This is a genomic window from Pseudoxanthomonas fibrivorans (genome assembly GCF_041464125.1).
Taxonomy (GTDB): domain Bacteria; phylum Pseudomonadota; class Gammaproteobacteria; order Xanthomonadales; family Xanthomonadaceae; genus Pseudoxanthomonas.
Map to the genome: position 1 here is coordinate 558,626 of NZ_JBGNUG010000001.1, position 112,467 is coordinate 671,092.

Annotated in this window: 101 protein-coding genes, 5 tRNA genes and 3 pseudogenes (2 of these 109 only partly in view); 59 read left to right on the forward strand and 50 right to left on the reverse strand. The window is 72.0% G+C overall.

Annotated features, from left to right (window positions below; all coding sequences use genetic code 11):
• Positions 1–224 carry the 5' end (the start) of a GntP family permease gene (locus ACA089_RS02680; protein WP_372013138.1) on the reverse strand. Its footprint begins 1,180 nt before the window's first position, so 224 of the gene's 1,404 nt are visible here — the first part of the coding sequence; its start codon is at positions 222–224; its stop codon lies off the left edge, out of view.
• Positions 225–394: 170 nt separating this feature from the next.
• Between ACA089_RS02680 and ACA089_RS02685 the strand changes: the two genes are divergently transcribed.
• The 3 genes from ACA089_RS02685 to ACA089_RS02695 all read left to right on the forward strand — a co-directional run bounded on the left by ACA089_RS02685 (position 395) and on the right by ACA089_RS02695 (position 6,640).
• Positions 395–2,605 (forward strand): TonB-dependent receptor, encoded by a 2,211-nt coding sequence (locus tag ACA089_RS02685; protein WP_372013140.1) that lies wholly within the window; start codon positions 395–397, stop codon positions 2,603–2,605.
• Positions 2,606–2,723: 118 nt separating this feature from the next.
• The gene (locus ACA089_RS02690) at positions 2,724–6,095 is read left to right on the forward strand and encodes a PAS-domain containing protein (RefSeq protein ID WP_372013141.1); all 3,372 of its coding nucleotides are present in this window, start codon (positions 2,724–2,726) and stop codon (positions 6,093–6,095) included.
• A 56-nt stretch (positions 6,096–6,151) separates the two neighbouring features.
• Positions 6,152–6,640 carry an NUDIX hydrolase gene (locus ACA089_RS02695; protein ID WP_372013143.1) on the forward strand — a complete coding sequence of 163 codons (489 nt, stop codon included), beginning with the start codon at positions 6,152–6,154 and terminating at the stop codon, positions 6,638–6,640.
• A gap of 308 nt (positions 6,641–6,948) precedes the next feature.
• On the opposite strand, the gene ACA089_RS02700 is transcribed toward ACA089_RS02695, so the two are convergent.
• Positions 6,949–7,614 carry a response regulator gene (locus ACA089_RS02700; protein ID WP_372013144.1) on the reverse strand — a complete coding sequence of 222 codons (666 nt, stop codon included), beginning with the start codon at positions 7,612–7,614 and terminating at the stop codon, positions 6,949–6,951.
• Positions 7,615–7,630: 16 nt separating this feature from the next.
• Positions 7,631–8,389 (reverse strand): 3-hydroxybutyrate dehydrogenase, encoded by a 759-nt coding sequence (locus tag ACA089_RS02705; protein WP_372013146.1) that lies wholly within the window; start codon positions 8,387–8,389, stop codon positions 7,631–7,633.
• Positions 8,390–8,531: 142 nt separating this feature from the next.
• Between ACA089_RS02705 and ACA089_RS02710 the strand changes: the two genes are divergently transcribed.
• From ACA089_RS02710 to ACA089_RS02745, 8 genes are all read left to right on the forward strand, one after another.
• Positions 8,532–10,388 carry a 3-hydroxybutyrate oligomer hydrolase family protein gene (locus tag ACA089_RS02710; RefSeq protein WP_372013148.1) on the forward strand — a complete coding sequence of 619 codons (1,857 nt, stop codon included), beginning with the start codon at positions 8,532–8,534 and terminating at the stop codon, positions 10,386–10,388.
• Positions 10,389–10,672: 284 nt separating this feature from the next.
• Entirely contained in the window at positions 10,673–11,287 is a 615-nt protein-coding gene (locus tag ACA089_RS02715) for a CDP-alcohol phosphatidyltransferase family protein (RefSeq protein ID WP_372013150.1), read from the forward strand.
• A 66-nt stretch (positions 11,288–11,353) separates the two neighbouring features.
• The gene (locus tag ACA089_RS02720) at positions 11,354–12,817 is read left to right on the forward strand and encodes a poly(R)-hydroxyalkanoic acid synthase subunit PhaE (protein WP_372013152.1); all 1,464 of its coding nucleotides are present in this window, start codon (positions 11,354–11,356) and stop codon (positions 12,815–12,817) included.
• On the forward strand, positions 12,814–13,899 hold the full coding sequence (locus ACA089_RS02725; protein ID WP_372013154.1) for a class III poly(R)-hydroxyalkanoic acid synthase subunit PhaC: 1,086 nt from the start codon (positions 12,814–12,816) through the stop codon (positions 13,897–13,899). The genes ACA089_RS02720 and ACA089_RS02725 overlap by 4 nt, the downstream gene beginning before the upstream one ends.
• Positions 13,900–13,963: 64 nt before the next feature.
• The gene (locus ACA089_RS02730; protein WP_372013156.1) at positions 13,964–14,317 is read left to right on the forward strand and encodes a DUF5329 family protein; all 354 of its coding nucleotides are present in this window, start codon (positions 13,964–13,966) and stop codon (positions 14,315–14,317) included.
• A gap of 31 nt (positions 14,318–14,348) precedes the next feature.
• Positions 14,349–14,558: a PspC domain-containing protein gene (locus tag ACA089_RS02735; RefSeq protein ID WP_372013158.1), complete on the forward strand. Its 210-nt coding sequence runs from the start codon at positions 14,349–14,351 to the stop codon at positions 14,556–14,558.
• A 35-nt stretch (positions 14,559–14,593) separates the two neighbouring features.
• The gene (locus tag ACA089_RS02740) at positions 14,594–15,037 is read left to right on the forward strand and encodes a hypothetical protein (RefSeq protein WP_372017619.1); all 444 of its coding nucleotides are present in this window, start codon (positions 14,594–14,596) and stop codon (positions 15,035–15,037) included.
• A 150-nt stretch (positions 15,038–15,187) separates the two neighbouring features.
• The gene (locus ACA089_RS02745) at positions 15,188–15,421 is read left to right on the forward strand and encodes a hypothetical protein (protein ID WP_372013160.1); all 234 of its coding nucleotides are present in this window, start codon (positions 15,188–15,190) and stop codon (positions 15,419–15,421) included.
• An 83-nt stretch (positions 15,422–15,504) separates the two neighbouring features.
• Here the strand turns inward: ACA089_RS02745 and ACA089_RS02750 are convergent, their stop codons facing one another.
• The 15 genes from ACA089_RS02750 to ACA089_RS02820 all read right to left on the reverse strand — a co-directional run bounded on the left by ACA089_RS02750 (position 15,505) and on the right by ACA089_RS02820 (position 26,306).
• Positions 15,505–15,795: a DUF3247 family protein gene (locus ACA089_RS02750; protein WP_372013162.1), complete on the reverse strand. Its 291-nt coding sequence runs from the start codon at positions 15,793–15,795 to the stop codon at positions 15,505–15,507.
• A 98-nt stretch (positions 15,796–15,893) separates the two neighbouring features.
• A tRNA-Leu gene (locus ACA089_RS02755) sits at positions 15,894–15,979 on the reverse strand.
• A 37-nt stretch (positions 15,980–16,016) separates the two neighbouring features.
• Complete coding sequence (locus tag ACA089_RS02760) at positions 16,017–16,610, reverse strand: cysteine dioxygenase family protein (protein WP_372013164.1); 594 nt, start codon at positions 16,608–16,610, stop codon at positions 16,017–16,019.
• A 68-nt stretch (positions 16,611–16,678) separates the two neighbouring features.
• A complete protein-coding gene (gene metX / locus ACA089_RS02765; RefSeq protein WP_372013166.1) occupies positions 16,679–17,818 on the reverse strand; it encodes a homoserine O-acetyltransferase MetX in 1,140 nt (379 codons plus the stop codon).
• 113 nt (positions 17,819–17,931) lie between these two features.
• The gene (locus ACA089_RS02770) at positions 17,932–18,975 is read right to left on the reverse strand and encodes a tetratricopeptide repeat protein (protein ID WP_372013168.1); all 1,044 of its coding nucleotides are present in this window, start codon (positions 18,973–18,975) and stop codon (positions 17,932–17,934) included.
• Positions 18,969–19,430, reverse strand: coding sequence for a cytochrome c-type biogenesis protein (locus tag ACA089_RS02775; RefSeq protein ID WP_372017621.1), 462 nt, complete (start codon positions 19,428–19,430; stop codon positions 18,969–18,971). The genes ACA089_RS02770 and ACA089_RS02775 overlap by 7 nt, the downstream gene beginning before the upstream one ends.
• A 17-nt stretch (positions 19,431–19,447) precedes the next feature.
• Positions 19,448–20,035 carry a DsbE family thiol:disulfide interchange protein gene (locus ACA089_RS02780; RefSeq protein WP_372013170.1) on the reverse strand — a complete coding sequence of 196 codons (588 nt, stop codon included), beginning with the start codon at positions 20,033–20,035 and terminating at the stop codon, positions 19,448–19,450.
• A 10-nt stretch (positions 20,036–20,045) separates the two neighbouring features.
• Positions 20,046–21,968 carry a heme lyase CcmF/NrfE family subunit gene (locus ACA089_RS02785; protein WP_372013172.1) on the reverse strand — a complete coding sequence of 641 codons (1,923 nt, stop codon included), beginning with the start codon at positions 21,966–21,968 and terminating at the stop codon, positions 20,046–20,048.
• A gap of 102 nt (positions 21,969–22,070) precedes the next feature.
• Entirely contained in the window at positions 22,071–22,550 is a 480-nt protein-coding gene (gene ccmE / locus ACA089_RS02790) for a cytochrome c maturation protein CcmE (RefSeq protein WP_372013174.1), read from the reverse strand.
• Positions 22,547–22,723 (reverse strand): heme exporter protein CcmD, encoded by a 177-nt coding sequence (gene ccmD, locus ACA089_RS02795; RefSeq protein WP_372013175.1) that lies wholly within the window; start codon positions 22,721–22,723, stop codon positions 22,547–22,549. Before ccmD ends, ccmE begins: the two co-directional genes overlap by 4 nt.
• Positions 22,720–23,469, reverse strand: coding sequence for a heme ABC transporter permease (locus ACA089_RS02800; RefSeq protein ID WP_372013177.1), 750 nt, complete (start codon positions 23,467–23,469; stop codon positions 22,720–22,722). Before ACA089_RS02800 ends, ccmD begins: the two co-directional genes overlap by 4 nt.
• A gap of 226 nt (positions 23,470–23,695) precedes the next feature.
• Positions 23,696–24,400: a heme exporter protein CcmB gene (ccmB, locus tag ACA089_RS02805; RefSeq protein WP_372013179.1), complete on the reverse strand. Its 705-nt coding sequence runs from the start codon at positions 24,398–24,400 to the stop codon at positions 23,696–23,698.
• Entirely contained in the window at positions 24,397–25,035 is a 639-nt protein-coding gene (gene ccmA / locus ACA089_RS02810) for a heme ABC exporter ATP-binding protein CcmA (RefSeq protein ID WP_372013181.1), read from the reverse strand. Before ccmA ends, ccmB begins: the two co-directional genes overlap by 4 nt.
• Positions 25,036–25,185: 150 nt before the next feature.
• Entirely contained in the window at positions 25,186–25,638 is a 453-nt protein-coding gene (locus ACA089_RS02815; RefSeq protein WP_372013183.1) for a helix-turn-helix domain-containing protein, read from the reverse strand.
• Positions 25,639–25,784: 146 nt separating this feature from the next.
• Positions 25,785–26,306, reverse strand: a complete 522-nt coding sequence (locus ACA089_RS02820) for a DUF3293 domain-containing protein (protein ID WP_372013185.1) — start codon at positions 26,304–26,306, stop codon at positions 25,785–25,787.
• A 72-nt stretch (positions 26,307–26,378) separates the two neighbouring features.
• On the opposite strand from ACA089_RS02820, the gene ACA089_RS02825 reads away from it, so the two are divergent.
• The 5 genes from ACA089_RS02825 (at position 26,379) to ACA089_RS02845 (ending at position 29,969) form a co-directional block, all read left to right on the forward strand.
• Entirely contained in the window at positions 26,379–27,536 is a 1,158-nt protein-coding gene (locus ACA089_RS02825) for a pyridoxal phosphate-dependent aminotransferase (protein WP_372013187.1), read from the forward strand.
• A 14-nt stretch (positions 27,537–27,550) separates the two neighbouring features.
• A complete protein-coding gene (locus tag ACA089_RS02830) occupies positions 27,551–28,351 on the forward strand; it encodes an amidohydrolase (protein WP_372013189.1) in 801 nt (266 codons plus the stop codon).
• A 125-nt stretch (positions 28,352–28,476) separates the two neighbouring features.
• The gene (gene trxC / locus ACA089_RS02835) at positions 28,477–28,932 is read left to right on the forward strand and encodes a thioredoxin TrxC (protein WP_372013191.1); all 456 of its coding nucleotides are present in this window, start codon (positions 28,477–28,479) and stop codon (positions 28,930–28,932) included.
• Positions 28,933–28,947: 15 nt separating this feature from the next.
• Positions 28,948–29,448: an OsmC family protein gene (locus ACA089_RS02840; RefSeq protein WP_372013193.1), complete on the forward strand. Its 501-nt coding sequence runs from the start codon at positions 28,948–28,950 to the stop codon at positions 29,446–29,448.
• An 89-nt stretch (positions 29,449–29,537) separates the two neighbouring features.
• Positions 29,538–29,969: a hypothetical protein gene (locus tag ACA089_RS02845; RefSeq protein WP_372013195.1), complete on the forward strand. Its 432-nt coding sequence runs from the start codon at positions 29,538–29,540 to the stop codon at positions 29,967–29,969.
• A 74-nt stretch (positions 29,970–30,043) separates the two neighbouring features.
• Here the strand turns inward: ACA089_RS02845 and rluB are convergent.
• From rluB to ACA089_RS02860, 3 genes and pseudogenes are all read right to left on the reverse strand, one after another.
• Positions 30,044–31,622, reverse strand: a pseudogene (gene rluB / locus ACA089_RS02850) (23S rRNA pseudouridine(2605) synthase RluB); the annotation flags it as partial.
• Positions 31,621–32,505 (reverse strand): annotated as a pseudogene (gene scpB, locus ACA089_RS02855) (SMC-Scp complex subunit ScpB); the annotation flags it as partial. The pseudogenes rluB and scpB, both read right to left, overlap by 2 nt.
• A 38-nt stretch (positions 32,506–32,543) precedes the next feature.
• Entirely contained in the window at positions 32,544–33,458 is a 915-nt protein-coding gene (locus ACA089_RS02860; RefSeq protein ID WP_372013197.1) for a segregation and condensation protein A, read from the reverse strand.
• 555 nt (positions 33,459–34,013) lie between these two features.
• Here ACA089_RS02860 and ACA089_RS02865 point away from each other — a divergent pair.
• The 8 genes from ACA089_RS02865 (at position 34,014) to ACA089_RS02900 (ending at position 46,897) form a co-directional block, all read left to right on the forward strand.
• Positions 34,014–35,069 carry a LacI family DNA-binding transcriptional regulator gene (locus tag ACA089_RS02865; protein ID WP_372013199.1) on the forward strand — a complete coding sequence of 352 codons (1,056 nt, stop codon included), beginning with the start codon at positions 34,014–34,016 and terminating at the stop codon, positions 35,067–35,069.
• Between the two features lie 34 nt (positions 35,070–35,103).
• Complete coding sequence (locus tag ACA089_RS02870; RefSeq protein WP_372013201.1) at positions 35,104–38,085, forward strand: TonB-dependent receptor; 2,982 nt, start codon at positions 35,104–35,106, stop codon at positions 38,083–38,085.
• Positions 38,086–38,218: 133 nt separating this feature from the next.
• A complete protein-coding gene (locus ACA089_RS02875) occupies positions 38,219–39,853 on the forward strand; it encodes a glucoamylase family protein (protein ID WP_372013203.1) in 1,635 nt (544 codons plus the stop codon).
• Between the two features lie 23 nt (positions 39,854–39,876).
• Positions 39,877–41,160: a sugar ABC transporter substrate-binding protein gene (locus ACA089_RS02880; protein WP_372017622.1), complete on the forward strand. Its 1,284-nt coding sequence runs from the start codon at positions 39,877–39,879 to the stop codon at positions 41,158–41,160.
• Positions 41,157–42,035, forward strand: a complete 879-nt coding sequence (locus ACA089_RS02885) for a carbohydrate ABC transporter permease (RefSeq protein WP_372013205.1) — start codon at positions 41,157–41,159, stop codon at positions 42,033–42,035. The genes ACA089_RS02880 and ACA089_RS02885 overlap by 4 nt, the downstream gene beginning before the upstream one ends.
• Complete coding sequence (locus ACA089_RS02890; protein WP_372013207.1) at positions 42,032–42,868, forward strand: carbohydrate ABC transporter permease; 837 nt, start codon at positions 42,032–42,034, stop codon at positions 42,866–42,868. The genes ACA089_RS02885 and ACA089_RS02890 overlap by 4 nt, the downstream gene beginning before the upstream one ends.
• A gap of 100 nt (positions 42,869–42,968) precedes the next feature.
• Positions 42,969–46,049 carry a discoidin domain-containing protein gene (locus ACA089_RS02895; protein ID WP_372017624.1) on the forward strand — a complete coding sequence of 1,027 codons (3,081 nt, stop codon included), beginning with the start codon at positions 42,969–42,971 and terminating at the stop codon, positions 46,047–46,049.
• Positions 46,050–46,213: 164 nt separating this feature from the next.
• Positions 46,214–46,897 (forward strand): hypothetical protein, encoded by a 684-nt coding sequence (locus ACA089_RS02900; protein ID WP_372013209.1) that lies wholly within the window; start codon positions 46,214–46,216, stop codon positions 46,895–46,897.
• Positions 46,898–46,963: 66 nt separating this feature from the next.
• On the opposite strand, the gene eda is transcribed toward ACA089_RS02900, so the two are convergent.
• From eda to zwf, 5 genes are all read right to left on the reverse strand, one after another.
• Positions 46,964–47,623, reverse strand: coding sequence for a bifunctional 4-hydroxy-2-oxoglutarate aldolase/2-dehydro-3-deoxy-phosphogluconate aldolase (gene eda, locus ACA089_RS02905; RefSeq protein ID WP_372013211.1), 660 nt, complete (start codon positions 47,621–47,623; stop codon positions 46,964–46,966).
• Between the two features lie 280 nt (positions 47,624–47,903).
• Complete coding sequence (gene edd / locus ACA089_RS02910; RefSeq protein ID WP_372013213.1) at positions 47,904–49,817, reverse strand: phosphogluconate dehydratase; 1,914 nt, start codon at positions 49,815–49,817, stop codon at positions 47,904–47,906.
• Positions 49,818–49,958: 141 nt separating this feature from the next.
• Complete coding sequence (pgl, locus tag ACA089_RS02915; RefSeq protein WP_372013214.1) at positions 49,959–50,687, reverse strand: 6-phosphogluconolactonase; 729 nt, start codon at positions 50,685–50,687, stop codon at positions 49,959–49,961.
• Complete coding sequence (gene glk / locus ACA089_RS02920; protein WP_372017626.1) at positions 50,684–51,673, reverse strand: glucokinase; 990 nt, start codon at positions 51,671–51,673, stop codon at positions 50,684–50,686. Before glk ends, pgl begins: the two co-directional genes overlap by 4 nt.
• A gap of 2 nt (positions 51,674–51,675) precedes the next feature.
• Complete coding sequence (gene zwf / locus ACA089_RS02925; protein WP_372013216.1) at positions 51,676–53,121, reverse strand: glucose-6-phosphate dehydrogenase; 1,446 nt, start codon at positions 53,119–53,121, stop codon at positions 51,676–51,678.
• Between the two features lie 421 nt (positions 53,122–53,542).
• Here zwf and ACA089_RS02930 point away from each other — a divergent pair, with 421 nt between their 5' ends.
• The gene (locus ACA089_RS02930) at positions 53,543–54,622 is read left to right on the forward strand and encodes an ABC transporter ATP-binding protein (protein WP_372013218.1); all 1,080 of its coding nucleotides are present in this window, start codon (positions 53,543–53,545) and stop codon (positions 54,620–54,622) included.
• A gap of 29 nt (positions 54,623–54,651) precedes the next feature.
• Here the strand turns inward: ACA089_RS02930 and ygfZ are convergent, their stop codons facing one another.
• A complete protein-coding gene (gene ygfZ, locus ACA089_RS02935; protein WP_372013220.1) occupies positions 54,652–55,494 on the reverse strand; it encodes a CAF17-like 4Fe-4S cluster assembly/insertion protein YgfZ in 843 nt (280 codons plus the stop codon).
• Positions 55,495–55,581: 87 nt separating this feature from the next.
• Here ygfZ and ACA089_RS02940 point away from each other — a divergent pair, with 87 nt between their 5' ends.
• The 5 genes from ACA089_RS02940 (at position 55,582) to ACA089_RS02960 (ending at position 59,282) form a co-directional block, all read left to right on the forward strand.
• On the forward strand, positions 55,582–55,758 hold the full coding sequence (locus tag ACA089_RS02940; protein WP_372013222.1) for a DUF1674 domain-containing protein: 177 nt from the start codon (positions 55,582–55,584) through the stop codon (positions 55,756–55,758).
• Positions 55,759–55,815: 57 nt separating this feature from the next.
• Entirely contained in the window at positions 55,816–56,208 is a 393-nt protein-coding gene (gene sdhC, locus ACA089_RS02945) for a succinate dehydrogenase, cytochrome b556 subunit (protein WP_372013224.1), read from the forward strand.
• Positions 56,205–56,588, forward strand: a complete 384-nt coding sequence (sdhD, locus tag ACA089_RS02950) for a succinate dehydrogenase, hydrophobic membrane anchor protein (RefSeq protein WP_372013226.1) — start codon at positions 56,205–56,207, stop codon at positions 56,586–56,588. The genes sdhC and sdhD overlap by 4 nt, the downstream gene beginning before the upstream one ends.
• Positions 56,589–56,613: 25 nt before the next feature.
• Complete coding sequence (sdhA, locus tag ACA089_RS02955) at positions 56,614–58,404, forward strand: succinate dehydrogenase flavoprotein subunit (protein ID WP_372013228.1); 1,791 nt, start codon at positions 56,614–56,616, stop codon at positions 58,402–58,404.
• A 95-nt stretch (positions 58,405–58,499) separates the two neighbouring features.
• The gene (locus ACA089_RS02960; RefSeq protein WP_372013230.1) at positions 58,500–59,282 is read left to right on the forward strand and encodes a succinate dehydrogenase iron-sulfur subunit; all 783 of its coding nucleotides are present in this window, start codon (positions 58,500–58,502) and stop codon (positions 59,280–59,282) included.
• An 81-nt stretch (positions 59,283–59,363) separates the two neighbouring features.
• On the opposite strand, the gene ACA089_RS02965 is transcribed toward ACA089_RS02960, so the two are convergent.
• The 7 genes from ACA089_RS02965 to cyoA all read right to left on the reverse strand — a co-directional run bounded on the left by ACA089_RS02965 (position 59,364) and on the right by cyoA (position 66,292).
• The gene (locus ACA089_RS02965) at positions 59,364–59,906 is read right to left on the reverse strand and encodes a response regulator transcription factor (RefSeq protein ID WP_372013232.1); all 543 of its coding nucleotides are present in this window, start codon (positions 59,904–59,906) and stop codon (positions 59,364–59,366) included.
• A complete protein-coding gene (locus ACA089_RS02970) occupies positions 59,896–61,275 on the reverse strand; it encodes an ATP-binding protein (protein WP_372013234.1) in 1,380 nt (459 codons plus the stop codon). The genes ACA089_RS02965 and ACA089_RS02970 overlap by 11 nt, the downstream gene beginning before the upstream one ends.
• The gene (locus tag ACA089_RS02975) at positions 61,238–62,071 is read right to left on the reverse strand and encodes an SURF1 family protein (protein ID WP_372013236.1); all 834 of its coding nucleotides are present in this window, start codon (positions 62,069–62,071) and stop codon (positions 61,238–61,240) included. The genes ACA089_RS02970 and ACA089_RS02975 overlap by 38 nt, the downstream gene beginning before the upstream one ends.
• A gap of 25 nt (positions 62,072–62,096) precedes the next feature.
• Positions 62,097–62,528, reverse strand: coding sequence for a cytochrome o ubiquinol oxidase subunit IV (gene cyoD, locus ACA089_RS02980; protein ID WP_372013238.1), 432 nt, complete (start codon positions 62,526–62,528; stop codon positions 62,097–62,099).
• Positions 62,525–63,154 carry a cytochrome o ubiquinol oxidase subunit III gene (gene cyoC, locus ACA089_RS02985; protein ID WP_372017628.1) on the reverse strand — a complete coding sequence of 210 codons (630 nt, stop codon included), beginning with the start codon at positions 63,152–63,154 and terminating at the stop codon, positions 62,525–62,527. The genes cyoD and cyoC overlap by 4 nt, the downstream gene beginning before the upstream one ends.
• 10 nt (positions 63,155–63,164) lie before the next feature.
• Positions 63,165–65,138 carry a cytochrome o ubiquinol oxidase subunit I gene (gene cyoB, locus ACA089_RS02990; protein WP_372017630.1) on the reverse strand — a complete coding sequence of 658 codons (1,974 nt, stop codon included), beginning with the start codon at positions 65,136–65,138 and terminating at the stop codon, positions 63,165–63,167.
• 98 nt (positions 65,139–65,236) lie between these two features.
• The gene (gene cyoA, locus ACA089_RS02995) at positions 65,237–66,292 is read right to left on the reverse strand and encodes a ubiquinol oxidase subunit II (RefSeq protein WP_372013240.1); all 1,056 of its coding nucleotides are present in this window, start codon (positions 66,290–66,292) and stop codon (positions 65,237–65,239) included.
• A gap of 200 nt (positions 66,293–66,492) precedes the next feature.
• Between cyoA and ACA089_RS03000 the strand changes: the two genes are divergently transcribed.
• The 5 genes from ACA089_RS03000 (at position 66,493) to lolD (ending at position 70,629) form a co-directional block, all read left to right on the forward strand.
• Positions 66,493–67,818, forward strand: a complete 1,326-nt coding sequence (locus ACA089_RS03000) for an MFS transporter (protein WP_372013242.1) — start codon at positions 66,493–66,495, stop codon at positions 67,816–67,818.
• Positions 67,819–68,004: 186 nt separating this feature from the next.
• A complete protein-coding gene (locus tag ACA089_RS03005; RefSeq protein WP_372017632.1) occupies positions 68,005–68,202 on the forward strand; it encodes an FAD assembly factor SdhE in 198 nt (65 codons plus the stop codon).
• A complete protein-coding gene (locus ACA089_RS03010; protein ID WP_372013243.1) occupies positions 68,153–68,617 on the forward strand; it encodes a hypothetical protein in 465 nt (154 codons plus the stop codon). The genes ACA089_RS03005 and ACA089_RS03010 overlap by 50 nt, the downstream gene beginning before the upstream one ends.
• Positions 68,618–68,663: 46 nt before the next feature.
• A complete protein-coding gene (locus ACA089_RS03015; RefSeq protein ID WP_372013245.1) occupies positions 68,664–69,905 on the forward strand; it encodes a lipoprotein-releasing ABC transporter permease subunit in 1,242 nt (413 codons plus the stop codon).
• On the forward strand, positions 69,898–70,629 hold the full coding sequence (gene lolD, locus ACA089_RS03020; protein ID WP_372013247.1) for a lipoprotein-releasing ABC transporter ATP-binding protein LolD: 732 nt from the start codon (positions 69,898–69,900) through the stop codon (positions 70,627–70,629). Before ACA089_RS03015 ends, lolD begins: the two co-directional genes overlap by 8 nt.
• 58 nt (positions 70,630–70,687) lie before the next feature.
• On the opposite strand, the gene ACA089_RS03025 is transcribed toward lolD, so the two are convergent.
• From ACA089_RS03025 to ACA089_RS03045, 5 genes are all read right to left on the reverse strand, one after another.
• Positions 70,688–70,930: a PspC domain-containing protein gene (locus ACA089_RS03025; protein WP_372013249.1), complete on the reverse strand. Its 243-nt coding sequence runs from the start codon at positions 70,928–70,930 to the stop codon at positions 70,688–70,690.
• Positions 70,931–71,066: 136 nt separating this feature from the next.
• On the reverse strand, positions 71,067–71,522 hold the full coding sequence (locus ACA089_RS03030) for a lipocalin-like domain-containing protein (protein WP_372013251.1): 456 nt from the start codon (positions 71,520–71,522) through the stop codon (positions 71,067–71,069).
• 25 nt (positions 71,523–71,547) lie between these two features.
• Positions 71,548–71,862: an Rdx family protein gene (locus ACA089_RS03035; protein WP_372013253.1), complete on the reverse strand. Its 315-nt coding sequence runs from the start codon at positions 71,860–71,862 to the stop codon at positions 71,548–71,550.
• Entirely contained in the window at positions 71,859–72,311 is a 453-nt protein-coding gene (locus ACA089_RS03040; RefSeq protein ID WP_372013255.1) for a Rid family detoxifying hydrolase, read from the reverse strand. Before ACA089_RS03040 ends, ACA089_RS03035 begins: the two co-directional genes overlap by 4 nt.
• Before the next feature lie 113 nt (positions 72,312–72,424).
• Complete coding sequence (locus tag ACA089_RS03045) at positions 72,425–72,805, reverse strand: VOC family protein (protein WP_372013257.1); 381 nt, start codon at positions 72,803–72,805, stop codon at positions 72,425–72,427.
• Positions 72,806–73,028: 223 nt separating this feature from the next.
• On the opposite strand from ACA089_RS03045, the pseudogene ACA089_RS03050 reads away from it, so the two are divergent.
• The 13 genes and pseudogenes from ACA089_RS03050 to ACA089_RS03110 all read left to right on the forward strand — a co-directional run bounded on the left by ACA089_RS03050 (position 73,029) and on the right by ACA089_RS03110 (position 85,758).
• Positions 73,029–75,635 (forward strand): annotated as a pseudogene (locus ACA089_RS03050) (DNA internalization-related competence protein ComEC/Rec2).
• On the forward strand, positions 75,559–76,212 hold the full coding sequence (locus ACA089_RS03055; RefSeq protein ID WP_372013259.1) for a MotA/TolQ/ExbB proton channel family protein: 654 nt from the start codon (positions 75,559–75,561) through the stop codon (positions 76,210–76,212). Before ACA089_RS03050 ends, ACA089_RS03055 begins: the two are co-directional and overlap by 77 nt.
• Positions 76,213–76,219: 7 nt before the next feature.
• Complete coding sequence (locus tag ACA089_RS03060; RefSeq protein WP_372013260.1) at positions 76,220–76,639, forward strand: ExbD/TolR family protein; 420 nt, start codon at positions 76,220–76,222, stop codon at positions 76,637–76,639.
• The gene (gene msbA, locus ACA089_RS03065; protein ID WP_372013262.1) at positions 76,636–78,384 is read left to right on the forward strand and encodes a lipid A export permease/ATP-binding protein MsbA; all 1,749 of its coding nucleotides are present in this window, start codon (positions 76,636–76,638) and stop codon (positions 78,382–78,384) included. The genes ACA089_RS03060 and msbA overlap by 4 nt, the downstream gene beginning before the upstream one ends.
• Before the next feature lie 22 nt (positions 78,385–78,406).
• Complete coding sequence (gene lpxK / locus ACA089_RS03070) at positions 78,407–79,411, forward strand: tetraacyldisaccharide 4'-kinase (RefSeq protein ID WP_372013264.1); 1,005 nt, start codon at positions 78,407–78,409, stop codon at positions 79,409–79,411.
• 55 nt (positions 79,412–79,466) lie between these two features.
• Complete coding sequence (kdsB, locus tag ACA089_RS03075; RefSeq protein WP_372013266.1) at positions 79,467–80,246, forward strand: 3-deoxy-manno-octulosonate cytidylyltransferase; 780 nt, start codon at positions 79,467–79,469, stop codon at positions 80,244–80,246.
• Complete coding sequence (locus ACA089_RS03080; RefSeq protein ID WP_372013268.1) at positions 80,243–80,746, forward strand: low molecular weight protein-tyrosine-phosphatase; 504 nt, start codon at positions 80,243–80,245, stop codon at positions 80,744–80,746. Before kdsB ends, ACA089_RS03080 begins: the two co-directional genes overlap by 4 nt.
• Entirely contained in the window at positions 80,743–82,155 is a 1,413-nt protein-coding gene (locus ACA089_RS03085; protein WP_372013270.1) for a redoxin domain-containing protein, read from the forward strand. The genes ACA089_RS03080 and ACA089_RS03085 overlap by 4 nt, the downstream gene beginning before the upstream one ends.
• Complete coding sequence (gene uvrC, locus ACA089_RS03090) at positions 82,152–84,014, forward strand: excinuclease ABC subunit UvrC (protein ID WP_372013272.1); 1,863 nt, start codon at positions 82,152–82,154, stop codon at positions 84,012–84,014. The genes ACA089_RS03085 and uvrC overlap by 4 nt, the downstream gene beginning before the upstream one ends.
• Before the next feature lie 26 nt (positions 84,015–84,040).
• On the forward strand, positions 84,041–84,679 hold the full coding sequence (gene pgsA / locus ACA089_RS03095) for a CDP-diacylglycerol--glycerol-3-phosphate 3-phosphatidyltransferase (protein WP_372013274.1): 639 nt from the start codon (positions 84,041–84,043) through the stop codon (positions 84,677–84,679).
• Between the two features lie 37 nt (positions 84,680–84,716).
• Positions 84,717–84,792 (forward strand) — tRNA-Gly (locus tag ACA089_RS03100).
• Between the two features lie 122 nt (positions 84,793–84,914).
• A tRNA-Cys gene (locus ACA089_RS03105) sits at positions 84,915–84,988 on the forward strand.
• Positions 84,989–85,167: 179 nt separating this feature from the next.
• Positions 85,168–85,758 (forward strand): hypothetical protein, encoded by a 591-nt coding sequence (locus ACA089_RS03110; RefSeq protein WP_372013276.1) that lies wholly within the window; start codon positions 85,168–85,170, stop codon positions 85,756–85,758.
• 39 nt (positions 85,759–85,797) lie between these two features.
• Here ACA089_RS03110 and ACA089_RS03115 read toward each other — a convergent pair whose 3' ends face one another.
• Complete coding sequence (locus ACA089_RS03115) at positions 85,798–86,811, reverse strand: LacI family DNA-binding transcriptional regulator (RefSeq protein ID WP_372013278.1); 1,014 nt, start codon at positions 86,809–86,811, stop codon at positions 85,798–85,800.
• A gap of 98 nt (positions 86,812–86,909) precedes the next feature.
• On the opposite strand from ACA089_RS03115, the gene ACA089_RS03120 reads away from it, so the two are divergent.
• The 8 genes from ACA089_RS03120 to ACA089_RS03155 all read left to right on the forward strand — a co-directional run bounded on the left by ACA089_RS03120 (position 86,910) and on the right by ACA089_RS03155 (position 99,258).
• Positions 86,910–86,996 (forward strand) — tRNA-Leu (locus tag ACA089_RS03120).
• Between the two features lie 14 nt (positions 86,997–87,010).
• Entirely contained in the window at positions 87,011–88,306 is a 1,296-nt protein-coding gene (locus ACA089_RS03125) for a nucleotide sugar dehydrogenase (protein WP_372013280.1), read from the forward strand.
• Between the two features lie 69 nt (positions 88,307–88,375).
• Positions 88,376–90,010, forward strand: a complete 1,635-nt coding sequence (locus ACA089_RS03130; protein WP_372013282.1) for an FMN-binding glutamate synthase family protein — start codon at positions 88,376–88,378, stop codon at positions 90,008–90,010.
• 160 nt (positions 90,011–90,170) lie between these two features.
• Positions 90,171–90,245: transfer RNA gene (locus ACA089_RS03135), tRNA-Val, on the forward strand.
• 203 nt (positions 90,246–90,448) lie between these two features.
• On the forward strand, positions 90,449–92,260 hold the full coding sequence (locus tag ACA089_RS03140) for a sensor histidine kinase (protein WP_372013284.1): 1,812 nt from the start codon (positions 90,449–90,451) through the stop codon (positions 92,258–92,260).
• A gap of 1 nt (position 92,261) precedes the next feature.
• Positions 92,262–92,705: a response regulator gene (locus ACA089_RS03145; RefSeq protein ID WP_372013286.1), complete on the forward strand. Its 444-nt coding sequence runs from the start codon at positions 92,262–92,264 to the stop codon at positions 92,703–92,705.
• Between the two features lie 3 nt (positions 92,706–92,708).
• Positions 92,709–94,220 (forward strand): sensor histidine kinase, encoded by a 1,512-nt coding sequence (locus tag ACA089_RS03150; protein WP_372013287.1) that lies wholly within the window; start codon positions 92,709–92,711, stop codon positions 94,218–94,220.
• 115 nt (positions 94,221–94,335) lie between these two features.
• Positions 94,336–99,258 (forward strand): alpha-2-macroglobulin family protein, encoded by a 4,923-nt coding sequence (locus tag ACA089_RS03155; RefSeq protein WP_372013289.1) that lies wholly within the window; start codon positions 94,336–94,338, stop codon positions 99,256–99,258.
• Positions 99,259–99,291: 33 nt separating this feature from the next.
• Here ACA089_RS03155 and ACA089_RS03160 read toward each other — a convergent pair whose 3' ends face one another.
• Positions 99,292–100,581, reverse strand: coding sequence for an alpha/beta hydrolase (locus ACA089_RS03160; RefSeq protein ID WP_372013291.1), 1,290 nt, complete (start codon positions 100,579–100,581; stop codon positions 99,292–99,294).
• A gap of 203 nt (positions 100,582–100,784) precedes the next feature.
• Between ACA089_RS03160 and ACA089_RS03165 the strand changes: the two genes are divergently transcribed.
• Positions 100,785–101,588 carry an esterase/lipase family protein gene (locus ACA089_RS03165; protein ID WP_372013293.1) on the forward strand — a complete coding sequence of 268 codons (804 nt, stop codon included), beginning with the start codon at positions 100,785–100,787 and terminating at the stop codon, positions 101,586–101,588.
• A 54-nt stretch (positions 101,589–101,642) separates the two neighbouring features.
• Here ACA089_RS03165 and cspE read toward each other — a convergent pair whose 3' ends face one another.
• From cspE to ACA089_RS03195, 6 genes are all read right to left on the reverse strand, one after another.
• Positions 101,643–101,849 carry a transcription antiterminator/RNA stability regulator CspE gene (gene cspE, locus ACA089_RS03170; RefSeq protein WP_052629532.1) on the reverse strand — a complete coding sequence of 69 codons (207 nt, stop codon included), beginning with the start codon at positions 101,847–101,849 and terminating at the stop codon, positions 101,643–101,645.
• A 125-nt stretch (positions 101,850–101,974) separates the two neighbouring features.
• Positions 101,975–102,724, reverse strand: coding sequence for an S-methyl-5'-thioinosine phosphorylase (locus ACA089_RS03175; RefSeq protein WP_372017634.1), 750 nt, complete (start codon positions 102,722–102,724; stop codon positions 101,975–101,977).
• Positions 102,721–103,305, reverse strand: a complete 585-nt coding sequence (locus ACA089_RS03180; protein ID WP_372013295.1) for a hypoxanthine-guanine phosphoribosyltransferase — start codon at positions 103,303–103,305, stop codon at positions 102,721–102,723. Before ACA089_RS03180 ends, ACA089_RS03175 begins: the two co-directional genes overlap by 4 nt.
• Positions 103,306–103,341: 36 nt before the next feature.
• Entirely contained in the window at positions 103,342–104,340 is a 999-nt protein-coding gene (gene nagZ, locus ACA089_RS03185; RefSeq protein WP_372013297.1) for a beta-N-acetylhexosaminidase, read from the reverse strand.
• Positions 104,341–104,410: 70 nt separating this feature from the next.
• A complete protein-coding gene (locus ACA089_RS03190; protein ID WP_372013298.1) occupies positions 104,411–105,097 on the reverse strand; it encodes a DsbA family oxidoreductase in 687 nt (228 codons plus the stop codon).
• Between the two features lie 38 nt (positions 105,098–105,135).
• A complete protein-coding gene (locus ACA089_RS03195) occupies positions 105,136–105,648 on the reverse strand; it encodes a CYTH domain-containing protein (protein ID WP_372013300.1) in 513 nt (170 codons plus the stop codon).
• A 178-nt stretch (positions 105,649–105,826) separates the two neighbouring features.
• Between ACA089_RS03195 and ACA089_RS03200 the strand changes: the two genes are divergently transcribed.
• Positions 105,827–107,893 (forward strand): GGDEF/EAL domain-containing response regulator, encoded by a 2,067-nt coding sequence (locus tag ACA089_RS03200; protein WP_372013302.1) that lies wholly within the window; start codon positions 105,827–105,829, stop codon positions 107,891–107,893.
• A gap of 57 nt (positions 107,894–107,950) precedes the next feature.
• Positions 107,951–109,606 (forward strand): acyl-CoA dehydrogenase family protein, encoded by a 1,656-nt coding sequence (locus ACA089_RS03205; RefSeq protein ID WP_372013304.1) that lies wholly within the window; start codon positions 107,951–107,953, stop codon positions 109,604–109,606.
• Between the two features lie 18 nt (positions 109,607–109,624).
• Here ACA089_RS03205 and ACA089_RS03210 read toward each other — a convergent pair whose 3' ends face one another.
• The 3 genes in view from ACA089_RS03210 to ACA089_RS03220 are tightly spaced (at most 57 nt apart) and all read right to left on the reverse strand, a layout consistent with a single transcriptional unit that may run on beyond the window.
• Positions 109,625–111,391 (reverse strand): ABC transporter transmembrane domain-containing protein, encoded by a 1,767-nt coding sequence (locus ACA089_RS03210; protein WP_372013306.1) that lies wholly within the window; start codon positions 111,389–111,391, stop codon positions 109,625–109,627.
• Entirely contained in the window at positions 111,391–111,993 is a 603-nt protein-coding gene (locus ACA089_RS03215; RefSeq protein WP_372013307.1) for an IMPACT family protein, read from the reverse strand. The genes ACA089_RS03210 and ACA089_RS03215 overlap by 1 nt, the downstream gene beginning before the upstream one ends.
• A 57-nt stretch (positions 111,994–112,050) precedes the next feature.
• Positions 112,051–112,467, reverse strand: the final stretch of a protein-coding gene (locus tag ACA089_RS03220) for a hypothetical protein (protein WP_372013309.1). 528 nt of this gene lie beyond the right edge of the window; the window shows 417 of its 945 coding nt (coding positions 529–945); the start codon falls outside the window, past its right edge — the gene reads right to left on this strand; it ends in the stop codon at positions 112,051–112,053.

The window sequence follows — 112,467 nt, forward strand, 5'->3', positions numbered from 1 at the left end:
AGCTTGCCGAACACCGCGCCGAGCAGGAACACGGGGAAGTACAGCTTCAGGAAGCCGACCATCTTCTCCATGAACAGGCCGGTGAACATCGGCGCGACCAGCGAGGGGTCGGTGAACAGCACCGCGCCCATCGCCGCGACCGGGGCGAACAGGATCACGCTGTAGCCGCGGTAGGCGACCACCATCAGGAACGCCAGCGCCGCCAGCACGATCAACAACGACATCGCCCACCCCGTCCGCCTCCCATGGCGGATGCGGCGCAGTATCCGCAGCGGCCGGCGTGCGGCCCACTGTACCAACGGACGATGCCGCGGGCCGGGGCCTTCACGCAGGATGCGCAGCATCGGCGGCACGTGCCCGCCGCCATGTCTGCACTCTGGGAGGAGGGGACCGAATGAAGCGCAAGTATCTGAGCCTGGCGATCGGCTGCGTGCTGGTGGCGCCGGCGTCGTCGGCGTGGTCGCAGGAGCAGGCCGCGGCCGGGCAGGAGGAGGTCAAGGCCACCCAGCTGGACACGGTCACCGTGACCGCGCGCAAGCGCGAGGAAACCCTGCAGGACGTGCCGGTGGCGGTGACCGCGTTCACGCCCGAGGCGCTGGACACGCTGAACATCAAGGACCTCGGCGACCTCGACAGCCAGGTGCCGAACCTGACCATCTACGCCGCGCGCGGCTCGACCAGCACGGTCACCGCCTACATCCGCGGCATCGGCCAGGCCGATCCGCTGTGGGGCGTGGACCCGGGCGTGGGCATCTACCTGGACGACGTCTACATCGCCCGCCCGCAGGGCGCGCTGCTGGACGTGTTCGACGTCGAGCGGATCGAGGTGCTGCGCGGCCCGCAGGGCACGCTGTATGGCAAGAACACCATCGGTGGCGCGATCAAGTACGTCTCGCGCGGCCTGCGCGAGGAGACCGAGGGCTTCGCCTCGCTGACCGTGGGCAACTACAGCCAGCTCGACGCCAAGGCCGGCATCGGCGGCTCGATCGGCGACGGGGTGCTGCGCGGCCGGGTGGCCGTGGCCAGCATGACCCGCGACGGCTTCGGCGAGAACCTGGCCAACGGCCAGCCGGTCAGCGACAAGGAGATCAACGCGGTCCGCGCGCAGTTCGGCGCCTTCGCCAGCGAGGATTTCGACGTGCAGTTCTCGCTGGACTGGATGGACGACCAGTCCGGCGTGCGCGGCGCGAAGATGCTGGCGCCCAACCCGCTGGCGCCGGCGTATCCGCCGCTGGACGACCGCTACGACATCCGCAGCGGCATGGGCAACGTCAACGACACCACGATGAAGGGTGCGTCGATGACGGTGAACTGGCGCCTCAACGAGGACTGGGCGCTGAAGTACGTCGCCGCCAAGCGCGAGTCCGACACCCACACCATGATCGACTTCGACACCACCCCGCTCAAGCTGGTGGACGTCGAGGCCTTCTACAACGACGAGCAGGTCAGCAACGAGCTGCAGGCCAACTTCGATGCCGGCGGCCGCTCGCGCGGCGTGATGGGGCTGTACTGGTTCAACGGCGATGCCGGCGGCCAGGTGCTGAACTACTTCTGGAACCCGGCGCTGCCCACCGCGCTGACCAATCCGCTGTTCGGCGACACCCAGGGCTACGTCAACACCAGCAGTATTGCCGTCTACGCCGACTGGACCTTCGACCTGACCGAGCAGCTGAAGCTGGACGTCGGCGCGCGCTACACCGACGAGGACAAGCACGCCGTCGCCCTCAACCGGTTCTACACCACGCCCCAGTACACCACCGCGTGGGGCACGGCGGCCAACTTCGACAAGACGGTCAACTTCCAGAACTTCTCGCCCAAGGCCTCGCTGGACTACCAGTTCACGCAGGACATCATGGGCTACCTGTCCTTCAGCCGCGGCTTCAAGTCCGGCGGCTACAACATCCGCGCCAACACCACCGCGGTGCCGCGCTCGGGCGAGCCGTTCCAGGACGAGCAGGTCGACAGCTACGAGATCGGCAGCAAGATGTCGTTCCTGGACCAGCGGATGTTCCTGAACCTGGCCTACTTCTACAACCAGTACGAAGACATCCAGCTGTCGGTGTTCACCTCGTACACGTTGCCCAACGGCAGCCAGAGCTTCTTCGGCGACTTCACCAACGCCGGCAAGGGCACCGTGCAGGGCGTGGAGGTGGAATACCAGTTCCTGCCGACCGAGCACTGGCTGATCAGCGGCAACCTGGCCTGGCTGGACGCGAAGTACGACGAGTTCATGAGCGGCGGGGTCAACATCGCCGACACCCAGTACTTCACCAACGCCCCGGAATTCTCCGGCGCGCTCAACGCCGAATGGCGCACCGCGCTGGACAACGGCGGCAACCTGTCCGCGCGGGTGACCTACGCCTACCAGAGCGAGGTGTGGCCGACCACCGACCTGAGCCCGGCGATCAGGCAGGACGGTTACGGCCTGGTCAACGCCGGCGTGATCTGGAACGTCAACGACGCCTGGACCCTGTCGCTGCAGGGCACCAACCTGGCCGACGAGGAGTACCGGACCACCGGCTACAACATCGCCGCGTACGGCGTGCTGACCGGTTTCTACGGTCCGCCGCGCCAGTACAGCCTGATGGCCCGCTACGACTTCTGACCGCGGCGTCCCCTCTCCGCGGGAGGATACGGCGGCGGGCTTCGGCCCGCCGCCGTCGCGTTATGCTGGCCACGGGAATCGCGATGGGGAAGACGGTGCGACCGGACGCTGAGGGGCCATGCTGAGCCTGTGGCTGGTGGCCCTGGCCGGCCTGGCATGGCTGGCGCTGATGTTCGGCACCGCGCTGTACGGCGAGCGCCACCCGGCGCTGTTCGCCGGGCGCTGGCGCCATGTCTACGCGCTGTCGCTGGCGGTGCACTGCACCAGCTGGACGTTCTACGGCACCGTGACCCAGGCCGCGCGCTATGGCTGGCCGCTGCCGCCGACCTTCGTCGGCGCGATCCTGTTCTACGCCGCGGCCATCGCCTTCATGGTCCGCCTGGTGCGGCTGGCCCGGGAAACCAACGCCACCTCGCTCGCCGACCTGATCGCCACCCGGCTCGGCAAGGACGCGTGGCTGGCGGCCACCGTCACCGCGGTCGCCGCGCTCGGCCTGATCCCCTACATCGCCCTGCAGCTGAAGGCGGTGACCATGAGCTTCGCCACGCTGACCCGCAGCGCGGCCGAAGGCGGCCCGTTCTGGCGCGACGGCGCCCTGTACGTGGCCCTGGCGATGGCCCTGTTCGCGATGCTGTTCGGCACCCGCCGCGCCAGCGCGGCCGAGCACAACCGCGGGCTGGTGCTGGCGATGGCGTTCGAGTCGCTGTTCAAGCTGGCGGCGATGCTGGCGCTGGGCGCGTTCGTCTGGTTCGGACTGGATCCGCTGCCGGATGCACGGCTGCCGCCGCCGCCGGCCTCGCCGGCCGGCGGGTTCCTGCCGCTGGTGCTGCTCGGCGGCCTGGCGATGTTCATCCTCCCGCACCAGTTCCACGTCGGCGTGGTCGAGTGCCGCGACGAACGCGACGTGCGTACCGCGCGCTGGCTGTTCCCGTTGTACCTGCTGCTGATCGCCGCGCCGACCCTGCCGCTGGCCCACGCCGGGCGCGCCCTGCTGGGCGACGCGGTGCCTTCGGACATGTATGCGCTGGCCCTGCCGTTCTCTCAGGGACACGAGGGCGTGGCGCTGTTCGCGTTCCTCGGCGGGCTCAGCGCGGCCACCGGCATGGTCGTGGTCAGCACCCTGACCCTGAGCCTGATGATCGGCAACCACTGGTTCGCGCCGGGCCTGCTGCGCGGCGCGTGGTCGCGCGATGGCGGGGGCGACCGCCGCGGCGAGCTGATCCGGCTGCGCCGCGCCGGCATCGCCGCGATCATGCTGCTGGCGTGGGCCTACAGCCGGCTGGTGGCCGGCAGCGAGGCGCTGGCCGACGTCGGCGCGCTGTCGTTCTCGGCGCTGGCCACGCTGGCGCCGGTGCTGGCGTTCGCGGTGTGGCGGCCGCAGACCCCGCCGCGCGCGGCCATCGCCGGCGTGGTCGCCGCATTCGTGACCTGGGCGTGGGTGCTGCTGGCGCCGACCCTGGCCGCGGCCGGCGGCATCGACGCGTACTGGCTCGACGGCGGCCCGCTCGGGCAACGCTGGCTGGCGCCGAACGGGCTGTTCGGCCTGACCGGCTGGAGCCCGCTCGGACGCGCGGTGGGCGCCAGCCTGTTCATGGGCACGCTGGTCACGCTGCTGGCCATGGCGTGGCGGCGCGAGGCGCCGCACCGGGCCAGCCGCAACCTCGACGCCGATGCGCTGCGCGATGCCGGACGCCGCTTCCTGTCGGGCGAGAAGGTGGCCGAGCTGCTGGCCCAGGCCCCGCGCAGCGGCCCGGTGCCGGTGGTGATCGAGGCGCGGGTGGAGCGCGAGCTGTCGGCGGTGCTCGGTTCGGCCTCCGCGCGCCTGCTGCTGGACGCGGCGCGGCGCGAGAGCGGCGACCTGGACACGGTCGCGGCGATCGTCGGCGAGGCCTCGCAGGACCTGCGCTTCAACCAGCAGGTGCTGCAGGCGGCGCTGCAGAACATGAGCCAGGGCATCAGCGTGATCGACCGCGAGCAGCGGCTGGTGGCCTGGAACCGCCGCTACGCGGAACTGTTCGGCTACCCGGACGAACTGCTGCAGGTCGGCCGGCCGATCGCCGAGCTGACGGCGTGGTCGCTGCGGCGCGAGGCGGTGGCGCCGGACGAGCGCCAGGTCGCGCGCGCGGTGGAGCGGCGCCTGGCGTTCATGCGACACGGCAGCCCGCACCTGACGGAGCGGGTGTTCCCGGACGGCAGCATCGTCGAGATCCGCGGCAACCCGATGCCCGGCGGGGGCTTCGTCGCCACCTTCACCGACGTGACCGCGTTCCGCCGGGCCGAGCACGCGCTGATCCGGGCCAACGAGACGCTCGAGCAGCGCGTGGTCGAACGCACCGCGCTGCTGGAAACCGCCAAGCAGGAGGCCGAGCACGCCAACGACGCCAAGAGCCGGTTCCTGGCCGCGATCGGCCACGACCTGCTGCAGCCGCTGCACGCGGCGCAACTGTTCGTCGACTCGCTGTCGCAGCAGCTTTCGGCGCCCCCGGGCGGGAGCGACGCGCAGCCCGCGCAGGCGCCGCCGCCACGCGAAACCCTGCGCCAGCTCGGCGGTGCGCTGGACTCCACCACCGACCTGCTCACCGGGCTGCTCGACATGTCGCGGCTGGAAGCCGGCGGGCTGGTGCCGGCGCCGCGCGCTTTCCCGCTGGACGAGGTGCTGGCGCCGCTGGCCGAGCAGTTCCGGATACTGGCCGGCGAGCGGGGCCTGCGCTTCGGCTACCGGGCCACGACGGCCTGGGTGCACAGCGACCCGCAGCTGCTGCGGCGGGTGCTGCAGAACTTCCTCGCCAACGCGGTGCGCTATACCGCCGAAGGCCACGTCGTGATCGGCGTGCGCCGGCGCGGCGGCCGCGTCCGCATCGAGGTGCACGACACCGGCCCGGGCATCGCCGAGGACGCGCGGGCGGCGATCTTCGAGGAGTTCCGCCGTGGCGACGACGCGCCGGGGCAGGGCCTGGGCCTGGGGCTGTCCATCGCCGACCGCATCGCCGGCCTGCTGCAGGCACCGCTGACGCTGCGCAGCCGGCCGGGCCACGGGTCGGTGTTCGCGGTGGAGGTGGCGCGCGCGTCGCCGCCGGCCACCGCATCGACGGGGTCGACGCCCGCGGGCGCGGGGCTGGCCGGCCGCCGGGTGCTGCTCGTGGACAACGATGCCGACGCGCTGGCGGCGCTGGCCCAGCTGCTGTCGCGCTGGGGCTGCGAGGTGGCCGCCGCCGCCGATGGCGATGGCGCCGCGGCGGCGCTGGCGCGGCAGCCGGCGGACCTGTGGCTGTTCGACTACCACCTCGACCGGGGCGACACCGGCGTGCTGCTGGCCGCGCGCCTGGCCGGCCGTTATGGCGCCGCGCCCTGCCTGGTGCTGTCGGCCGATGCCGGCGAGGCCACGCGCAGCGCGGTGCTCGAGGCCGAACTGGGCCTGCTGGCCAAGCCGGTGCGCCCGCTGGCGTTGAAGTCGGTGCTGGACCGCATGCTCGCGGCCGCGCGCCGCTAGCCGGCGGCACGGCCGGTCGCCGGTAGAATCGCGGTCTTTCCGCGCAGGACCGGCCCATGCCCTACACCCCCATCGTCGCCACGCTCGGCTACGTGCTCTCGCCCGACCGCAGGCGGGTGCTGATGATCCACCGCAACGCGCGGCCCGGGGACCTGCACCTGGGCAAGTACAACGGGCTGGGCGGCAAGATCGAGCGCGACGAGGACGTGGTGGCCTGCATGCGCCGCGAGATCCGCGAGGAGGCCGGCATCGAGTGCGGATCGATGCAGCTGCGCGGCACGATCAGCTGGCCGGGCTTCGGCAAGAACGGCGAGGACTGGCTCGGCTTCGTCTTCGTGATCGACGGCTGGAGCGGCACCCCGCTGGCGTCCAATCCGGAGGGCACGCTGGAATGGGTCGAGGTCGACCGCATCCTCGAGCTGCCGCTGTGGGACGGCGACCGCCAGTTCCTGCCCCTGGTGTTCGACGCCGACCCGCGCGCCTTCCACGGGGTGATGCCGTACCGCGACGGGAAGATGCAGTCCTGGAGCTGGTCGCGACTGTGATCGTTCGATGGCGCGTGTTCCACGGCGCGCGCGCTTGTCCACACCGGGTGTGGAAAGCGGATGGAAAAGCGTGTGGATAACCGCGCCGGCGGCTTGCGCGGCAAGGCTGTCAAGATGGGTGGCGGTTTTTTCACCAGGGGCGCCCGGCCCGGTCACGCGTTTTCCACACCCCGTGTGGATGGTTTGCGGACAATCGTGTGGATAACCTCCGCCGCGCCTTGCAGGGCGGGCGCGTCAAGAGGGTTGGCGGAAAAATGACCAGCGGTCGCGGCGCCTGCGCGGCCCGCGCGCGGTTCCACGCGCCGCGCTCAGGCCTCGATCTGCCGGCTCGGGTCGCTGAGCTCCAGCTCGCGCAGGACCACGCCGGCCTGGGTCCGGTTGCGCACGCCCAGCCGCTCGAAGATCGCCGACAGGTGCGCCTTGACCGTGCGTTCCTGCACGTCCAGCCGGTCGGCGATCTGCTTGTTGAGCAGGCCCTGGGCGACCAGGCTGAGCACGCGGAACTGCTGTGGCGACAGGCTGGCCAGGCGGGCGGCCAGCTCGGTGTCCTGGTGCGAGGACTGCGCGCGCGACACCGCGGCGCGCAGCGAAGCCGGCAGCCACTGCTCGCAGGCCAGCACGCTGCGGATCGCCTCGCGCAGTTCGTCCAGTCCCGAGCTCTTGGGCAGGTAGCCGGCGGCGCCATGGTCGAGCGCGCGGCGGACCACGCGCGGGTCGTCGTTGGCCGAGACCACCACCACCGCCACCGCCGGGTACTGCGCGCGGATCGCGGCCAGGCCGGCCAGGCCATGGTTGCCGGGCATGTGCAGGTCGAGCAGGACCAGGTCGATGTCGGCGCGCGATTCGAGCGCGGCCAGCACGCCGTCCAGCGATTCGGCCTCCAGTACCTGCAGCTGGGCCACGGCGTCGGCGGCCGCGCCGCGCAGGGCCGCGCGGAACAGCGGATGGTCGTCGGCGATCAGCAGGGTCGGCATCGTCGGGGCAGGGCGGCTACTGCACCGTCCAGCCGCCGTCCAGCACCAGGGTCTGGCCGGTCATGTTGCGCGCGGCCGGCGAGATGAGGAACGCGGTGGTGCCGGCCAGTTCGTCCATCCCGATGAACACGCCCTTGGGCATCGGCTTGAGCATGACCTGGCTGACCACGTCGGCTTCGGAGATGCCGCGGGTGCGGGCCTGGTCGGCGATCTGGCGGTCCACCAGCGGCGTCTTCACGTAGCTGGGGCAGACCGTGTTGATGGTGATGTCGGTGTCGGCCGTCTCCAGCGCGATCACCTTGGAGAAGCCGACCAGGCCGTGCTTGGCCGCCACGTAGGCGCTCTTGTACGGGCTGGCGACCAGGGCGTGGATGCTGCCGATGTTGACGATCCGGCCGAAGCCGCGCTCGCGCATCCCCGGCAGCACCGCGCGGGTCAGGCGGGCCACGCCGACCAGCATCACCTGGACCAGGAAATCCCACTTCGCCACCGGGAATTCCTCCAGCGGCGAGACGTGCTGGAGGCCGGCGTTGTTGACCAGCACGTCCACCGGGCGGGAGATCGAAGCCAGGGCCGCGGCGACGCTGTCGTCGGAGGTCACGTCCAGGGCTACGGCTTCGGCCGAGCCGCCCTGGCCGCGGATGCCCGCCGCCACCGCCTCGGCGCCGTCCAGGCCCAGGTCGCTGACGATGACGTGGTGGCCGGCGGCGGCCAGGGCGTGGGCGATGCCGGCGCCGATGCCGCTGGCCGCGCCGGTGATGAGGATGCTGCGCATGGGGACGTCCGGATGGGCGGGGGTGTGGCGTTCGCCGCGGCCAGCTTAGCAAGCGCGGCCCGCACCGGCTTGGTACCAAAGTACGATGACGCGCGCGGCCGGCGCCGGTAGCGTGCCAGCATCCCTCATGCCGGCCCCCGCCATGCGCCATCCCGTCGCACCACGCCTGATGCTCCCGCTGCTGGTCCTCGGCTCCGGCCTCCTGGCCGCCTGCGGCAGCGCCTCCAAACGCGACGCCCGCGACGCCGGAACCGCCATGATCGAACCGCAGCGCGTCACCGAACACCGTGGCAGCGACGACCTGCTCACCGCCGGCCTCGGCCTGGATGGCCTGCGCGCGATGGCACCACCGGCCTTCGCCGATGCGGCCAACCCGACCGCGGCCGAGCTGCGCCGGCGTGCGATCTGGAGCAACTGGCGCGGCATCGCCGACCTGTCGCCGGGTGGCGGCTACGGGACGGTCTACGGCAGCGTCGCCGCGGTGCCGGGGCGCGAGTACTCCGCCCTGGCGACGGTGCCCGGCGCCAAACAGCCGCATCGCGTGCTGGTGCAGGTGCCCGATGCCTTCGACCAGCAGCGGCGCTGCGTGGTGGTCGCGCCCGCCTCGGGATCGCGCGGGGTGTACGGTGCGATCACGGTGGCCGGCCCGTGGGCGCTGCCGAAGGGGTGCGCGGTCGCCTATACCGACAAGGGCGCGGGCAGCGACTACGTGGATCTCGATGCCGGCGTCGGCGTGCGCCTGGACGGCACCCCGGGCCGGATCGGCGAAGCCACCGACCTGGCGTTCGCACCCGGGATCCCCGCCGGCGCCAGCGGCGTGGCGACCAAGCACGCCCATTCCGGGGACAACCCTGAAGCCGACTGGGGCCGGCACGTGAAGCAGGCGGCGGAATTCGCGCTGTCCGCGCTCGGCCGCGCCTTCCCGCAGTCGGCGCCGTTCACCTTCGACAATACCCGGGTGCTCGCGGTCGGCATCTCCAACGGCGGCGGCGCGGTGCTGCGCGCGGCCGAACTGGACGGCGACTGGCTCGATGCGGTCGTCGCCGGCGAGCCGAACGTGTTCGTCGACGGCCATGGCGGCCGCCCGCTGTACGACTTCGGCACCGAGGCCGCGCTGCTGATGCCGTGCGCGCTCCTGCACCTTGCCGCCGACCGCCTCCCGCAACCGCCGTTGCGTGCCCAGGTCGAGCCGATGTGGGCGGCGCGCTGCGCCACGCTGCAGGCGGCGGGCATCACCGCGGGCGCGGACACCGCCGCGCAGGCGCGCTCGGCCTACGAACGGATGCGCGCCACCGGCTGGACCGACGAGGCACTGCAGGCCGGCGCGCTGAGCGTGGGCTTCGACCTGTGGCGCTCGGTGGCGGTGACCTACGCCTCGGCCTACGGCCGTTACGGCATCGGCGCGCATCCCTGCGGCTTCGCGTTTTCGGCGCAGAACCCGGATTTCAGCCCGCGCGCGGCGACCGGCGCCGAGCGCGGCACGTGGTGGCCGGACGCGGCCGGCATCCCGCCGGGCAATGGCGTCGGCATCGTCGATCCGCGGCTGGCGCCGCCGGACCTCACGCTCGCGGGCCTGCGCTGCCTGCGCGACCTGTACGCGGAGAAGGGCGAGGCCGCCGACCGCGTGCGCGCCGGCATCGCGGCGACCCAGGCGGGGATGCCCCGTGCCGGCCTGCCGGTGCTGGTGCTGCACGGCACCGACGACGGCCTGGTGCCCCCGGTGTTCACCAGCGCTCCCTACGTGGCCGCGGCGCGCGAAGCCGGACTCGGGCAGGTGCGTTACTGGCAGGTACGCAATGGCGAGCACTTCGACGCCTTCCTCGCCCTGCCGGCCTATGGCGCGCGCTATGCGCCGATGCTGCCGTACGTGTATGCCGCGCTGGATCGGGTGACGGCCCACCTCGACGGGCAGGGGACGCTGCCCGCCGATGCGCTGATCGAGGCACGGGGCCGCGGCGCCGGCGCGGTCGAGCCCGCGCAGCTGCCGATGCCGGACTGAGGGAGCCGGGGCGGCCACCGGAACGGGCCCGCGGCCGCATCGCCCGACGCGCGGGGAGGTCGATGCGTGGCCTGCGACGTCGCACGGCCGGGATCGGGACGCCGCCCACACCGGTTGCGACTCCCCGGTGGTCGACGTGGGGGAACGCACCCGGGGCGCCGTGTGCTGCACGCCCTCCGTGGCGCGCACCCGAGGGCCTGGAGCGGGTGGCCGGCGACCGCGCCCACTCCGCCTCCACGCCGGCGCTGGGTATCCTGTCGGCGACCCCCGACGCGGACGCCCGCATGACCCGCCACTTCTCGATGCTGCGCGACTTCCAGCTGGCCGACTGGTTCACCCTGGCCAACGCGTTCTGCGGCACCGGCGCGGTGTTCGCGGCGATGCGCTTCCTGCACGAAGGCCGCACCTCCGACCTGCTGCTGGGCATGGCCCTGATCCCGCTGGCCTTCATTTTCGATGCGCTCGACGGCCGCATCGCCCGCTGGCGCAAGTCGTCCTCGACCCTGGGCCGCGAACTGGATTCGCTGGCCGACGTGATCTCCTTCGGCGTGGCCCCCGCCGCGCTGGCCTACGCCTGCGGCATGCAGGGCGGCTGGGACTGGCTGGTGCTCTCGTACTTCGTCGGTTGCGGGGTCAGCCGCCTGGCGCGCTACAACGTCACCGCCGAGGCGCTGTCCGAGGGCGAGGACAAGGTGAAGTACTTCGAAGGCACGCCGATCCCGACCAGCCTGGCGCTGGTGGTGGTCCTGGCCGTGGCCGCCTCGCTGGGCCGGATCGGCGAGGACCTGTGGTGGGGCTACTGGCAGCTGGGCCCGTGGCGGCTGCATCCGCTGGTGCTGCTGTTCGCCCTGTCCGGGTCGCTGATGATCAGCAAGACCCTGCGCATCCCCAAGCCCTGAGGTGGTCGCCCCGCGGTGCGGGGGTGTCATGGGCCGCTGCTAGAATCGGGGTGCACCGGAGGATCCATGGCCAACGCACCGTTCGGACATCTTGGCGGCGACTTCGAGTCGCTGGCGCGGCAGTACTGGAACACCTGGAACGAACTGCTCGGCCGCGGCGGGATGCCCGACGCCTGGAGCCTCGCCGGCGCCATGCCGCCCGGCCTCGGCGGGATGGGCCTGGGCAGCTACGACTGGTACCAGCGCATGCAGCGCCTGGCCGCCGATTTCAGTGGTGGCGGCAGCGCGGCCGACGTCGCCTCCGCCTGGCGCGACATGCTCGGCGGGCAGGGGGCCGATCCGTTCGCCGGCATGCTGCGCTCGATGCAGGGCGGCCTGGCGGGTGGCGACTGGCTGGAGCAGATGAGGCCGCTGCTGGACATGCTGCTCAAGCCGGTGCGCCAGCAGAGCGCCGAATGGCTGCAGCGCCCGGCGTTCGGCCCGGCTCGCGAGCACCAGGAGCGGCTGCAGGCGCTGGCCCTGGCCTGGCAGCAGTGGGAGGAAAGCAACGAAGCCTTCAACGCGCAGCTGGCGCAGGCGGGGCAGTCGGCGTTCGCACGCTTCGAGCGGCTGCTGGCCGAGCACGATGCACCTGGCAAGCGGCTGGAATCGGCGCGCGCGCTGTTCGACCTGTGGATCGACGCGGCCGAGGAGGCCTGGGCGGAGATCGCCCTGTCCACCGAGTACCGGCATGCCTATGCCGAAATGACCAACGCGCTGATGCGCCTGCGCCTGCGCCTGCAGCACGAGGTGGAGCAGTTCGGCGCGCTGCTGGGCCTGCCCGGTCGCAGCGAGCTGGATGCGTTGCACCGCAAGGTCGCCGAGCTCGACCGCGCGCTGCACGCCGCGCGCCGCGGCACGGTGGCGCCCCGCGCCACGCCGGCCGCGCGCAAGGGCGCCGGAGCGCGCGCGGCTACGCATGTGCGTGCCGCGGCTGCCGATGCGAAGGACGCTGCGATGCCGAAGGCCGCCGCGGCCGCGCCACGGGCGGCCGGCCGCAAGCAGGCGGTGACCGGGTCGCGCGCAGCGGCATCGCATGCGACGCCCGCGTCCCGGGCGGCTCCGGCGGCGACAGCGGGCAAGGCTGCCACGGCATCGAAGGGCGTCCCGAAAAAGGCGGGACCGAAGCCGCCTGCCGCGAAGCCCGCCGCGGCCCGGCGCACGCCGACGCCTGCGGTGGCCGCGAAGCCGCCGACGGCGAAGGCGGCGAAGGCGGCGAAGACAGTGCCCGCCGCAGCCAGCGCGCCGGCGCCGGCCGCACGACGTGCAGCTGGCCGTGCCACGGCCCAGCAGGGACCGCGGGCCTCCGCGTCCGCCGTGCGCAAGCCGCGCGCGGCCGGCAGCGGCACGTCCACCAGGGCCACGGCGGCGACCGCCCCGTCGCCGGCGACCAAGGTCGTGTCGATGAAGGACTGGGTCAGCCGAAACATCGCCGCCGGCGCGCCCGGAAAGGACGGGCCTGGCGGCAAGCGCAAGGGACGTAGCCGATGAGCACCGAACCGGTCGGACCGCTGCAGTTCAACCCGCTGGACCTGGCACAGGAAGCCTGGGATTTCCAGAAGCACCTCGCCGACGGCACCCGCGTGCTGGGCGAGGTGGAGGACGTCAGCTATGGCGCGACCGCGCGCGAGGAAGTGTGGCGCGACGGCAAGACCGTGCTCTACCGCTTCGTCGGTGCGGACGCCCGGCCGGCGAAGGGGCCGCCGCTGCTGATCGTCTACGCGCTGGTCAACCGGCCGTACATGGTCGACCTGCAGCACGACCGCTCGCTGGTGAAGGGCCTGCTCGCGCTGGGCCTGGACGTGTACGTGATCGACTGGGGTTACCCGGACCGCTCCGACCGCTACCTGACCCTGGACGACTACATCAACCGCTACATCGATGGTGCGGTGGACTACCTGGTCGACGCCAGCGGCGGCCCGGTGAACCTGCTCGGCGTGTGCCAGGGCGGTTCGTTTTCGCTGTGCTATTCGTCGCTGCATCCGGAGAAGGTGCGCAACCTGGTGACCATGGTCACCCCGGTCGATTTCCAGACCCCGGACAACATGCTGTCCAGCTGGGTGCGCGAGCTGGACGTGGACCTCTTCGTCGACGCGCTGGGCAACGTCCCGGCCGACCTGATGAACGCCAGCTACCTGATGCTCAAGCCGTTCCGGCTGAACCTGCAGAAGTACGTCGGCCTGGTCGACACACTCGACAACCCGAAGGCGGTCGAGGACTTCCTGCGCATGGAGAAGTGGATCTTCGACTCGCCCGACCAGGCCGGCGAGGCCTTCCGCGACTTCATCAAGCAGTTCTACCAGGGCAACGCCTTCGTCAACCGCAGCGCGACCATCGGCGGGCAAAAGGTCGACCTCGGCTTCGTCGACATGCCGGTCCTGAACATCTACGCCGAACAGGACCACCTGGTGCCGCCCGACGCGTCGCGCGCGCTGGCCGGCCTGGTCGGCAGCGACGACTACACCGAGCTGGGCTTCAAGGGCGGGCACATCGGCATCTACGTGTCGAGCCGGGCGCAACGCGAGGTCCCCGCGGCCATCCACCGCTGGCTCGCGGCGCGCAAGGGCGCCTGAGGTGCGGCGGCCGCCGCCGCGAACCGCCGGCATCCGTTCGCGTGCCGCGGCCGCGGCGTGCCTGTTGCTGGCCAGCGCCGCGCCGGCGCTGGCGCAGCCATCCGCCGGACAGGCGCTGGCCGAGGCCGAGATCGAAGCACTGATCGCGGGCCTGGGCGACTCGGGCTGCCGCTTCCAGCGCAATGGACGCTGGCACGGCGCGGCGGAAGCGCAGGCGCACCTGCGGCGCAAGTACGAATGGGGGCGCAGGGGCGGCGAGGCGGGGAGCGCGGAAGCCTTCATCGACCGTGCGGCCAGTCGCAGCAGCGTGACCGGGCGCGCCTACCGCGTGTCCTGCACCGGCCAGCCGGAAGCCGATGCCGCCGAATGGTTCCGCGCAAGGCTCGCCGACCTGCGCGCGTCGACGCCGGCGCGCTAGACTGGCTGCGCCAGCCCGACGGAGCCAGCGCATGAACGTGAGCAATGCCAGTCCCGGCCTGTCCCGTTCCCTCAACGACCGGATGATCGCCGGCGTGATCGGCGGCATCGCGCATCGCTACGGGTGGAGCTCGACCTGGTTGCGGATCATTTACGTGGTGCTTTCGCTGGTGTCGGCCGCCTTTCCCGGCATCCTGGTCTATCTCGTGCTGTGGCTGCTGATCCCGAACGAAGCCGATTGAGCCGGACCGCAATGGCCCGCGCCGTGCCCGCGGCGCTGCGTGCGGTGGCCATGGTGCTCGGCGTGGCCTGGGCGATGCCGTGGAGCGTGGTCGGCGTGATTGCAGGGCTGGCGGGCGTGGCCCGCGGCGCCTCGCCCGTGCTCAGCCGGCGCGACCGCGCGCTCGTGTTCCGGGCCTGGCCGTGGGGGCCGGGCGGGGCGATGACGCTCGGCAATGTCATTCTCGCTACCGGGCCGGACCTGGATGCGGCGTGTACGACGTACGAGCACCGGGCCGGACGCTGCGTGCATCCGGCGGTGCGACTGGGCGACCACGAACGCGCGCACGTGTACCAGTACATGGTCCTGGGCCCGCTGTTCGTCCCCGTGTACCTGCTGTGCGGCGGCATTTCGGTGCGCAATCCGTTCGAACGCGCCGCCGACCACTACGCCATGCACGGCACCGGCTGGTGGCCGTCGACGGGCCGTTCGCGACGCTGAATCTGCGATGACACTGCGGCAACCGCAACGTGCGCGTCAGCGCACCGCAACAGTCCGCCTCTAACTTCTGGTGCACGGAATCGTAACGGCGGCGCGTGCACACTGCCGCGCATCGACCGAACGCAACACAGAAGAAGAGGAAACGGCCGAATGAGCATCGTCCTTTACGTGGGTGGCAGCAAGGATGGCACCCGCGGTTTCGTCCCGCATGGCTTCACCAAGTCGATGCGGGAGACCGTCGAATACGGACGCGAGATCTACGTCGAGCACATGGTCCGGCTTGCCCGTTACGGCACCGTCCGGATCATGGCGCTGGAAAGCCTGTGCGAGGAACTGATCGCCAGCCTCGTCTCGCGCCACTACGAGGCCGCGGCAGCGGCCTGATCCGCGACGCACGGCGGTGCGGGGTGCGCGTGCGCGTGCGCCGGACCGGTGTGTGTCGCACGGCGCAGCAGGCACGGGGCCGGCTAGGCGCTGCCCAGCCGGACGACATCGACGATCCGGTCCAGCCACAGGTAACGAGGCGCGGCGTCGCCGTTGTCCAACGGCTCCAGCCGCAGCAGGGCGTTGTAGCCCTCGGCCCCGTCCGCGGGGCGGAAGACCTGGAGCGCCGGTCGCGCCGCCACCACGCCGGACAGCTCCTCCCCGTCGTCCAGGGTGAGCCGCACCTGTTCCTCGTCGTCCAGCGCGTGGATCAGCGCATTGAGCCGGGCGATGCCGTCATCGCCGGCGAGCAGGCGTCCGGGCAGTTCGTTCATGCGCGACTCCTCGTGCCGGAAAACACGAGCATGCCCCGCGTGGCGCGAGCGGGGCGTGAGAAGGCAGGGCGCAGACTCGCGGGAGGCGATCCGGGATGTGGTGCCGAAGGTGGGACTCGAACCCACACGGTTTTAAGGCCGGCGGATTTTGAGTCCGCTGCGTCTACCATTCCGCCACTTCGGCGCGGGCCGGCAGTATAGCGGCCACGGCGGGCGCGCTGCTATCGGGCGGCGTCGGTGCCGAGCAGGCGTTCCTCGCGCACCAGCCAGCCGTCGTCGCAGGTCTCGTTGGCGGCTTCCGGGACGAACACGTGGCAGCGCAGCAGCTGGCGCTGGTAGACGTGCAGCGACACCGCGATGTCCTCGCCGCTCGGGTTGCGGATGGCGTGGTACTCGTGCGGGGGAATCAGGCTGCCCGCGGTACCCGGCCCGGCCTCGATGTCGCCCATCCGCGCGAAGCGCCAGCGCGCCCCGTCGCCGTCGCGCTCGCGGGGCTCGTACTGGGTGATGGCCAGGCGCCCGTGCCAGACGCCTTCCACGCACCAGGCGCCGTCGTGGTCGTGGATGCGGGTGCCCTGTCCGGGGCCCCAGGTCATCGCGATCACGCTGTAGCCCAGGTCCGGGCTGACGTGCAGCTCCCGCCGGGCGTAGTGGTCGGCGATCGGTTCGAGCACCGCGCGCGGCAGGCCGACCTCGCGGTCGGCGAACAGCGCCACCAGCGTTTCGCGCAACGCGGCGGTGACCGCGGTCTCGTCCTCGAGCCGGACCGCCGCGTCCAGCGCGGCGACCAGTTTTTCCTTGCCGGTGAAATGCACGGTCGATCCTCAGGCTGCCGGGCAGGGTAGCGCCCCGCCCGTTAGCTAAATGTTTCCCGTGCAACTGGTCAGAGGGAGTCGAGGAACCCGCGCACCGCCGGGCCGAAGCGGTCGACGTCGACCAGGAAGGCGTCGTGCCCCTGTGGCGAGTCCATGCCGATGAACCCGGCCTCGGCCCCGCCGCGGGCCAGGCCATCGGCCACTTCCTGCTGCTGCTGGACCGGGAACAGGATGTCGGTGTTGGCGCCGATCGCCAGGGCGCGCTCGACCCCGTTGGCGGCCAGCGCCGCCAGCCCCGCCATCGCGTCGCCCCCGGCCGCTTCGCCGAGGTCGAACCAGTCCATGGAGCGGCTCAGGTACAGGTAGCAGTTCGGGTCGTAGCGCCGCACGAACCGCCGCGCATGGCCTTCCAGGTAGCTCTCCACCTGGAACTCGAGGCCGAACGGGTCCTCGCCCAGGTCGGCCGACTCGTCCAGGCGCACGCGGCCGAAGCGGCCGTCCCATTCCAGCGCCGAACGGTAGGTGATCACGCCCAGCTTGCGCGCGATCCGCATGCCCGATTCCGGGTAGCTGTCGTCGTCGTAGTCGCCGCCGTTCCAGTTCGGGTCCAGCCGGATCGCCTCCCGCTGCAGCGATCGCACCGCGATGGAGAAGGGCAGGGCTCGCGCGCTGCCGGAGATGTTGATGTGCGAGCGGGCGATGCCGGGGTGGCGCGCCAGCAGCGACAGCGCGGTCATGCCGCCCATCGAATTGCCGATCACGCACGCCAGCCGCCCGATCCCCAGGCCGCGCACGACCGCCGCCGCGGCATCGGCGACGTCCTCGATCGACAGTTCGGGGAAGGTCAGCCGGTAGGGTGCGCCGGTCGCCGGGTCGACCGAGGCCGGGCCGGTGGAACCCTTGCAGCTGCCGAGCGAGTTCACGCAGACCACGAACCAGCGGTCGGTGTCGATCGGCTTGCCGGGGCCGAGCATCGCTTCCCACCAGCCCGGCGCGGGGTCGTCCGCGCTGGAGGCGGCATGCGCGTCGGGCGACAGTCCGGTGACGAGCAGCACCGCGTTGCCGCGCTGCGGGTCGAGTGTTCCCCAGGTCTCGTAGGCGACGCGCGCGCCGTGCAGGGCGCCGCCGCGCTTCATCGGGAACGGCGAGGGCAGCGCGTGGAAGCGGCTGCCCGGCGGGATGAACTCGTGGGTCGGGGCGGGGGACATAGGGGCCGGAGTGTACCGGCATCGGCCCGCGTCGTTGGCGGGCGTCCCGCGGGAAACTGATTCCCGCGCGCGTGGCGGAGCCCCCCGGGGACCGGGATGCGGCACGCGCGTCGCTAGGGGGAGCGTCCGATCACCAGTTCCACGGGCTGCGTGGCCGGCAGCGCGACCCGCACCGGTGTCGATTCCAGGTCGTCCTCGCCACGGTTGGCGTTGCCGCTCGCCGACAGGCGCGCGAACACTTCGACTTCCTGCAGCGCCGACAGCTTCTGGGTCGGCATCGGGCTGTCGCCGTCGTCGAGCACGACCTCCAGCGGCAGGTCCTGCAGCGCGTGGCGTTCGACCGCGACCGGCATCGGCGGGCCACCCGGCATGCGTGCGATCACGAACACGGTCGTGTCGCCGCGCAGGCGCACGCGCGCGGCGAAGTCCGGATCCAGCGACACCCTGACCGTGAGCGCGTGCGAGGCGTCGGCGGCGGTTGCGCCACCGGCTCCGGGCGTCGCGGCGGCCGGCAGCGGCGGCATCCCGGCGGCGGCGCGGGCTTCGTCGATCTGCACGCGCAGGCTGCGCGCCGTGGCCGCGTCGACCGCGCCCAGCAACGGCTCCCACGTCCTGGCGGCTTCGGCATGGTTCCCGGCCTGGCGCTGGGAAATGCCCAGGAACCAGGTCGCGCGCGGATGCCCGGGCTGCCGCGCGATCGCGTGCTGCAGCCACGCCACCGCTTCGGCGTCGAAACGCCGCTGCGGGTCGGCCAGCGCACGCGATTCGGCGGCATCGACCAGCAGGTCCGGCTCGTCCGGGGCCAGCTGCACGGCGCGTGCGTAGGCCTCGCGCGCGGCGACGGGGTCGCCCAGCGCGGCCTGCGACCGGGCCAGCAGCGCCCAGCCTTCGGGCTGCGCCGGGTTGCGCTCGAGTTCGGCCTTCAGTTCCGCCACCGCCGCGTCCAGGCTCTGCGGCGCGACCGCCGCGGCCTGCTGCAGGCCCGCCGGCGTGCCGACCAGCCGGTACATGGCAAGCGCGCCCACGCCGAGCAGCAGGACCACCGCAGTCCACGGCCACGGCCCGCGCCGCCGCAACGGCCACAGCACCCAGCCCAGCACGCCGAGCGCGATCGCCGTGGCGAGCGCGGCGAACACCGCGGTGGTGGGGATCACCATTCCTGCTCTCCCTGGTCATCGCCGTCGCGCCGGCCGGGGCCGGTGGCGTCCTGCGCCGGAGCCATCGCGCGGCGGCGCACGACGTGCCAGACCAGCCCGGCGCCACCGAGCAGGACCAGGCCGGGGCCGAACCACAGCAGCCAGGTGCGTGCGCCGACTTCCGGGCGGTACAGCACGAACTCGCCGTAGCGGTCGACCAGGAACCGCTTGACCTCCGCGTCGGTCCTGCCCTGGCGCATCAGCGCCAGCACTTCGCGGCGCATGTCCTGGGCGATCTGCGCGTTGGAATCGGCCAGCGACTGGTTCTGGCACATCACGCATCGCAGTTCGGCGGTCAGCGCGTGGAAGCGGACTTCCTCGGCCTCGTTCCGGAACCGCAGCGGCGAAGCGTCGCCCGCCGGCTGCGCCTGCGCGGCGGCCGCGCAGGCCACCGCCAGCAACAGGCCAGCCGCCAGGGTGCGAACGGGGCCGGTCACTGCGCCCGCTCCACCTGCTCCAAGGCGGGCAGCAGCTGGCTGGCGACCACCTCTTCGGTCAGCGGGCCGGTGTGCTTCCAGCGGACGATGCCGCTGCCGTCGACCAGGAAGGTCTCCGGTGCGCCGGCCACGCCCCAGTCGAGCGCATAGCGGCCCTCCTGGTCGGCGAGCACGACGAAGAACGGGTTGCCGAACTGTTCGAGCCAGCGCAGCGCGTCGGCCGGTTCGTCCTTCCAGTTGTAGCCGACCACGCGCACGCGCCGGGTCTCGGCGAACCTGGTCAGCACCGGGTGCTCGTCGCGGCAGGCCGCGCACCAGCTGCCCCAGACGTTGAGCAGGTAGGGCGCGCCGCGCAGCTGGGCCGCGTCGACGGTGATCGTCGGGTCGTGCAGCACGGGCAGGCTGAACGCCGGCGCCGGCCGGTCGATCAGCGCCGACGGCAGCACGTCGCGGTCGGCGTCGCCCGAGCGCATCACGCCGTACAGCATCAGGCCGAGCAGGCCGATGAAGAACAGCGCGCCGATGACCACGGCGACCACGGGCAGGCCCTGCGGGCGGGCGGGATCGTTGGGCGGGGTGTTCATGCGCACGCTCTCATGTGGAGGGGGCCTCCGGCAGCCGGCGGAAGCGCCGGTCCGCCGCGGTGACCAGGCCGCCGATCGCCATCAGCAGGGCGCCCGCCCAGATCCAGCGGACGAACGGCTTGATGTGCACGCGTACCGCCCAGGCGCCGTCGCCGAGCGACTCGCCGATGGCGACGTAGACGTCGGCGGTCACGCCGGGGCGGATGCCGGCCTCGGTCATCACCTGGCCACCGCTGGCGTAGGCGCGCTTCTCCGGATGCAGCAGCGCCAGTTCACGGCCATCCCGCAACACCTGCAGGTGGCCGCGGTCGGACAGGTAGTTGGGGCCCTGGGTCTGGTCCACGCCCTGGAACACGACCGTATGGCGGCCGACCTGCAGCGACTGGCCCGGCTTGAGCGCGACTTCGCGCTGCACGTTCTGGGCTTCGACCAGCAGCGCGCCGGCCAGGAACACGCCGATGCCCAGGTGGGCCAGGGCCATGCCCCACATCTCGGCGGTCATGCGGCCACCATTGCGCAGCCGGCTCCAGACGAAGCGCAGCGTGCCCAGCCCGACCCATGCCGCGCCGGCCACGCCCAGCGCGGTCTTCCACGCGCCCTGCGGCGCGGTGAAGTACGCCGCCACGCCCATGCCGAGGGCGACGCCGAGCCACGGCAGCAGCATCGCCAGCACGCGCGAGGGCTGGTCGCGCTGCCAGCGGGTCAGCGGGCCGAACGGCACCAGCGCCACCAGCGGCGCCATCAGCACGAAGAACAGCAGGCCGAAGTAGGGCGGGCCGACCGAGATCTTGCCCAGGTCCAGCGCGTCGGCGATCAGCGGGTACAGCGTGCCGAGCAGGATCATCGCGCAGGCGCTGGCCAGCAGCAGGTTGTTGAGCAGCAGCAGGGTTTCGCGCGAGGCCGGCTGGAAACCGGCGCCGGGCTGCAGCCGGCCGGCGCGCAGCGCGTACAGCAGCAGCGAGCCGCCGATGACCAGGCTGAGGAACACGAGGATGAACAGGCCGCGCGAGGGGTCGGCGGCGAACGCGTGCACGCTGGTCAGCACGCCGGAGCGGACCAGGAAGGTGCCCATCAGCGACAGCGAGAACGCGGCGATCGCCAGCAGCAGCGTCCAGCCGGCGAAGCTGCCGCGCTTCTCGGTGACCGCCTGCGAATGGATCAGCGCCGCGCCGACCAGCCAGGGCATGAACGCCGCGTTTTCCACCGGATCCCAGAACCACCAGCCGCCCCAGCCCAGCTCGTAGTAGGCCCACCAGCTGCCCAGGCCGATGCCGACCGTCAGGAACGCCCAGGCCACGTTGGTCCACGGCCGCGTCCAGCGCAGCCAGCGCGCGTCGACCCGGCCGTCCAGCAGGGCGGCGATGGCGAAGGCGAACGGCACCGAGAAGCCGGCCCAGCCGATGTACTGCATCGGCGGATGGATGATCATCCCCGGGTCCTGCAGCAGCGGGTTGAGGTCCTGGCCTTCCACCGGCGCCGGCAGCAGCCGGGTGAAGGGATTGGAGGTGAAGATCAGGAAGGCGAGGAAGCCGAACGAGACGATGCCCAGCACGCCGAGCACGCGCGCCACCACCACCGCCGGCAGCCGGCGCGAGAACACCGCCACCGCCGCGTTCCAGCACACCAGGATCAACGTCCACAGCAGCAGCGAACCTTCGTGCGAGCCCCACACCGCGGTGTAGCGGTAGACCATCGGCAGCAGCGTGTTGGAGTTCACCGCCACGTACTTCACCGAGAAGTCCTGGGCGACGAAGGCCCAGGTCAGGATCGCGAACGCGCCGCCCACCAGCAGCAGCTGGGCGCAGCTGGCCGGTCGGGCGATGTCCATCCACGCGGTGTTGCCGCGCTGGGCGCCGGCCAGCGGCAGCACCGCCTGCAGCAGCGCGACCAGCAACGCCAGGACGAGCAGGACCTGGCCCAGCTCAGGCAGCATGGCGGCCTCCGGTCGCAGGTCGGGTGGCGGCGCGGCCGGGGCGGGCGCGCACCGTGGCGGGCGGGGTGACGTCCCGGCGCGTGCGCGCCGCCGTCGACCGCGTCAAGGCGCAGCCCCCGGGGCCGGGGCCTGCACGTCGTGCTTCTGGTGGGCCTTGCCCATCTTGTCGGCCACTTCCTTGGGCATGTAGTTCTCGTCGTGCTTGGCCAGCACGTTCTCGGCGACGAACACGCCGTCCTGCATGCGCCCGGTGGCGACCACCGCCTGGCCTTCGCGGAACAGGTCCGGGAGGATGCCGGTGTAGGCCACCGCCAGTTGCGCGTCGCCGTCGGTGACCCGGAAGCGGGCATCCAGCGAGCCGGTGGTGCGCTGGAACGAGCCCTTCTCGACCATGCCGCCGAGGCGGAAGCGGGCCTGGCCCGAGGCGACCTCGGCGCCGGCGTCGCCGCGCAGCACCTCGGCCGGGGTGTAGAGGTAGGCGACGTTGCGCTGCAGGGCCATGGCCACCAGCGCGGTGGCCACGCCCGAGGCGAGCACGAGCAGGGCCACGAACAGCAGGCGGCGGCGGCGGACGGGGTTCATCGGGTCAACTCCGCGGCCGGGTCCACGGGACCGGCCGGCTTGCGCTCGCGCCGCGCACGCAGGCGCGCGGCACGCAGTTCGCGCCGCACCTGCAGGCGCGGGGCGAGGAAATCCCAGAGGAAGACCAGCACGAACACCGCGTAGGCGCCGATCACGTAGGGCAGGTAGCTCATGCGGATTCCCCGGCGAGCCGGCGCACCCAGTCCCTGCCCGACTCGCGGGCCAGGTTGTCGGCGCGGGCGCGGGCCAGCAGCGAGCCGGCGAACCAGAACTTGGTGCCGGCGACCATCCACCACAGCGGCGCCATCATGCTCGGGTCCAGGCTCGACTCGCCGAACACGCGGATGGTCTGGCCCTGGTGCAGCGAATCCCACCACTCCACCGAGTAGCGGATCACCGGCAGCAGGGCGACACCGACGATCGCCAGCAGCCCGGCCATGCGCGCCGAGGCGCGGCGGTCGTCGCCGGCGTGGTACAGGCCGATCACGCCCAGGTACAGGAACAGCAGGATCAGCTCGGTGGTCAGGCGCGGGTCCCAGTCCCACCAGGTGCCCCACATCGGCTTGCCCCAGATCGAGCCGGTGGCCAGGGTGATCACGGTGAAGGCCGCGCCGACCGGGGCGCAGGCCATGGCCAGGATCTCGCACAGCTTGATCCGCCAGACCAGGGCGATGGCGGCGTAGAACGCCATCAGCCCGAACACGAACATGCTCATCCAGGCGGCCGGCACGTGGATGTAGAGGATCCGCGCGCTGTCGCCCTGCTGGTAGTCGGCCGGGACCACGAACAGCGCCTGCCACAGGCCCACGCCCATCAGCAGCACCGCCGCCAGCCAGCACCACGGCGCCCAGCGCGCGGCGAAGCGGTCGAAGTACGGCGGCGAGCCGAGTTGGTGGAACCAGCGGATCACCGGGTTCATGGAAAAAATCGCATCGCTCGCTGGGTGGCGCCGGCCCGGGGCGGGGCAAGCGGGCCGGACTGGCTCGGATTTCCGCATTTTTCCAGACTCGGCCCGCCGGGGCCAGCGAGCGGCCTGGTCAAAATGTCCAACCCGTTCAGCGCCGTCGCCGGTCCGGCGGCGGCATGCGGGACAGGGCCATGGTCGCGCGGCGCGGCGGGCATCGCCTTGATCGGGCGCAAGCCGGTCAGCCCTGCGCGATCCGGATCGCCGCGGCGGCGGCCAGCGGCGCCAGCACGGCCGAAGCCACCAGCATCGCCGCCAGCAGCAGCAGCGCCCCGCTGGCGTCCAGGCCCTGCGCGCTGGCGGCCACGCTGCCGGCGCCGAACACCAGGACAGGCACGTACAGCGGCAACGCGAGCAGCGCGACCAGGATCCCGGAACGCTTCAGGCCGACCGTCAGCGCCGCCACCACCGCGCCGAGCAGGCTCAGCACCGGGGTGCCCAGCAGCAGGGTCAGCATCAGCATCGGCAGGTGCGCCCGCGGCAGGTACAGGAACTCGCCCAGCACCGGCACCACCAGCAGCAAGGGCACCGCCGTGGTCAGCCAGTGGCCGAAGGTGCGCACGGCGACCAGCCAGGCCAGCGGCACCGGGGCAAGGATCCACTGTTCGAGCGAGCCGTCCTCGGCGTCGCCGCGGAACAGGCTGTCCAGCGACAGCAGGCCGGCCAGCAGCACCGCCACCCAGATCGCGTAGGGCGCGACGAAATCGCGCAGCACCTGCTTCCCGCCGCCCAGCGCCAGGGCGAACATCACCACCACCAGCAGGGCGAACAGCGCCGGCTGCAGCGCGTCGCCGCGGCGGCGCCAGACCAGGCGCAGGTCGCGCAGCAGCAGCGCCCGGCCGGCCTGCAGCAGGCCGGGCCCGGCGCCGGCATGGACCGCGCTCATGCCGCGCCCCCCAGCGCAAGCATGCGCGTGCGCACCGGCGGGGCGGCGTAGGCGCCATGGGTGGTGACCAGCGCCGCCCCGCCCTCGCGCAGGTGCGCCGAGATCATCCGGTTGACCAGGTTGATCCCTTCCAGGTCGAGGTTGGCGTAGGGCTCGTCGAGCAGCCACAGCGGCGCCGGCGCCAGCCACATCCGCGCCAGGGTCACCCGCTTCTTCTGCCCGGCCGACAGTTGCCGCGCCGGTGCGTCCTCGTAGCCGGCCATGCCGGCGACCGCCAGCGCCGCCTCCGGCGACTGCCCGGGCCGGCGGCCATGCAGGCCGCACAGGAACTCGAGGTTCTCCAGTACCGACAGCTCGCCCTTCAGCGCCGGCAGGTGGCCGAGATAGGCGATGGCCCGGGCGCGCAGGTCAGGCGCCGCGGGCCGGCCCTCGATCTCGACGAGGCCGGTATCGGCGCGCAGCAGGCCGGCCAATACCCGCAACAGGGTGGTCTTGCCGCTGCCGTTGCCGCCCTGCACCAGCAGCGCCTCGCCTGCATCGACGGCAAAGTCGAGCGGGCCGAACACCGGCTCCTCGTTGCGGGCGAACGCCAGGCCACGGGCGGCCAGCAGCGGGGAAGGAACGGCATCGGTCATCGGCGTGCATTGTAGCGGGGTGCCCGGACTCCCGGTCCGCGGGCGCGTGCACGATGTTTCCGGGCCGCCCACGCCGGCTTCCCGCGGGCACGAAGGACGCCTGCGCGCGGCGCCGCAGCGGCACCACGCCGCCCGCGCGCTGGCCGCGGGTCAGGCCGGCCCGGGCTCCCGGTGGCGCGAGACCAGCGCCACCACGGCAAGCACCAGCCCATGGCCGGCCATTGCCACGGTCCACCAGAGCGTCGGCCAGCGCATGACCGAGGCGTCGCCCGTGCCCAGGCCGATGGCGCCGAACAGCAGCATCCCGAACAGGTAGCCGGCCAGGTGGATGAGCACGGACAGGCGCAGCCTGGCGAGGTCCCTGGAGCTGTTCCCGCGCCCGGTCGCCACGGCGCGCGCCTCGGCGTCGACGGTCAACGCCGCGAGATCGACGCCGAACACGGCCGCCAGGGCCATGAGCGACTCGCGCGCCGCCGTCCCGCCGCGCTCGATCCGCTGGACCGTCCTCAGGCTGATGCCGGCAGCCTCGGCCAGGTGTTCCTGCGACCAGCCGCGCGCTTCGCGAAAGCGCCTGACCTGCGGTCCGTCCACGTGGATCTGCATCGTCGTTCCCGTTCTTCGCCGCCGGCATCCCCGGCCGGCCAAGAGTGCCCCGGTTCGCAATGCCGGTACCACGTCATCGGGCCGCCATCGGGCCGCCAGCGGCCCGCCACCTTCCGCGTGCCGGGTCGCGCCGGCTGCCTGCGCGCTCAGCGCGCCGGCGTTTCCAGCACCCAGTCCACCCAGCGGGCATCCGCATCGGCCGCCGCTCCGGAAGGTGGCGTGCGGTACATCCGCAGCCGAACCGGGTCGCCGGGCCGCCAGTGCAGCAAGCCGGCCTGGCCGTAGCGACGGGCCAGGCGGTCGGCGGTGGCCGTGTCCAGGCCGGCCACCAGCCAGCCTGGCTCCTCCCAGTGGCCGTCGACGTCGCCCGAGGTGGTGCGCAGCACGGGGCGGTGCAGGGCGTCGAGCTCCGCGCGCAGGGCCGCATCCGCGGCGAGGTTCGAGGCCGCCGGCTGCGGCCTGGACTGCGGATTCCACCCGGTGACCAGGGTCAGCGGCGACCCGGACGCGGCCGGAAAGGTCCGCGCCAGCTCGGCCGGTGCAGGCCGTCCTACCACCAGCGCCAACCACTCGCCGTGGCCCAGGTGCACGCGGTAGCGCGCCGCGAGATAGGCGCGCAGCAGCACGCCGGTGGCCGGTGCCGCGCGGGAAAGGCCTTCGTGCGCCATGGCCCATCATCGCCGGCCACCGCCGTTGCGTACACTCGGCGGTCCGACCCCCACGTCACCCACGGAACCGCGATGCCCCTGCAGATCCCGCCGACCAAGCTGCCCCGGGTGGGCACCACCATCTTCACCGTGATGTCGCAGCTGGCCGCCGAGCACGGCGCGGTGAACCTGGGCCAGGGTTTCCCGGACTTCCCGGTACCGCAGCGGCTGGTCGACGAACTGGACGCGGCCATGCGCGCCGGCCACAACCAGTACGCGCCGATGACCGGCGCGCCGGTGTTGCGCCAGGCCATCGCCGGCAAGGCGCTGCGCTGCTACGGCGCGCAGGTCGATCCCGATTCCGAGGTCACCGTCACCAGCGGCGCGACCGAGGCGATCTTCAACGCGATCCACGCGGTGGTCCGCCCCGGCGAGGACGTGGTCGTGCTCGACCCGGCCTACGACTGCTACGAGCCGGCGATCGACCTGGCCGGCGCGCGCGCGGTGCACGTGCCGCTGGACCCGCTGACCTTCGCCGTCGACTGGGAGCGGGTCCGCGCGGCGATCACGCCGAAGACGCGGCTGCTGATGGTCAACAGCCCGCACAATCCGTCCGGGGCGATGTTCTCGGCCGACGACATGCGCGCGCTGGCCGAGCTGCTGCGCGGCACCGGCATCCTGCTGGTCTCCGACGAGGTCTACGAGCACATCGTGTTCGACGGCCGCCAGCACGAGTCGGTGCTGCGCTGGCCGGAACTGCGCGAGCGCGCGTTCGTGGTGTCCAGCTTCGGCAAGACGTACCACTGCACCGGCTGGAAGGTCGGCTACGCGATCGCGCCGCCGGCCCTGACCGCCGAGTTCCGCAAGGTCCACCAGTACAACGTGTTCTGCACCTTCGCCCCGGCCCAGCACGCGTTCGCGGCGATGATCCGCGACGAACCCGAACACGACGAGCAGCTGGGCGCGTTCTACCAGGCCAAGCGCGACCGCTTCCGCGAACAGCTGCTGGGCACGCGGCTGAAGCCGTTGCCGGTGCCGGGCGGCTATTTCCAGCTGGTCGACTATTCGGACGTGAGCGACCTGCCGGACCACGCGTTCGCGAAGTGGCTGACGGTGGAGAAGGGGGTGGCCGCGATCCCGCTGTCGCCGTTCTACGAAACCCCGCCGGCGGGCCAGCGCCTGGCGCGGCTGTGCTTCGCCAAGAACGAGGCCACGCTGGACGCGGCGATCGAACGGCTCAAGGCCCTCTGAGGAGCAGACCTTCGATGGATGACCTGCGCATTTCCCTCGTCCAGGGCGATACCCGCTGGCACGACCCGGCGGCCAACCGCGACTACTACGGCGCGCTGGTCGCGCCACTGGCGGGCGCCACCGACCTGGTGGTGCTGCCGGAGACCTTCACCAGCGGGTTCTCCAACGACGCCATCGACAAGGCCGAAGGCATGGACGGGCCGACCGTGGCCTGGATCCGCGGCCAGGCACGCAGCCTCGGTGCGGCGGTGACCGGCAGCGTGCAGCTGCGCACGGGCGAGGGCGTGTTCAACCGGCTGCTGTGGGCCACGCCGGACGGGGCGCTGGCGCACTACGACAAGCGCCACCTGTTCCGCTACGCCGGCGAGCACAAGCGCTACGCCGCCGGGCGCGAGCGGCTGACGGTGGAGTGGAAGGGCTGGCGGATCAATCCGCAGGTCTGCTACGACCTGCGCTTCCCGGTGTTCTGCCGCAACCGGTTCGACGTGGAGCGGCCGGGCGGCATGGACTTCGACCTGCAGCTGTTCGTCGCCAACTGGCCGGCGCCACGCGCCTACGCCTGGAAGACCCTGCTGCGCGCCCGCGCGATCGAGAACCTGTGTTACGTCGCGGCGGTCAACCGCGTCGGCACCGATGGCAACGACCTGGCCTACGACGGCGACAGCGCGGTGATCGATTTCCTGGGCCAGCCGCAGGTCGAAGCGCACGGTCGCGAGCAGGTGCTGACCACGACGCTGTCGGCGGCCGCGCTGGCCGCGCATCGCGAGCGCTTCCCGGCGATGCTCGACGCCGATGCGTTCGACCTGCGCGGGTAGCGCAGGCCTGCGCGATGACCGGGGCGGGACTGGCCGCGCCCACCGCGGCGATGCCCCATCCGCGTGATGCGGCCGTCGCGGCGCGGGCCTAGGATGGCGTCCACGACGACCGTGGAGCACGCCCGATGGCCCCGCCCGATCACCTGCAACTGGCCTGTCCGCACTGCGCGGCGCTGAACCGCGTTCCGGGGGCGCGCACCGGCGAGGCCCCGGGCTGCGGCCGTTGCCACGGCCGGCTGTTCCCGGGTGAGCCGTTCGCGCTGACCGCGGCGACGTTCGACGCCCATGCCCAGCGCTCGGACCTGCCGGTGCTGGTCGACTTCTGGGCGCCGTGGTGCGGGCCGTGCCGGACCATGGCGCCGGCCTACGCGCAGGCGGCCGCGCTGCTGGAGCCGCGGCTGCGCCTGGCCAAGGTCGATACCGAAGCCGAGCCGGCGCTCGCCACGCGCTTCGGCATCCGCAGCATCCCGACCCTGGCCCTGTTCCTGCACGGCCGCGAACTGGCACGGCAGGCCGGCGCGATGCCCCTACAGTCGATCGTGCAATGGACCCGCCAGCACCTGCCGCCCGACGCGGCCTGACACCGGAGCAACCCCATGGACGAAACCCGCCGGATCGGCGTGACCCTGCACCAGGACGCGGCGGACGCGTCCGGCTATGCCTTCCGCGTCGCCTTCGACGACACCGCGATCGCGGAGCTGTCCACGGACGAATCGCCGCCGCTGGGGCAGGGCGCGGGGCCGGATCCGTCTCGCCTGCTGCTGGCGGCGGTGGCCAACTGCCTGAGCGCCAGCCTGCTGTTCGCGCTGCGCAAGTTCCACAACCATCCCGGCCCGCTGGTCACGCATGCCGTGGCGACGCTGGCGCGCAATGCCGCGGGCCGCTGGCGCGTGGCCCACATCCACGCCGACCTGCGCCTGGCCGAGCCGGCGGACGGCCACACGCAGGTGGAGCGGCTGCTGGCGCAGTTCGAGGACTTCTGCATCGTCACCGAGAGCGTGCGCCAGGGCGTGCCGGTGTCGGTTTCGGTGAGCGATGCGCGGGGCAACCGGCTCCACGGGGGCGACGACACCGCGCGCGAGCCCAGCGGCGGTTGAGCGGCGGTTTAGGTCGCGCACGGGGCGATGACGGTGCCCTGCTATATGCTCCGGGCCACCCGGTGCCGCGCACCCGAACGGAGACCACCATGAAGCGTACCCCGTCCCTCGTGCTTGCCGCTTTCCTGCTTGCCGCGCCGGCCGCGCACGCCGCCGGCAGCGTCGACTGCAAACTGCGTTTCAACCTGTCCGGCTGGTCGGCGTTCTACAAGACGGCCAAGGGCAACGGCACCATCACCTGCGACGACGGCAGCAGCCTGCCGGTGAGCATCAGCGCCAAGGGCGGCGGCCTCACCTTCGGCAAGTCGACGATCGAGAACGGCACCGGCGAGTTCTCCGGGGTGCACGGCATCCGCGAGACGCTCGGCACCTATGCGGCGGCCGAGGCCCACGCCGGGGCGGTCAAGTCGAGCAAGGCCCAGGTGATGACCAAGGGCGAGGTATCGCTGGCGCTGGCCGGGACCGGGCAGGGCTGGGACCTGGGCGTGGCCTTCGGCAACTTCGTCATCGAGGCGCGCTGAGCGAGCCGGCGCACGAAACGACAGCGCCGCCCTCGCGGGCGGCGCTCTTCCTCACGTGCGGTCCGCCGTGCCGATCCGGCACGGGGGCAGTCAGCCCTGGCCGCGGGGACCGCGGTTGCCGCCGCGCGGCGCACCGCCGGGCCTGCCGCCCGGACGCCCGCCGGGGCGTGCGTTGCCGGCAGGGCGCGGACCGTTTCCGCCCGCAGGACGGGGACCGCCGCCTCCCGGTCGCGGGCCGCGCGGGCCGCGGGCCGGGCCAGGATGCGAGCCTGGCGTGGCGTGGTCGGAGGGAAAATGCGGGGCATTGCCGGGATGGCCGTACGGACGCGGCTTGCGCTGGCCGGCACCGGCACCCTGGCCCTGGCCGCCACCGGCATACCCGCCGCCGGCGCCACCGCCACCACCACCGCCGGGACGGCCGCCCGGCTTGCCGTAGCGCGGCTTGCCGCCGGGGCCGGCGTTGCGGTGCCCGCTGGGGCCGGTATCCACGCCGTCGGGCACGTACCAGGTGCGGAACGCGGCCGGGTTGCCATCCGGCAGCGGCTTGGGACCCTTCTGCTTGCGCTGCTTGAACGGCTTCTGCGACTGCTTGGCCGCCATCTCGCCGCTCACGGTCAGGCCCCCGTGCGGCTTCTTGCCGCCGCGGCCGCGACGGTCCTCGCGCACGTGGTCGAAGCGGCGCAGCTCGCGGCCCTCGTCGGCGGTGTTGTGGCCGTTGACGTAGGCCTGGCCGGGACCGCGCTCGCGGCCGACATGCACGGTCGCCTTGGCGGCGCGGCGCTGGCCGATCACCGGCTGCAGGGTGAGGGTGGAGGCGCCGGCGTCTTCCAGCGCCAGCGCCTTGCGCAGCGCCTCGACCTGCTCGACCGGCAGTTCCTGCGACTGGCCGCGCAGCAGTTCGCGCGGCAGGCTGACTTCGCCGTACCGGGTGCGCTTGAGCCGGCTGACCTGGCAGCCCTGCGACTCCCACAGGCGCCGCACCTCGCGGTTCCGGCCCTCCTTGACCACGACCTTGAACCAGTCGTGCGAGTCGGTGCCGCCGATGCGTTCGATCTGGTCGAACTTGGCGGGCCCGTCCTCGAGCGCCACGCCGCGGGCGAGGCGGTCGACGATGTTGTCCGGCACGGTGTCCTCGCCTTCCGGCGCGCGCACGCGGACCACGTATTCGCGCTCGACCTCGTGCGAGGGATGCATCATCGCGTTGGCGATCTCGCCATCGGTGGTGAGCAGCAGCAGGCCGGTGGTGTTGATGTCCAGGCGGCCGATCGCGATCCAGCGCGCGCCCTTCAGCCGCGGCAGCGCCTCGAAGATGGTCGGGCGGCCTTCGGGGTCCTCGCGGGTGGTCACTTCGCCTTCCGGCTTGTTGTAGACCAGCACGCGCGCCGGCTCGGTCAGCGCCGAGGCGACGAAGGCCTTGCCGTCCAGCTCGACCCGGTCGCCGCTGCGGATGCTCTGGCCGACCTGCGCGACTTCGCCGTTGACCTTGACCAGGCCGTCGGCGATGCGCTGCTCCAACGCGCGGCGCGAGCCGAGTCCGGCCTGGGCCAGGACCTTGTGCAGGCGCTCCTCGGCCTTCGCGGCGGGCGTGGCGGCGGCTTCCTCGCCGCGCTTCAGCGACAGCTTGCCAAGGGTCTTGCGGGGTGTATCAGTCATGGGTCCTGCTCCGGCCGTCGTTCTCGTCTTCGGCCTGGGTTTCGGTTTCGGGGGCGTCGTCGGCGTCGTCGGCCGCAGGCGCTGTGGGGGTGTCATCGGTGCCGGAGGACACGTCGGCGTCGCCGGCGCCTGCGGGCGTTCCGCCGCCGCTGTCACCGGTTGCGTCCTGGTGGGCCTGGTCGTGGGTGCGGTCGTCGCCGGCGTCGACGTCGTCCACGTCCGTCGCATCCGCATCGTTCGCGGCGGATCCGCGGCCGGCATCCGCATCCGTGCCCGCATGGCCATCCGGGTCCGCGGCGATGCCTGCCTGGGCCGGCACGGTGTCCGGGTCCAGCGGCAGCTGCGGCTCCAGTTCGCCGATGTCCTTCAGTTCCGACAGCGGCGGCAGTTCGTCCAGGCGCTTGAGGCCGAAGTAGTCGAGGAACCCGCGGGTCGTGCCGTACAGCGCGGGCTTGCCGGGCACGTCGCGGTGGCCGACCACGCGGATCCACTCGCGCTCTTCCAGCGCCTGGATGATGTTGCTGCTGACGGCCACGCCGCGGACCTGTTCGATCTCGCCGCGGGTGATCGGCTGGCGGTAGGCGATCAGCGCCAGGGTTTCCAGGGTGGCGCGGGTGTACTTGGTCTTGCGCTCGGTCCACAGCCGGGCGACCCAGGCGTGGACGTCGGCCTTGACCTGGTAGCGGAAGCCGGAGGCGACCTCGACCAGCTCGACGCCGCGCTCGGCGCAGGCGGCGGCCAGCTGCTCCAGCGCCGCCTCGACGCTGCCGGGCGGGGCCGGCGCGTCCTCGGGGAACAGCGCGTGCAGCTGGGCCAGCGCCAGCGGCTGGTTGGCCGCCAGCAGCGCGGCCTCGACGATACGGTTGATCAGCGCCTGGTCCATGGATCTCGCAGGGTCTGGTGGAAGGGGGGCGGCCGGGGTCAGCCCGCGGCCGGCGCGCCGGTGGCGTCGCCGTCGTCGAACTCGCTGTGGAACGACAGCGGTTCGGCGGTGTTGCCGATGGCCAGCGACTTGACGTAGATCGGGGCCAGCGGCGCGTCCTGGACAATGTCCAGCAACTGTTCCTTGGCCAGTTCGAGCAGCGCCAGGAACGTCACCAGCACGCCCAGCTTGCCTTCTTCGGCGGTGAACAGCGCCTCGAAACGGTGGAAGCGGCCGTCCTCCAGCCGCTGCAGCACGTCGCCCATGCGCTGGCGCACGCTGAGCGCCTCGCGCCGGATGTGGTGGCCGCTGAACAGCTCGGCGCGCTTGAGCACGTCGTGCAGGGCCAGCAGCATTTCGCGCAGGTCCACCGGCGGCGGCAGGCGGACCACCGCGCGGTCCGGCACGAACGCCTGCACCGGGGTGGTGTCGCGGTCCTGGCGGGGCAGGGCGTCGATGTCCTCGGCGGCCTGCTTGAAGCGCTCGTACTCCTGCAGCCGGCGCACCAGTTCGGCGCGCGGGTCGGCCTCGTCGCCGTCCTCGCTCACCGGCCGCGGCAGCAGCATCCGCGACTTCACCTCGGCCAGGATCGCGGCCATCACCAGGTACTCGGCGGCCAGCTCGAAGCGCAGGTCCTGCATCACGTTGATGTAGTCCACGTACTGCCGGGTGATCTCGGCGACGGGGATGTCGAGGATGTCCAGGTTCTGGCGGCGGATCAGGTACAGCAGCAGGTCCAGCGGGCCTTCGAAGGCGTCGAGGATGACCTCCAGCGCGTCCGGCGGGATGTACAGGTCCTGCGGGATCTGCAGCAGCGGCTGCCCGTGCACCACCGCCAGCGGCATTTCCTGCTGCTGCGGGGATTGGGGAGGCTGCATTGTCGGGGTCGCGTCTTGCGCGGGTTCGGAACTCATCTGCTCGAAAGCCATGCCCGGTACGGGGGCGCACTGCGACGCCCGACGTGGGCGTGCCGCACCTGCGGTGGCCGCCGCCTCCGGAAGGCCGGGACGGGTGCCGTTACATGCACATCAATACAGGCCCGGCGCCGCAGGGGTGGCGGCGGCCGACAGCCGGGAGGTCGTCTGCGTATGGCGGGGCGGGGCAGCGATCGGTCGCCGGGAGCGGCAGGCACCCTCGGGCGAGGCGTGATCCTGTGGTGTTCCCTTGCCGGCGGGCCACTGCATCCGGCCAACGTGACGCGAAGGGTAAGCGCTCGCGGGCGGCGCTGTCCAGCAGCAGGCGGGCCGGCGCCTGGCGCGACCCGGCGCATCGGCCGGGGCCAGGTGCCGTCCACCTGTCGTCCGGCGGCCGGTCCGCGCGGCAATGTGCACGTTGTTGCGATGCAGCATCCAGAGTTCCGGGTATCCTGTTGCCCCGCCACGGCATTTTCCCCTCCGGCCGTCTACCCAGGCTGTCTGGAAACGGTTACAGTGCCGGCGCCGGCCGTCCTCGGGCCGGGGGGAGAGGGCATGGGCCGGCTGGCAGTGACGATCCGCGATGTCGCGCGCGAGGCCAACGTCTCGGTCGCCACCGTGTCCCGCGCGCTGAACGGGCACAGCAACGTCGCCGAGCCGGTGCGCCGCAAGGTGCTCGAGGTCGCCAACCGCCTGCGCTACAGCCCGCACGCCGCCGCGCGCAGCCTCAGCAGCCGCAGCACCCAGACCATCGGGGTGGTCCTGCCGGACCTGCACGGCGAATTCTTCTCCGAACTGATCCGCGGGATCGATGCGATCGCGCGCACCGCCGGCCGCCACCTGCTGCTGTCCAGCTACCACGGCGATCCGGAGGAGCAGGCGGCGGCGCTGCGCGCGATGCGCGGACGCGTCGATGGCCTGCTGGTCATGTCCCCCTACGCCGAACGGCCGGGCTTCCTCGCCGAGAACCTGCCGCCGCTGCCGGTGGTGCTGATCAGCACCCGCCAGGACGAACCGGCGTGGCCCGTGTTCGAGATCGACAACCACGCGGGCGCGGCGGCCATGACCCGCCACCTCCTGTCGCTGGGTCACCGGCATATCGCCTTCATCGGCGGGCCCGAGCACAACCATGACGCGCGCGAGCGGCTGCGCGGGTTCCGCGAGGCCGTCGCCGCGCAGGCGGACGCGCGCGGCAGCGAGTTCGCCGGTGATTTCGACGAGGCGTCCGGCCAACGCGCCGGTCGCGCCATCATCGATGCGACAGACCGGCCCGATGCGGTGTTCGCCGCCAACGACATGATGGCGCTGGGCTGCCTCTACGCATTCGCGCAGGCGGGACTGGACGTGCCCGGCGACATCGCGCTCGCGGGCTTCGACGACATCCCGCTCGCGCGATTCGTTCACCCGTCGTTGACCACGATGAGGGTGAGTATCGCGGAACTCGGCGGCAGCGCGCTCAGGCGCCTGCTCGCACAGATCGACGCCAGCGAGCCGGCCGCGATCGAGCACCACGTGCTCGTACCGGAACTGGTCGTGCGCCAGTCAAGCAGTGGCCCGGATCCGGCGGCGCAGACCGCCACGGGCAGGCGGAAGAAGAACCCGAAGAACTGATCACCACGCTGCACCATCCTGGGAGGGAAATCCGATGATCGGCACACGCAATGCGAGACCCGCGCGCAGGCTCCTTGTTGTTGCTCTGGCCAGCTGCATGGCGCTGGGGGCGGCACCGGCCATGGCGCAGAGCACCGGCGCCACCATCCGCGGCCAGGTCATGGCCGACTCGGCCCCCGCCGCCAACGCGCAGGTGGTGGTCGTCAATCCGGCGACCGGCCTGCGGCGGAGCGTCCAGGCGGGTGCGGACGGCAAGTATTCGGTCGCCGGCCTGCCGCCGGGGACCTACCGGATCGAGGTCCAGTCGGGTGGCCAGGCCACGACGCGGGAGCTGACCGTGCAGGTCGGCCAGACCGCGACCTTGAACCTCGGCGTGGGCGGCGTGGCCGAGACCGCCACGGCGGGCGAGGCGACCACGCTGGACGCGGTGCAGGTGGTCGGCGCGGCGGTCGAAACCCGTACCTCGGAGGTGGCGACCTACATCAGCAACAAGCAGATCGAGGCCCTGCCGCAGAACAGCCGCAACTTCCTCGCCTTCGCCGACACGGTCCCGGGCGTGCAGTTCATCACCGACGCCAGCGGCAACAGCCGCCTGCGCTCGGGCGCGCAGAGCGCCAACGCGGTCAACGTGTTCATCGACGGCGTGGGCCAGAAGAACTACGTCACCACCGGCGGTATCAGCGGACAGGACACCAGCCGCGGCAACCCGTTCCCGCAATCGGCGATCGGCGAATACAAGGTCATCACCCAGAACTACAAGGCCGAGTACGACCAGCTGAGCAGCGCGGCCGTGGTCGCGGCCACCCGCTCGGGCAGCAATGAATTCCAGGGCAGCTTCTTCTGGGACTACACGATGACCGACTGGCGCGCCGCCACCGACTTCGAGCGGCGGCCGGGTGCGACCAAGGCGGAGAGCAAGCAGGAGCAGTACGGCGTCTCCTTCGGCGGACCGATCATCACCGACGTGGCCCACTTCTTCGTCGCCTACGAGGCCAAGGAGTTCAGCACCCCCAAGACCTTCCGCATCGGCGGCGGCTACGACGTCGGCGACCTCCCGCCGGAGTTCCAGAGCGACTTCGGAACCGGGACGTACACTTCGCCGTTCAAGGAAGACCTGTACTTCGCCAAGGTCGACTGGCTGGTCGGCGAGAACCATTACTTCGAGCTGACCGCCAAGTACCGCGACGAAAGCGAGACGATCCAGGTCGCGGACGAGCGCCTGCCGCCGGCGGGGACGTACAACACCAACGAGGAGACCCGGGTCGACCTCCGTTACCAGCTGACGGCGGGCGACTGGCTCAACGATGCGCACGTCACCTACGAGGACGCGTTCTGGAGCCCGGAGCCGGCCAACTTCATCCCCGGCTACCACCTCATCACCGGCAATGGCGGTACCTCGCGCGACGGCACCCTGATCGTGCGCAGCGGCGGCGGCGACAACTACCAGGACAAGGGCCAGAAGGGCTGGTCCTTCCAGGACGACCTGACCTTCACCGGGTGGAGCGGCCACACGGTCAAGATGGGCTTCAAGTACAAGCGGGTGGACCTGGAGACACTCGAGCAGAACCGCTACAACCCCCAGTTCTTCTACGACATCAACGAGAGCCTCACCGTCCCGGTGCGCGTGCAGTTCGGCGCGCCGGTGGCCGGGTTCGGCGACGGCACCGCGAGTTCGGAGAACAGCCAGTTCGGGATCTACATCCAGGACGACTGGGAGGTCAACGACCACCTGACTTTGAACCTGGGCGTGCGCTGGGACGTGGAGAGCACCCCGAGCTACGAGGACTACGTGACCCCGGCCGAGGTGGTCACCGCGTTGCAGAACTCCAACACCAACCTGCCCAACTCGGGCGTGGACATCGGCGACTACATCAGCACCGGCGGCAACCGCGATCCCGACCGCAACAACTGGGCGCCGCGCTTCGGCTTCTCGTACGACCTCAACGCCGACCAGCGGCACGTGATTTTCGGCGGCGCCGGCCGCTCGTACGACCGCAACCTGTTCGACTACCTGCAGAACGAGGTGGCGAAGGCCAGCTGGGGCCAGTACGTCTACGACTTCAACACCGCCGCGCATCCCTGCGACCCGGCCACCACCGCGAGCTGCCGGCAGTGGGATCCCCGCTACCTCGACCCCGAATACCTGCGCGGCACCGCGGTGGCGGGTTCCGGCCGCGAGGTGTTCCTGATGAACAACAACCTGGTGGTGCCGTATTCCGACCAGTTCGGCCTGGGGATGCGCAACGCGTTCGAGGCCTGGGGGCACGACTGGCACACCGAGGTGATGTACTCCTACGTCCGCAGCCACGACGGCATCGCGTTCCTGCTCGGCAACCGCCGGCCGGACGGGCTGTTCTTCCCGCCGACCCCGCCGGACGCCACCGATCCGCCGCCGTGGGGCCAGGGCTTCGCGCCGTTCTCGAACCTGATCCTCGGCCAGAACGCGCTGGAGACCAAGACCAATTCGGTCTACCTCAAGCTGGAGAAGCCGTACACGCAGGCGTCGGGCTGGGCGGCGACGTTCGCCTACACCTACACCGACTCCGAGCAGAACACCCCGATCGACGGCTGGCCGGGCGCGTTCAACGCCCAGGACATCGAGGACTACGGCTGGTTCCCCGGCACGGTGCCGAAGAACCGGGTCGTCGCCTCGGGCATCTGGGACGGCCCGTGGGGGCTGACCTTCTCCGGCAAGGGCGTGTGGGCGGACGGCACGCCGCGCTACTACCAGAACTGCAACATGTCGGCCTGGGCTTACTGCCATTTCGAAGCTTTCACCCCGGACGACGATTTCAAGCAGGTCGACGTGGCGATGGAGAAGGTGTTCGATACCGGGAGCAACGTGGCGCTGCGCCTGCGCTTCGACGTGCTCAACATCTTCGACTGGACCAACTACTCCGGCTACGAGACCTGGCGCGGTGGCGCGAACGAGCCGCAGAACCCGCTGTTCGGCACGCCGAACGCGATCGCATTGCCGACGCGCACCTTCAAGCTGTCGATCGGCATCGACTGGTGAGGCCACGGCGACCGTCCCGGACTCCTCTCCCGCCGGGACGGGTCGCCGCGTTCCTCCCCGCCCGGGCGCCGCGAGGCGCCGGGCGGGGCGGGAGCGGGTATCCTTCGAGGGCGGAGGCGGAAGGGGGCACGTGGTGAGTTGGCGGCATCTGCGAATCGCGGCGACGTTGGCCGTGGCGGCCTGGGTGGTGGCGGCGTGCGGCCGCGAACCCCCGCCGCCACCGGCGCAGCCGGCGCCGCCCAAGCCGGACGTGGTCCTGATCGAGCCGGTGCTGCCGGAACGTCCGCCGCGGCCGGAACTGCCGCCGCTGTTCCGCGACATCGAGAAGCGCACGTTCCAGTTCTTCTGGGACACGACCAACGAACGGAACGGCATGACGCCGGACCGCTATCCGTCGCGGCCGTTCGCCAGCGTCGCCTCGATCGGCTATGCGCTGACCGCCTATCCGATCGGGATCGAGAACGGCTGGGTCAGCCGCACCCAGGCCGTGGACCGCACGCTGACCACGCTGCGCTTCCTGCGCGACATCCCGCAGGGCCCGCAGCGCACCGGCAAGGGCGGCCACAAGGGCTTCTACTACCACTTCCTGGACATGCAGCAGGGCCACCGCTACGACAGCTGGGTGGAACTGTCGAGCGTGGACACCGGCCTGCTGATGATGGGCGTGCTGTTCGCCCAGGCGTACTACGACGGCGACGATCCGCGCGAGGCGGAAATCCGGCGCATCGCCGACCAGCTCTACCGCAAGGTCGACTGGACCTGGCTGCAGCAGCGCGAGCCGCTGATCTCGATGGGCTGGTTCCCCGAGAGCGGCTTCATCGTCCATGACTGGATGGGCTACAACGAGGCGATGCTGCTGTACGTGCTGGCGCTCGGCTCGCCGACCCACCCGGTCAGCCCCGATGCCTGGACGGTGTGGACGCGCACCTACGACCACGACTGGGGCGTCTACTACGGCCAGGAGTACCTGTCGTTCGGGCCGCTGTTCGGCCACCAGTACAGCCACGTCTGGATCGACTACCGCGACATCCAGGACCAGTACATGCGCGAGCGCGGGATCGACTACTTCCTCAACAGCCGCCGCGCCGCGCTGGCCCATCGCGAGTACGCCATCGCCAACCCGATGAAGTGGAAGGACTACGGCGAGAACGTGTGGGGCCTGACCGCCAGCGATGGACCGCAGAACACCCGCCAGATGTACCGTGGCGAGGAGCGCGAGTTCCGCCACTACTCCTCGCGCGGCGCCGGCCTGCGCGAGAACTTCGACGACGGCACCATCGCCCCGACCGCGGCGATCTCCTCGATCGTGTTCGCGCCGGAGGTGGTGATCCCCGCGACCGAGGAGATGCACCGCCGCTACGGCGACTACCTGTACTCCAGCTACGGTTTCCTGGACTCGTTCAACCCCAGTTTCGACTTCGAGATCCCGCTCAAGACCGGCCGGCTTGTGCCCGGCAGGGGATGGGTGGCGAGCGACTACATCGGCATCGACCAGGGTCCGATCCTGGCGATGATCTCCAACTACCGCAACGAGTTCGTCTGGACGGTGATGAAGAAGAGCCCGTACATCCGCAAGGGCCTGGAGCAGGCCGGCTTCCGCGGTGGCTGGCTCACGCCGGAGGACGAGGCCGCGCCCGCGGACGAGCGGACCGGCCCGGATGCGGCCGCGGCGCGGGCGCTCGGCATGGCCGAGTCGCGCGCGGCCGCCGCCGAGGCGCAGGCCAAGCAGGAGCAGCCGGCCAGCAACCGCGCGCAGCCGCCGCCGTGAGCGGCCGGTACCGCGGGTGGCGGATGCTCCGGCTGGCCGCCACCCCGCTGCTGCTGCTGGCGCTGTCGGGGTGCGGACGAAGCCAGCCCGAGCCGCTGCGCTTCTGGGCGATGGGGCGCGAGGCCGAGGTGGTCGCCGAGCTGCTGCCCGAGTTCGAGCGCGAGACGGGCATCGAGGTCGAGATCCAGCAGATTCCGTGGACCGCGGCGCACGAGAAGCTGCTGACCGCTTTCGCCGCCGAATCGCTGCCCGACGTCTGCCAGCTCGGCAACACCTGGCTGCCGGAGTTCGCCGCGCTCGGCGTACTCGAGCCGCTGCAGCCGTTCGTCGACGCCTCCACGGTGATCGACCAGGACGACTACTTTCCCGGCATCTGGGATACCAGCATGGTGGACGGGCAGCTGCTCGGCATCCCCTGGTACGTCGATACCCGCCTGCTGTTCTACCGCAAAGACATCCTGCGCGAGGCCGGGGTCGAACAGGCGCCGCGCACCTGGGCGGAGTGGGAACGTGCGATGGCGGCGGTCAAGCGCCACGTGGGCCCGGACCGCTACGCCATCCTGATGCCGGTCAACGAGTTCGAGCAGCTGCTGTCGTTCGGCCTGCAGCAGGACGACCCGCTGCTGCGCGACCACGACAACCGCGGCAATTTCCAGAGCCCGGGCTTCGCCCGCGCGCTGGACTTCTACGCCAACATGTTCGAGCAGGGCTGGGCGCCGAAGATGTCCGAGACCCAGATCTCCAATGTCTGGGACGAGTTCTTCAACGGGTTCTACGCCTTCTACCTGTCAGGCCCGTGGAACATCCGCGAGTTCCGCAAGCGGCAGCCCGCGGCACTGGAGGGCCAGTGGGGAACGATGCCGCTGCCCGGCCCGGACGGCCCGGGCGCCGGGATCGCCGGCGGCACCAGCCTGGTGATCTTCCGCGGCTCGCCGCGCCAGCAGCAGGCCTGGAAGCTGATCGAATTCCTGTCGCGGCCGGACATCCAGCAGCGCTTCCACGCCATGATCGGGGACCTGCCGCCGCGCCGCAGCACCTGGGAACATCCGTCGCTGGCGCAGGACGAGCTTTCCCGCGCGTTCCGTGACCAGCTCGAGCGGGTCGAGTCGCCGCCCAAGGTGCTGGAGTGGGAGCGGATCGTGCAGGAGATGCGGATCGCCAGCGAACGCGTGGTCCGCGGCGGCCAGCCGCAGGACCAGGCCCTGCGCGAGCTCGACCAGCGGGTCGACGGGATCCTCGCCAAGCGCCGCTGGATGCATGAGCGCGACCATGCCGCAGCGCCCGCGGCGGCGGAGGCGATCCCATGAGGCGCTCGCTTGCCGGCTGGATGTTCGCCGGCCCGGCGCTGCTGGTGATCGGCGTGTTCTTCGGCCTGCCGGTGCTCTCGGCGCTGGCGCTGAGCCTGACCGACTTCGACCTGTACGCACTGGCCGACCGCTCCAACCTGCGCTTCGTCGGCCTGGCCAACTACCTGGACCTGCTGCGCACGCCGATGCTCTGGAAGTCGCTCTGGAACACCACCTACTTCGTGGTGGTCGGGGTGCCGCTGTCGATTGCCGTGTCGCTCGGCGCGGCGATCCTGCTCAACGCGCCGGTGGCCCGCTTCAAGGCGCTGTTCCGCACCGCGCTGTTCGCGCCGGTGGTGACCACGCTGGTCGCGGTGGCGGTGATCTGGCGCTACCTGTTCCACACCAGCTACGGCCTGGTGAACTGGGCGCTGGGCCATGTCGGCATCGCGCCGGTGGACTGGCTGGGCGACCCGCGCTGGGCGATGCCGACCATCATCCTGTTCGCGGTGTGGAAGAACTTCGGCTACAACATGGTGATCTTCCTGGCCGGGCTGCAGGCGATCCCGCAGGACCTGTACGAGGCCGCGCGGATCGACGGCGCCTCGCGCTGGCAGCAGTTCCTGCACATCACCCTGCCGCAGCTGGGGCCGGTGCTGCTGGTGGTCGGCGTGATCACGGTGTCCGGCTACTTCCAGCTGTTCGCCGAGCCCTACGTGATGACCCGCGGCGACCCGCTGCAGAGCACGGTCAGCGTGCTGTACTTCATGTTCGAGGAAGGCTTCAAGTGGTGGAACCTGGGCCGCGCCTCGGCGGTGGCGTTCCTGCTGTTCCTGATCATCCTCGGCGTGACCACGCTGATGCTGCGCCTGGGCCGGCGCAAGGAGCTGGTATGAGCGGCGAAGTCGGACAGTCGCGCTGGCACGCGCTGCTGGTCAACGGCGCGCTGGCGGCCATCGCCGCGGTCAGCCTGGCGCCGCTGCTGTGGATGCTGTCGGTGTCGTTCATGCCGGCGGGCGAGGCGAGCCGGTTCCCGCCGCCGCTGCTGCCTTCGTCGGTGACGCTGGCCAACTACCACGAGATGTTCGGCCGCACCGGCATGGCCCGCAACTTCGCCAACAGCGTGCTGGTGTCGGTGGCGATCACGCTCGGCTCGCTGCTGTTCAATACCCTGGCCGGCTACGCGTTCGCCAAGCTGCGCTTCGCCGGCCGCGAGCGGGTATTCCAGCTGCTGCTGGCCGCGCTGGTCATCCCGGCGCAGGTGGCGATGCTGCCGTTGTTCCTGCTGATGAAGCAGCTGGGCCTGGTCAACAGCTACGCCGGGGTGGTGGCGCCGGCGCTGGCCGGCGTGTTCGGCATCTTCCTGGTGCGGCAGTACGCGCGATCGATCCCCGACGAGCTGCTCGAGGCCGCGCGGATCGACGGGGCGGGGGAGTGGCGGATCTTCTTCCGGATCGTGCTGCCGATGCTCAAGCCGGTGCTGGTGACCCTGGCGATCTTCACCTTCATGGCCGCGTGGAACGACTTCATGTGGCCGCTGATCGTGCTGACCGACCAGGCGCACTACACGCTGCCGGTGGCGCTGGCCTCGCTGTCGCGCGAGCACATCATGGACGTGGAGATGATGATGGCCGGCGCGGTGGTGACGGTGATTCCGGTGCTGGCGCTGTTCCTGCTGCTGCAGCGCTACTACATCCAGGGCCTGCTGCTGGGCAGCGTGAAGGGGTGAGGCGGTGTTGATGGACGGGCTGTCGTTTCCGAGGTTGCCGGCCTGCGTGCGTCGTCGTCTGGCCGCGTTGGCGCTGGCCTGCATCGTGCCCGTGGCGGCCATGGCGCAGCCGCGCGTCCTCGACGGGTTCGAGGACGCCTCGCCGTGGCGCGTGGTCACCTCGAACCAGGTCAGCGGTTCGCTCCGCCAGGTCGACGGCACCCGCGGCAAGGCGCTGTGCCTGGACTACGATTTCAACGGGGTGTCCGGCCATGCAGGCATCCAGCGCGACCTGCCGCTGGAATTCCCGGAGAACTACCGTTTCGCGTTCCAGCTGCGCGGCGACTCGCCGGCCAACGACCTGCAGTTCAAGCTGGTCGACGCCAGCGGCGACAACGTGTGGTGGGTGAACCGGCCCAGGTACGACTTCCCGGTTGGGTGGAGCGAGGTGCGCTACCGCCAGCGCCACATTTCCAAGGCCTGGGGCCCGGACCCGGACAAGGTCCTGCGGCGCAGCGCGAAGATCGAGTTCACGATCTACAACAACGCCGGCGGCGCCGGGTCGGTGTGCTTCGACGAGTTGACCTTCGAGCCGCTGCCGGTCGATCCGGCCACGCCGCCCGGGGCCGCGTCGGCCACGGCCACGAGCTCGCCGGCGACCGCGGCGCTGGCGATCGACGGCGACCTGTCCACCGCCTGGCAGGCCAGCGGCAAGCAGCGGCTGGTGCTGGACCTCGGCCAGGTGCGCGAGTTCGGCGGCCTGCGCCTGCACTGGGCCGCGGCCGACAGGCGGCCAGCGGGCTACACGGTGTCGCTGGAGGACGCGCGCGGCGGCTGGCGCGAGGTGCGGCGCGTGGACGCAGGGCGCGGCGAAACCGACTGGCTGGCGCTGCCGGAAGTCGAGTCGCGGCGGATCGCCCTGGACTTCGACGGCGGGCGCTACGCATTGGCCGAGGCGCAGGTGCAGCCGCTTGCGTTCTCCGCCCACCCCAACGACTTCGTCAAGGCGGTGGCGGCCGACCTGCCGCGGGGCTGGCTGCCGCGCGGTTTCAGCGGCGAGCAGCCGTACTGGACCATCGTCGGCATCGACGGCGGCCGTGAGCAGGGACTGATCGGCGAGGACGGCGCGATCGAGGTTTCGCGCGGTGGCTTCAGCATCGAGCCGTTCCTGATGGAGGGCGGCCAGTTGCGCAGCTGGGCGGACGTGCGCACGTCGCAGGGGCTGCGGCCGGGTGGCATCCCGATGCCGAACGTGACCTGGACCGGCACGGAGGCAGCCGCGACGGCCCCGTTGCTGGACGTGCTCGCCTTCGCCCAGGGCACGCCGGGCGATTCGCAGCTGGTGATGCGCTATCGACTGGAGAACCGGGGCGACCGGCCACGCGAGGTCACCCTCGCGCTGGCGGTGCGCCCGCTGCAGGTCAATCCGCCGAGCCAGTTCCTCAACACAGTGGGCGGTGTGAGCCGGATCGGGCAGCTCGCGCTGGAGGGAAGCACCGTGGTGGTGGATGGCAAGCCACGCGTGTTCGCTGTCGCTGCGCCGGATTCTGCATTCGCCACGCCGTTCGATGCCGGGCTGGAGGTGATGCGCCTGGCCGCCGGCGACGTGCCCGCCACGCGTTCGGTCGACGATCCGACCGGGCTGGCCTCGGGCATGTTGCTGTACCGCATGCGCCTGGCCCCGGGCGAGGTGCGCGACGTGGCGCTGGTCGCGCCGCTGGACGGGCCGGCGCGGATGCCGGAGGGATTCGACCTGGCCGCCTCGGTGCAGGCGGCGCAGGCGCAGTGGCAGGACCTGCTCGGCCAGGTGCGCCTGCGCCTGCCGCCGCAGGGGCAGGCATTCTCCGACACGGTGCATACCGCGCTGGCGCACATGCTGGTGTCGCGGATCGGAGCGAGGCTGCAGCCGGGCACGCGTTCCTACTCGCGCAGCTGGATCCGCGACGGGGCGATGATTTCCGAAGGCCTGCTGCGGCTGGGCCGGCCCGAGGTCGTGCGCGAGTACCTGGAGTGGTATGCGCCCTACCAGTTCGACAACGGCAAGGTGCCATGCTGCGTCGACGACCGGGGCAGCGACCCGGTGCCGGAGAACGACAGCCACGGCGAGCTGATCTTCAACATCGCCGAATACTGGCGCTATACCGGCGACCGCGCGTTCCTGGAGGCGATGTGGCCGCACGTGGCCGGCGCGTTCGGCTACATGGAGCAGCTGCGCGCGAGCGAGCGCACCGAGGCCAACCGACGGCTCGACCCGGCCTTCTACGGGATGATGCCCGCGTCGATCAGCCACGAGGGCTATTCGGCCAAGCCGATGCACTCGTACTGGGACAACTTCTGGGCGCTGCGCGGCTACAAGGACGCGGTGGAGATCGCCCGCGCGCTGGGCCGCGACGCGGATGCGGCGCGGATGGCGAAGGCGCGCGACCAGTTCCGCGCCGACCTGGCCGCCTCGCTGCGCGCGGCCACGCGCCGGCACGGGATCGACTACCTGCCGGGGGCGGCCGAGCTGGGCGACTTCGACCCGACCTCGACCACGATCGCGCTGGCGCCCGGCGGCGAGCAGGACTGGCTGCCGCGCGACCTGCTGGAGAACACCTTCGAACGGTACTGGCGCGAGTTCGTGCAACGCCGCGACGGCCAGCGCGAATGGAAGGACTACACCCCGTACGAATGGCGGAACGTGGCCGCGTTCGTGCGCCTGGGCTGGCGCGAGCGCGCCTGGGAGGCGACCGAGTATTTCTTCAGGGATCGCGCCCCGGCCGACTGGAACCAGTGGGCCGAAGTGGTCTCGCGCACGCCGCGCAGCCCCTTCTTCGTCGGCGACCTGCCGCATGCATGGGTGGCATCGGACTTCCTGCGCTCGGCGCTGGACATGTTCGCCTACACCCGCGAGCGCGACGACAGCCTGGTGCTGGCCGCCGGCGTGCCGGTGGACTGGCTGGACGGCGAGGGCATCGTGATCGAGGGCCTGTACACGCCGCATGGCCGGCTCGGCTACCTGCTGCGTCGCGTCGATGGCGAGCTGCGGCTGGAGGTGTCCGCCGATGCCGGCCTGCCTCCGGGGGGGCTCGTGCTGCCCTGGCCGTACCGCGACCCGCCCGGCACGACCACCATCGACGGCGTGCCGGCGCAATGGCGCGAGGGCGAACTGCGCATCACCCGCCCGGGTGCGCAGGTGCGGGTGGCGGCGAAGACGCCCTGACGGGCGCCACGCGCCACGCCTGAGGGGAGGTCGTCCGCGCCGGGCCCCGCAGGCCCGGCACCCTCCACCGGATGTGCCGCGGCGGACAGCCGCCCGTCCGGCCCGGTCCGCGTTGCACCGGCCGGCACGCGCCTACAATCCGGCAAGGCGAACGGAGGCCGGCGATGACGCGCAGCATCCTTCCGTTGTGGATCCTCCCGCTGGCGATCGCGCTGGTGATGCTGGTGGCCGCGCACCTGGCATGGTGGCTGTCGCTGCGCGCCGGCTACATCGAACCCTGCAACCCGTACTGGGACGGCTGCACCTCGATCAGCCGCGCGGCACGGCACGGGCTGGGCAACCACCTGTTCCGGCTGCTGATGCTGCCGTGCGCGGTGCTGGTGGCGGCGCACTGGTGGCTGGCGTCGCGCTGGGTCGCCAGCGCGGGTCCGCGATCGCGGCTGCTCGCAGGACTCGGGCTGGCCAGCGCCGCGGCGCTTGGCGTCTATGCGACCTTCCTGGGCACCGAAGGCGCCGCCTACGGCTTCCTGCGCCGCTACGGCATCACCGTGTTCTTCGGTTGCGGCTTCCTGGCGCAGCTGGTGTTCCTGCGCCGGTGGCTCCGGGACGGGCGGTGCGGTGCGTCGCGGCGCCAGTGGCGGGCGATGGTGGCCGTGTGTGCGGCGATGCTGCTGCTCGGCGCCGGCAACGTGGCCGGCGATGCGCTGCTGCACGACCGCGTGCGGCAGGACCGGCTCGAGAACGCGCTGGAATGGCAGCTCGGCCTGCTGCTGGCGGGCTGGTACCTGCTGCAGGCCTGGCAGTGGCGCCGGGAACGGCTGCTCGTGTCGTTCGCCGGTCCGCGCTAGGCCTGCGCGTAGCGGTCTCAGGCGTGGAGCGCGGCGCGGAGACCCGGTCGTCCGCGCCAGGAGGGGTCAGCGCGCACGCACGCCGGCGACGATCGCCGCGGCCTTGGCCGCGCTGGCCTCGACCTTGTCCCACTCGCCGGCCTTGAGCCAGTTCTTCGGCACCATCCAGGAGCCGCCGATGCAGACCACGTTCGGCTGGGCGAGGAACTCGGCCGCGGTGTCCTCGGTGATGCCGCCGGTCGGGCAGATCTTCAGCTCCGCCATCGGTCCAGCCAGGCCCTTGAGCATGGACAGGCCGCCGACCGCGGTGGCCGGGAACAGCTTGCACACGCGGAAGCCACGCGCCATCAGCGAGAGGAACTCGGTCGGGGTGGCACCACCGGGCACCACCGGGATCGGCGCCTTCGCCAGCGCGTCGGCCAGTTCCGGCGGGGTGCCGGGCGTGACCAGGAAGTCGGCGCCCAGCTCGATGCACTTCTGCATCTGCTCGACGGTCAGCACCGTGCCCATGCCCACGGCAATCCCGGGCAGTTCCTTCTTCAGCGCGACCAGCGCATCGAGCGCGGCCGGCGTGCGCAAGGTCAGCTCGATCGCGGTCAGGCCGCCCTTCAGCAGCGCCGTGGACAGCTTGCGCGCTTCGTCCACGCTGTCGGCGGTGACCACCGGCAGGATGCCGGATGCGCGCAACAGCTGTTCGGCCTGGGCCTGGGTGTCGGCGATGCTCATGGGGGGACGGCGGCTCCGGATGCGGGGTTCGCGGTCATTCTAGCGCCTGCGCCGATGGCGGACGCGTCGGTTGCCGTTGCATCGATCGGGCCGCGGGCGTCGCACGGTCCACGCCATGCCGGCGACGCGTGCGTGTTACGCGGTCGCCGCCAGGGAGGTCGAAGGGATGCCGGGTCGGGCTTGATCGCGATGGTCGTCCGCGCGCCTGCGTGGTGCCAGCGCACGCGCGCGCCTGCGCAGCCGGAGCCGACGCGTGGCCGCGACGGCTCTGTTGCCGCGATCAGGCGTCCTTGGACTCGTGCGGGGCCAGCGCCGCGTCCGCGTCGCCGCCGAGTTCGTACTCGGCGTCGTAGTCCCAGGCGCGGCCGTCGTGCGCCGGCGGCCCGCAGGAGATCGACAGCGCGCCCTGGTCGGCCGGCCCGACCAGCGCGCGGCTGTTGGCGAACAGGTTGCGGCCCAGGTCATGCAGCGCGGGGCTGGTGTTCGCGGCGACGTCGCGGGCGTTGAACTCCGCCGCATCCACCAGCACCTCCAGCGTGCCGGCCTCGCTGTCCAGGCGGACCAGGTCGCCGTCGCGGACCTTGCCGATCGCGCCGCCGCGCGCCGCTTCCGGGGTGACGTGGATCGCGGCGGGGATCTTGCCCGAGGCGCCGGACAGGCGGCCGTCGGTGACCAGCGCCACCTTCCGGCCCTGGTTCTGCAGCATGCCCAGCAGCGGCGCCAGCGAATGCAGCTCCGGCATGCCGTTGGCGCGCGGGCCCTGCCAGGTCACCACCGCCACGAAGTCGTGCGGCAGCACGCCCGCGGCATGCAGCTTGTTGAGCTTCTGCGGCGCGTCGACCACCACCGCCTGCGCCTCGACGTAGCGGTGCTCGGGCTTGACCGCCGACAGCTTGATCAGGCCGCGGCCGATGTTGCCGCGGAGCAGGCGCAGCCCGCCCTGGGCCTCGAACGGTTCGGCCACGGTGCGGACCACCGACAGGTCGCCGCTGGCCGCCGTCGCCGGTTCGGACGACAGCCGGCCGTCGACGATGCGCGGTTCGCGGGTGAACGCGCGCATGCCGTCCGGAACCACGGTCTCCAGGTCGTGCATCAGCCCGGCATCGAGCAGCTCGCGGAACACGAACGGCACGCCACCGGCGGCCTGGAAGCGGTTCACGTCGGCCTCGCCGTTCGGGTACACGCGCGCCAGCAGCGGCACCACCTGCGAGATCTGGTCCATGTCGTCCCAGGTCAGGACCACGCCGGCCGCGCGCGCCACGGCGATCCAGTGGATCGTGTGGTTGGTCGAGCCGCCGGTGGCCATCAGCGCGACCACCGCGTTGACGATCGCGCGCTCGTCGATCAGCCGGCCGAGCGGCCGGTAGTCGTCGCCCAGCGCGGTCATCTTCAGCACGCGGTGCACGGCCTCGTCGTCCAGCGCGGTGCGCAGCGGCGTGCCCGGGTTGATGAAGGAGCTGCCGGGCAGCTGCACGCCCATCGCCTCCAGCAGCACCTGGTTGGAATTGGCGGTGCCGTAGAAGGTGCAGGTGCCGGGCGCGTGGTAGGACTGGGCCTCGACCTCGAGCAGTTCCTCGCGGCTGGCCTCGCCGGCGGCGTAGCGCTCACGCACCTCGGCCTTCTTCTTGTTCGGGATGCCGGCGGGCATCGGCCCGGCCGGCACGAACAGCGCCGGCAGGTGGCCGAAGGCCAGCGCGCCGATCAGCAAGCCGGGCACGATCTTGTCGCAGATGCCCAGGTACAGCGCGGCGTCGAACGCGTCGTGGCTCAGGCCGATGGCCGCGGCCTGGGCGATCACGTCGCGCGAGAACAGCGACAGTTCCATGCCGCCGCGGCCCTGGGTCACGCCGTCGCACATGGCCGGCACCCCGCCGGCGACCTGCGCGGTGGCGCCGAGTCGGCGGGCCAGGTCGCGGATGCGCTCGGGATAGTGCTCGTACGGCTGGTGCGCCGAGAGCATGTCGTTGTACGCGGTGATGATGCCCAGGTTCGGCGTGGCCTCGCCGCGCAGACGCGCCTTGTCGGTGTCGCCGCAGGCGGCGAACACGTGGGCCAGGTTGGCGCAGCTCAGCGGCTTGCGGTTGGGGCCGTTGCGCAGGGCCTGGTCGATGCCGGCCAGGTAGGCCGCGCGCGAAGGCGCGCTGCGCTTGGCGATGCGCTCGGTGATGGCTTGGATCTTCGGATGCAGGCTCATTGGCGTGGGGCTATGAGGCGTGTGCCTTAGGAGGTGGGGGCGGTTCCCGGCCGGATCGACCCGGAAGGACTTCGTGTCGAACCCCGGTTCAGTCGCCGGGGGCCGGGGTGATGGCGGTACCCGGCGTGCAGCGGGGCGCGGTCATGGGGCCCAGTGCACGCGCACCGGTTCCAGGCCGATGCCGAGCGCGGCCCGGATCGGCAGCTCGCGGATGTCGTCGCCGTCGAGCGCGCGCAGGAACACCTCGCGCTTGGTGTCGCCGCGCAGCAGCAGCAGGCGGTGGCGCGTGCGTGCCAGGCCGGCGGGGGTCAGGGTGATGCGCAGAGGCCAGTCGCCGGATACCGGGCAGCCGGTGGCGTCCAGCGCCGCATACGGCTGGTCGCTGGCCAGGACGCGCTCCAGGTCGACCGAACCGGGGAACAGCGAGGCGGTGTGGCCGTCGTTGCCCATGCCCAGCACCGCGACGCAGGCCTCGTCGGCGTGGCGGGCCTCGACGTTGGCCGCGTGCACCGACTCGGCCAGGGTCAGGCCCTCGCGCACCAGTGGCTCGAAGCGGCCGACCTCGGCGCGCTCGAGCAGGCTTTCGCGGACCAGGCGCGCGTTGCTGGCGCTGTCCTGCGGCGAGAGCCAGCGCTCGTCGACCAGGCCGACCGTGATCTTCGACCAGTCCAGCGGCGCGACCGCCAGCTGTGCATAGGCCGGCGCCGGGGTGGTGCCGCCGGAGAGCAGCATGCGCGCGCGGCCGCGGATCGCGAGTTCCACCGCGAGCATGCGCTCCATGTCCTGGGCGATGCCGTGGACCCAGGATTCCGGGTCGCGGTGCTCGATCCACTCGATCCGCGAGTCGTGCTTGACCGGGTTCGGCTTCATGCGCCCTCCCGCCGCAGCAGGTCGACCGCGTAGGCGGCGGCGCCGAGCAGGCCGGCGCGCGGGTTGACCACGGCCAGCGAAGGCACCCGCGCCATGGTCGGCGAGAAGCGGCCCTTGTACTCGAAGCGCTGGCGGAACCCGGAGTGCCGGAGCGATTCGAGCACCTTCGGCACCAGGCCGCCGGTGAGGAACACGCCATCCCAGGCGCCCAGGGTCAGGACCAGGTCGCCGGAGATCGCGCCGAACACCGCGCAGAACACGTCGACCGCGCGCATGCCGAGCGGATCGCCCTGGGCGGCGCGGGCGGTGATGTCCTTGGGCTCGAGCAGCCCGGGGTCCACGCCGGCGATCTCGCACAGGGCGCGGTGGATGTTGACCAGGCCGGGGCCGCAGATCAGGCGCTCGTTGGAGACCCGCCCGAACTGGGCCGAGAGGATCTCCAGGATGCGGATCTCCTCGGGCGTGCCCGGCGGGAAGCTGACGTGGCCGCCTTCGGTTTCCAGCGGGTAGCAGCGTCCGTCGCGCACGACCAGGCCGCCCACGCCCAGGCCGGTGCCCGGGCCGAGCACGGCGTAGGTGCGCGGCTCGTCCAGCGGCGCCGGGGTCCAGGCCACGCCGCCGACCGGGACGACGTCTTCCGGCCGGTACAGGCTGATGGCCATCGCCTGGGCGGCGAAATCGTTGATCAGGTGGACCTGCTCGAAGCCGAGCATGTCGCGGGTGCGGGTGCGGGAAATCACCCACGGGTGGTTGGTGATCCGCGCCTCGTCGCCGTCCACGCGCCCGGCCACGGCGAACACGCCGCGGTTCGCGCTGGCACCCGCCTCGTCCAGGTAGTGGCGCGCCGCTTCCGCCAGCGACGGGAACTGCGCCACCGCGAACTCGCGCACGCTGTCCTCGATCAGCGGCGTGGCCAGCGCGGTGTCGGCCAGCGCGAAGCGGGCGTTGGTGCCGCCGATGTCCGCGATCAAGAACGGGGGCGACATGCTCATGCGCCCTGGCGTCGCGGGTGCGCGACCGCGTCGAACTGCGCCGGCAGGTAGCCCGCCGCCTCGCGCGGCCCCCAGGTGCCGGCGGGGTAGTACTCCAGCGGCGCGTCGCCGCGCTTCCAGCCGTCGACCACGCTGTCGATCCACGCCCAGGCCGCCTCGACCTCGTCGTTGCGGACGAACAGGGCGTGGTTGCCGTGCAGCGCGTCCAGGAACAGGCGCTCGTAGGCGATGCGGCGGTTCTGGCCGGTCTCCGAGGACAGCTCCAGCTCCAGCGGCTGCAGCTCCAGCGTGCCCCATTCGGGGCCGGCGAGGCTGCTCATCAGGCCCAGTTCGATGTCCTCCTGCGGCTGCAGGCGGAAGGTCAGCCGGTTGGGCGCCGCGTGGGCGCCGTCGGGCCGTTCGAACAGCCAGTGGCTGACCGGCTTGAGGGTCACGGTGACCACGGTCGAGCGCTCGGCCATGCGCTTGCCGGTGACTAGGTGGAACGGGACGCCGGCCCAGCGCCAGTTGTCGATGTGCGCGGTGACGCCGACGAACGTTTCGACATCGCTGTCATCCGGCGGCGCGTAGGCCTGCACCGGGGCGCCATCGATCATCCCCGCGATGTAGCGGCCGCGCACGCTGTGGCGCCTGGCCTCGCTCGCGCTGAACGGCCGCAGCGCGCGCAGCACCTTGACCTTCTCGTCGCGGATGCGGTCGGCGCCCAGCGAGGCCGGCGGCTCCATCGCCACCAGGCACAGCAGCTGCAGGATGTGGCTCTGGACCATGTCGCGCAGCGCGCCGGAGCGGGCGTAGTAAGCGTTGCGGCCGTCCACGCCCTCGGTCTCCGAGACCAGGATGTTGACCGAGTCGATGTAGGTGCGGTTCCAGACCGCTTCCAGCAGGGTGTTGCCGAAGCGCAGGGCGAGCAGGTTCTGCACCGCCGCCTTGCCCAGGTAGTGGTCGATGCGGAAGATCCGGTCCTCGTCGATCATCCCGCCGATCGCGGCGTTGATCTCGCGGGCCGAAGCCAGGTCGGCGCCGATCGGCTTTTCCAGCATCAGCCGGTTGGGCGCCCGGAACGCGCCGCCCAGGGACAGGCCCTCGCAGGTGCTGATGTACAGGCCCGGCGGGATCGACAGGTAGCTCACGCACGGGCGGTCGACCAGGTCGCGCACCGCCTCGGCCACGGACTCGGGCGTGCGCATGTCGACCGATCGGTAGTCGACCCGCGCCAGGAACTGCTCGACCTGCTCGGCGGTCGGGGTGTAGTGGCCCAGCGAGGCGAACCGCTCGCGCAGGATCGCGCGGAACTTGTCGGTGTCGTGCGGCGACAGCGCCAGCGCGCGCACGCGGAAGTCCGCCGGCAGCAGGCCGTCGCCCTGCAGGCGCAGCAGCGAGGGGAACAGGTAGCGCTGGGCCAGGTCGCCGGTGGCGCCGAACAGCAGCAGGGTGTCATGCATCCGGTGGGCTTCCGTGGCGTGTGACATCGGGTCCGTAGCTTCTCTCGTGGGTCGCGTCCGCCGCGCGGACGATGGCGTCGCACGGGTGGAACTCGGCCCGTACGTGGGGGTGTGCAAACTGTCGAAATATCGCCGTCCGCCGCACTTCTTGTCCAGTGGTCAATATGGTGTCCGCGGAAACGGTCGCTCCATCCTCCTGCGCACGGTGGCGTCGCCCGGCGCGTGCCCGGCCGGGGCCCGGCGGCAGGTGAAGGCCGCGGCGCCAGGCCTTCTCGCGCCTGCATCCCGGCGCGGGCGCGGGGTCCGCGGTGGCCGCGGCGTGGTCGCCTCGGGCCGGGCGTGCATGCCATGATCGCAGCGGTACGCGAACCGGCCGATGCGGCCGCGCGGTCGTCACGCATACGTATTCCCGGAGGTCAGGATGGCGGGATTGCAGCTGGATCAGGTGCGCAAGGTCTACGCCAACGGCCAGGTCGCCGTGCACGGCGCCAGCTTCGACATCGCCGACGGCGAGCTGATGGTGCTGGTGGGCCCCTCCGGCTGCGGCAAGTCGACCCTGCTGCGGATGATCGCCGGCCTGGAGGACATCACCTCGGGCACCCTGCGCATCGGCGACAGGATCGTGAACGACGTGGCGCCGAAGGACCGCGACATCGCCATGGTGTTCCAGAGCTACGCCCTGTACCCGCACATGACGGTGGCCGAGAACCTGGCCTTCGGCCTCAAGCTGCGGGGCATGCCGCGCGGCGACGTCGAGCGCCGGGTCGCCGGCGCGGCGGCGATGCTGGGCCTGGAAGGCATGCTCGGCAAGCGCCCGCGCGAGATGTCCGGCGGCCAGCGCCAGCGCGTGGCGCTGGGCCGTGCCCTGGTCCGCGAGCCGGCGGTGTTCCTGCTCGACGAGCCGCTGTCCAACCTGGACGCCAAGCTGCGCCATTCCACCCGCACCGAGATCGCGCGGCTGCACCAGCGGCTCGGCGCGACCATGGTCTACGTGACCCACGACCAGGTCGAGGCGATGACCCTGGGCCAGCGGATCGTGGTCCTCGACGCCGGCCGGATCCAGCAGATCGACACGCCGATGGCGCTGTACGAACGCCCGGCCAACCTGTTCGTCGCCGGCTTCCTCGGCAGCCCGGCGATGAACGTGCTCGAGGGCGAACTGCTCGCGGCCGACGGCCTGCGCCTGGTCCTGGACGGGCAGGGCGGCGACGTGCCGCTGCCCGGCGCCCAGGTGCCGCCGGCCTGGCTCGGCCGCCGGGTGGCGCTGGGGGTGCGTCCCGAGCACCTGCTGCCGGCCGCGGATGGGCTGCAGGCGCGGGTGGACGTGGTCGAGCCGGTCGGCAGCGAAGCCTTCCTGCACCTGGACTTCGCCGGGCGGGCACTGGTCTCGCGGCTGCCGCCGCAGGCGCTGCCCGCACCGGGCGCGCAGGTGCACCTGCGGGCCGATCCGGCGCACCTGCACTTCTTCGATCCGGCGGACGGGGTGCGGCTGGCGGCCTGAGCCGGAGCGCCGGCCGGGCCGCAGGGGGGTCAGCGCGCCAGTCCGGCGATGAAGGGTTCGACCGTCGCTGCCTGGCCCTCGACCTGCAGCGGCGACGCGCTGCGCTCCAGCGGGAGGACGGCCAGCGCCAGGGTCGGCGAAGCCCCGGCGACGCTGGCCACCGTGCCGATCGGGCGGCCGTCCTGGACCACCTCCGCGCCGGCCGTGGCGACCCCGGCCACCTGCAGCAGCAGCGCCTCGCGCTTGGCGCGGCCGAGGAAATGGGTGCGGGCGACGATCTCCTGCCCGGGGTAGCAGCCCTTCTTCACGCTGAAGGCGTCGAGCCGGTCGAGGCCGAGCTGCTGCGGCGTCCATTGCTCGCGCTGGCTTGGCGGCAGCCGCGGCAGCCCCAGCCGCAGGTCGGCCGCGTCCCAGGCGCGGCGCGCCTGCGGATCGACCGGTGCCGCCTCGATGGACAGGCGCAGGCGGCGCGGCAGGCCGGCCGCGCCGTAGTCCAGTTCGACCCGCTCGCCGCCGCCGTCGAGCACGGCCCCGGCCGCCAGCGCCGGCGCATCGAACGCCCCGGACGCGTGCAGGTCGGGCCGCGGCGCGACCGTCACCTTGCGCCGGAACACGAAGCGCCGCAGCGCATCGCCCAGTTCGGCGGCATCGGCATCGGGCAGCAGCAGCCGCAGCGACTGCTCGCCGGTGCGCAGCAGCGCGAACACCGCGATCACGCGCCCCTTGGCCGTCAGCCACGCGCTCCAGTGCCAGTGGCCGGCGGGCAGGGCCGCCACGTCGCTGCTGAATTGCGCCTGGGCGAAGGCGAGGGCGTCGGGCCCGTCGAGGGCCAGCACCGAGTGGCTGTCCAGGGCAAAGCGTTCCGCGGGCATTTTCCGTTGCAATCCAGGGGGATACGAAAGGCTGGTTGTCAGGCCCGTTCACGCGGGCTTAAAATTTTGTGCGTTGCAAGGAGTCCCATGATAGGTCAAAGCCCCGTGGTTCCCGAGCCTGCCGGCGCGCAGGACCGTGGAACACAGCCGTGCGCCGACGCGAACGCCGGCAACGCGCCGCCGCGCGAGATCGGCGGACGCGAGGGTCCGGAGCCGACCCGCTACGGGGACTGGGAAAAGAACGGACGCTGCGTCGACTTCTGACGCCGCGCCACCAGCCACGCGGCCCATCGCCGCACAGCCGAGACAACGAGTCAGCGAATGAGCAGTCGCGAACGCCCCCTGTCACCTCACCTGCAGGTGTATCGCTGGCAGATCCAGATGGTGACCTCGATCCTGCACCGCGCCACCGGCATCGTCCTGGCCGCCGGCGCGCTAGTCATCGCCGCAGGCCTGCTGGCCCTGATGCTCGGTCCCGAGTCCTGGACCTGCTTCACCACCCACGCCGGCGCCTGGTACGGCCAGGTTTTCCTGTTCGGCTGGAGCTGGGCCTTCGCCTACCACCTGTGCAACGGCATCCGCCACGTGGTCCAGGACTTCGGCCACGGCTTCAGCATTCCGGCGTTCGTGCGCAACAGCTGGCTGTCGGTGGCCGGCAGCCTGGCCATCACCGCGCTGATCTGGGCCTGCGCCCTCAACGGAGGTGCCGCATGACCCGCTACCGCACTCCCCTGAAGAACGTGCGCGGGCTCGGCACCGCCAAGACCGGCACCGAGCACTTCGTCCACCAGCGCCTGACCGCCACCGCGCTGGTCTTCCTCGGCATCTGGTTCGTGTATTTCGTCGTCGGCCTGGTCGGCAGCGACTACCTGACCGCCGCCGACGCGGTGTCCAAGCCGTGGAACGCGGTGCTGCTGGTCGGCTTCCTGGTGGCGTCGTTCTGGCACGCGCAGCTCGGCCTGCAGGTCGTGCTCGAGGACTACATCCACAATTCGCTCGCCGCGCTGGCCCTGCAGGTCAGCGTGAAGTTCATCGCGGTGCTGGGCGCGATCGTCAGCATCTTCGCCGTGGCCCGCATCGCGCTGGCCGGCTGACCGCGCGCAAAGGAACGATTACCCGATGTCCGCCTACAAGATCACCGAACACAAGTACGACATGGTCGTCGTCGGCGCCGGCGGCGCCGGCCTGCGCGCCACCTTCGGCCTGGCCCAGAAGGGCCTGCAGACGGTCTGCCTGACCAAGGTCTTCCCGACGCGCTCGCACACCGTCGCCGCGCAGGGCGGCATCTCCGCCGCGCTGGGCAACATGGGCGAGGACGACTGGCGCTACCACTTCTTCGACACGATCAAGGGCTCGGACTGGCTGGGCGACCAGGACGCGATCGAGTACATGTGCCGCGAGGCGATCCCGGCGATCATCGAGCTGGAGCACTACGGCGTCCCGTTCTCGCGCACCGAGGACGGCAAGATCTACCAGCGCCCGTTCGGCGGCATGACCACCCGCTTCGGCGAGGGCCCGCCGGCGCAGCGCACCTGCGCGGCGGCCGACCGCACCGGCCACGCCATGCTGCACACGCTGTACCAGCAGTCGCTGGCGCACGACGCGCGCTTCATGATCGAGTACTTCGCGCTCGACCTGATCTTCGACGAGGAAGGCGCCTGCCGCGGCGTGCTCGCGCTGGACATGGCCGAAGGCTCGCTGCACCTGTTCCGCGCCCACGGCGTGGTCCTGGCGACCGGTGGCTACGGCCGCGCGTACTTCAGCGCGACTTCCGCCCACACCTGCACCGGCGACGGCGGCGGCCTGGTGATGCGCGCCGGCCTGCCGATGCAGGACATGGAGTTCGTGCAGTTCCACCCCACCGGCATCTACGGCGCCGGCTGCCTGATCACCGAGGGCGTGCGCGGCGAAGGCGGCATCCTGCGCAACTCGAACGGCGAGCGCTTCATGGAGCGCTACGCCCCGCACTACAAGGACCTGGCCTCGCGCGACGTGGTCAGCCGGTCGATGACCATCGAGATCCGCGAGGGCCGCGGCGTCGGCGAGCACAAGGACCACATCCTGCTCGACCTGACCCACCTGGGCCCGGAAGTGATCAACGAGAAGCTGCCGGGTATTGCAGAAAGCGCGCACATCTTCGCCGGCGTGGACGTGGCCAGGCAGCCGATCCCGGTGATCCCGACCGTGCACTACAACATGGGCGGCATCCCGACCAACTACCACGGCGAAGTGGTGCGCAAGGTCGGCGACAACAACGATGCGGTGGTGCCGGGCCTGTATGCGATCGGCGAGGCGGCCTGCGTGTCGGTGCACGGCGCCAACCGCCTGGGCTCCAATTCGCTGCTCGACCTGGTGGTGTTCGGACGCGCGGTGGCCAACCGCTGCGCCGAGACGATCCGCACCAACGCCCCGCACAAGCCGCTGGCGTCGGACGCCTGCGACAAGGCGCTGTCGCACCTGGACAAGCTGCGCAACGCGGACGGCGGCACCCCGACGGCGGTGATCCGCGACAACATGCAACGCACGATGCAGTCGGACGCGGCGGTGTTCCGGACCAGCAAGACCCTGCAGGAAGGCTGCTCGAAGATGAAGGACATCTTCGCCAGCTTCGAGGACGTGAAGGTCTCCGACCGCTCGCTGGTCTGGAATTCGGACCTGATCGAGACCTACGAGCTGCACAACCTGCTGCTGAACGCGGTGGCGACGATCAATTCGGCCGAGCAGCGCAAGGAAAGCCGCGGCGCCCACGCGCACGAGGACTACCCGGAGCGCGACGACGCCAACTGGCAGAAGCACACCCTGGTCACGGTCGACGAGAAGGGCGGCTGCAGCTTCGATTACCGCCCGGTGCACATGTACACGCTCAGCGACGACGTGGCCGTGGTGCCGCCGAAGCCGCGCGTGTACTGAGCCGGTGATGTCGGCCACGACCCCCACCCTCCACGACGCGCGCACGGCGCGCGCCACGCTCGCCCCGCGGGCCGCCTGAGCCAACGAGATCAGCCATGGCAGAGTTCAGCCTCCCGAAGAATTCCACGGTCAAGAAGGGCAAGCACTTCCCGGCCCAGGGCGCGAAGAACCCGCGCACGTTCAAGGTCTACCGCTGGAACCCGGAAGACGGCGCCAACCCGCGCACCGACACGTACGAGGTCGACCTGGCCGCGTGCGGGCCGATGGTCCTGGACGCGCTGATCAAGATCAAGAACGAGATCGACCCGACCCTGACCTTCCGCCGCTCCTGCCGCGAAGGCATCTGCGGTTCGTGCGCGATGAACATCGACGGCACCAACACGCTGGCCTGCACCAAGGCGATCAGCGACTGCGGCAAGGCCGAGGTGCCGATCTACCCGCTGCCGCACATGAACGTGGTCAAGGACCTGGTCCCGGACCTGACCCACTTCTACGCGCAGTACGCCTCGATCAAGCCCTGGATCCGCACCCAGACCCCGGCGCCGCCGGACCGCGAGCGGCTGCAGTCGCCGGAAGACCGCAAGAAGCTCGACGGCCTGTACGAGTGCATCCTGTGCGCGTGCTGCTCGACCAGCTGCCCGAGCTACTGGTGGAACGGCGAGCGCTACCTCGGCCCGGCGATCCTGCTGCAGGCCTACCGCTGGATCATCGATTCGCGCGACGAGGACACCGGCGCGCGCCTGGACGACCTCGAGGACCCGTTCAAGCTGTACCGCTGCCACACCATCATGAACTGCGCGCGGACCTGCCCGAAGGGCCTGAACCCGGCATTGGCGATCGCCGAGATCAAGAAGCTGATGATGGCGCGCCGCGCCTGACGATCGTCGTCCATGCGTCGCGTGAAAGGCCCGGGCATCCGGGCCTTTCCGTTTCCGGGGGCCGCGCGGGCGCGCAGCCCGCTACTTGACCTGCTGCTTGCCCAGCTTGCGCGCCAGCGTGCGCCGGTGCATGCCCAGCCGCCGCGCGGTCTCGGAGACGTTGAAGCCGGTTTCGGCCAGCACCTCGTGGATGCGCTCCCACTCCAGGGTCTTGATCGAGGTGGGGCGCTGGCCGAGGCCGACGTCCGCGTCGCCCTCGGCGCGGCCGAACGCGGCCTCGATGTCGTCGGTGTTGGAAGGCTTGGCCAGGTAGTGGCAGGCGCCGAGCTTGATCGCCTCCACCGCGGTGGCGATGCTGGCGTAGCCGGTGAGCACCACGATCAGCATGTCCGGGTCGCGCGCATGCAGCGCCTGCACGCAGGTCAGCCCGGATCCGCCGCCGAGCTTGAGGTCGACCACCGCGTAACCGGGGGCGAAGCCGTCCAGCACCGCTTCCAGTTCGGCCGGGCCGGCCGCGTGGCGCACTTCGTAGCCGCGCCGCTCGAAGGATCGGATCAGGGTGCGGGCGAAGGCCTCGTCGTCTTCGACGATCAGCAGGCGGCGCGGGGTGGGGTCATTCGTCATCGGCATCGTCCAGGTCGGGGTCGGCCGTCTCCGCGGGCAGGGCCAGCGCGGACAGCGGCAGCTCCAGCACGACCTCGGCACCGCGCGGCGCGCGGTTGGCCGCGGCCAACCGGCCGCCCAGGCTGCGGGCGACGTTGAGCGAGAGGAACAGGCCCAGGCCGCCGCCCGGGCGTCCCTTGCTGGAATTGTAGGGCTTGCCGAACGCGGCGAGTGTCTCGGAGGTGAACCCCGGGCCGTCGTCGCTCACCTTCAGGCGCAGGCACTCGTCGTGTTCGCCGAAACGGGTGACCTCCAGGCCGACCCATCCGGGCGAGGCCTCGAGCGCGTTGTCGAGGATGTTGCCGATCATCTGCTTGAGCCCCGAGTCGGACACGATCGGCAGGTCGGCGTCGAGCTGGCGGCGGTAATCCAGGGTCTGCACCGGCCGGGTCGCGCTCCACTCGCTGACCAGTTCGTCCAGGAACACGGCCAGGGTGGTCTGCGCCGGCGCCTCGCCGCGCGCATCGCCGGCCGACAGCAGGATGCCGGTGACGATCGACTTGCAGCGGCCGAGCTGGGCCTGCATTTCGTCCAGGTCCTGCTGCAGCTCCGGGTGCTCGGTGAACGGCGCCATCCGCCGCCAGTCGCCGAGCAGCACCGACAGCGTCGCCAGCGGCGTGCCGAGCTCGTGCGCCGCGCCGGAGGCGAGCAGGCCCATGCGCACGATGTGCTCCTCCTCGGCGGCCTGCTGGCGCAGGTCGGCCAGGCGCGCGTCGCGGTCACGCAGGATCCGCGCGATCCGGCCGATGAACAGCGCGGCCAGCGCGGCCGCCAGCAGGAAGCAGGCGAGCAGGCCCTGCACGTAGGGGTCGGCGATGCCGCGCGAGGGGTCGACGGTCAGCGTCACCGGGCCGTGGAACAGGACCAGCCCCAGCACGCCCACGCTGCTGGCGGCCACCACCACCCAGCTGCCCCAGGTCGGCAGCAGCACGGCGCCGAGCGCGACCTGCAGCAGGTACAGGAACACGAACGGGTTGGTGATGCCGCCGCTCAGGTGCAGCTGCGCGGTCAGCGCGGCCACGTCCACCAGCAGCGCGGCCAGCAGGGCCGCGTCGCCCACGTCCTGGCGCGGGCGCCAGAACACCAGGCTGGCGAGGTTGAACGCGGCCAGGTAACCGGCCACGTTGAGCATGGTCAGCAGCGGCAGGCGGATGTCGAGCACGAAGTGGACGAAGCAGATCGTCGCGACCTGGCCGACGATGGCGATCCAGCGCAGCTGGATCAGCTGCTGCATGTTGCGCATGCCCGCGCCGCGGGCGGTGTCGGTGCGCGCGCTTTCCAGCGCGTGGTGCTTACCGGCCGCCGGCGCCGGCGTTTCCGTTTGCTGCATCCCGTGGCTCCCTCGTGCCGTGGTCGCGCCAGTGGCGACGGATGCGCCATTCCTCCAGCGCGAAGCGCCCGGCACCGCCCGCCACCAGCAGGGCCAGCGCGAACCAGGTCAGCGCATAGCCCAGGTGGTTGTCGCGGAACCGTACCACCGTCAGCCCGCCGCGGGGCCATGGACGGCCGGCCTGCGCGGCCGAGCCGGCGTCGGCATCGACGAAATAGGGCACGGCCCGGTCCAGGCCATGGTGCGCGGCGATGGCCACCACGTCGCGCGAGTACCAGCGTTCCTGCGCCGGCGCATTGCGGCGCAGGAAGCCGCCGCCGGGTTCGGTCAGGCGGAGCAGGCCGGTCACCTGTACCGGCCCGTCCACGGGCGGGGCGACGTCGGCCGGGTCCGGCACGAAACCGAGGTTGACCAGTACCACGCTGCCGTCGTCGCGCCGCAGCGGTCGCAGCAGCCAGCGTCCGGCGCCGGCTTCGGTGACCGCCTGCACGCGGGTGTCGCGGCCCGGAAGCCAGGTCCCGCGGAGGAGCACGCGCCGGTATTCCTGCGCGCCGGGAGTGGAGGCGGCCCACGCGGCGGCGTCGGGGGCAGGGACCGGCGGCGCGTGGACGCGTGCGTCCACGCGGGCGACCAGGTCGTGTTTCCAGTGGAGGCGCTGGACCTGCCACGCGCCCAGCGCGGCGAACCCGGCGAAGCCCACGGCGAACGCCAGCGCCAGCACCGCCAGCGCCAGCGCTCCGCGCGGCGGCCGCGTGGGGCCGTCCGGGGCCCGGGCAGCGGGGGCGGGCGTGCTCATGCGGTGGTGGGCGGCGTCGTCCGGCTCAGGGCTGGACGCGCGCCTCGTGCGGCGACATCGGCATCATGTTGGTGTTGAGGTGGTACATCACCCACAGCGAGCCGGCCAGCACGATCACCACCAGGACCACGGTGAAGATCAGCGCCAGCATGTTCCAGCCGCCCTCAGAGCGCGGGTTCATGTGCAGGAAGTAGACCATGTGCACCACGATCTGCACCGCGGCGAAGCCCAGCACCACCAGCGCGGTGGTGCCCGAATCGGCGATCACCCCGTTCATCACCAGCCAGAACGGGATCGCGGTGAGGACCACCGACAGGATGAAGCCGGTGACGTAGTCGCGCATGGAGCCGTGCGCGGCCTCCACGTGCTCGTCGTGCGGGGCGTGTTCGCCGCCGTGCTCGTCATGGTGCACGCCGTCGTGCCCGTGGGTGGCGTGCGGGTCGTGGGGCCGGCTCATGGCAGCACTCCCATCAGGTAGACGAAGGTGAAAACGCCGATCCACACGACGTCGAGGAAATGCCAGAACATCGACAGGCACAGCAGCCGTCGCTGGTTGGCCGCGTGCAGGCCGTAGCGCTGCACCTGCACCATCAGCACCACCAGCCAGACGATGCCGAAGGTCACGTGCAGGCCGTGGGTGCCGACCAGGGCGAAGAACGAGGACAGGAACGCGCTGCGTTGCGGGCCCGCGCCCTGGTGGATCAGGTGCGAGAACTCGTACAGCTCGATCCCCAGGAACGCCAGGCCGAACAGGCCGGTGACCGCCAGCCAGGCCAGCACGCCGGGGATGTGCCGGCGCTGCATCGCCAGCATGGCGAAGCCGTAGGTGATCGAAGAGAACAGCAGCATCGCCGTGTTCACCGCCACCAGCGGCAGGTCGAACAGGTCCGCGCCGGTGGGGCCGGCGGCGAAGCTGCGGCCCAGCACGCCGTAGACCGCGAACAGGCAGGCGAAGATGAGCAGGTCGCTCATCAGGTACAGCCAGAAGCCCAGCAGGGTGCCCTGCTGCGGGTGGTGCTCGCCGGACAGGTCGTAGAACTGGTCCGGGGCGTGCGCGGGCGGCGCGGCTTCGGCGCGGGTCAGTGCGATCGCGTCAGACATGGGCGTCCAGCAGGGCGGTGCGCTGCTCCTCGGTCCGGGCCACGGTTTCGGCCGGGATGTGGTAGTCGCGCTTGTAGTTGAAGGTGTGGACGATGGTGGCGACCACGGTCGCGGCGAAGGACGCCGCCACCAGCCACCAGACGTGCCAGACCAGGGCGAAGCCGAGCACGGTGCTCAGGCCGGCCAGGACCACGCCGGCGGCGGTGTTCTTCGGCATGTGGATCGGCAGGAAGCCCGACAGCGGGCGCCTGGCCCCGCGCTGCTTCATGTCCCACCACGCGTCGTTGTCGTGCACCACCGGCGTGAAGGCGAAGTTGTACTCCGGCGGCGGCGAGGAGGTGGACCATTCCAGGCTGCGCGCGTCCCACGGGTCGCCGGTGACGTCGCGCAGCTGCTCGCGCCTGCGGAAGCTGACGAAGATGCAGACCAGGAACGCGGCGATGCCCACCGCCACCAGCACCGCGCCGAGCGCGGCGATCTGGAACCAGATCTGCAGCGAGGGATCGGTGAAGTGGTTCATGCGCCGGGTCACGCCCATCAGGCCGAGGACGTACAGCGGGGTGAACGCCAGCCAGTAGCCCGCCAGCCAGAACCAGAACGAGACCTTGCCCCAGAAGTCGTCCAGCTTGAAGCCGAACGCCTTCGGGAACCAGAACGTCATGCCGGCGAACAGGCCGAACACCACGCCGCCGATGATCACGTTGTGGAAGTGGGCGATCAGGAACAGGCTGTTGTGCAGCACGAAGTCGGCCGGCGGCACCGCCAGCAGCACGCCGGTCATGCCACCCACCACGAAGGTGACCATGAAGCCGACGGTCCACAGCATCGGCACCTCGAAGCGGATGCGCCCGCGGTACATGGTGAACAGCCAGTTGAAGATCTTCGCGCCCGTGGGGATCGAGATGATCATCGTGGTGATGCCGAAGAACGAATTGACGCTGGCGCCCGAGCCCATGGTGAAGAAGTGGTGCAGCCACACCAGGTAGGACAGGATCGTGATCACCACCGTGGCGTAGACCATCGAGCTGTAGCCGAACAGGCGCTTGCCCGAATAGGTGGCCACGATCTCGGAGAACACGCCGAACACCGGCAGGATCAGGATGTAGACCTCGGGGTGGCCCCAGATCCAGATCAGGTTCACGTACATCATCGGGTTGCCGCCGAGGTCGTTCGTGAAGAAGTTCGTCCCCACGTAACGGTCCATCGCCAGCAGCGCCAGCACCGCGGTCAGCACCGGGAAGCTGACCACGATCAGCACGTTGGTGCACAGCGCCGTCCAGGTGAACACCGGCATCCGCATCAGGGTCATGCCCGGCGCGCGCATCTTGACGATGGTCACGATCAGGTTGACGCCCGATAACAACGTGCCGACGCCGGCGATCTGCAACGCCCAGATGTAGTAGTCCACGCCCACGTCGGGGCTGTAGTCGATCCCCGACAGCGGCGGGTAGGCCAGCCAGCCGGTCTTGGCGAACTCGCCGACGAACAGCGACAGCATGACCAGCACCGCGCCGGAGGTGGTCATCCAGAAGCTGAAGTTGTTGAGGAACGGGAAGGCCACGTCGCGGGTGCCGATCTGCAGCGGCACCAGGTAGTTCATCAGGCCGGTGACCAGCGGCATGGCCACGAAGAAGATCATGATCACGCCGTGGGCGGTGAACACCTGGTCGTAATGGTGCGGCGGCAGGTAGCCCATGTTGTCGCCGAAGGCGATGGCCTGCTGCAGGCGCATCATCAGCGCGTCGGCGAAGCCGCGCAGCAGCATCACCAGGCCCAGCACCATGTACATGATGCCGATCTTCTTGTGGTCGATGCTGGTGAACCAGTCCCGCCACAGCGTGCCCCACAGCCGGTAGCGGGTGATCAGCGCCAGCACCGCGATGCCGCCGAGCATCGTGCCGACGAAGGCCGACAGGATCACCGGGTCGTGCAGCGGGAACGATTCCCAGCCCAGGTAGCCGGTCAGCGGGTTGTACGGGGCCGAGGTGGAATGCGGAGAGGACATCGCTTGGAACTTCCGTCGTCAGGCCGCCGGCCGGGATGGCCGCGGCGGCGCGTGCCGGCTCAGGGAGCGAGGCGGGAAAGGGAGGTGTTCAGGCCGGCGGCCGGCGCGTCGGTGGAGGCGCACATCGCCGACTGCACGTAGCGGCGCCCGCGCAGGTCGCCGCGCTGGCGCGCTTCCAGGCCCTCGATGCCGGTGCGGCCGGGGCCGTTTCCGGCGTCGATCGCCATCATCTCGTGCATGCACATCCGCCGCGGGTCGACGCAGCGGTTGAGGATCGCGTCGAACATGCCGTCCTCGACCGCGCCGAAGTGGCGGACCGGTTCGCGTTCGCTGGGTTTTTCCAGGGCGAGGTAGGCGTCGCGGTCGAGCCGGTTGCCGGCGCGCACCTTGGCCACCCAGCCGTCGAAGCCGGCCGCGTCCATCGCGTGGAAGCGGAAGCGCATGCCGGAGAAGCCGGCGCCGCTGTAGTTGGCCGAGAAGCCCTCGTAGTCGCCCGGCGCGTTCATCACCGCGTTCAGCTCGGTCTGCATGCCCGGCATGGTGTAGATCATGCCGGCCAGCGCGGGGACGTAGAACGCGTTCATCACCGTGGAGGAGGTGAGCTTGAACTGGATCGGGCGGTCGACCGGCGCGGCCAGTTCGTTGACCGTGGCGATGCCCTGCTCGGGGTAGAGGAACAGCCACTTCCAGTCCAGCGCGACCACCTCGACCACCAGCGGCTCGGTCCCCTCGGGCACCGGGCGGCCCTCGGCGATCCGGTCCAGCGGCCGGTACGGGTCCAGGGTGTGGGTGCTGATCCAGGTGATCGCGCCCAGGGCGATGATGATCAGCAGCGGCGCGGCCCAGATCACCAGCTCCAGCTGCAGCGAGTGGTCCCAGTCGGGCTTGTAGGTCGCGGCCTTGTTCGAGGCGCGGTAGCGCCAGGCGAAGAACAGGGTCAGCGCGATCACCGGCACGATGATGATCAGCATCAGCAGCGTGGAGACGATGATCAGGTTGCCCTGCTGGCGGGCGATGTCGCCCGGGGCGTTGAGCAGGATCGTGTTGCAGCCGGCCAACGGAAGGATCAGGCCGGCCGCCAGCAGCAGCCGGCGCAGGGGAATGGAGATGGACATCTGAATAGGGGAAGCTGGGGGGACGCAGCGACGTGCCACTCTACTCCCGGGGTGTGAACGCGGCGATTGGGCGTTTTGTCCTATGGCCGCCCCGGCGCAATGGTGGGACCCTGTACCGCCGCCCCCGGGCCGGCGGCGACTGCACGTTCGCCACACGGCCGGGTGTAGCCTTCCCTGCAGGCCCAGCACAGCCCCCCGCGATGTCCTCGATCCCCGCCAGCCCCACCGTCTCCGTCCACGGCCAGGACTCCGGTTCCCACGCCCAGGTCGCCCCCGGCGAGATCGCCGTGGGCGTGGTCATCGGCCGCACCTCCGAATACTTCGACTTCTTCGTCTACGGCATCGCCTCGGCGCTGGTGTTCCCGAAGGTGTTCTTCCCGTTCGCCGAGCCGCTGCAGGCGACGCTGTACTCGTTCGCGGTGTTCGCGCTGGCGTTCATCGCCCGCCCGCTGGGCACCGTGCTGTTCCTGTGGATCCAGTCGCGCTGGAGCCGCGGCACCAAGCTGACCGCCGCGCTGTTCCTGCTCGGCACCAGCACCGCGGGCATCGCCTTCCTGCCGGGCTACGAGAAGATCGGCGCCGCCGCCATCGTGCTGCTGGCGCTGTTCCGCAGCAGCCAGGGCGTGGCCCTGGGCGGGTCGTGGGACGGCCTGCCGTCGCTGCTGGCGCTGAACACGCCCAAGCACCGCCGCGGCTGGTACGCGATGCTCGGCCAGCTGGGCGCGCCGGTGGGCTTCATCGTCGCCGCGGCGCTGTTCTCGTTCCTGTACTCGAGCCTGTCCAACGAGGATTTCTACGACTGGGGCTGGCGCTACCCGTTCTTCGCCGCGCTGGCGATCAACGTCGTCGCGCTGTTCTCGCGCCTGCGCCTGGTCGTGACCCACGAGTACGAGCAGCAGCTGGGCGAGCGCCAGCTGGAGCCGGTGCCGGTGGCCGAGCTGTTCCGGGCCAAGGGCCGGCACGTGTTCATCGGCGCCTTCGCCGCGCTGGCCAGCTACGCCATGTTCCACATCGTCACGATCTTCCCGCTGTCGTGGATCCAGCTGTTCACCGAACAGGACATCAGCCGCTTCCTGATGGTGCAGGTGGTCGGCGGCTTCCTCGCCATCGGCGGGATGCTCGCCTCGGGCGTGATCGCCGACCGCTTCGGCCGGGTGCCGACCCTGGGCGCGACCGCGCTGGCGATCGCGGTGTTCAGCGGCTTCGCCCCGACCCTGCTGGGCGGCGGCGCGATCCCGCAGCAGGTATTCATGCTGGTCGGCTTCCTGCTGCTGGGCCTGTCCTACGGCCAGGCCTCCGGCGCGGTGACCCGCAACTTCGGCGGCCGCTACCGCTACACCGGCGCGGCGCTGACCACCGACCTGGCCTGGCTGATCGGTGCGGCGTTCGCGCCGCTGGTGGCGCTGGGGCTGTGCGCGCACTTCGGCCTGCCGTACGTCGGCCTGTACCTCCTGTCGGGGGCGGTGGCCACGCTGGCGGCGCTGCTGGTCAACCGCTGGCTCAAGCAGCGCGAAGCGCAGGGCTGACATCGCCGTCGGCGGGCGCTGCGCTTCATCCATGGCGGTGCCGACCGCCGTGCTCCCGAGCCGCTATCGCCCGCCGGCCGCCGCGGCGACAATGGCGGCCCGTCGCCCGAGCCCCGACCCGTGACCCAGCAGGACTCCGATCCGGCCGCCGACCTGCGCCGCCTGCGCTGGCGCTGCCGTCGCGGCATGCGTGAGCTGGACCAGCTGTTCGAGCGCTGGCTGGCCCGTGAGTATCCGACCGCCACCCACGCCGAGCGCGGGGTTTTCCTACGCCTGCTGGATTGCGAAGACGATAGGCTGTGGCGCTGGTTCATGGGCTACGAGGCCTGCCCGGATGCCGAACTCGCCGCACTCGTCGCCCGCATCCGCGCCCTGCCGGCTTGAATGGCGTCCCTCGCGCTGGCTGATGGCCGCGCTGCTGGCCCTGGCGCTGCTGGCGCCGCTCTCGATCCTCGGTTCGGACCTGGGTCCGGCGGCCGCATGGCCACTGGCCCTGGGCGCGGGTGGCTACGGGCTGTGGCTGGCCCGGCGCGAAGCCGGCAGGCAGCGGCGGCAACTCGTGCTGGCCCCGGCGCGCATGGCTCCGGGCATGCCGGACATGCTGGACGGCCGCCCGCTGCATGCATGCCGCATCCGCTGGCGAGGGCCGCTCGCCTTCGTGCACGTGACCGACCGCCAGGGGCGCAGCGAGCGCCTGGTCTGGTGGCCGGACACGCTGCCGCCGCCGCGGCGTCGTGAACTGCGGCTGGCCGCAGCCGCGCGCACCGCTTCGCGCCGCGACCGGCCGATGGCACCATAGGCCGCATCGACCGCCGGGGTGAGCCGGCACCGGACCCCAGAGGCCCATGTTCAAACCCGTCCCCGTGGCCATCGGCCTGCGCTACCTGCGGGCCAAGCGCCGCAACGGCTTCATCTCCTTCATCTCGCTGGCCTCGATCCTCGGCATCGCCCTGGGCGTGACCGTGCTGATCACCACCATGGCGGTGATGAGCGGCTTCCAGAAGGAGATCCGCGACCGCCTGCTGCAGTTCGCCGCGCACGCCACGGTGGTGGCCGACGGCGTGCCGATGCAGGACTGGCGGCACGCGCTGGACGTCGCCTCGCAGGATCCGCGCGTGTCCGGGGCGGCGCCCTTCATCGAGACCGAAGCGTTGCTCTCCGGCCCGCGCAAGCAGCCGGCGATGGTCCGCGGCATCGAGCCGGCGCTCGAAGACAAGGTCTCGGTGCTGTCGCAGAAGATGAAGCGCGGCTCGGCCACCTCGCTGGCCGAGGGCCGCTACAACATCCTGCTCGGGCAGGAGCTGGCGCTGTGGCTGGGCGTGGACGTGGGCGACACGGTGACGGTGATGCTGCCGGAGTTCCAGGGAACGCCGATGGGCGCGATGCCGCGCTACAAGCGCTTCACCGTCAGCGGCGTGTTCGAGGCCGGCTACAACGACATCGACCGCGGCCTGGCGGTGGTCCACATGGGCGACCTGCAGCGGGTGCTGCGCATGGACGGCGCCAGCGGGGTGCGGCTGATGCTGCACGACATGAACCAGGCCTACGAGGTGGCCCGCGACCTCGCGCTGAAGCTGCCCGGCTTCTACCGGGTCAGCGACTGGACCCGCGAGAACGCCAACCTCTACCACTCGCTGAAGATGGAAAAGACGGTGATGGGCATCCTGCTCTCGCTGATCATCCTGATGGGCGCGTTCACCCTGGTGAACTCGCAGGTGATGCTGGTCACCGACAAGCAGGCCGACATCGCGATCCTGCGCACGCTGGGCCTGACCCCGGGCGGGGTGATGCAGGTGTTCATGGTGCAGGGCACGCTGATCGGCATCATCGGCACCGTGCTCGGCTTCGTCGGCGGCGTCACCCTGACCTGGAACCTGGAGCGGATCCTCGACGGCATCGAGGCGCTGTTCAACGTGACCCTGCTGCCGGAGGACGTTTACTACATCACCGGCCTGCCCACCGACATGCAGACCCAGGACGTGGTCCTGACCCTGGTGGTGGCGCTGCTGATGAGCTTCCTGGCCACGCTGTACCCGGCCTGGCGCGCGGCGCGCACCCAGCCGGCGGAGGCGCTGCGCTATGAATGAGAAGGACCGCCCCATGCACGATGCCGGCGAGGCGCTGCGCGCCGAGGGCCTGGGCAAGACCTATGCCGAGGGCAAGCTGAAGACCCCGGTGTTCGACGGGCTGGACCTGCGGGTGGCCGCGGGCGAGACCGTGGCGATCGTCGGCGCGTCCGGCGCCGGCAAGAGCACGCTGCTGCACCTGCTCGGGGGCCTGGATACGCCCAGTGCCGGCGAGGTCTACGTGGCCGGGCAGAAGATGTCGATGCTCTCGGACGCCCAGCGTGGCCGCCTGCGCAACCGCGCGCTGGGCTTCGTCTACCAGTTCCACCACCTGCTGCCGGAATTCACCGCGCTGGAGAACGTGATGATGCCGGTGCTGCTGGCCGGCGGCGAAGTGGAGGAAGCCAGCCAGCGCGCCACCGCGCTGCTGGAATCGGTCGGACTGGGCCATCGCCTGGCGCACAAGCCCGGCGAGCTGTCCGGTGGCGAGCGCCAGCGCGCCGCGGTGGCGCGCGCGCTGGTCAACCGGCCGGCCTGCGTGCTCGGCGACGAGCCCACCGGCAACCTCGACGAGAAGACCGCCGCCACCGTGTTCGAACTGATGCTCGGGCTCAACCGCGCCCAGCGCACCAGCCTGGTGCTGGTCACCCACGACCGCCGGCTGGCGCGTCGCCTGGACCGGGTGCTGGAACTGCACGAAGGCAAGCTGCGCGAACTGCCGCCGCACGATCTCCACGACGACTGAGCCGCAGGGGCGACCTGCGGCAGCGGCTCGATGCCGGACGGCAGCGCGGCTTCGCGTGCTAGCCCCTGCCACTGGCGGTGCGTTCTTCGCGCCGTGGGTCGGGGACGAAACGGCCACGCGGCATGAACAGCCACAGCGCGATGTAGGCGACCAGCCCCACGCCGGTCACCAGCGTGGCCGCGACCATCAGGGCCCGCCAGAACCACGCCGGCCAGGGCGTGTGCTCACCCAGTCCGCCGCAGACGCCGAACAGCCAGACATCGCGCGAAGACCTGCGCAGTTGCCGCGCATCCCAGTCCATGGCTTCCCTCCTGTCGCCGGGGCTGGCGACGATGCCCCAGCTTGGCGCGGCCGCCGCGGCCGCGCCGTCGGCGCGTGCAGCTTCAGGGTGTCGGAGAATTCCGATGCCGGGCGGGTCGCCGTGCCGGGCGCGAGGGTCAGCGCGCCGCGTCGACCCGGCGCCAGACCTCGCGTTCCACGCGCTTCCCATCCTCGTGCCGCTCGAGCGTCCAGGTGTCGCCCTCGAGCACATAGCTGAAGCGGTATCGCCCCCCCTCGACCAGCGGATAGGACGCCATGCGCGGCGCCTCGACGTAATGCGTCCCGTCGGTCTCGAACGTGCCCGAGCCGCCGGCCCAGAAGGCCCCGGCGCGGGTGGTGGTGAACGCGAAGTGGCCATCGCCGAGCACCTTGACCCCCTCCACGCGTTCGCGCGCGTAATCGGTGACGTGGCCGTTCCCGTCGACGTACTCGCCTGCGACCAGGCGCCATGCGCCTTCGAGCGCCTGCGCCGTGGCCGGCGCGGCGCAGGTCGGGCGGGGCGCGACGAGCAACGCCACGAGCAGGCAGGCGACGGTGCACGACAGGCGCGGGACGATGGACGGGAAGGCCATGCGGAAATCCTTGCGGGGGGCGGAATCAGGGAGCGCCGGAGGCGCCGCGGTCGGCGTGGCCCAGGCGGCGGTCCGGCGCGATCACGTCGCGCACGCGCTGCTTGAGTTCGACGATGTCGGGAAAGCGCCCCTCCACCCGGCGCGACCACACCGGCTGCCCGTCCGCGCTGACCTCGAAGACGCCGCCGGTGCCCGGGCGCAGCACCAGTTCGCCGATCTCCCCGTCGAAGGTGGACAGCAGCTCCTGCGCCATCCACGCCGCGCGCAGCAGCCAGCGGCACTGGGTGCAGTACTCGATCTCGATCCGGTGGGCGGGACAGCCGCGGTCGTCGCCGCTCACCGCGCGCCAGCCCCGGCCACGGCGATGCACTCGACCTCGACCTGCGCGCCGAGCGCCAGGCCGCTGGCTCCGAGCGCGCTGCGCGCCGGGTAGCGGCCGGCGAAGTAGCCCCGGTAGACCTCGTTGAACCGGGCCCATTGGCCCATGTCGGCGAGCATCACCGTGCATTTCACCAGGTCGCCCATGGCGTAGCCGTGGGCGTGCAGGGTGGTGCGGATGTTGTCCATCGTCTGGCGTGTCTCGGCCTCCAGGCCGCCGTCGACCAGCTCCATCGTCCCCGGACGGATGCCGATCTGGCCCGACAGGTAGAGCGTGTCGCCCGCGCGCACCGCTTCGGAGAAGGGCAGCGTGGCCGGCACCACCTTGCCGGAATTGAGGAACTCCACCGGCGTGGCGGCGGAGGCGGCGACGGGGAGCAGGAGGGCGAGTGCGCAGGCGAGTGCGTTCATGGCCGCATTCTCCCGCCAGCGCTCGGGCGCGGTCCAGCGCCGCGGCCACGGGGCAGGCATGTGCGCGCGTCCCGACGCCACCTGCCGGTCCGTCGACGCGCGCGGTGGCCGGGTCACTGGCCGGCGGGTGGCTCCCAGAGTTCGACCTTGTTGCCCTCCGGGTCGATGACCCAGCCGAAGCGGCCCTGCTCGGAGGTCTCGGTCCGGTCGAGCACCTCGCATCCCTCGGCACGCAGCGCAGCCAGCAGCGGATCCAGTTCGGCCACCCTGAAGTTGACCATGAACGAAGCGGTGCCCGGCGCCATGTAGGCGGTGTCGGCGGCGAACGGACTCCAGATCGTCATCCCCGGCGGGCTGCCGTCGCCGCCCCAGCGGAAGACCGCACCGTTCCACCCCGCGACCTCGAGGCCGAGGTGGTCGCGGTACCAGGCGGCGAGCGCGGCCGGGTCGCGGGCCTTGAAGAAGATGCCGCCGATACCCGTGACGCGTTTCATGGCCGCTCCGTGGATGGCTAGGTCACGGACGAGGGTAGGGCCCTGCACCGGGAGGGGCAAGCAACCGGGGAATTCCTACCCCCCGCCGCCGCCTGCGCCGATGGCGGTGGCGGCGCAGGGCGATAGCCTGTGGTCGTGGAAGGTGCAGGGAAGCGCCATGGCGACATCGACGGAAGCGGACCGCGGCGACATGGCGGCGCGCCTGGCACATGCATTCTCGCGTATGGCCGCCCCCTTCGCCGCCGCGGGCCGGACCGGCCCGCATCCGTTCGCGCCGGCATGCGTGGTGGCGTGCCTGGCGGGTGCGATCGGCGTCCTGCTGCTGCCGGCGCTGCCGCCTGCGCCGCTGCGCTGGGGAGTGCTGCTCGCGGGCCTGCTCGCCTGGGGCTGGCGATGGCCGGGCCGGCCCGGCGGCGCGCTGCTCGCCGGGGCCGCATGGGCCGCGCTGCAGGCGGGATGGGCCCTCGCCGCGTGGTTGCCCGCGGACCTCGAAGGACGCGAGGTGCGCGTGGCCGGACGCGTCGTCGACCTGCCGCGGCACGAGGACCGGCGCACGCGCTTCGAGTTCCGGGTGGACGGCGATGCGCCGGCGGCGCTGCGCGGACGGCGCCTGCAGCTGTCCTGGTACGACGACTTCGGCGCGACCGAAGCCGGTCCGCGCACCGCCCTGCGTCCGGGAGCGCGCTGGAGTTTCCAGGTGAAGCTGCGCGCACCGCGCGGGCTGTCCAATCCGGGCGGAGTGGACGCCGGTCGCCACGCCCTGGCGCAGCGGATCGTCGCCACCGGCCATGTCCGATCGCCGCAGCTGGCGCGGCAACTCGCCCCGGGGGTGGGCATCGACGCCTGGCGCGACGCGATGGCGCAACGCATCGCCGCGGCGGTTCGCTCGCCCTCCTCGCGGTTCGTCGCGGCCCTCGCACTGGGCGATACGCGCGCACTGGGCGACCGGGACTGGGAGATCCTGCGTGCGGCGGGGCTGACCCACCTGATCGCCATTTCGGGGTTCCATGTCGGCCTGGTGGCCGGGTTCGGCGCGTGGCTGGCGACGGGACTGTGGTGGCTGGCGCCCGTGCTCGGGCGACGCTGGCCGAGACCGCTGGCGGCCGCGCTGGCCGCAGTGCTCGGCGCGGCTGCCTACGCCGCGGTGGCCGGGTTCGCGCTGCCCACGGTGCGCACGCTGCTGATGATCGCGGTGGTGGCCGCGGCACGCCTGCTGCGGCGGCCGCTCGGTGCATGGCAGGGGCTCTCGCTGGCGTTGCTGGCGATCCTCGCGGTCGATCCGCTGGCGGTGCTGCAGGCCGGGTTCTGGCTCAGTTTCGCCGGGGTCGCGTGGCTGCTGTGGTGCCTGCCGGCGCAGGGCGGGGACGGGCACGCGATCCGGGATTTCCTCGCCGCGCAGGGCGTGGCCACCCTCGGGCTGCTGCCGCTGGCGGCGATGCTGTTCCTGCAGGCCTCGCTGGCCGGGCCGCTGGCCAACCTGCTCGCGGTGCCGTGGTGGAGCCTGGTGGTGGTGCCGCTGTCGCTGCTGGGCACGGCGCTCGACGCCGTGCACGCGGGCGCCGGTGGCTGGGCCTGGCGCCTGGCCGCGGCGTGCTTCGATCCGAGCTGGCGCCTGTTCGGGTGGATGGCGGCGAGCCCGTTCGCCCTGCACTGGCTGCCGGAGCCGCGTGCATGGGCGTTGCCGCTGGCCCTGGCCGGTGCGTTCTGGCTGCTGCTGCCGCGGGGCTTGCCGGGCCGGCCGCTGGCGCTGCTGCTGTGGCTGCCGTTGCTGTACCCGCCGCGCGAGCTGCCCGGGCACGGGGGCATGGACGTGCACGTGCTCGACGTGGGCCAGGGCCTGTCGGTGGTGGTGCGCACCCGCCACCACGTCCTGCTCTACGACGCCGGCCCGGCGGTGCGGGACGGATGGGATGCCGGCGAGCGCGCCGTCTCCCCGGCGCTGCGCGCGCTGGGCGTGGCCCGCCTGGACCGGGTGGTGGTCAGCCATGCCGACCAGGACCACGCCGGCGGCTGGCCGGCGGTCGCCGTCGCATTCGAGGTGGGCGATTCGATGGCGCCACCCGGCGCCCCGGTCGACGTGCGCCGCGGATGCCAGGCCGGCGAGCGCTGGACGTGGGACGCGGTCGAGTTCGCCTTCCTGCATCCGCCCGCGCACTTTCCCTACCTCCGCAACGAGGCCAGCTGCGTGCTGCGGGTGACGTCGCGGTACGGCGTGGTGCTGCTGCCCGGCGACATCGGCGAGGTCGTGGAACAGCGCCTGCTGCGCCAGCCGGAGCAGGTGCGGGCGGACGTGGTGGTGGTGGCGCACCACGGCAGCGCCGGTTCTTCCAGCGCCGCCTTCGTGGCTGCCACGCGGGCGCGGGTGGCGGTGGTGGCGGCCGGGCACGGCAACCGCTTCGGCCACCCGCGCGAGGAGGTGGTGCGCCGGTGGCAGCGCCATGGCGCCGAGGTGCTCGCCACGCCTGCGTCCGGCGCCGTCCGGCTCTGGCTCGACGCCGACGGCCTCGCGGTCCGGGAGCGCCGTGCCTGGCGGCCGCGCCCCTGGCACCCGCGGGACGGGCCTGTCCGGGAGTGATTCGCGGGCCGCCGGATGGGCCGGGCCAGCGGCGGGTGGAGAACGTGCGCCCCGACGCGTTCCCGGCCGGGCGGGCTGGCGCCCGGCGCGCGCTGCCGTCATCCTTGTCGCTCGTCGATGCGGCCCGGTGCCGGAGGTGGTTCAGGTGTGGGAGCTGGTGAAGGCCGGTGGATGGCCGATGCTGCCGTTGCTGCTGCTGGGCGTGGCGGCCCTGGCGATCATCCTGGAACGCCTGTGGAGCCTGCGCCGGGCTGAAGTCATGCCGGCCAAGCTCGGGGAAGAGGTCCGCAACTGGGCCGCGCGGGGCCAGCTGGACCCGGCCCACATCGAGTCGCTGCGCCGCAACTCGCCGCTGGGCGCCTTGCTGGCCGCCGCGCTCGACGTGCGCAACAAGCCCCGCGACGTCATCCGCGAACGGCTCGAGGACACCGGCCGCCACCTGGTGTTCCGGATGGAGAAGTTCCTCAGCGCGCTGGGCACGATCGCCTCGTCCGGTCCACTGCTGGGCCTGCTCGGCACGGTGGTCGGCATGATCCAGATGTTCCTGGGCATCCTCGACCACGGCCTGGGCGACGTGAACCAGCTGGCCGGCGGCATCGGCAAGGCGCTGGTGTGCACCGCCACCGGCATGATCATCGCGGTGCCCGCGCTGATCTTCCACCGCTTCTTCCGCAGCCGCATCGCCGGCTACGTGATCGAGATGGAGCAGGAGGCGACCGCGCTGCTCGACGCGCTGGACACCGCCCGCGCCGCCACGCCGCCGGCGGCCCAGGCCGCAGCCGCCCGGGTCGCCGCCGCGCGCCCGAACCCGGCCGCCCCGGTCCGCGGCTGAGCACGCCATGCGCATCCGCGACCAGCGCGCCTACGACGAGCCGGGCATCGACCTTGTCCCGCTGATCGACGTGATCCTGGTGCTGATCATCTTCTTCGTGATCACCACCACCTTCGACGTGCGCTCGACCCTGCAGCTGCAGCTGCCGGTGGCCAGCCCGCAGGCGCCGCCGCCCGCGCAGACGCTGAACATCCTGGTCAATGCCGACGGCCGCTATTTCGTCGGCGAGCGCGAAGTCCTGCGCACCGACATCGAGGCGGTCAAGCAGGCGATCGTCGAGGCCGCGGGCGAGGACCGCGACCAGGCGGTGATGCTGCGCGCCGACGCGCGCACGCCGTACCAGGCCGTGGTCACCGCCCAGGACGCGCTGGCGCAGCTCGGCTTCCGCCGGATCGCGATCGCCACGGCCCCGGAGCCGCAGTCTTGAGCGACCGCAACGCGCCGGTCTGGCCGATCTACCGGCGGCTGCTGGGCTATACCCGGCGCTACTGGCCGTTCCTGGCCGCGGCGCTGGTCGGCATGACCGTCGAGGCGATCGCCGGCGGCAGCTTCGTGCGGCTGATGAAGCCGCTGACCAACAACTTCGTCCAGCCGACCGAGCGCGACGCGGTGCTGCTGCCGCTGGCCATCGTCGGCCTGTTCGTGCTGCGCAGCCTGGCGACCTTCGTCACCGACTACGGCATGGCCCGCACCGGCCGCAGCGTGGTGCGCGACCTGCGCGAGCAGGTGCTGGCCAAGTACCTGCGCCTGCCGTCGGCGCAGTTCGACGCCGAGTCCACGCCGGTGATGGTGAGCCGGCTCAACTTCGACACCGAGCAGGTGACCCAGGCCAGCGCCGAGGCGCTGAAGACCCTGGTCACCGACAGCCTGACCATCGCCTACCTGCTGGGCCTGATGCTGTGGGCCAGCGTCAAGGTCACCTTCGCCATGCTGCTGATCACCCCGCTGATCGGCGTGATCGTGTGGTATGTGGGCAAGCGCTACCGCCGGATCAGCGGCGGCATCCAGGACGGCATGGGCCGGATGGCGGCGAGCGCCGAGCAGTCGCTGGCGGCCCAGCAGGACGTCAAGATCCACGGCGCCCAGGCGCTGGAGATCTCGCGCTACGCGCTGCTGGCCAACCGCATCCTCGGCCTGAACATGAAGGTGGAGAGCACCCGCGCCGGCGCCTCGGCCATGACCCAGCTGCTGGCGGCGCTGGCGCTGGCGGCGATCGTCTGGGTCGCCGCGCACGAGGCGCTGCAGGGCCGGCTCGACGCCGGCGACTTCGTGATGCTGATGACCGCGATGATGGCGATCATCCCCTCGCTGCGCCGGATCACCAGCGTGCAGACCGCGATCGCGCGCGGCGTGGCCGCGTCCGAGCGCCTGTTCGCGATCCTCGACGCGGAGGAGGAGGCCGACCGCGGCACGCGCGCGATCGACCGCGCGCGCGGCGAACTGGCGTTCCAGCAGGTCAGCCTGCGCTATCGCGACCAGCCGGGCTTCGCGCTGGACGACATCAGCTTCAGCGCCCGGCCCGGGACGGTGACCGCGATCGTCGGACGCTCCGGCAGCGGCAAGACCAGCCTGGTGCGGCTGGTGCCGCGCTTCTACGAACCCAGCAGCGGCCGCATCACCCTCGACGGCGTGGACCTGCACGACTACCGCATGGCCGACCTGCGCCGGCAGATCGCGCTGGTGGGGCAGAAGGTGATGCTGTTCGACGACACCATCGCGGCCAACATCGCCTACGGCACGCAGGCCAGCCCGGACGCGATCCGCGCCGCGGCCGAGGCGGCCAATGCCTGGGAATTCATCGAGCGGCTGCCGCAAGGCCTGGACACGCCGATCGGCGAGAACGGCGCGCTGCTCTCCGGTGGCCAGCGCCAGCGCCTGGCGATCGCCCGGGCGATCCTGCGCGACGCGCCGATCCTGATCCTGGACGAGGCCACCGCCGCGCTGGACAACGAATCCGAGCGCCTGGTGCAGGACGCGCTGCACCGGCTGATGCCCGAGCGCACCACCCTGGTCATCGCCCACCGCCTGTCCACCATCGAGCACGCCGACCAGGTGCTGGTGCTGGACCAGGGCCGGCTGGTCGAGCGTGGCAGTCACGCCGAGCTGATGGCCGCCGGCGGACTGTACGCGCACCTGCACGGCATGCAGTTCCGCGAGCGCAGGACGGGATGAGGCCAGGTCGGGGGCGGTCGGGATGAGCAAGGGCGCACCACGCACGCCGGGCTGGTGGTTCGGCGACGAGCCGGTGCCGGCATGGGCCCGGCTGCTGGCGCCGGTCTACGCCGGCCTGTCCTCGCTGCGTGCCCGGCTGTACCGCGCCGGGCCGCTGCGGCAGCGGCGGGTCGACGCGCCGGTGCTGGTGATCGGCAACCTGGCGGCCGGCGGCGCCGGCAAGACGCCGCTCACCGTGGCCGTCGTGCAGAAGCTGCGCGAGGCAGGCTGGCGCCCGGGCATCGCCAGCCGCGGCTACGGCCGCGACGATCCGGAGGTCCCGCGCTGGGTCACCGCGGAAACGCCGGCCGGGGAGGGCGGCGACGAGCCGGTCCTGATGGCGCGCCGGCTGGCGGTGCCGGTGCGCGTCGACCGCGACCGTGCGGCCGCCGCGCGCGCGCTGGTCGAGGCCGGCTGCGACATCGTGGTCTGCGACGACGGCCTGCAGCACTACCGGCTCGCCCGCGACCTGGAGATCGAGGTGGTCGACGGCGCGCGCCGCTACGGCAACGGCCGGATGATCCCGGCCGGCCCGTTGCGCGAACCGGTCGAGCGGGGCCGCTGCTGCGACTTCCGCGTGGTCAACCTGGGCCACGGGGCGGAGCAGGGCGGTACCGGATTCGGCGAGTGGCCGATGCACCTGCGCGCCCGCGCCGCGCTGCCGATCGCCGGCGGCCGCCCGCGCGCGCTTGCCTCCTACATCGGCATCCGCGTGCACGCGATCGCCGGCATCGGCAACCCGCAGCGCTTCTTCGACATGCTGCGCGGCCTTGGCGTGGGCGTGGTGCCGCATGCCTTCCCCGACCACCACGCCTACCGCGCGGAGGACCTGCAGTTCGGCAACGACCTGCCGGTGCTGATGACCGAGAAGGACGCGGTCAAGTGCGCGCCGTTCGCCGACGCGCGCTGCTTCTCGGTGCCGGTCGACGCCGAGCTGCCGGCCGCCTTCTGGGTCGCGCTGCTGGACCGCCTCGAGCGGCTGCGCTGAGCGGCCTCGTCGCCCCGTCCCGGTTCGCGAACCAAGCACCCACCTGGAGGTCCGCATGGAATCCGCCCCCGCCTTCGTCGTCGCCGTGCCGGCCCGCTACGCGGCGAGCAGGTTGCCCGGCAAGCCGCTGCGCCTGCTGGGTGGCGAACCGCTGGTGCTGCACGTGGCGCGACGCGCGCTGGCCGCCGGTGCCCGCGAGGTGTGGCTGGCCACCGACGACGGGCGGGTGGCCGCGGCGGTCGCCGGCATCGAGGGCGTGCGCGTGGCGATGACCGCCACCACGCACGCCTCCGGCACGGACCGCCTGGCCGAGTGCGCGCGGATCGCGGGCTGGAGCGATGACACCGTCGTGGTGAACCTGCAGGGCGACGAGCCGTTCGCGCCCGCCAGCGGAATCCGCGAGGTCGCGCGCACGCTGGTCGGCAGTGGTGCGCCCATGGCCACCCTGGCCGAACCGGTGGACGACGCCGCGACCCTGTTCGATCCCAACGCGGTCAAGCTGGTCCGCGCCGCCTCGGGCGATGCGCTGTACTTCAGCCGCGCGCCGCTGCCGTGGCCGCGCGATGCCTTCGCCCGCGATCGGGGCACGCTGCCGCCGGGCCGCCACTGGTTGCGCCATATCGGTATCTACGCCTACCGGGCCGGCTTCCTGCAGGCCTTCGCGCGGATGGCTCCCGGGCAGCTGGAACAGGTCGAATCACTCGAGCAGCTGCGGGTGCTGGAAGCCGGCCACAGGCTCGCGGTGGCGCTGGCCCCCGAGCCGTTCCCGCCGGGCGTCGATACGCCGGAGGACCTCGAGCGCGCGGAGGCGCGCCTGCGCGCAGGCGCGGCATGAGCCCGTCGCCGGTCCGCCTGCTGGTGGTCTGCCTGGGCAATATCTGCCGGTCGCCCCTGGCCGAGGGCGCGCTGCGGGCGCGGATCGCGTCGTCGCCGCTGGCTGGACGGGTCGAGGTGGACTCGGCCGGTACCGGCGGCTGGCATGCCGGCGAGCCGCCGGACCGGCGCGCGATCGCCTGCGCGCGTGGCCACGGCGTGGACATCGGCGGACAGCGGGCGCGGCAGCTGCGGGCCGACGACTTCCAGCACTTCGACCTGCTGCTCTGCGCCGACGCGGACAACCTGCGCGAGGCGCGCCGCCTGGCGCCCGCGGGACTGGACGGCAGGGCGGTGCTGCTGCTCGACTGGGCGGGGCTGGCCGCCGCGGGCGAGGTCCCCGACCCTTACTACGGCGGTAACGACCACTTCGAGGAGGTCTGGCGACTGGTCGATGCGGCCGCACAGGCGGTCGTCGCCCGCCTGTCCCGGGAGCCGGGGTCCGGCATAATCGGGCCATGAACGCGGCCCCCCTCCAGGAACTTCCCCGCGACCTGCCCTGGCTCAACGCCCAGGCGGCTTCGCTGCACGAACTGCGCGGCCGTCCGGTCGTGCTGGCGTTCGTCAACGCCGCCTCGGTCTGGTGCGCGCAGCGCCTGGCGGAGCTGGCGCAATGGCAGGCGCGCAACCCCGGACGGCTGCAGGTGCTGGTGGTGCAGGTGCCGCGCTTCGACAGCGAGCGGGTGCCGCAACGCTCGCTCAAGCTCCTGCGCCGGCTCGGCGTGGCCGCGCCGGTGCTGCTGGATGCCGACTGGGCCGCATGGCAGCGCTACGGCATCGAGGCCTGGCCGACGCTGTTGCTGGTCGACGCCGACGGGCGCGAGCGCGAGCGGATCGTCGGCCTCGGCGGCGACCTGGAGCGCGCGCTCTTCGCCCTCGTGGAAGGGTTGCCGCGTCCACTGGACGAAGACCTGCTGTCCAGCGAAACCCTGCCCGAGCCCCGCCTCTCGCTGCGCTTCCCGACCGGCATCGCCGCCAGCGGCGACCGGCTGTTCATCGCGGACAGCGGACACCACCGCGTGCTCGAGTGCAGCCATGGCGGCCGCATCCTGAGGCAGTTCGGGCTCGGCACCGCCGACTTCATCGACGGGCCGGTGGACCAGGCGGCGTTCAACCGCCCGCAAGGCCTCGCGCTCGAGCGCGAGTACCTCTACGTGGCCGACACCGGCAACCACGCGCTGCGCCGGATCAACCTGCGGACCCACCAGGTCGACACCCTGTGCGGCAACGGCCGGCCGGGAGATCCGGTGGAGGGACCGGTCAACCCGGCGTCGCGGAGCCCGCTCAACCATCCGCTGGCCCTGGCGGTCGCCGGCAACCAGGTGCATATCGCCAGTGCCGGCGACAACCGCATCTGGAGCTGCGACCTCGGCCGCGGCGAACTGCGCCTGCGCGCGGGGTCCGGGCGCCTGGACCTGCGGGACGGCAACGCGATGATGGCGGCGTTCGCGCAGCCGGCGGCGCTGGCGGCGGTGCAGCAGGTCCTGTACGTCTGCGATGCGCTGGGCTCGGCGGTGCGGTCGCTGCAGCTGCGCACCGACCTCGTCCAGACGCTGGTCGGGCAGGGGCCATGGGAATTCGGGGACGCCGATGGCCCCCGCTCCAGTGCCCGCCTGCAGCACCCGCTGGGGATCGCGCTCAGCGCCGATGCGCCGCTGCTGTGGATCGCCGACAGCGGCAACGGCACGCTGCGCACGCTCCGCCTGGGCGGCGGCGAGCTGTCCACGGTCGAGCTGCCGCGGCGGCTGCATGGGCCCACCGGGCTGGCGGTGGCCGGCGGCTCGGTCTGGATCGCCGAAACCGACGCCCACGGGGTGCTGCGCTACGACATCGCCACCGGCAGCCTGGAAGACGTGTCGATCAGCGAATGAACGACCCGGCGGTACCCGATTTCGACGGCAAGGCCTTCGTCGCCCAGCTGAGCACCGCGCCCGGCGTGTACCGCATGTACGCCGCCGACGGCGGCCTGCTGTACGTGGGCAAGGCGGGCGCGCTCAAGCGGCGCGTGGCCAGCTATTTCAGCAACACGCCCAAGACGCCGCGGATCCACGCCATGGTCGCGCAGATCGCGCGCATGGAGGTCACGGTCACCCGGACCGAGGCCGAAGCGCTGCTGCTGGAGAACCAGCTGATCAAGTCGCTCTCGCCGCGCTACAACGTCTCGCTGCGCGACGACAAGAGCTACCCCTACGTGCTGCTGACCCAGGAAGCGTGGCCGCGGTTGGCGTTCCATCGTGGCCCGCGCGCGGTGCCGGGCCGCTATTTCGGCCCGTACGCGAGCGCCGGCGCCGTGCGCGAGACCATGGACCTGATGTTCAAGCTGTTCCGCCTGCGCAGCTGCGAGGACAGCGTGTTCCGCAACCGCAGCCGTCCGTGCCTGCAATACCAGATCGGCCGGTGCAGCGCGCCCTGCGTGGACCTGGTGGAGGCCGGCGATTACGCGGAGTCGGTGCGTCGCGCCTCGCTGTTCCTGGAGGGCCGCAGCGACGAACTGGGCGAAGAGCTGACCGCGGCGATGGAGGCGGCCAGCGCGCAGCTGGAGTTCGAGCAGGCCGCGCGGCTGCGCGACCTGCTGGCCACCCTGCGCGGCCTGCAGGCGCGCCAGTACGTGGACGGGCACGCCGCCAACCTGGACGTGCTGGCCTGCGCGATGCAGGGCAGTGCGGCCTGCGTGCTGCTGCTGGCCTTCCGCGACGGCCGCAACCTCGGCACCCGCGCGTTCTTTCCGCGTACCAACGGCGAAGACAGCGCCGGGGAAGTGCTGGCCGCGTTCGTGTCGCAGTATTACGCCGAACAGCCGCCCCCGCCGGAGATCGTGCTCGACCGGCCGATCCCCGACGCCGGCCTGATCGAGCTGGCCCTGGCCGAAGCGGCGGGGCGCAAGGTGGCGCTCAAGTCGAGCGTGCGTGCCGAGCGCGCGGGCTACCTGGACCTGGCCCGGCGCAATGCGCAGCTGGCGCTGGCCACCGAGCTGGCCAGCCGCGGCGCGCAGCAGGCGCGCAGCGAGGCGCTGCGGGAGATGCTGGGCCTGGCGGAAGTCCCGGCGCGGATCGAGTGCTTCGACATCAGCCACACGCTCGGTGAAGCGACGGTGGCGTCGTGCGTGGTGTTCGACCCGGCCGGCCCGGTCCGCAACCAGTACCGCCGCTACAACATCGCCGGGATCGAGCCCGGCGACGACTACGCGGCCATGCGCCAGGCGATCGAGCGGCGTTTCCGGCGCGCGCTGGAGGCGGGCGCCGAACCGGGGGCCAATGCGGTGCTGCCCGACGTGCTGCTGATCGATGGCGGCGCCGGCCAGCTGGCGCAGGCGCGCGAGGCGCTCGCCGACCTCGGTGTCGAAGGTGTGCTGCTGGTCGGCGTGTCCAAGGGCGAGCAGCGCCGCGCCGGCGACGAGACCCTGGTGCTGGCGGACGGACGCGAGATCCGGCCGGGAGCGGCGTCGCCCGCGCTGCAGTTCATCCAGCAGGTACGCGACGAGGCGCACCGCTTCGCGATCACCGGCCACCGCGGCAAGCGCCAGAAGGCCCGCACCACCAGCCGGCTCGAGGACATCCCCGGCATAGGTCCGCGCCGGCGCGCGGCGCTGCTGCGCCACTTCGGAGGCCTGGCGGGGCTGAAGGCCGCGGGCGAGGAGGAGATCGCGCGCGTGGAGGGGGTGAACGCCGCCCTGGCCGCGCGCATCTACGCTACCCTGCACGGGCTGGCGCCTCCGGCCGGAACCGGATGACGCGAACACGGACCGATGCGAACGCAATGAAGTTGACCGTACCGACCTGGCTGACCCTGCTTCGGATCGTGCTGATCCCGGTGCTGGTGGTGGTGTTCTACCTCCCGTACAAGTGGACCAACTTCGCGTCGGCCGCGGTGTTCATCCTGGCCGCGGTGACCGACTGGCTGGACGGCTGGATCGCACGCCGTTACCACCAGTATTCGGCGTTCGGCGCCTTCCTCGACCCGGTGGCCGACAAGCTGATGGTGGCGGTGGCGCTGTTCCTGATCGTGCAGGGCCACCCGACCCCGTGGATGGCGTTCTGGGCGTCGGTGATCGTGGGGCGCGAGATCGCGGTCTCGGCGTTGCGCGAGTGGATGGCCGAACTGGGCCAGCGGGCGACGGTGAAGGTGGCCACCATCGGCAAGATCAAGACCGTGGCGCAGATGGTGGCGCTGTCCTGCCTGCTGTACGCGATCAACCCGCGCCACCCGCTGCACCCCGGCACGGAGATATGGCTCGGCGAACTGATCTTCCACGTCGGCGACTGGCTGCTGGCCGGGGCCGCGGTACTGACCCTGTGGTCGGGCGTGCAGTACCTGCACGCGGCCTGGCCGGCTCTGCGCGCCGACGAACAGGCCGCCGCGGACCGGGCCCGCGAAGAAAAACGCAAACACGGTTGACAGCGCCGCCCGAATCCCTAAAATGCGCGTCTCCCAAGCGGGAATAGCTCAGTTGGTAGAGCGCAACCTTGCCAAGGTTGAGGTCGCGAGTTCGAGTCTCGTTTCCCGCTCCAGATACCCGATCCTGCCGTCGCCACCGGCGCCGGAAGGGGATCGAAAACAGACCCCGGCAACGGGGTTTTGTTTTGTCGGGCCGGCCCCCAGCGTTTACACTGCGGCGGCGGCACGCGCCACCGGCCTGGTGGCAGAGTGGTTATGCAGCGGACTGCAAATCCGCGTACGCCGGTTCAATTCCGACCCAGGCCTCCATTGATCAGCCACTGGCCCGCGCAAGCGGGCCAGCTGCTTTCCGCCGGTCGCCGCGGAGCTTCCGGCCCGCCGGCATCCACGGCAGGCGGCCCGCGTGCCGGCGGGCCGTACGCGGCCTTAACGGACCACTGCCGATCCTCGGCCACGCCGCGTCCCGCGGCACGCCCCGGAGCGACACCATGCGCTGGAACCGCCTGACGTACCCGCTTGCGATCTCCGCCTCCCTGTTCCTCGCCGCCTGCAGCGGCGCTCCCGACACGAAGCCGGGTGCGCCCGTCACCCTCAGTTCCGAGCAGGTCACGCTCGAAGGTTCGATCACCCGGGTCGACCGCGCCAACCGCATGGTCACGATCCGCGGAAGCGAAGGCGCCGAGCTCGACGTGTATGCCGGCGACCAGGTGCGCAACTTCGACCAGCTGCAGGTGGGCGACCGCGTATCGATGGACTACACCCGCGCGATCGCCGCCGAACTCCAGCCGGCCGGCAGCGGCGAGGTCGGGACGTCGGTGCAGCAGGGCGGAAGCCGGTCGGGCGCCGGCGGACGTCCCGGCGGGGCGGCCTCGGAGACGGTCACCGTGGTCGCCGAGGTCCTGGCGGTCGATACCGTCGCCCATACCGTGACCCTGCGGGGTCCGCGCGGCAACGTGGTGGCGGTGGCCGTGCAGCGCGACGACCTGCGCGCCCGCCTGGGCAGGGTGAAAGCGGGGGACCTGCTGCGGGTCACCTTCACCGAGGCCGTCGCGGTGAACATCCGGCCGCGCCCGCAGTAAGGGCTGGCGCGCCCGCGCCCCGCCGGCGCGGGCCCCGCCTCAGCGCCGGATTGGCGCCGGGCCGGTCGAGTGGCGGATCTGCAGCTGGTAGGGGACCTTCACGATGCTGCCGGCCACGTGGCCGCTGATCTCGTCGAGCAGCTGCCGCGCGGCGATGCGGCCCATGTCCCGGCTGGGCTGCCTGATCGTGCTGAGGCTGGGCCAGACCTGCCGCGACATCGGCGTGTCGTCGAAACCGAATACCGAAAGCTGCTCGGGCACGGCAAGGCCGCGTGCGGCGGCTTCGTAGAGCACGCCGCAGGCGGTGTCGTCGTTGGCGCCGAAGATCGCGGTCGGCGGATCGTCCAGGTCGAGCAGCCGCCGTGCCCCGGCGATGCCCGAATCGAACGAGAACTCGCCCTCGATCACCAGCGCGGGGTCCGGCTCGATTCCCGCCTGGTTGAGGCCGTCCAGGTAGCCGGCCAGCCGCCATGCGCGCGCACCGTGGCTGCGGTGGCCGGTGATGTGGGCGATCCGCCGGTGCCCCAGGGCGACCACGTGCGCCATCATGTCCGCCACCGCCGCGCGTTCGTCGAGCGTCGCGCCGATCCGGGTGTTGTTGCGCTTGGCCGAGATGCCGGCGTAGCGCACATCCAATTCGCGCAGCCTTCGCAGCAGTGGCAGGTCGTCGGTCAGCGGCGGGGTCAGCACCAGCCCGTCGGGGCGGTACTGGTTGATCAGGCCTTCCACCGACTCGACATGGCCGCGCCGGCCGAAGTCGACCGGGCGCAGGGTCAGGCCGTAATGGGCCTGTTCGCACGCCGACAGCACGCCCTCGATGATTTCCATGATGTAGTTCGAGGACGGGTTGTCGTACAGCAGCGAGATCAGGTACGAACGGCGGCCGGCCAGGCTGCGCGCGGAGGAGTTGGGGCGGTAGCGCAGCTGCCGCGCGGCTTCCTCGACCTTGAGCCGGGTGTCGTCGCGCACGTTGGGCTCGCGGTTGAACACCCGCGAGACGGTCTTCATCGACACGCCGGCCGCGGCGGCGACGTCCTCGATCCTGGCGCGCATGCGTCGCGGTCCCCCTGCCCGCAGGCAGTGCGGGTCGGCCGCATCATAGCGCGCGCCCGGGCGCGGCCGCGCCGGCAGGTGGCACAATGCGCCAGCCCGCCCGGGTGGTGAAACTGGTAGACACAGGGGACTTAAAATCCCCCAGCCGCGAGGCTGTGCGGGTTCGATCCCCGCCCCGGGCACCACCGCCAGGAGTGACATGCCCGAGTCCGCCGCCGTGCCGCTTCCGCCCGCCGATGCGCGTATCGCCGTGGTCGGGCTCGGATACGTGGGACTGCCGCTGGCGGTCGCGTTCGGGACGGCCCGCGAGGTGCTCGGCTTCGATGTCGACGGCGGACGGGTGGACGAACTGGGCAGGGGCGTGGACCGCACCCTGGAGCTCGACGCGGACGACATCCGTGCGGCTTCCCGCCTGCGCTTCAGCAGCGACCCCGCCGAACTGGCGGGCTGCGACATCTTCATCGTCGCCGTGCCGACGCCGATCGACGCCTCGCACCAGCCCGACCTGGAACCGCTGTGCAGCGCCAGCGCGCTGGTCGCCGCCGCCATGCGGCCCGGCGCCCTGGTGATCTACGAATCGACGGTCTACCCGGGCACGACCGAAGAGATCTGCGTGCCGATCCTCGAGCAGGGATCGGGCCTGCGTTTCAATGTCGGCTTCAGCTGCGGCTACAGCCCGGAACGGGTCAGCCCCGGCGACCGCGCGCGGCGGCTGGCGGACATCCGCAAGATCACCTCCGGCTCGACGCCGGAGGTCGCGGCGGCGGTGGACGCGCTGTACCGCCAGGTGATCACGGCCGGCACCTTCATGGCGCCGTCGATCCGGGTGGCCGAGGCCGCCAAGGTCGTGGAGAACATCCAGCGCGACGTCAACATCGCGCTGGTCAACGAGCTGGCGCTCGTGTTCGACCGGCTCCGGATCGACACCGCCGACGTGCTCGAAGCCGCCGGGACCAAGTGGAACTTCCTGCCGTTCCGGCCCGGCCTCGTCGGTGGGCACTGCATCGGCGTGGATCCCTACTACCTGCTGCACAAGTCCGAAAGCGTGGGCTACCACCCCGAACTCATCCACACCGCGCGCGAAGTCAACGAGCGGGTGGCGGCGCACGTGGCCGGCCGGGTGCTGGCGATGCTGTCCGCGCGCGGCGTCGTTGCCCGCGACGCGCGGATCCTCGTGCTGGGGGTGACGTTCAAGGAGAACTGCCCGGACCTGCGCAACAGCCGCGCGCTGGACCTGGCCCGGCAGCTGGGCGGAACCGGCGCGGAGGTCGAGGCCTGCGATCCCTGGGCGGACGCCGGCGAGGTCGCGCGCCATGGCGTGGCGCTGGTGGAGGCGCCGCGCGAGGGCAGCTACGACGCGGTGGTGCTGGCGGTGGCCCACGAGGCGTTCCGGCACTACGACGCCGCGCAGGTCCGCGCGCTTGGGCGGGGCGGGGCGGTCGTGTACGACGTCAAGTCGGTATGGCCACGCGACGCGGTGGACGACCGCCTGTAGCCGGTGGCGGGCGCTGCCCGGGCCGGTGCGCGGCCGCTAGACTGGGGCACCCGTTCGCGAGGAGCAGGAATGAGCCGTTACTCGGCATACGCCGGCAGCTGGATCCTGCTGCTGCTGTCGATCCCGCTGGCCTTGCGCTGGCCCGGCTGGTGGTGGGGCGTGGCCGGTGGCGGCATGCTGGTCGTGCTGGGCACCTGGGACCTGCTCCAGACCCGGACCACCTTGCGCCGCAACTACCCGATCCTCGCGCATTTCCGCTACGGCCTGGAGGCGGTCGGGCCGGAAATGCGGCAGTACTTCATCGAGAGCGACACGGCCGAGGCCCCGTTCTCGCGGCAGCAGCGCGCACTGGTCTACCGGCGCGCCAAGAACGTGATGGACGTGGTGCCGTTCGGGACCCTGCAGGACGCCTATGCGGTGGACTACGAATGGATCAACCATTCGCTGGCACCGAGCTGGATCGCCAGCCACGACTTCCGCGTGACCGTCGGTGCGGGCCGCGCCCAGGCGTACCAGGCGAGCGTGTTCAACATCTCGGCGATGAGCTTCGGCTCGCTGTCGGCCAACGCGGTGCGTGCCCTGAACGAAGGCGCACGCCGCGGCGGCTTCTACCACGACACCGGCGAGGGCTCGATCTCCCCCTACCACCTGGAGCACGGCGGCGACCTGGTGTGGGAAATCGGCTCCGGCTACTTCGGGTGCCGCGATGCGCAGGGTGGCTTCGACCCGGAGCGCTTCGCCGTGCAGGCCGCGCGCCCGCAGGTGCGGATGATCGAGGTCAAGCTCTCGCAGGGCGCCAAGCCGGGCCACGGCGGGGTATTGCCCGCGGCCAAGGTCAGCGCCGAGATCGCGGCGACCCGTGGCGTGCCGATGGGCGTGGACTGCGTGTCGCCGGCCAGCCACTCGGCGTTCTCCACCCCGCGCGGCCTGCTGGAATTCGTGGCGCGCCTGCGCGAGCTGTCCGGCGGCAAGCCGGTGGGCTTCAAGCTGGCCATCGGCCATCCATGGGAATGGTTCGGCATCGCCAAGGCCATGCGCGAGGCCGCGTCGCAGGGGCTGGACCTGTTGCCGGATTTCATCGTCGTCGACGGCGCCGAAGGCGGCACCGGCGCGGCCCCGGCCGAATTCATCGACCACATCGGCGTGCCGATGCATGAAGCGCTGCTGCTGGTGCACAACACGCTGGTCGGGCTGGACCTGCGCGACCGGGTGCGGGTGGCCGCGGCCGGCAAGATCACCAGCGCCTTCGACATCGCGCGGACCCTGGCGCTCGGGGCCGACTGGTGCAACGCCGCGCGCGGCTACATGTTCGCGCTCGGCTGCATCCAGTCGCTGAGCTGCCATACCGACCGCTGCCCGACCGGCATCGCGACCCAGAATCCGAACCGGTGGAAGCACCTGGACCCGGCCGACAAGGCGGCACGCGTGCACAACTTCCACGACAACACCCTGCGCGCGCTTCGCGACCTGCTGTGCGCCGCCGGCCTGGAGCATCCGTCCGAACTGGGGCCGGAACACATCCTGCGCCGCGTGTCGCCGGTGGAGATCCGTTCGCTGGCCGCCCTGTACCGCTACCTGCGCCCGGGCGAACTGCTGCACGGGATCCCCGAGCATGCCGTGTTCCACGACTTCTGGGCGGAGGCCCGCAGCGACGCGTTCCGGCCCCCGGCCCGGGTGGACGCGCTCCGGCGCAGCAAGAACTGAGCGACGGAGGCGTCCGGCGGCGCGACCCGCCGCGGCATGGCCGCGGTGCGACCGCATCCGGTGTAGCGGGACCGGCAGCAGGCCGGGGGTGGCGTTGACCGGGCAGGCGCGCCGCTTTACCATGCGCGGCTCGCATCGACAGGTGCGGACCCGGAAAACCGGGCGGTTAGCTCAGCGGTAGAGCATTGCCTTCACACGGCAAGGGTCACAGGTTCGATCCCTGTACCGCCCACCAGATCAAGGCCGGCCTCGCCGGCTCCACGAAAGGCCGGCATTGCCGGCCTTTCGTGTTCAAGGGCGCGCAGTCGGCGCTGCCGGATCCCCTCGCGCGGCATCTGCCGGCAGGGCCCCGTCCGGCGCCCCCCGGGCTTAACAAGTGGCCGCCCGGGAAGGCATTATCCGGGGTCGCTCCCCCGTGCCGACCACGTAGAGGCCTCCTTGCAGGATCGCGTCACTTCCAACTACGTCCGCTGGCGCCTGCCGCTGCTGGTTTCGGCGGTGATCCTCATCCTGCTGGTCCCGTTCCTGCTGACCCGGCTGTGGACCGGCAACAGCCAGGAAGCCGACCGCTGGGTGCGCCACACCATGGAAGTGGAGGCGACGGCGCACGGCCTGGAAGCCCTGATCCGCGAGACCGACTCCCTGGGCCTGGCGATGGGCGGAGGGGTGACCAACCGCGCGCTGCGCGAACGGCTGGAGCAGACCATCGCCCGGATCGAACCGCAGCTCGAGCACCTGACCGTGCTCAGCCGCGACAATCCGGGCCAGCAGGTGCTGATCGGGCGGCTGCAGACGCTGATCCAGCGACGGGTGGACGTCGCCCGGCAGCTGTCCATGGGCGTCACGCCGGCCGAGCGGGTGGAGCTGGTCGACGAGCTCTACGGCAAGTACCAGGTCCGGCAGCTGTTCAACGACTTCATGGCCAACGAGCGCGGCCTGCTCGCCGAACGCAGCGCCTACGCCGACGAGCAGCGCCAGCGCGTGCACTGGCTCGGCCTCATCGCCCTGCTGGGCCAGCTGGCGCTGATGGGTGGCGTGTTCTACCTGGTGTACCGGCTGGAAATGCGCCGCAACGACTCCGAGGCCGCGGTCCGGCAGGCGAGCGAGCGGGCGCTGGCGGTGGTGCATACGGTGCGCGAACCGATCGTGCTGCTGGACCGCGAGCTGCGCGTGCTCATGCACAACACCGCGTTCGCCGAGCTGTACGCCGACGATGGCGGAGAGGAACTGGGCGAACGCCTGGACGAAGTCGGGCACGGTGCCTGGCGCGACCCGGTCATCCGCCAGCGGCTGTCCGAGGTGCTGGCCCGCGGCCGCGAGCTGTGGGATTTCGAACACGTCCAGCGCACCGCCGACGGCGTCACCCGGACCATGCTCCTGAACGCCCGGCGCATGCAGCTGCCGGACATGGACGACGGGGTCGCCCTGATGACGGTCAGCGACATCAGCGCGCAGAAGGCGGCCCAGCACCGCATCGGCGAACTGAACCGCCAGCTGGAGGGCAAGGTCGCCCAGGTGACCGAGGTGAACCGCGAACTTGAAGCGTTCAGCTACTCGGTCTCCCACGATCTCCGTGCGCCTTTGCGCCATGTGGCAGGATTCGCCGACAAGCTGGCCCGGCACCTCGGGGACGGGCTGGACGAAAAGGGGGTCCACTACCTGGAGGTGATCGGCAGCTCGGCGCGGCGGATGTCTGCGCTGATCGACGACCTGCTGGTGTATTCGCGCCTGGGCCGCAACGCGATGAAGCTGCAGGCGGTGGACATGCAGTCGCTGGTGCAGGAGACGCGCGCGGTGCTGGACGCCAACCGGCAGTCCGACATCGAGGAGGGCGTGGCCGCCCACCGCATCGAATGGCGCGTGGCGCCGCTGCCGGTGGCGGTGGCCGACGAGAACATGATGCGCCAGGTCTGGCTGAACCTGCTCGGCAATGCGGTCAAGTATTCCGCGCGCAGCGAGCCGGCGGTGATCGAGGTCGCCTGCGAAACCCTGCAGGACGGCGACCTGCATTTCAGCGTCCGCGACAACGGCGTGGGCTTCGACATGGAGTACGCCGGCAAGCTGTTCGGCGTCTTCCAGCGGCTGCACAAGGCCAGCGAGTATCCCGGCACCGGCATCGGCCTGGCCAGCGTGCGCCGCGTCGTCGCCCGCCACGGCGGGCGGGTGTGGGCCGAATCCGAGCCCGGCCAGGGCGCCACCTTCCACTTCGTCCTGCCGGTGCAGGACGCGAACACACACAAAGAGAGCTGACATGAGCGCGATCCGCACCATCCTGCTGGCCGAAGACAGCGCCGCCGACGCCGAGATGGCCATCGACGCCCTGCGCGAGGCGAACCTGGCCAATCCGATCGTCCATGTCGAAGACGGCGTGGAGGCGATGGAATACCTGCACCGCAAGGGCCGCTTCGCCGACCGCCCGGACGAGGAGCCGGCGGTGCTGCTGCTGGACATCAAGATGCCGCGCATGGACGGGCTCGAGGTCCTGCGGCGGATCCGCGCCGACGAGAAGCTGCGCCGCCTGCCGGTGGTGATCCTGTCGTCCTCGCGCGAGGAGAGCGACCTGGTCCACAGCTGGGACCTGGGCGTGAACGCGTACGTGGTCAAGCCGGTGGACGTGGAGCAGTTCTTCGCCGCGGTGAAGACGCTCGGCAAGTTCTGGGCGGTGATCAACGCCACGCCGGGAGGCGAAGGCTGAGTGATGGCGCCGTTGCGGGGGCTCGGCAGGGAAGGGCGGTTCCGGGTCCTCTTCGTGGAGGATTCGCCGGAGGACGCCGAGCTGCTGCAGATGCAGCTCGAGGACGCCGGCCTGGCGGCCGAGTACCTGCGCGTGGACGAGGAGCCGGCGCTGCGCGGGGCGCTCGCCACCTTCCGCCCCGACATCGTCCTGTCCGACCTGTCAATGCCGGGCTTCTCCGGCCACGACGCGCTGCGCATCGTCCGTGCGCAGGATCCGCACCTGCCTTTCATCTTCGTCTCCGGCACGATCGGCGAGGACGTCGCCGTGGCCGCGCTGCACGAGGGCGCCAACGACTACATCCTCAAGCACAGCAGCGCACGGTTGCCGGCCGCGGTGGACCGCGCGCTGCGCGAAGCCCGGACCGAGGCCGAGCGCGCCCGGGCCGAGGCCGAGCTGATGCGGACCCAGCGGCTGGAAAGCCTGTCGCTGCTGGCCGCGGGCCTGAGCCACGACCTGCGCAATATCCTCCAGCCGCTGCTGATCGTCCCCGACCTGATCGCCCAGCGCAGCGACGACCCGCGCCTGCACCAGCTGGCCACCGTCGTGGCCGAGTGCGGGCGACGCGGCCACGAGATGGCCGAGTCGATGCTGTCGTTCGTGCGCGGCTCGCGCCGCGCCAGCGAACGCATCCTGCTGCGCGACCTGTTCCACGCCGTCCAGCTGCTGCTCAAGGGCAGCCTGCCGCGCGACATGCAGCTGGAGGTGCGCCTGGCCGATCCGGAGCTGGAGCTGGACGCGAACTACACCGAGCTGCAGCAGTGCCTGCTCAACCTGTCGCTCAACGCGATCCAGGCCATGCCGGCCGGCGGGCGGCTGGAACTGGCCGCCGAGGAAGCCGAGGGCGGCGTCCGCCTGGTCGTCGCCGATACCGGCAGCGGCATGGACGAGGCGACCATCGCCCAGCTGTTCACCCCGTTCTTCACCACCAAGACCAGCGGCACCGGCCTGGGGCTGGTGTCGTGCAAGCGGATCATCGAGGGCCTGGGCGGGCGCATCTCCGTCTCCAGCGTGCCGGGGGCGGGCACCCGGTTCGAACTGTGGCTGCCCGCGCCGGTGGACGACGACGACCTGGAGGCCGGCGAGGCACCGGCCGAGGGCGGGCAGGGCGAGCGGATCCTGCTGGTCGTGCGCGAAGGCACCCGGCTGTCGCTGCTGGGCAATGCGCTGGCCAGCCAGGGCTACCAGCCCGACCTGGCCGCCGATGGCGCCGCCGCGCTGCGCCGCTGGGCCGAGACCGGCAGTCCCGACGTCGTGGTGGTCGATTCGGAGATCACCCTGTTCCCGGCCGAGGCGCTGCTCTCGACCATGTACGAATCCGGCTACACCGGCCCGGCGATCGTGATCGAGGACGCCGCGGCGCCGTTCGACGCCTCGCAGGTGCCCGACGGCGTGCCGCTGCAGCGCCTGCAGCGGCCGCTGGACATGCGCCGCCTGTTCGAGGCGGTGGCCACCGCGGTGGCCACGCGCGACTGACCGCGTTCCGGCCCGGCCGCGCCCTATACTCGGCGCAACGTGGCAGGGAGCGCGACGCATGCGGTGGACGGGGAAGGATCGTCGCGGGGACCGGCCGGGACTGGCCAGGTCGATCATGCTGGCCGTGCTGGCATCGGTGCTGCTGGCGAGCGCTTGCCAGCGCAACCCGGGCGGGCAGCTGCCCGAGGCCGGCGGCGACAGGATCCAGGCCAAGCGCGACGAGGTGAGCGGCTTCGCCCTGGTCCGCGCCTGGCCGGACCAGGAGGACGGCAACCTCGCCCTGGCGCTGGAATTCTCGCGCCCGCTGGTCGGAACCCAGGATTTCGACCGGCTGCTGGCCGTCGAGCCCGCCGGGTCCGGCGAGAGCGCCTGGTCGCTGTCCGATGACGGCCGGATCCTGCGCTACCCGTTCGTCGAGCCGGCGCGCGACTACACCGTGACCGTCGCCGCCGGGCTTCTGGCCGCCGACGGCAGCCGCCTCGGCCAGGCGCTGAAGAAGACCGTGCATACCGGCGAACTCGACCCGGTCGCCGGCTTCGCCTCGCAGGGCAGCGTCCTTCCCGCACGCGAGAGCCGCGGCCTGCCGGTGGTGTCGGTGAACGTCCCGGAAGTGGACGTGGAGTTCCTGCGCGTGCGCGAAAGCGAGTTGCCGCGGTTCTTCGCGCAGTTCCAGCGCGGCGGCCGGCGCGGCGGCTGGGAACTGGATCGCGACTACGACGACAAGTCCCCGCTGCGCGAGCTGGCCGAACCGGTCTACCTCAACCGCTTCGTGCTCGGCGGCGAGCGCAACGAGCGCGTGCTCAACTACCTGCCGGTGCAGGAGATCGCCGAGCTGCAGCAGCCGGGCCTGTATTTCGCCGTGCTGCGCCGGGTCGGCCAGTTCACCGACCAGTACGACACCGCGTTCTTCACCGTCAGCGACATCGGCCTGCACGCGCGCGCGTACCGCGACACGCTCTACGTCCATGCGGCGTCGCTGCACGACGGCGCCCCGCTGAAGGGCGTCGAGCTGCGCATACTCGACGCCGACGGCGGTGCGGTGCTGAAGTCGGCGACCGACGGTCACGGCAACGCGCTGCTGGAGTACCGGCTGGACGCCAGCCAGGTGCTGGTGGCCCGTCGCGGCAAGGACGTGTCGCTGCTGCCGTTCAACCAGCCGGCGCTGGACCTGTCGGAGTTCTCGGTCGGCGGGCGCGCGCAGGCGGCTTTCGACGTGTTCGCCTGGTCCGGCCGCGACCTCTACCGGCCCGGCGAGACCGTCCGCATCTCGGCGCTGCTGCGCGACGGCGATGGCCGCGCGCTGCCGGCGGCCGCCGGCAAGCCGGGGGGGCAGCCGCTGTTCCTGCGGCTCAAGCAGCCCGACGGGCGCGTGTTCCGCGAGACCCGGCTGGCACCGGGCGCGCAGGGCTACTACGCCTTCGAGCAGGCGATCCCGCCCGACGCCCCCACCGGGCGCTGGCAGGTCGAATTCCGCACCGATCCGGCGGGCAAGGACGCGGTCCAGGGCATGAGCCTGCGGATCGAGGAGTTCCTGCCCGAACGCCTGAAGCTGGACCTGGCCACGCCGAAGGAGCAGGCCACGCTCGCCCCCGGCGCGCCGCTGAAGCTGCAGGTCGAGGCGGCCTACCTCTACGGTGCGCCCGCGGCCGGCAACCGCTTCACCGCGAAGATGGCGCTGGCGGTGGCGCGCGAACCGCTCGACGGGCTTCCCGGCTACGCGTTCGGCGACCCGACGGTCGAGCTGCCGAAAGAGCCGCGCGACGTGCTCGACCAGGCGCTGGATCCGCAGGGGCGCCTGGAAGCCCCGCTGCCGTTGCCCGAAGAGGCCGCCAGGGCGGCCACGCCGGTGCAGGTGACGGTCGCCGGCAGCGTCCACGAGAGCGGCGGGCGACCGGTCAGCCGCAGCCTGCAGCGCGTGCTGTGGCCGGCGCCGGCGCTGGTCGGCGTGCGCCCGCTGTTCGACGAGGCCGACGGTGCCGATGCCAATGCCAGCGCGCGGTTCGAACTGCTGCGCGTGGACGCCGGGGGCCGGCCGCAGCCGGCCAGGGGCCTGAAGGTGACCCTGGTGCGCGAGCTGCGCGACTATCACTGGCGCTACCAGGACGACGGCGGCTGGGACTACGACTTCACCCGCCGCTTCGAGAACGTGGAGACGCGGACGCTCGACGTCGGCGCCACCGCCGCGCGCTTCGAGTTTCCGGTGGAGTGGGGCGAGTACCGCGTCGAGGTGCTCGACCCGGCGACCGGCCTGACCATGCGCTATCCGTTCCGCGCCGGCTGGAGCTGGGGCGACGACAACCGCGGCCCGGACGCGCGTCCGGACAAGGTCAAGCTGGCGCTGGACCGCACCGCCTACCGCGCCGGCGACACCCTGAAGGTCACCGTGACGCCGCCGCACGCCGGTCGCGGCGTGCTGATGGTCGAGAGCGACCGTCTGCTCTACGTGCACGACATCGAGGTGCGCGGCCAGGACGGCAAGGCGGGTGCGACCTTCGAAATCCCGGTGACCGCGGACTGGGAGCGGCATGACGTCTACGTCACCGCCCTGGTGTTCCGCGGCGGATCGGCCACCACCCAGGTGACCCCGGCGCGCGCGGTGGGCGTGGCCCACGTGCCGATGCGGCGCGACGACCGGCGGGTCGCGGTGGGGCTGAAGTTCCCCGCCCAGAGCCGCCCGCAGCAGGACCTGCCGGTGACCGTCAGCGTGCCGCAGCTGGCGGGCCGCACAGCACATGTCACGGTCTCGGCCACCGATGTGGGCATCCTCAACATCACCCGGTTCCCGGTGCCCGACGCCAGCGCGCACTTCTTCGCCCAGCGCCGCCTGGCCACCGATGCCTATGACGTGTACGGGCGGGTGATCGAAAGCTTCGAGGGCGGCAACGCGCGCCTGCGCTTCGGCGGCGACATGGCGCTGGAGGCGCTGCCGCAGGCGCGGCGGCCCACCGCGCGGGTCCAGACCGTGGACCTTTTCTCCGGCCCGGTCGCGCTCGACGCCCAGGGCAACGCGCGGATCCGCCTGCCACTACCGGACTTCAACGGGACCCTGCGGGTGTCGGCGCTGGTGTATTCCGACGACCGCTACGGCAAGCGCGACGGCGAGGCGCTCGTGCGCGCACCGGTGGTCGCCGAGGCCGGCATGCCGCGCGTGCTGGCGCCGGGCGACCGCGGCACCGTGAGCCTGGACGTGCAGAACTTCAGCGGCGCGGCCGGCGAATTCCGCGTGCGGGTGGAAGGCGAGGGTCCGCTGTCGGTGGCGCAGGGCCAGCGCAGGCTGCGGCTCGAGGACGGCGCCAAGGCCACGCTCGAGTTCCCGCTCCTGGCCGAGCCGGGCAATGCCGTGGCCCGGGTGCGCGTGCGCGTGGACGGCGGCGGCTACGCCGTCGACCGCCGCCACGACCTGCCGGTGCGCGCGGCGTGGCCGGGCGTGCTGCGCGCGCAGGCGCGGGTCGTGCAGGCCGGGGAGCCGCTGCTGCTGGATGCGGCGCTGGCCGAGGGCCTCATCCCCGACACCGTCGACGTGCGCCTGCGGGTCACCGCATCGCCGCCGATCCCGTTCGCCAGCGCGCTGCAGGGACTGCTCGACTATCCGTACGGCTGCGCCGAGCAGACCACCAGCAAGGGCTACGCGGCGCTGGTGATGGATGCGGCAACCGCCCGCCGGCTCGGCGTGCCCGGCCTGGACGCGGCCGCGCGCCGGGCCAGGCTGGAGGGCGCGCTGGGCCGGCTGGCGGCGATGCAGGCCGGCAGCGGCCACTTCTCGATGTGGGGCGGCGATGGCGGCGACACCGCGCCGGCGCTGACCCCGTACATCGTCGACTTCCTGCTCGACGCACGCGAGGCCGGCTTCGCCGTCCCGGACGGCGTGCTGCAGAAGGCGCTGGACCGGCTGTCGGAAGACCTGCTCTCCGGAGGCGAGCAGTTCTACGGCAGCGACCATCGCGACCACCTGCGCTTCGCCAACCGCGCCTACGCCGGCTACGTGCTGGCGCGCGTCAACCGCGCCCCGCTGGGGACGCTGCGCGCGCTCTACGACCAGGAGAAGGGCGACAGCCTGACCGGCCTGCCGCTGGTGCAGCTGGGGCTGGCCCTGGGCCTGCAGGGCGACGGCAAGCGCGCTGCGGCCGCGATCGCCGACGGCTTCGCCCGCGACCCGGACACGCGTCCGCAGTGGCTGGGCGACTACGGCAGCCGGATCCGCGACGACGCGCTGATGGTGGCCCTGCTGCACGAACGCGATCGCGCCGAGGCCCGGTACGACGCGCGCGTGGTCGACCTGGCGCGGGTGCTGCAGGCGCGCCGCGACGAGGACGGCGCCGGCCGGCTGTGGCTGAGCACGCAGGAGCAGATGGCGCTGGCGCGGCTGGGTCGCGCGCTGGAGGCCGGTGGCGGGCGCCAGGTGGCCGGCCGCCTGGTCGCCGGCGGCGAGGCCCAGGCGCTGGAACCGGCGGCCGCATTCGCCCGGCGGCTCGACGCGGCCGCGCTCGCCGGCGGCGTGCGCTTCGAGGCCGAGGGCGGGCCGTACTACGCGAGCATCGAGGTCGCCGGCATTCCACGCCAGCCGCCGGCCGAGGACCGCCGCCGCGTCGGGGTGACGCGCGACTGGTTCCTGACCGACGGCACGGCATGGAAGGGCGGCCCCCTGAAGGAAGGCCAGGTGCTGGTGGCGCGGCTGACGCTGCGGGCCGAGCAGGCCATGCCCCACGCGCTGGTCACCGACCTGCTGCCGGCCGGGCTGGAAGCGGAGAACCTCAACCTGGGCGACAGCGCGCAGTGGGACGGGGTGCAGATCGAGGGCGTGGCGCTGTCCGACCGCAGCGGCCAGGCGGAACTGCGCCACGAGGAGTACCGCGACGACCGCTACGTCGCGGCGCTGGCCCTGGACCAGGGCGCGACGGCGCGGCTGTACTACCTGGTGCGCGCGGTGACGCCGGGCGTCTATACGGTGCCGCCGCCGCAGGCCGAGGACATGTACCAGCCGACCCTGCGCGGCACCGGCGCCGCGCGGCCGGCGCAGGTCACGGTGACGCCGCCATGACCGGCTGCGCGCGACGGCAGCCGCGTCGCGCGGTCAGGGCGCGTCGGCGTGGTCGCGCCTGCCGGCTGCGGCCTGCACCAGCGACTGCGTGACAGCGTCCAGCCGCGCCTCGTAGTCGTCCGGAAAGGTCCAGAAGTGCAGCCCGTCGCCGGTCCTGGCGGGCTGCAGCCCGCGCTGCTCAGGCGGCATGTGGAAAAGCATCTTCAGCAGCACGTCGCTGCTGACCCAGGGGTGGTCGTACCAGAACACGTGCGAGCGCCGGTCCAGCCCCGGCAGGTTGTCGGCGCTGGCGGAGATCAGGTCGAAGTCCAGCCGCCGCGACGCGTCGACCATCCAGCGCGCGTCCCCGGGTGCAAGTTCCGCCGGATCCGGCCGCCCGGCGCGCGAGCCGCGCTGGTGCAGGCGCGAGAGCACCAGCACCGAGTCGCGCATGTTGACGGTGACGGTCACCCGCCGCGGATAGCCGTGGTAGACCTGCAGGTCGCCCACGAAGCGGCGGAAATCGGCGTCCGGGGCCGGGAAGTAGATCTCGCCCAGGCGCACCGACGCCGGATCGTAGCCGGCGCCCGGCGTGCCCAGCAGCGCCAGCGCCGGCGAGGCGACCATCGCCCCCGAGCTGTAGGCGATCACGTTGATGTGCCGCGCGCGGGTGTGGCGGGCGAGCATGCGCACCAGCCGGGCGAACGCAGGCGCGGTGCCGCCCGCCTTGTCCACGTCGTGGGAGAAGCGCAGGAAGTTTTCCGCCGACGGCCAGATGAAGGACAGCACCACCGAGTTGCGCCCGGTGAAGTGCCGGTATTGCGCCGCCTGCGCGGTGGCGCGGCCGACCCCGGTGTTGGCGCCGTGCACGTAGATGGTCAGGTCCGGGTCGGCGCTGCGCGCAAGCGCCTGGTCGACCTGGTCGAAGAAGGCCAGCGCGTCCGCGCCGGGCGCGCCGGCGTCCAGGCCGACCGAAGCCTTTTCCTGCATCGTGTTGACCAGGATCTGCGGGCGCCGTTCGGCCGGGGTGCTGGTCGACTGCTCGTACAGCCAGTCCCAGCTGCGGCCCCCGCCACCGATGCTGAGGTTGGCCACGCCCATGTGCAGCGCATCGTCCGGGAAGATCGCATAGGCGCGCGCGCCCGCGGGGCCGAACGGCACCCGGTTGGTGGCGTAGAACACCTGGATGTCGCTGCTGCGGTCGAGCGCGGCGTTGGCGCCGAACAGGTTGTGCTCGCCGTTGAGGAACACCGCAGGAGCCGGCATCAGCCGCACGGGCGGCTGGCACGCGGCGAGGGCGGCGATGGCGAACAGCGCGGCCAGGCAGGCACGGAATCGGCGCATCGGAACCTCGCTTGCAGGGGCGTGGTGGCACCCGGTCTCCACGACGCGGGACCGGCACCGGCATCGATCTGGGCAATCCGACGCGGCCAGTTGTAGCAGAGCCGGTGGAGGGGCGGTACCGGGCCCGTGGCCGTGGTCCCGCGCCACGGCGGCTATAGTGGGCCGGGACTCCGGAGCGGGCGGGCGGTATGGAGCACGGCAGCATGGGCCCGGGAATGCGCCGCGTGGCGCCGGGCGGCATGGGATGGTCGCTGGCGCTGTCGGGACTGCTCGCCGGCGGGGTCGCCGCCGCGCCGCCGCAACCGGTCGATCCGCCTCCGTTGCCGGCGATCGAGGGCGAGTGCGTCGTGCTGCTGCACGGGCTCGGCCGGACCCACCGCTCGATGGCGCCGCTCGAGGCGGCGTTGCGCGAGGCCGGCTACGCCACCGCGAACATCGACTATCCCTCGCAAAGCCAGACGATCGAAGCCTCCGCGCGCGAGGCGGTGCCCCGGGGCGTCGGCGAATGCCGGCGGAAAGGAGCGCACACGATCCATTTCGTCACCCATTCGATGGGCGGCCTGCTGCTGCGCCAGTACCTGTCGACGGGCCGCATCGAGGGGCTGGGCCGGACGGTGATGCTGGGCCCGCCCAACCAGGGCAGCGAGGTGGCCGATGCGCTGGTCGGCACGGCGCTCTACGACCACTTCAACGGGCCGGCGGGTGCGCAGCTGGTGACCGGCGCGAACGGCATCACCGCGCGGCTGGGGCCGGTCGCCTTCCCGCTCGGGGTGATCGCCGGCAACGAGGCGACCGCGATCGACAGCGTGCTGGCCACGCGGATCCCCGGCGAGAACGATGGCAAGGTCGCGGTCGAAAGCGCCAGGGTCGAGGGCATGGCCGACTTCCTGGTGCTGCCGGTCAACCACACCTTCATGATGGCCAACGAGGTGGTGGCGGGGCAGGCGCTGCACTTCCTGCGCCATGGCGCGTTCCTGCACGAGCTGCCGCAGGCGGAACGTCCGTGAAAGAAAAAACCCCGCCTCGCGGCGGGGTTCTCGACGCAGGACTGTCCGGGTGGATCAGTCGAGCGGAGTGATGTTCGAGGCCTGGGCGCCCTTCGGGCCCTGGGTCACCTCATAGCTCACCCGCTGACCTTCCCTGAGGGAGCGGAAACCCTTGGAGTTGATCGCGGAGAAGTGTGCGAACACGTCCGCGCTGCCATCTTCCGGCGAAATGAAGCCGAATCCCTTGGCGTCGTTGAACCACTTGACGGTACCGTTGGCCATGATGCTGCGTAATCCTTGATTGACGGAATGCGCGGCGGTTGCCGCGACGCGGAGTATGCAAAGCCCGGTGCCGGCTGACAATCGGGGGCGTGCGATCGTTGCCGTAGTTACCGCTAACCGTACGGTCAGCCGCGGGCCAGTTCGGCCACCAGTTCCGGCAGCCCGGCGGAGGCGGCGGCCACGTTGTCCAGCACTTCGGCCAGGGTGATTTCCTGCGCGTCGCCGCAGCCGGCGGCCCAGTTGGCGACGATCGCCAGGCAGGCGTACTCCAGGCCAAGCTCGCGGGCCAGCGCCGCTTCCGGCATGCCGGTCATGCCGACCAGGTCGCAGCCGTCGCGACGCATGCGCGCGATCTCGGCGTTGGTCTCCAGCCGCGGCCCCTGGGTGGCGCCGTAGCAGCCGCCATCGACCACGCGCGCGCCGGTGACCCGCGCCGCGGCCAGCACCTTGTGCCGGAACATCGGGCTGTAGGGATGGCCGAAGTCCACGTGCAGGGCTTCGCCTTCGCCGTCCCAGAAGGTCGATTCGCGGCCCCAGGTGTAGTCGATCAGCTGGTCCGGGCAGGCCAGCACGCGCGGGCCGTAGGCCTCGGTGATGCCGCCGACCGTATTCAGCGCCAGCACCCGCTGCGCGCCGGCCTGCCTGAGCGCATGCAGGTTGGCGCGGTAGTTGACCCGGTGCGGCGGCAGCGCGTGGCCCTCGCCGTGGCGGGCCAGGAACGCCACCCGCTGGCCGCCGAGGCGGCCGATGCGCAACGGCCCGGACGGCGCCCCGTACGGCGTCTCGACGTGGCGTGCCTCCACGTCCTCGAGCGCGGCCAGCCGGTAGACGCCGGTGCCGCCGATCACGGCCAGGGCGATGTCCATGCCGCTCAGTCCTTCAGCGCGTAGATGCCAGGCAGGTTGCGGCCCTGCTCGTAGTAGTCCATGCCGAACCCGAACACGTAGCGGTCGGGCACGGTCAGCCCGACGTAGTCGGCGCGCACGCCTTCCACGCAGCGGTCGTGCTGCTTGGTGGTGAGCGCGGCGATGCGCACGTCGGTGGCGCCCTGTTCGATGCACCAGCGGCGCACCTCGGCCAGGGTATGGCCCTCGTCCAGGATGTCGTCGGCGATCAGCACGCGGCGACCGTAGAGCGAGGTGGCGGGGCGGTGCTTCCAGACCAGTTCGCCGCCCTGGTTGTTGCCGCGGTAGCGGGTGGCGTGGAGGTAGTCGAACTGCAGGTCCAGGCCACGCGCGCCGAGTTCGAGCGCCAGCTGGCCGGCGAACGGCAGCGCGCCGTGCATCACGGTCAGGAACACCGGTACGAAGCTGTCGCCGAGGCGGTGCGGCGGCACGTCGCCGATGTAGTCGCGGGCGATGGCGTCGGCCATCTTCGCGATGGCCGCGTCGATGGCGGGGCGGTCGACCAGCAGGTCGGACTTCTCGAGGACTTCGGCGATCAGGAGTTCGGACATCGGATCAGGCTACCGGAAGGGGGAGGAAGGCGGGGATCACGCGGTCTGGGAGGGCAGGCGCGACTGCGCGGCGCCGTAGCGGACGTCGGCCAGCAGGCCGGCCCAGCCCATCGCGCCGCGGCCGATCAGCCCGGTGAGCGCGGCGGTGTTGAGGGGGCGGCCGTCGACCGCGCGCAGCGATTCCTCGACCAGCTCCGGGTGGCAGACCAGGACCACGTCGCAGCCGGCGTCGAGGTGGGCGTCGATGCGCGACTTGACCCCTCCGGCGGAGAACGCGGCCGCCATGCCGATGTCGTCGGAGAAGACCACGCCGCGGAAGCCCATCTCCGTGCGCAGGATCTCCTCGATCCAGCGCCGCGAATAGCCGGCGGGCTCCGGCGCGACCTGGGGATAGGCCACGTGCGCCATCATCACCGCGTCGGCGCCGGCCTCGATCCCGGCCACGAACGGGACCAGGTCCTCGGCGCGCAGCACCTCGAGCGGGCGCGGGTCGACGGCATCGTCGAAATGGGTGTCCTCGAGCACGGTGCCGTGCCCGGGGAAATGCTTGAGCGTGGCGGCCATGCCGACGCCATGCATGCCGCGCACGTAGGCACGGGTGAACGCGGCGACCACCTGCGGGTCGTCGCTGAAGGCGCGGTCGGCGATGGCGCGGTTGCCGCGGGCCAGGTCGACCACCGGGGCGAAGCTCAGGTCCACGCCGCTGGCGCGGACCTCGCTGGCCATCAGCCAGGCATGCTCTTCCGCCAGCCTCAGCGCTGCCTCCGGGTCGCGGCCGTACAGCTCGCCGAACCGCTGCAGCGGGGGCAGGGCGCTGTAGCCGTCGCGGAAGCGCTGGACCCGGCCGCCTTCCTGGTCCACGCAGACCAGCTGCGGGCGCGGGGCCGCGGCGCGGATCGCGGCCGACAGCTCGGCCACCTGGTCGCGCGAGGCGAAATTGCGCTTGAACAGGATCACGCCGGCGACGGCGTCGTGCTGCAGCCAGTCGCGCTCCTGCGCGGTCAGTTCGGTGCCGGCGACGCCGATCACGAGCATGCGTGGGAACTCCAGGTCGCGCGCGGTCCGCGCGCCCGGGCATTGTCGCAGATGCGGCCCGCGCGGCGCGCTAGGCCTCGCAGCCGTCCGTTCCGCAGGCCTGGCCTGGCGCTGCGGCGGGTGCGGCATCGGCCATCGCCTGGCGCAGGGCCTGCGCGAACGCCTCCGGCGCCTGCCCGCCCTGCACGGCGTAGCGGCCGTCGATGACGAAGGTCGGTACCGCGCGGATGCCCATCGACCGGGCCTGCGCCAGCTGCGCCTGGACCTCGGCCAGGCCTTCGTCCGACTCGAGGAGGCCGCGGATCCGTTCCGCGCCGAGCCCGCCGGCCGCACCTGCCGCCACCAGCGTGGCGGTCGCGGCCAGGTCCCGGCCTTCGGCGAAGTGCGCCCGGAACAGCGCTTCGCCCACGGCCTGCGCATCGCCCTCGCGCGCCGCCAGCCACATCAGGCGGTGGGCCGGCAGCGTCGTCACCCGGACCTGGCCGCGGCCGAAATCCATCGGCAGCCCCTCGGCGCGGGCGGTGGCCTGGGTCTGGGACAGGATCTGTTCGGTACGCGCGGGGCCGCCGAACTTGGCGGCGTAGGCCTCGCGCAGCGGCACCGGGGTCGCGTCGGCCTCGGGCTCGAGCTGGAATGGATGCCAGTGGACCTCCAGCGGCGGTGCCTCGGCGCCCAGCAGCTCCACGCCCCGCTGGAACCGGTGCTTGCCGATCCAGCACCAGGGGCAGACCACGTCGGACCAGATGTCGATTCTCATGGAAGGCAGATGGGGGCCGGGCCGCGCGCCCGCAAGGCTCAGCCCGCGCCGTCCCGTTCGGCGGGGCTCCAGTGCGCGTACGGGCGCCCGGCCAGGGCCAGGTTGTAGTAGCGCTGCAGGTCGGTGACTTCCGCACCCAGCCAGTCCGGCCGGACGAACGCCTCGTCCGCCGCTTCGAGTTCGATTTCCGCCACCACCAGCCCGGCGTTCTCGCCGAGGAACTCGTCCACCTCCCACAGGTGGCCGGCATGGCGCACGTAATGCCGGCGCTTGTCGACCAGGCCACCGACGCACAGCCCCAGCAGCTGCCGCGCGTCCTCGACCGGGACCGGGTAGTCGAACTCCTGGCGGGTATGCCCCGCCTCGCGCGACTTGAGGTTGAGGAACGCGCGGTCGCCTTCGATCCGTACCCGCACCGACGCCTTCTGCAGGCCGCCCTCGACCGCGCCGAGGTCGTTCAGGTATCCCTGCGCCATCGGCTGCACGCGCTCGGCCGCGCCGCGCCAGCCATCGCCGGCCACCAGGAACTTGCGCTCGATCTCGATCCCCACGTCCGTGTCCCTGTCGATGCGGCGCGTCGCGCCGGCCGCACATGCTAGCGCGGGGCGGCCGGTGACCGGCGCCCGCTTTCACGCAGTGGCGCATGGACGCTCCGGCGGGCATCGTGTATTAAACCGGCTTCCGGCGTATTCCCCCGCGCCCTTTCCCGAAGGCTCCCTGGCCCCGCGCATGCAGAAAGACACCGCGATCCGCCTGCTCATCGTCGACGACCGCGTGGAAGACGCCGAAGCGATCGTCAGTACCCTGCGCAACGGCGGCATCGCGGTCCGGCCGCTGCGGCCGCAGAATCCCGCGGAGCTGGCGCACATGGTCGGCAACCAGCCGGTGGACCTGGTGGTGGCGGCGGATTCGTCCGCGATGCCGCTTGAGCAGGTCCGCACCCAGGTGGCGTCCAGCGGCAAGGACCTGCCGCTGCTGCTGCTGGTGGACCGGATCGACGAGGCCGCGGTGCTCGGCACGCTGGGCGGCGGCGCCCGGGCGCTGGTGCTCAAGCACCGCCCCGAGCACCTGCTGGAAACGATCCGCCGCGAGTGGGCCGACCTGGAGGCGCGGCGCGGCCTGCGCCGGCTGGAGGCGCAGCTGCGCGAGACCGAGCGCCGCTGCGACTCGCTGATCGCCTCCTCGCGCGACCCGGTCGCCTACATCCACGAAGGCATGCACATCCGCGCCAACGACGCCTACCTGGAGATGTTCGGGTTCGAGGCGTTCGACGAGGTCGAAGGCATGTCGCTGCTGGACCTGGTCGGCCCGCAGCACATCGACGGCTTCAAGCAGCTGCTCAAGTCGCTGTCCAAGGGCGAGCCGCCGCCGCCCGAATACCTGATGGAAGCGCGCCACGTCGACGGCAGCACGTTCCCGGCGAAGATGGAATTCGCCACCGCCAGCTACGAGGGCGAGGCCTGCGTCCAGGTCGTGTTCCGGCGGCGCGAGGAACTGGATCCGGAGCTGGCCCGCGAGGTCGAGGAGCTGCGCCGGCGCGACCAGGTCACCGGCCTGCTGAACCGGCCGACCTTCATGCACCTGCTCGAGGACGCGGTGGCCACGGTCGGGCGCGAGGGCGGCCAGTACGGCTTCCTGCTGGTCGAGCCCGACCACTATGCGCGCCTGCTGCCCGACATCGGGCTGGATTCGGCGGACGCGCTGATCGCCGCGCTGGCCGCGCGGGTGCGCACGTCCGTGGACGCCGACATCCGCACGGCCCGGTTCGGCGAGCACAGCTTCGCGCTGCTGCTCGAGGGCGGGCATGCGCGTACCCGTGCGGTCGCCGACGCCCTGCGCGAGGCGTTCGCCACGCACGTGTTCAGCGTGGGCGCCCGTTCGGTCACGGTGACCGCGAGCATCGGCGGCGTGCAGATCGGAGAGAAGATCGCGAGCGTGCCGCAGATCCTCGGCCGCGCCAACCAGTGCCTGGGATCGGCGGTGGAACTGGGCGGGAACACCGTGCAGGTGTTCGACCCCGGCGCGGCCGACCGCGCCGAGGAGGAACGCGTGCAGCTGTGGGTGGCGCGCATCCGCGAGGCGCTGGTCGGCGAAGGCTTCGTCCTCCACTACCAGCCGGTGATGAGCCTGCAGGGCGAGCCGGGCGAACTGTACGAGGCGCACCTGCGGGTCGACGCCAACGGCGAGCTGGTCACCCCTTCCGGCTTCCTCGGCATCGCCGAGGAGCATGGCCTGCTCGGCGAGATCGACCTGTGGGTGGTGCGCCACGCGATCGCCGTGCTGGGCGAGCGCGAGCGCGCCGGCCGCCAGACCCGCATGCTCGTGCGGGTGAGCCCGGCGTCGTTCGCCAACCCCTCCATGGTCGAGCTGATCGGCCGCGAGCTGGCCGCGCAGGGGGTGCCCGGCGAGCGGCTGTGGCTGGAAGCGCCCGAAGCCAAGGTGTTCACCCACCTGCGCAACGCCCAGCAGTTCCTGTCGGCGGTGGCGCCGATGGGGTGCCGCTTCGGCCTGGAGCAGTTCGGCTCGGGCCTGGATTCGTTCCAGCTGCTGGCCCACCTCAAGCCGTCGTTCTTCAAGATCGATCCCGGCCTCACCGACGAGATGGGCAAGCCGGGCGAGGCCCAGGACAAGGTTCGCGAGATCACCGCGCGCGCCCGCGACGAGGGCATCACCACGCTGGCCGAGGATGTCGAGGACGCGCCGGCGATGAGCCAGCTGTTCAGCGCCGGCGTGGACTACGTTTCGGGGGCGTTCGTCGCGCCGGTCGGCGCGGCGATGAATTTCGACTTCAGCTGAGCCCGGGCGCGGCGGCGCGCCGCGTTCCCGGCCGGAGACCGGAGACCGGAGACCGCCATGCAGCTCCCGGGCCTGCAGCCGCCGCCGTTCGAAACCCACCGGGTCGGGGAGACGCCGCCTCCGTTCGAGCCGCGCGACCTGTGGGCCGACGACGTCGCCCTGCGCGAAGGCGTCGCCCGCGGCGGCGCATCGGCCCACGTGGTCGCGCTGCAGGACTACGCGCGCCTCGCCGGCGACGAACTGTACCGGCTCGGCTTCGAGGCCAACCGCGACCGCCCGCGGCTGCGCACCCACGACCGCCACGGCGGGCGCATCGACACCGTCGAGTTCCATCCGGCCTACCACCGGCTGATGGAACTGGCCAAGGCGCACGAGGTGGCGGGCCTGTCGTGGCAGCGGCCGGGCGCGGGTGCGCACGTGGCCCGTGCCGGGCTGAGCTACCTGCACCACCAGGCCGAAGCGGGCACCAGCTGCCCGCTGACCATGACCCATGCCGCGGTGCCGGTACTGCGCCGCGAACCGTCGCTGGCGGAGTGGGCGGACAAGGCGGCCGCGCCACGCTACGACCCGCGCGATGTCGCCATCGGCGACAAGGCCGGGATCACCCTGGGCATGGGCATGACCGAGAAGCAGGGCGGCTCGGACGTGCGCGCCAACGCGACCGTCGCCACGCCGCTGGCCGCGGGCGAAGGGTACGCGCTGGTCGGGCACAAGTGGTTCTTCTCCGCGCCGATGTCCGACGGCTTCCTGGTGCTGGCGCAGGCGCCCGGCGGGCTGACCTGCCTGCTCATGCCGCGGCGGCTGCCGGACGGGGCGAAGAACGCGTTCCGGATCATGCGGCTCAAGGACAAGCTCGGCGACTGGTCCAACGCCTCGTCGGAGGTGGAGTTCTGCGGCGCGCGGGCGTGGCGGGTCGGCGGGGAAGGGCGCGGCGTGGCCACCATCATCGAGATGGTGATGCTGACCCGGCTGGACTGCATGCTCGGGGCCGCCGCCGAAACCCGCATGGCGCTGGCCCAGGCGCTGCACCATGCGCGCCATCGGGTCGCGTTCGGCCGCCGGCTGGTGGACCATCCGCTGATGGCCAACGTGCTCGCCGACCTGGCGATCGAATCGGAGGCGGCCACCGCGTTCGCCCTGCACGTGGCGTCCCTGGTCGATGCCGCGCCGGGCGATCCGCAGGCCGCCGCGCTGGCGCGGGTGGCCACCGCGATCGGCAAGTACTGGCTGTGCCGGCGCGCACCGGCGCTGGTCAACGAGGCGCAGGAATGCCTCGGCGGCGCCGGCTACGTCGAGGAGTCGATCCTGCCGCGGCTGTACCGCCAGGCGCCGCTGAACTCGATCTGGGAAGGCAGCGGCAACATCCAGTGCCTGGACGTGCTGCGCGCGCTGGCGCGCGAGCCGACGGTCGCGCAGGCGCTTCGGTCGGCGCTTGCCGACGCCGCCGGCCGGCATCCGCTGCTGGAGCGGGAAGCCGGTCGCCTGCGCGCATGGCTGGAGCCCGCCACCGGCGATGGCCGGGAGGCGCAGGCGCGCCTGCTGGTGGAACGGCTGGCGCTGCTGCTGCAGGGGGCGGTGCTGTCGGCCGCGGGCAGCCCGCTGGCGGAGGCGTTCCTGCGCAGCCGGCTCGGCGGCGCGCACGGCCTGGCCATGGGCACGCTGCCGGACGACGTGGACCTCGGCGCGGTACTCGGGCGTGCGCTGCCGGCCTGATCGACCGCGCCGGATGGGTCAGTCGAGGAACTGCAGCCGCGCCAGCTCCGCGTAGAGCCCGTCCTGGGCGAGCAGCTGCTCGTGTGTGCCTTCGGCCACGATCCGGCCCTGGTCCATCACCACGATCCGGTCGGCGCGCAGCACCGTGGCCAGGCGGTGCGCCACCACCAGGGTGGTGCGGCCGCGCATCAGGTTCTCCAGCGCGTGCTGGACCGCGCGCTCGCTCTGTGCATCGAGCGCGCTGGTGGCCTCGTCGAGCAGCAGCACGGGCGCGTCCTTGAGCAGGGCGCGTGCGATCGCGATGCGCTGCTGCTGGCCGCCGGACAGGCGCGAGCCACGCTCGCCCAGCTCGCTGGCGTAGCCCTCCGGCAGCGCCTCGATGAAGCCGTCCGCCTCGGCCGCGCGCGCGGCCGCCTGCACTTCGGCCTCGCTGGCCTGGAGCCGCCCGTAGCGGATGTTGTCCAGCGCGCTGGCGGCGAACAGCACCGGTTGCTGAGGCACCAGCGCGACCTGCTCGCGCAGCTGCGCCGGGTCGGTGTCCCGCAGGTCGACGCCGTCGATCCGCACCGAGCCGGACTGCGGATCGTGGAAGCGCAGCAGCAGCGACAGCACGGTGCTCTTGCCCGCGCCCGAGGGCCCGACCAGCGCCACCGTCTCGCCCGGGCGCACGTGCAGGTCGAAGCCGTGCAGCGCCGGCGCGTCGGGGCGCTGCGGGTAGTGGAAGACCACCTGCTCGAAGCGGATCTCGCCGCGCAGCGGCGAGGGCAGGGCCGCCGGGCTGGCCGGTGCGGCGACCTGCGGCTGTTCGTCCAGCAGTTCGGAGATCCGGCCCATGCCGCCGGCCGCGCGTTGCAGCTCGTTCCAGACCTCGGCCAGCGCACCGACCGAACCGCCGCCGATCAGCGCGTACAGCACGAACTGGCCGAGCGTGCCGGCGCTCATCGTGCCCTCGACCACGTCGTGCGCGCCGGACCACAGCACCAGCACGATCGCGCCGAACACCAGCACGATGGCCGCGGCGGTGACCGCGGCCTGCGCGCCGATGCGGCGGCGCGCGGTGGCCACCGCCACGTCGAGCGCGGCGCCGAAGCGGCCGCGTTCGTAGGGTTCGCGGGCGTAGGCCTGGACCGTGCGCACCGCGCCCAGGGTCTCGGCGGCCAGCGCGTTGGCGTCGGCGACCCGGTCCTGGCTGGCGCGCGAGGCCTTCTCCAGCCGCCGCGCGCCGAGCACGATCGGCAGCACCGACAGCGGGATGCCGACCAGCGAGTAGGCCGCCAGGTGCGGGCTGGTGACGAACAGCATCACCAGGCTGCCGACCACCGTGACCGTGCTGCGCAAGGCCACCGACATGGTCGTGCCGATCACGCTGCGCAACAGCTCGCTGTCGGCCGACAGGCGCGAGACCAGCTCGCCGCTGCGGCTGCGGTCGTGGAAGGCCGGGTCCAGCCCGACCAGGTGCGCGTAGAGCTGGCCGCGCAGGTCGGCCACGACCTTCTCGCCTAACAGCGACACGAAGAAGAAGCGGGCGGCCGTGGCCACGGCCAGGACCACCGCGACCACGAACAGCAGGCCGAACGCGGCGTTGATCTGGGTGCCGCCGCCGAAGCCGTGGTCGATCATGTAGCGGACCGCGACCGGCAGGCTGAGGGTGGCGGTGGAGGACACCGCCAGCGCGGCCAGCCAGGCGCCGAACAGCCCGCGATGCCGGCGCACGAACGGCCACAGCGTCCCCAGGCTGCCGAGCCTCCGCAGGCGGCTGCCGCGTTCGCTGTCGCTGTCGGCCATCAGTGCATCTCCGGGGTGGGGGTGGGGTGGACGCGGACGCGGTCGCGGGTGGCGTCGCGCAGGCGCGCCTGCAGGGCGGCGGCCTGGTGCGCGGGCAGCCGCAGCGACAGGTGCGCGCCGTCGGCCGCGAAGCGCTCGCCGGTCTTCTCGGCGGCATGGGCGGCCAGGGCCGAATGGACGGTGCCGAGGTCCTCGAACGCGCAGGCCACCTCGAGGTCGGCCATCGCGACCAGCGGCTGGCGCGTCGCCAGCCGCAGGCACTCGGCCGCCGCGCCGCCGTACGCCCGGACCAGGCCGCCGGCACCAAGCTTGATCCCGCCGTACCAGCGGGTCACCACCACCGCGACGCGGTCGTAGCCCTGGCCGTCGATCGCCGCCAGGATCGGTCGCCCGGCGGTGCCGGCCGGTTCGCCGTCGTCGCTGGAGCGGTAGTCCTGGCCGACCCGCCAGGCCCAGCAGTTGTGGGTGGCGTCGGCGTCGGCGGCGCGGGCGATGTACTCCATGGCCCGCGCGGGTCCATCGACCGGCTCGGCCCGGGCGAGGAAACGGCTGTGCCTGACTTCGAGCAGGTGGGATGCGGGGGCGGCGAGGGTATCGGTCATCTCTCGCCATAGTGTAGCCGCCGCGTCCGCGGCCCTACCTCGCGCCGGCGGCGTGCGTCACGGCGACAGCGGCAGCAGGTCGTCCGGCACCGGCGTGGTCGGATGGGTGAGCACGAACCGCGCGAGGCTGGCGCGCGCCTGGTCGGTTTCGCCGCGCTCGCGGCGCTCGCGGATGCTCTGCAGCCACTGCGGTGCGGCCATGCGCTCGTCCTCGGCGACCGCGGCGGCGATGCGGTCGACCGGGCCGGCGGCGACGGCATCGCCCGCGGCACGCGCGGATTCGGCCATCGGGGCCGCCGCGGCCATCGCCTCCTGTGCGGGGGCCTCGGCTGGCGCGGGGAAGGGCGCGGGCGGAGCCGGCGGCGGCGGGGGCAGGGCGGCGGCGGGAGCGGGAGCGGGAGCGGGAGCGGGAGCGGGCGCCGCCACCGCCTGGCGCGCGGCCTCCCCGGTGCGCTGGCTGGCGCGCCGGGCGGC

Bases quoted from the DNA above. Each gene is read 5' to 3' on its own strand.
- ACA089_RS03055 (WP_372013259.1), top strand. From the start codon at position 75,559: ATGCTGCCGTTGCTGCTGCTGGGCGTGGCGGCCCTGGCGATCATCCTG.
- ACA089_RS03160 (WP_372013291.1), bottom strand. From the start codon at position 100,581: ATGCGCCGATTCCGTGCCTGCCTGGCCGCGCTGTTCGCCATCGCCGCC.
- ACA089_RS02685 (WP_372013140.1), top strand. From the start codon at position 395: ATGAAGCGCAAGTATCTGAGCCTGGCGATCGGCTGCGTGCTGGTGGCG.
- ACA089_RS02820 (WP_372013185.1), bottom strand. From the start codon at position 26,306: ATGGCGCACGAAGGCCTTTCCCGCGCGGCACCGGCCACCGGCGTGCTG.
- ACA089_RS02735 (WP_372013158.1), top strand. From the start codon at position 14,349: ATGAACGTGAGCAATGCCAGTCCCGGCCTGTCCCGTTCCCTCAACGAC.
- ACA089_RS03015 (WP_372013245.1), top strand. From the start codon at position 68,664: ATGTTCAAACCCGTCCCCGTGGCCATCGGCCTGCGCTACCTGCGGGCC.
- edd (WP_372013213.1), bottom strand. From the start codon at position 49,817: ATGAGCCTGCATCCGAAGATCCAAGCCATCACCGAGCGCATCGCCAAG.
- ACA089_RS02970 (WP_372013234.1), bottom strand. From the start codon at position 61,275: ATGCAGCAAACGGAAACGCCGGCGCCGGCGGCCGGTAAGCACCACGCG.
- uvrC (WP_372013272.1), top strand. From the start codon at position 82,152: ATGAACGACCCGGCGGTACCCGATTTCGACGGCAAGGCCTTCGTCGCC.
- lpxK (WP_372013264.1), top strand. From the start codon at position 78,407: ATGAGCAAGGGCGCACCACGCACGCCGGGCTGGTGGTTCGGCGACGAG.
- ACA089_RS02860 (WP_372013197.1), bottom strand. From the start codon at position 33,458: ATGAGTTCCGAACCCGCGCAAGACGCGACCCCGACAATGCAGCCTCCC.
- pgl (WP_372013214.1), bottom strand. From the start codon at position 50,687: ATGAAGCCGAACCCGGTCAAGCACGACTCGCGGATCGAGTGGATCGAG.
- ACA089_RS02780 (WP_372013170.1), bottom strand. From the start codon at position 20,035: ATGAACACCCCGCCCAACGATCCCGCCCGCCCGCAGGGCCTGCCCGTG.
- ACA089_RS03005 (WP_372017632.1), top strand. From the start codon at position 68,005: ATGCGTGAGCTGGACCAGCTGTTCGAGCGCTGGCTGGCCCGTGAGTAT.
- ACA089_RS02715 (WP_372013150.1), top strand. From the start codon at position 10,673: ATGACCCGCCACTTCTCGATGCTGCGCGACTTCCAGCTGGCCGACTGG.
- ACA089_RS02880 (WP_372017622.1), top strand. From the start codon at position 39,877: ATGCTCCGGCTGGCCGCCACCCCGCTGCTGCTGCTGGCGCTGTCGGGG.
- ACA089_RS02975 (WP_372013236.1), bottom strand. From the start codon at position 62,071: ATGAGCACGCCCGCCCCCGCTGCCCGGGCCCCGGACGGCCCCACGCGG.
- zwf (WP_372013216.1), bottom strand. From the start codon at position 53,121: ATGCATGACACCCTGCTGCTGTTCGGCGCCACCGGCGACCTGGCCCAG.
- ACA089_RS02710 (WP_372013148.1), top strand. From the start codon at position 8,532: ATGCGCCATCCCGTCGCACCACGCCTGATGCTCCCGCTGCTGGTCCTC.
- ACA089_RS03080 (WP_372013268.1), top strand. From the start codon at position 80,243: ATGAGCCCGTCGCCGGTCCGCCTGCTGGTGGTCTGCCTGGGCAATATC.
- ACA089_RS02840 (WP_372013193.1), top strand. From the start codon at position 28,948: ATGGACGAAACCCGCCGGATCGGCGTGACCCTGCACCAGGACGCGGCG.
- ACA089_RS03205 (WP_372013304.1), top strand. From the start codon at position 107,951: ATGCAGCTCCCGGGCCTGCAGCCGCCGCCGTTCGAAACCCACCGGGTC.
- ACA089_RS03125 (WP_372013280.1), top strand. From the start codon at position 87,011: ATGCCCGAGTCCGCCGCCGTGCCGCTTCCGCCCGCCGATGCGCGTATC.
- ACA089_RS03210 (WP_372013306.1), bottom strand. From the start codon at position 111,391: ATGGCCGACAGCGACAGCGAACGCGGCAGCCGCCTGCGGAGGCTCGGC.
- ccmE (WP_372013174.1), bottom strand. From the start codon at position 22,550: ATGAACCCCGTCCGCCGCCGCCGCCTGCTGTTCGTGGCCCTGCTCGTG.
- ACA089_RS02800 (WP_372013177.1), bottom strand. From the start codon at position 23,469: ATGAACCCGGTGATCCGCTGGTTCCACCAACTCGGCTCGCCGCCGTAC.
- ACA089_RS02825 (WP_372013187.1), top strand. From the start codon at position 26,379: ATGCCCCTGCAGATCCCGCCGACCAAGCTGCCCCGGGTGGGCACCACC.
- ACA089_RS02705 (WP_372013146.1), bottom strand. From the start codon at position 8,389: ATGCGCAGCATCCTCATCACCGGCGCGGCCAGCGGCATCGGCGCCGGC.
- ACA089_RS03115 (WP_372013278.1), bottom strand. From the start codon at position 86,811: ATGCGCGCCAGGATCGAGGACGTCGCCGCCGCGGCCGGCGTGTCGATG.
- ACA089_RS03190 (WP_372013298.1), bottom strand. From the start codon at position 105,097: ATGAGAATCGACATCTGGTCCGACGTGGTCTGCCCCTGGTGCTGGATC.
- ACA089_RS02960 (WP_372013230.1), top strand. From the start codon at position 58,500: ATGGCAGAGTTCAGCCTCCCGAAGAATTCCACGGTCAAGAAGGGCAAG.
- lolD (WP_372013247.1), top strand. From the start codon at position 69,898: ATGAATGAGAAGGACCGCCCCATGCACGATGCCGGCGAGGCGCTGCGC.
- trxC (WP_372013191.1), top strand. From the start codon at position 28,477: ATGGCCCCGCCCGATCACCTGCAACTGGCCTGTCCGCACTGCGCGGCG.
- ACA089_RS02930 (WP_372013218.1), top strand. From the start codon at position 53,543: ATGGCGGGATTGCAGCTGGATCAGGTGCGCAAGGTCTACGCCAACGGC.
- ACA089_RS02725 (WP_372013154.1), top strand. From the start codon at position 12,814: ATGAGCACCGAACCGGTCGGACCGCTGCAGTTCAACCCGCTGGACCTG.
- ACA089_RS03025 (WP_372013249.1), bottom strand. From the start codon at position 70,930: ATGGACTGGGATGCGCGGCAACTGCGCAGGTCTTCGCGCGATGTCTGG.
- ygfZ (WP_372013220.1), bottom strand. From the start codon at position 55,494: ATGCCCGCGGAACGCTTTGCCCTGGACAGCCACTCGGTGCTGGCCCTC.
- ACA089_RS03165 (WP_372013293.1), top strand. From the start codon at position 100,785: ATGGGCCCGGGAATGCGCCGCGTGGCGCCGGGCGGCATGGGATGGTCG.
- ACA089_RS02785 (WP_372013172.1), bottom strand. From the start codon at position 21,968: ATGCTGCCTGAGCTGGGCCAGGTCCTGCTCGTCCTGGCGTTGCTGGTC.
- sdhD (WP_372013226.1), top strand. From the start codon at position 56,205: ATGACCCGCTACCGCACTCCCCTGAAGAACGTGCGCGGGCTCGGCACC.
- ACA089_RS03040 (WP_372013255.1), bottom strand. From the start codon at position 72,311: ATGAACGCACTCGCCTGCGCACTCGCCCTCCTGCTCCCCGTCGCCGCC.
- ACA089_RS02700 (WP_372013144.1), bottom strand. From the start codon at position 7,614: ATGCCGACCCTGCTGATCGCCGACGACCATCCGCTGTTCCGCGCGGCC.
- ACA089_RS03060 (WP_372013260.1), top strand. From the start codon at position 76,220: ATGCGCATCCGCGACCAGCGCGCCTACGACGAGCCGGGCATCGACCTT.
- ACA089_RS02870 (WP_372013201.1), top strand. From the start codon at position 35,104: ATGATCGGCACACGCAATGCGAGACCCGCGCGCAGGCTCCTTGTTGTT.
- cyoD (WP_372013238.1), bottom strand. From the start codon at position 62,528: ATGAGCCGGCCCCACGACCCGCACGCCACCCACGGGCACGACGGCGTG.
- ACA089_RS02900 (WP_372013209.1), top strand. From the start codon at position 46,214: ATGACGCGCAGCATCCTTCCGTTGTGGATCCTCCCGCTGGCGATCGCG.
- ACA089_RS02885 (WP_372013205.1), top strand. From the start codon at position 41,157: ATGAGGCGCTCGCTTGCCGGCTGGATGTTCGCCGGCCCGGCGCTGCTG.
- ACA089_RS03145 (WP_372013286.1), top strand. From the start codon at position 92,262: ATGAGCGCGATCCGCACCATCCTGCTGGCCGAAGACAGCGCCGCCGAC.
- ACA089_RS03085 (WP_372013270.1), top strand. From the start codon at position 80,743: ATGAACGCGGCCCCCCTCCAGGAACTTCCCCGCGACCTGCCCTGGCTC.
- eda (WP_372013211.1), bottom strand. From the start codon at position 47,623: ATGAGCATCGCCGACACCCAGGCCCAGGCCGAACAGCTGTTGCGCGCA.
- ACA089_RS02815 (WP_372013183.1), bottom strand. From the start codon at position 25,638: ATGCAGATCCACGTGGACGGACCGCAGGTCAGGCGCTTTCGCGAAGCG.
- ACA089_RS02965 (WP_372013232.1), bottom strand. From the start codon at position 59,906: ATGACGAATGACCCCACCCCGCGCCGCCTGCTGATCGTCGAAGACGAC.
- ACA089_RS02745 (WP_372013160.1), top strand. From the start codon at position 15,188: ATGAGCATCGTCCTTTACGTGGGTGGCAGCAAGGATGGCACCCGCGGT.
- ACA089_RS03030 (WP_372013251.1), bottom strand. From the start codon at position 71,522: ATGGCCTTCCCGTCCATCGTCCCGCGCCTGTCGTGCACCGTCGCCTGC.
- ACA089_RS03200 (WP_372013302.1), top strand. From the start codon at position 105,827: ATGCAGAAAGACACCGCGATCCGCCTGCTCATCGTCGACGACCGCGTG.
- ACA089_RS02770 (WP_372013168.1), bottom strand. From the start codon at position 18,975: ATGGTGATCCCCACCACCGCGGTGTTCGCCGCGCTCGCCACGGCGATC.
- ACA089_RS03130 (WP_372013282.1), top strand. From the start codon at position 88,376: ATGAGCCGTTACTCGGCATACGCCGGCAGCTGGATCCTGCTGCTGCTG.
- ACA089_RS02695 (WP_372013143.1), top strand. From the start codon at position 6,152: ATGCCCTACACCCCCATCGTCGCCACGCTCGGCTACGTGCTCTCGCCC.
- cspE (WP_052629532.1), bottom strand. From the start codon at position 101,849: ATGGCCAACGGTACCGTCAAGTGGTTCAACGACGCCAAGGGATTCGGC.
- ACA089_RS03000 (WP_372013242.1), top strand. From the start codon at position 66,493: ATGTCCTCGATCCCCGCCAGCCCCACCGTCTCCGTCCACGGCCAGGAC.
- ACA089_RS03010 (WP_372013243.1), top strand. From the start codon at position 68,153: ATGCCGAACTCGCCGCACTCGTCGCCCGCATCCGCGCCCTGCCGGCTT.
- ACA089_RS03180 (WP_372013295.1), bottom strand. From the start codon at position 103,305: ATGTCCGAACTCCTGATCGCCGAAGTCCTCGAGAAGTCCGACCTGCTG.
- metX (WP_372013166.1), bottom strand. From the start codon at position 17,818: ATGTCCCCCGCCCCGACCCACGAGTTCATCCCGCCGGGCAGCCGCTTC.
- ccmA (WP_372013181.1), bottom strand. From the start codon at position 25,035: ATGACCGATGCCGTTCCTTCCCCGCTGCTGGCCGCCCGTGGCCTGGCG.
- ACA089_RS02720 (WP_372013152.1), top strand. From the start codon at position 11,354: ATGGCCAACGCACCGTTCGGACATCTTGGCGGCGACTTCGAGTCGCTG.
- sdhA (WP_372013228.1), top strand. From the start codon at position 56,614: ATGTCCGCCTACAAGATCACCGAACACAAGTACGACATGGTCGTCGTC.
- sdhC (WP_372013224.1), top strand. From the start codon at position 55,816: ATGAGCAGTCGCGAACGCCCCCTGTCACCTCACCTGCAGGTGTATCGC.
- kdsB (WP_372013266.1), top strand. From the start codon at position 79,467: ATGGAATCCGCCCCCGCCTTCGTCGTCGCCGTGCCGGCCCGCTACGCG.
- ACA089_RS03045 (WP_372013257.1), bottom strand. From the start codon at position 72,805: ATGAAACGCGTCACGGGTATCGGCGGCATCTTCTTCAAGGCCCGCGAC.
- glk (WP_372017626.1), bottom strand. From the start codon at position 51,673: ATGTCGCCCCCGTTCTTGATCGCGGACATCGGCGGCACCAACGCCCGC.
- ACA089_RS03215 (WP_372013307.1), bottom strand. From the start codon at position 111,993: ATGACCGATACCCTCGCCGCCCCCGCATCCCACCTGCTCGAAGTCAGG.
- cyoA (WP_372013240.1), bottom strand. From the start codon at position 66,292: ATGTCCATCTCCATTCCCCTGCGCCGGCTGCTGCTGGCGGCCGGCCTG.
- ACA089_RS02830 (WP_372013189.1), top strand. From the start codon at position 27,551: ATGGATGACCTGCGCATTTCCCTCGTCCAGGGCGATACCCGCTGGCAC.
- ACA089_RS02845 (WP_372013195.1), top strand. From the start codon at position 29,538: ATGAAGCGTACCCCGTCCCTCGTGCTTGCCGCTTTCCTGCTTGCCGCG.
- ACA089_RS02940 (WP_372013222.1), top strand. From the start codon at position 55,582: ATGATAGGTCAAAGCCCCGTGGTTCCCGAGCCTGCCGGCGCGCAGGAC.
- pgsA (WP_372013274.1), top strand. From the start codon at position 84,041: ATGAAGTTGACCGTACCGACCTGGCTGACCCTGCTTCGGATCGTGCTG.
- ACA089_RS02895 (WP_372017624.1), top strand. From the start codon at position 42,969: ATGGCGCAGCCGCGCGTCCTCGACGGGTTCGAGGACGCCTCGCCGTGG.
- ACA089_RS03150 (WP_372013287.1), top strand. From the start codon at position 92,709: ATGGCGCCGTTGCGGGGGCTCGGCAGGGAAGGGCGGTTCCGGGTCCTC.
- nagZ (WP_372013297.1), bottom strand. From the start codon at position 104,340: ATGCTCGTGATCGGCGTCGCCGGCACCGAACTGACCGCGCAGGAGCGC.
- ccmD (WP_372013175.1), bottom strand. From the start codon at position 22,723: ATGAGCTACCTGCCCTACGTGATCGGCGCCTACGCGGTGTTCGTGCTG.
- ACA089_RS02865 (WP_372013199.1), top strand. From the start codon at position 34,014: ATGGGCCGGCTGGCAGTGACGATCCGCGATGTCGCGCGCGAGGCCAAC.
- ACA089_RS02750 (WP_372013162.1), bottom strand. From the start codon at position 15,795: ATGAACGAACTGCCCGGACGCCTGCTCGCCGGCGATGACGGCATCGCC.
- ACA089_RS03110 (WP_372013276.1), top strand. From the start codon at position 85,168: ATGCGCTGGAACCGCCTGACGTACCCGCTTGCGATCTCCGCCTCCCTG.
- ACA089_RS02890 (WP_372013207.1), top strand. From the start codon at position 42,032: ATGAGCGGCGAAGTCGGACAGTCGCGCTGGCACGCGCTGCTGGTCAAC.
- ACA089_RS03155 (WP_372013289.1), top strand. From the start codon at position 94,336: ATGCTGGCCGTGCTGGCATCGGTGCTGCTGGCGAGCGCTTGCCAGCGC.
- ccmB (WP_372013179.1), bottom strand. From the start codon at position 24,400: ATGAGCGCGGTCCATGCCGGCGCCGGGCCCGGCCTGCTGCAGGCCGGC.
- ACA089_RS02690 (WP_372013141.1), top strand. From the start codon at position 2,724: ATGCTGAGCCTGTGGCTGGTGGCCCTGGCCGGCCTGGCATGGCTGGCG.